The following is a 115,343-nucleotide window of genomic DNA, read 5'->3' as shown; positions in this document are numbered from 1 at the left end:
TAATCCTGAATAATTAATACCGTCAATTAATAAGCCAACGCTGGGATAAATAGGATCAACAAACTGTGAACGTAAGCCGATACCACGGATTTGCATAAAGCGACCACGAGATGCACCTGCCGTAAAGTTAACGTTAGCGGTGGCACCTAGTATCTCATCTAAATATTGCGCACCACGCTTAGCGATAGTGAGTTCGTCAACCACAGAAGCGCTTGCACTTAATGTCTGGATAGTTTCATTCTGAAAATCGCCAGTGACGACAATGGTTTCTAGGTTATCGTCGGCAAGTACCTGATGAGAGAAAAATGGCAGCAGTGCCAAGGTGATCGTAGAGAGTTTTAACTTCATGCTTAATCTTTGTCCCATTTTTAATTGGGCACAGTTTAACAAAAGCCAGACCAGTTGACAGTGAAATTGTGTTATATGTTAGCCCGAAAATGTTAAACAAATAGGCCAGATATGAGTTTTAAAGTCGATTTTAAAGTCCGAGATTACGAGTGTGACTTACAGGGAATAGTTAATAACAGCGTGTATTTTAATTATTTAGAGCATGCAAGGCATGAGTTTTTACTGGCGAATAACGTTGATTTTGCAGCGCTTGCTGAGCAAAAAGTGAACTTAGTCGTTATTCGGAGCGAAATGAATTACAAAGACTCGTTACGCCCAGGTGATGAGTTTTATGTTGAAGTCGCACTCGAGCGTGAAAGCAGAGTAAAGTTCGCATTTAAGCAAAAAGTAATAAGAGCGCATGACGATAAGCTCATGCTAGATGCTGTGGTAACAGGGACTTCGGTGAATGAGCGCGGTAGACCGTTTTTACCAGACGCTATTACGCACTTATTTGAAGAGCAGCAATTTGTGAAATAGTTGGTGTTAAAATATTCAGGTAAGACAATTTTACAGAATTTTACTGCAATTTTTGTGTCTTGAAACGTTATAATAAACTCAGGGCATAAAATAGATGGTTTACCATGAAATTCATCAGCATAATCGGCGCAATAATGGCGCTAAGTGGATGTATATCGACAGGGAAGGTAGACACGGAAGCGCTTAAGTATTCCGCTTGGCAGTTACAGAGTATAAATGGTCAACATATTACGCAGTTACAATCAGACGCTGGACTTGGTGAAAAGCCTATTGATATTCGTTTTATCGATGCACTGCAGGTCAACGGTTTTGCGGGTTGTAATCGCTTTTTTGGCGAAGGCGAAATTGTCGAAGGGCAGCTAAAAGTTAAAAACTTAGGCATGACGCGTAAATACTGTGGTGAAGAAATCGCTCAGGTTGAATCACAGCTTATCAACCAATTACAAATTGGTGTATTGCTTGAAGTAAATGCTAATAAGTTGACCTTGAAAGGAAAACCTCAGTTTAGTTTTATTAAACAATAAGCTGAAAATAAGAATTCCAGTGTCAGTGCTTGCGAGCTTTCGTGTTAGCAAGTAGACTGGCGCTAATTCGTTACTTGTCGGAGTGCCTTGAGTTTTTGCAGCAAATTTGTGTGCAGATATTCGGGCTGAGATCGCATTTTGCGGGATCCGTGGACCTGATCAGGTTAATGCCTGCGTAGGGAACAAGACAGCAAACGCGTTGCGTTTGTCTGTAGCAATAGTGGTTTATTGCTATCCACCTTACCCGAGGACTATCCTCGTCTCTCTCCTTTTGGAGATCTGACAAGACACCTTTGTATGAAAATAAGAGGGACGTCATGTCAAACAATAGTAGCAAGCTAAGTCGTCGTGAAGCGCGAGCAGCCGCGGCAGAATTTATCCATAACCTTAAAGGCCAACCTTTTCCAAATTCACATAAAGTTTATGTGGAGGGCGAACAAGCAGGCGTACGCGTTGGTATGCGTGAAATCACGCTAAGTGATTCGTTTGTTGGTGGCACCGAAGAAAATCCGGTATTTGAATCAAACGATCCCATTCGTGTTTATGATACTTCAGGTCCATACACAGATCCTGAAGTGCCGGTTGACGTTCGTGCTGGCCTTCCTAAATTTAGAGAGCAGTGGATAGTTGAGCGCGATGATACCGAAATGCTAGAGTCGGTGACGTCACAGTTTTCTCAGCAGCGTATGGCGGATGAAGGGCTTGACCATATTCGCTTTGAACATTTACCTAAAATTCGCCGTGCTAAGGCGGGTAAAAATGTCACGCAAATGCACTACGCCCGTCAAGGCATAGTGACGCCTGAAATGGAATATGTAGCGATCCGTGAAAATATGGGACGCGCTAAGTTGCGTGAAGAATTGCTCGCGCAGCAACACAAAGGCCAATCGTTTGGAGCCAGTATTCCTGAGTTTATTACGCCTGAATTTGTGCGTGATGAAATTGCCCGTGGTCGTGCTGTACTGCCAAACAATATTAATCACCCTGAGACCGAGCCGATGATCATCGGACGTAACTTCCTAGTAAAAGTTAACGCCAATATTGGTAACTCATCAGTGACTTCTTCTATCGAAGAAGAAGTAGAAAAAATGGTATGGTCGACCCGTTGGGGTGCAGATACCGTAATGGATCTGTCGACAGGGCGCTACATTCATGAAACCCGCGAGTGGGTGGTACGTAACTCTCCTGTGCCTATCGGTACGGTTCCAATCTATCAGGCACTAGAAAAAGTGAATGGTGTTGCCGAAGATCTAACGTGGGAGATCTTCCGCGATACCTTGATTGAGCAAGCTGAGCAAGGCGTGGATTACTTTACTATCCACGCGGGAGTACTACTGCGTTACGTGCCGATGACGGCAAAACGCGTGACGGGTATTGTGTCTCGCGGTGGTTCAATTATGGCGAAGTGGTGTTTAGCGCATCATAAAGAAAACTTCCTCTACACGCACTTTGAAGACATCTGTGAAATCTTAAAGCAATACGATGTTTGTTTCTCGTTAGGTGATGGCTTGCGTCCGGGTTCTATTGCCGATGCCAATGATGAAGCACAATTTAGTGAATTGCGTACCCTTGGTGAGTTGACTAAGCTTGCGTGGAAACACGATGTTCAGGTCTTTATTGAAGGCCCAGGACACGTGCCGATGCATATGATCAAAGAGAATATGGAAGAGCAGCTAAAGCACTGCGATGAAGCACCGTTTTACACGCTTGGCCCACTCACTACCGATATCGCTCCGGGTTATGATCACTTCACTTCAGGGATCGGTGCGGCGCAAATTGCGTGGTATGGGTGTGCGATGCTGTGCTACGTGACACCAAAAGAACACTTAGGCTTACCGAATAAAGAAGATGTAAAAGAAGGTTTGATCACCTACAAAATCGCGGCGCATGCAGCGGATCTGGCGAAAGGCCACCCGGGTGCTCAAGTTCGTGACAATGCGCTATCTAAAGCGCGTTTTGAGTTCCGCTGGCACGATCAGTTTAATCTCGGTCTAGATCCAGAGCGTGCTCGTGAATATCACGATGAGACCTTGCCACAAGAGTCGGGCAAAGTCGCTCATTTCTGCTCTATGTGTGGCCCTAAATTCTGCTCGATGAAGATCACCCAAGATGTACGTGACTATGCGAAAGCGTTAGAAGCGCGAGGCATCGACCCTAATAATGTAGGCGAAGAGATCAGCATTAAAATGGTGGATGTTGAAGCTGAGATGAAAGCAAAATCGGAAGAGTTTAAGCAATCAGGCTCTGAGCTTTACCACAAAGCGATATAACCTATCCCATCATAGCCACCTTGATGCCCGTCGGGTGGCTAATTTTAGGAGTGTAGCTATGTCTACTCAAGCACGTGTTGCTATCTTGGGTTTTGGCTTAACTGGGCGCATCGCTGCATTGATGCTCGCTGAGCGCTATCAAATCAGTGTGTTTGAACAAGCAAAGCAAGGTACGGAGAGCTCAGCAGGTAGTGTGGCGGCGGCCATGTTAGCGCCCTTGGCTGAGTCTGTGATATGTGATGAAGCGTTGGCGCTGCAAGGTCTGGAGTCCATGAAACTGTGGCCACAACTACTGGCGAAACTGGAAAACCCGGTATTTTTCCAGCAACAAGGCTCCCTTATTGTGGCACATGGTCAAGACCGTGGTGATTTAGTGAGTTTTCAGCAGCGCTTAAAACCGTTAAAAGATCATAGCGCGGAAGTGGTAAATGGTGCTCAGATCGCACAATTGGAACCAGAACTTAGTGGTGTGTTCCATCAAGGCTTGTATTTACCTTGCGAAGGCCAGCTTGATAATCAGGCGTTTTATCAAAGTAGTGCGGCAACATTGACGCAGCAAGGGGTAGAGATTAACTACGGTGTTCATTGTGATGAAGCGCAAAAGGCGCAGCTTAGTCAAGCGTATGACTGGGTAATTGATTGTCGCGGTCTTGGTGCGAAAGCCACGTGTAATGGGCTTCGTGGCGTGCGCGGCGAAGTGGCGAGAATTTATGCCCCAGAAGTGACCTTGACTCGACCTGTGCGCTTGATGCACCCAAGATACCCCATTTACATTGCGCCAAAACCAGATCATCAGTTTGTTATTGGTGCGACGGAAATTGAGTCGCAAGATAATGGTGAGATAACGGTACGTTCTACACTCGAATTACTCTCTGCTGCTTATTCAGTTCATCGTGGGTTTGCCGAAGCGCGAGTATTATCTTTATTAGCAGGGCTTAGACCTGCGTTTAAAGATAATCACCCCAAAATTGAACAACAAGGTAATGTGATCAGTATCAATGGTCTATACAGACACGGTTATTTGCTGGCACCGCTTATCGTGAAACAAGCACTATCTAAGGAGTTATTATGAAAGTCGAATTTAATGGCGAAACGATTAATATCAACCGCGAGCAAAATATTCAGGAATTTATTGAAGCCAGAGGTGCCAAACCGCCTTTTGCCGTCGCGCTTAATGGTACTTTTGTTTCCCGTACGGAGCTGCCAAGCGTGACATTGAGCGACGGTGATAAGATTGAGCTTTTATCGCCAATTCAAGGGGGATAAACATGCAGTCTTTGACTGATACTAAGCTCACTATTTATGGTGAACAATTTACTAGCCGCATGTTAATTGGCTCGGCACTTTATCCTTCTCCAGAGGTAATGCAGGCAGCCATCGCCACCTCGGGTGCTGAGATTGTTACTGTGTCGCTGAGACGCCAGCAAACTAAGCAGGCGGGTGATGACTTTTGGTCGCTTATCAAAGAGATGGGACTACGAGTCTTACCAAACACGGCAGGCTGTCACAGCGTAAAAGAAGCGGTGACCTTGGCGCAGATGTGCCGGGAAGTGTTTGCCACGGATTGGATTAAACTTGAACTTATTGGTGATGAATATAACTTACAGCCAGACCCAATTGCATTGCTCGAAGCCACCGAAATTTTGCTAAAAGACGGTTTTAAGGTATTGCCCTATTGTACTGATGATTTGGTGCTGTGTCAGCGTTTGGATGCGCTGGGATGCGAGGTTTTAATGCCTTGGGGCGCGCCGATTGGTACGGGAAAAGGGCTGTTAAATCCATATAACCTGCAAACCATTCGCAGACGTTTGCCCCATCAAACCTTGATTGTCGATGCGGGACTCGGTTTGCCGTCTCATGCTTGCCAAGCACTTGAGCTGGGTTATGATGCCGTACTATTAAATTCGGCAGTGGCAGGGGCGGGCTGTCCTATCACCATGGCAAAAGCGTTTGAAGCCAGCACGGTTGCAGGGCGTCTGTCTTATTTGGCAAAAGCAATGCCACAAAAAGAGGTGGCATCACCTTCTACGCCAACCTTAGGCATGCCTTTTTGGCACACAAACTAACTTGAATTGCGGATAACTATATAAGGAGTTCTCTTTGTCACATATCGTTTGGAGTATTGCGGGTTCTGATTCTGGCGGCGGCGCTGGTATTCAAGCGGATATCAAAGCAACGCAGAGCTTTAATGTTCATTGTTGTACCGTAGTAACTGCGTTGACGGCGCAAAATAGTTTAGGGGTGGAGGCGTTAAACCCGGTTTCGACCACGGTTATCGACTCTCAGCTGACGGCGCTTTCGCAAGATATGCCTGCAACGGTGATAAAGATTGGCATGCTCGCCAATGTTCAGCAGATCCAACTGATTGCTGAACACCTTGAGCATTATAAAGCAACATGGGCAAAACCGCCGCTAGTGGTTTATGACCCAGTAGCTATCGCGACGAGCGGGGATTCATTAACCGAAGAAGACACGGTGGATGCGTTAAAAACCCATTTATTACCGCTGGTGGATATCATTACACCCAATACACACGAAACTCAGCTGCTGACAGGCGTGTATTTGATAGGTCCTGAAGCGGTAAAAGAGGCTGCTGCCAAATTGCGTGAATTCGGTGCAAAGTCGGTGATCATTAAAGGCGGTCATTGGGATTACCCAAAAGGCTACTGCATTGATTATGGCTTAGCGGGAGATACCGAGTATTGGCTTGGCAATGAGAAAATTCAAACACCGCATAGCCATGGTACTGGGTGCAGTTTATCGTCAGTGATCGCGGCATGTATGGCCAAGGAGTACCCATTTAAAGATGCTTTTATTCTCGCTAAAGCATACATCAATGCAGGGCTAAAAGCGGCGATACGTTATGGTGAAGGCGTGGGCCCTGTTGCGCATACGAGTTTCCCAGTTGATCTCAATGATTACCCGCAAGTGATAGAAGCGGGCTCTTGGCTTGCTGATGAACTAGAGTTTGCATTACCTGAGGAGTTTAATTTTGCCGCAGGCTTTGCCAGCATTGACGACCCTATTGGGCTTTATGCAGTGGTGGACAGCGCTGATTGGGTGGAAAAGTGCCTTGCTTTAGGTGTCGATACGGTGCAGCTGAGAATTAAAGATCCAGAGCAAGCTAATCTCGAAGCTGAAATACAAACCGCCATTGCACTTGGACAAAAATACGATGCGAAGGTGTTTATTAACGACTACTGGCAGTTAGCGATTAAACACGGCGCTTATGGAATTCATTTGGGCCAAGAGGATATCGATAAAGCTAATCTTGTTGCCATCCAAGAGGCAGGGCTGCGCTTAGGTATTTCGACCCATGGTTTTTATGAAATGCTCCGGGCACATAACTATCGCCCAAGTTATTTGGCTTTTGGTGCTATCTACCCAACCACGACTAAAGACATGACCGGCCAAATCCAAGGGTTGGAAAAGCTGATGCACTTTGTACCTTTGATGCAAAGTAGCTATCCAACAGTCGCCATTGGAGGCATTGATCTAAGTCGCGTGCCAGAAGTGGCTGCAACTGGCGTATCTAGTATTGCGGTTGTAAGAGCTATCACTGAGGCTCAAGACCCAGAGCAAGCTGTACTTGAATTAAAGCAAGCTATGGCGCGGCATGACTGAACTCAATGACAAAGAGCGGCTAAGGTATAGTCGCCATTTGCTGTTAAAAGAGGTTGGTGAACGAGGCCAACTCGCATTGAAACAGGCGCATGTGGCTGTGATTGGCTGCGGTGGGTTGGGAAGTCCCGCGTTGTTTTACTTAGCGGCGAGTGGCATTGGTAAGCTTACTTTTGTTGATGACGACGACGTGGAATTGTCTAACTTACAAAGGCAAATTCTGTATAAGGTGAACCACCTTGGTCAGCAAAAAGCCAAAGCAGCAGGAAAGGTGCTGGCAAGTCTTAATAACGAGATCACACTAGTACCAATAAATGCGAGATTGACTGATAAGAACGTCGCCGAGTTACTCCGTGATGCCGATATTGTCTTGGATTGCAGCGATAACTTTACTACCCGTTATTTGCTCAATAGGTATTGTCATCAAGCGAGCAAGGTGTTGATAGCTGGCGCTGCGATTGCCACGCAGGGCCAACTCATGTGCTTTGATTTTAGGGCTGAGTCACCTTGTTATGCTTGCGTTTTCCCTGAGGGTTCGCAAACACCAGTGGAGAGTTGTGACAACTTTGGCGTCATTAGTCCATTACTGGGTGTGATCGGCGCGCAGCAAGCTTTATTGACCATAAACGTGCTACTTGGACATCACCAAGGAAGCGTATTTTGTACGCTAGATGGTATGAGTTTGCAGCAAAAGCAGTATGGGCTCAGTAAAAACCCCGAGTGTGATTGTTGTGGCTTGAGATAGTTTCAAGCCACTAATACCAATTAGTCTACTCTGCTATTTTTGCGAAAGGGGTACCCATGCGTGTGACGGTCTCTGGGTTTTGACCATCTAAGAACTCAGCTTTATTTGCCCCCCACGCTAAGATCACGGTAGAGCCAAGTTTAAAGCGACCCATCTCTTCGCCTTTTTTCAGCGGTATCGCGTTGTCACCTTCTGCTGGATATGTCCAAGTAAAGACATCTCTTCCGGCTGGTGGTGTCACTGTACCGGCCCAAATCGTCTCAATGCTAGCAACGATAGTTGCACCAACCAATACCATAGAAAGCGGGCCAATTTCAGTGTCAAAAATAGCAACAACTCGCTCGTTACGAGCAAATAAATTAGGCACATTTTGCGCAGTAAGTGGATTTACTGAGAATAAGTCGCCCGGTACATAAATCATTTTACGAAGTGTGCCATCAACCGGCATGTGGATACGGTGATAATCCTTCGGTGCTAGATAAATCGTTGCAAACTTACCACCAACATAAGGCGCAACGTCTTCTTCTTTACCGCCTAGCAGCGTCTGTAAGCTGTAGTTGTGACCTTTAGCTTGGATAATTTGACCATCGACGACATCACCAAGTTGGCTGATTGCACCATCAACTGGGTGGGCAAGGATATCGCTATCTTCTGCCAAAGGACGGATCCCTGGCTTCAGTGGACGGGTAAAAAACTCGTTAAAGGTTTTGTAGTGAGCTGGATCTTCGTGCAATGCCTCGCTCATGTCGATTTTATATTGTTTGATAAACAGCTTAATTAGCTTTGTGGTTAAGGCGCCAGCTTCTGCTGCGGCAAGCTTACCAACCAAACGAGAAACCGCATGTTTAGGTAATGCATATTGCATGGCAATTTTTAGTTTATCCAAATTCACTTTTAACAGTTCCTAATTATTAGTCTTGCCACTTTCGGTTTTTTTGTATTGCGAAGTGGCTATCGGGCTCAAGTCATTGAGCCAATTTAGCAAATATTATCAGACTCTCGGCGCGCGCGCACCTGCGCGGCCATCAGCCATAGATTCTAAAATACGATGGTAACTTTCAAAACGTAATTCGCTGATTTTACCTTCATCTACGGCTTCACGAAGTAAACATCCCGGATCGTTCAGGTGTTTACAGTCTCTAAAGCGGCAGCCGCCAATAAATTCCCTAAATTCTTTAAAGCACCAAGTGACGCGTTCCACGTCTAAGTGCCATAGGCCGAACTCACGGATCCCTGGGCTGTCGATCAGGTTTCCACCGGACGGCAAGTGGTGTAAGCGCGATACTGTGGTTGTATGTTGCCCTAAGCCGCTATTTTCGGAGACTTCTTTGGTGAGAATATCTGCATTGGGCAGTACCGTATTGACCAACGTTGATTTGCCAACCCCTGATTGACCAACAAAAATATTATTTTTGTCCTCAAGCATGTGTTTTAACTCGTCAATGCCTTCGCCTGATTTTGTACTGACTAACAGTACGCGATAGCCAAGCTCACGATATATATCTAAGACTTCATCAATATATTCGAGGCTTTCTTGGTCAAGCAAATCAATTTTATTGAGTAATAAAATCGGCTCTATCCCCATATCCTCGCAAGCGACTAAGTAGCGATCGATGATTTGAGGGGTGAATTCGGGCACAACGGCCGACACCATCAATATTTGGTCAATATTCGCAGCGACAACTTTCACACCGTCATAAAAATCCGGACGAGTGAGTTGTGTGCGCCTTTCATGTACAGCCTCAATTACGCCGGCTAAGTCACCATCACTGACCTTGGCACGACGAAAAATGACTTCATCACCGCAAACTAAGCTTGTTACGGTACGACGGATATTGCAACGCAAAACCTCTTGGTCTGTGGTTTCTATATCCGCATGTTGGCCGAAGCGGCTGATCACCACTGCGGCTTCTGTTGGCCCTAAGTTGTCGTTTTGCCATGAAACATCAGATACTTCTGTCTCTTTCGCTTTATCGATTCGCTTCTGATGATTGGCTCTAATCCGACGGGATTGGCCTTTACTGAGTTTCTTTTTCTTTGCCATGTTTATAATCTGTTTAAGCTTTGGCGTGCAGAGCGTTCAAATTTAGGCTATAAATCAATAAAACGCCGCGCATGGTAAAAAAAGCTTTAGGTCGAGTGTTTAAACTAATATGATATATCTAATTGCATTGGATCTAAAGGAAAGTACCGCTAAGGTAAAGTATGACTTTTCATGAATCAAACTTGATCTGGCTCGATCTAGAGATGACGGGGCTAGAACCGAAAACAGATAAAATCTTAGAAATCGCGACGGTGATCACAGATGGTGATCTCAATGTTTTAGCTGAAGGTCCAGTAGTGGCAATTCATCAAAGTGATGAGCTGTTGGACAATATGGATGAGTGGTGCACCAATCAACATGGTCGCTCAGGTCTGACTGCTCGCTGTAAGGCGAGTAAGTTCACGGAAGCAGATGCAGTTAAGCAAACACTAGATTTCCTTAAAGAGTGGGTGCCGCCAGGTGCTTCTCCAATGTGTGGTAACTCTATTGGTCAAGACCGTAGATTCCTCAACAAATACATGCCAGAGCTAGAAGCTTATTTCCACTATCGCAATTTGGACGTCAGTACGATAAAAGAACTTGCGAGACGCTGGAAGCCTGAGCTACTAGGTGAGATCAAAAAGAAAAGCTCTCACTTAGCACTGGATGATATCAAAGACTCCATCATGGAGCTGAAAGTTTACCAAGAAAAATTCTTCAAAGTTTAAAAAACACTTGCAAAGCAAATTTTATCTTGTAGAATCCTGCCCCGCTTGAGATGACAAGCCTTGCGGGGTTTCTTGAGCATTATTAAAGCAGTATAAGCTCAGCTGTTATAGGTAAAACGCGACCTAGCGTAGTTACCGAACAATACAGAGCTAAATATTGTGATGCGGCACTAGCTCAGCTGCAGTAGGTAATCAACGCGACCTTGCGTAATTACCGACGATATAATGAGCTAACTATGGAATGCGGCACTAGCTCAGCTGGTAGAGCGCGACCTTGCCAAGGTCGAGGTCACGAGTTCGAACCTCGTGTGCCGCTCCAAACTTCTCAGTTTATATTCGACTGGAAAAATAAAGAATATGATGTGATGCGGCACTAGCTCAGCTGGTAGAGCGCGACCTTGCCAAGGTCGAGGTCACGAGTTCGAACCTCGTGTGCCGCTCCAAACACTTGCTTTAGGTGTATAAACTAAAAATGAAATGCGGCACTAGCTCTGCTGCTAAAACGTTAGACGCGACCTCAAGGTTGCGCCCAGCGGAAAACTAAGAGCTATATCGGAATGCGGCACTAGCTCAGCTGGTAGAGCGCGACCTTGCCAAGGTCGAGGTCACGAGTTCGAACCTCGTGTGCCGCTCCAAACACTTACTTTAGGTGTATAAACTAAAAAATGTGATGCGGCACTAGCTCAGCTGCTACAGGTGAAGACGCGACCTAGCGTAGTTACCAACAAATCCAGAGCTAAATATGTGATGCGGCACTAGCTCAGCTGCAGTAGGTAATCAACGCGACCTTGCGTAATTACCGACAACATAATGGGCTAACTATGGAATGCGGCACTAGCTCAGCTGGTAGAGCGCGACCTTGCCAAGGTCGAGGTCACGAGTTCGAACCTCGTGTGCCGCTCCAAACACTTACTTTAGGTGTATAAACTAAAAAATGTGATGCAGCACTAGCTCAGCTGCTTCAGGTAAGGACGCGACCTTGCGTAGTTATCGACAACATAATGAGCTAACTATGGAATGCGGCACAGGCTCAGCTGCTACAGGTGAAGACGCGACCTAGCGTAGTTACCGACAAATCCAGAGCTAAATATGTGATGCGGCGCTAGCTCAGCTGCAGTAGGTAATCAACGCGACCTTGCGTAATTACCGACAATATAATGAGCTAACTATGGAATGCGGCACTAGCTCAGCTGGTAGAGCGCGACCTTGCCAAGGTCGAGGTCACGAGTTCGAACCTCGTGTGCCGCTCCAACTCTCCTAAATATTCTTGTTTTTCAATCACTCTAAAAAAAACCTTGCAGATATAGTCTTATTCCACCAATTTTTCATAACAAACTGATTGCTTAATTTTAATGCTACGCGTAAAATACGCGCTCTTTCGGCCTTACTATTATCGTTCCTTGCCTTACCCCGACTGGCCGAAACGGGACAAGGCTATACTAACCGTAAGGAATATCCATGCGTCATTACGAAATCGTATTCATGGTTCACCCAGACCAAAGTGAGCAAGTACCTGGTATGATCGAGCGTTATACTGGTGCTATCACTGAAGCTGGCGGTACTATTCACCGTCTAGAAGACTGGGGTCGTCGTCAACTGGCTTACCCAATCGAAAAGCTTCACAAAGCACACTATGTTCTATTGAACGTTGAAGCACCAACTGAAGTAATCAACGAGCTTGAAACTTCTTTCCGCTACAACGATGCAGTGCTTCGTAACCTAGTTATGCGTACTAAAAACGCGGTAACTGAAGCGTCTCCTCTTGCAAAAGAAGAGAAAAAAGAAGCAGCTTCTGCTTAATCGTTGTTGATTTCGGATTTGACTAACCTTTCGAGGTAATGGTGAGTAATCAGGTTGACCTGTATACCAATCAATATCTGCTTTCGGGCGTGATTTGTAAAACACCTAAATTTAGTCAAAGCCCAGCTGGGATCCCACATTGCATATTTGTACTTGAGCACAAATCAATGCAATTAGAGGCTGACCTTACTCGAAATGCCTACGTGCGTATTCAAGTGGTTGCCAGTGGAGAACAGTTCCGAAACCAAACTGAGCATTTATACGTTGGGCAAGCATTACAAGTTCGCGGTTTTATAAATCGCCACGAGAGCCGAAATGGCTTGAGTCAGCTGGTATTGCACGCACAACATATTGAAAGAATTAATTGAGGAAATTACTCATGGCACGTTATTTCAGACGTCGTAAGTTCTGCCGTTTTAAAGCGGAAGGCGTACAACAAATTGATTACAAAGATCTGGCTACTCTTAGAAACTACGTAACAGAAAGTGGCAAAATCGTACCTAGCCGTATCACAGGTACTAGCGCTAAATACCAGCGTCAGCTAGCAACTGCTATCAAGCGTGCTCGCTACCTAGCCCTTCTTCCATACACTGACTTACACAAGTAAGCAGCTGATTACTAGTTTTTAAAAGGTGTAGAGACATGCAAGTTATTCTACTAGACAAAATTGCAAACCTAGGTAGCCTAGGTGATCAGGTTAATGTTAAATCTGGCTTCGCACGTAACTTCTTATTCCCTAAGGGTAAAGCAGTTCCTGCAACTAAATCTAACATTGAAACTTTCGAAGCACGTCGCGCTGAGCTTGAAGCGAAAATCGCTGAAGAGCTAGTTGCTGCACAGGCACGCGCTGAAAAACTAGAAGCACTAGCTGAAGTAACTCTAGTTTCTAAAGCGGGTGACGAAGGTAAGCTATTCGGTTCTATCGGTACTCGCGATATTGCTGATGCTATCTCTGCAGTAGGTGTTGAGGTATCTAAGTCAGAAGTTCGTCTACCTCTTGGTACTATCCGTGAGACTGGCGAGTTCGATGTAGCTATCCAAGTACACTCTGACGTTACAGCTACGATCAAAGTAATCGTAATTGCTGAAGCTTAATTTTTAATTGAGCTTAAAAAAGCCGTGTATTTTTATGCACGGCTTTTTATTCACTTAATTTTCCTAAATGAGCCCGAATTTCGGACAGTAAAAACCTAGTTAATAGATATTCTTAATGCTATTGGTTTTGTTGGTATCCAACTCTTAGGTTGAATTAAGTAACCCCTCGAAGAAAATCATAATAATAATCTTATTCATACCAATTTAAGGTGTGACATGGATGATCCTCTCGCTCAAAGTTTGCCTTATATCAAAAGGTAATACTGTTGTAATGTGGTGTAATAAGTTTCCTTTTTAGAAACTTTCGCTCCATGTTATGTTTACATATTATAGGTTAATCCTTTTCTTTGTCTTTTGTCTGTCATAAAGTGGAATAAAATGACAGCGCTATCAATTTAGTGGTGGAATAATTAAATGTCGGTAAATAAAGGTTTTACGCTTACAGAGCTATTAATTGCGGTTGCAATAGTGGCGATCACAGCCAGCGTGGCATATCCGTCATATGTGGAATACGTTCAGGATGGACGTCGTTCGCAAGCACAACAGCAAATGTTGGAAATGGCAGGTGTGATTGAGCGCATATATAGCCGTAATAGTGGCTACCCTGATGCGAGTTTACTTACAGACCTGCCTGAGTCTAAATTCTACACGTTTAAATATATTCCCACTGATAAACCAAATGGCGCAGTTGGGCAATACCGTAACTTGGGGTATCAATTTACAGCCACGCCAATAGCGGGAAAAGCACAAGCGGCTGACAGGTGTGGTGTACTAAGTATCAACCATCTTGGTGAACAGGGACCGAAGAACAATGACTGCTGGCAATAGATATTTAGGGTTTACCCTGCTTGAGCTGCTTATTTCCATGGCAATACTTGCAATTTTAGCTTCGATAGCTGCGCCAAGTTTTATAAAGCAAATTCAGCAAGACAGACTCACGACGCATGCTAATCAACTGCAGGCGGTATATCGTCTGGCCCGCAGTGAAGCGGTTCGACGAGAGCAGCAGGTGTCACTGGTCGTAGAGGACAGCGACTGGGTTGTGAAAACCAATGAAAATGGCCAATTGACCGAAGTAGGGCGGTTTTCTATTAAACATAGCTCGATAGAAGTGGCACTTGCCGACCAAGTTGTGCGTGAAAGTGGCGAAGTGCTGGCAACAAACAATATATTGATTACCGACAACATTGCCAATACTCAGGATTATCGTTTATGTGTGTTGGTCAGCGGTCAAAGTTGGTTAGCTGAGGCGGAACAAAATTGCAGTTAAGTAAGGGGTTTTCTCTCATTGAGGTCGTGGTGTCGATGTTGGTGGCTGGGTTAATGTTGCTTGGTTTGGCTGCGACGCAGCTTAAGTCATTACAGTTTGCCTCCAATAGCTTTCAATACACAATGGCGTTAATTCATGGTCAAAACGCAATTGAGAGAATATGGCCGTTGTTATGTGAATTGCAACATAACAACAATGATATGACGCTCGCCAATCCACTTATTCAACAGCTGCATCCTGCGGATAGTCGCTTTACGTTAGTGTTGCCTGCGACCTATAGCAATAACATGCAGCTTACGGTGAGCTGGGAAGATAAGCGAGTAAAAAACCCTGCTGAAAACCAAATTTCTTTAACTACCAGTTACCCAGAGGTTGCGGACACTTGTTCTCCGCCGGCAGGAGGGGGCTCATGAAACAGATAAATGGGTATACCTTACTGGAACTCATGGTTGCTATGGTTGTGGGATTGGTATTGGTTATGGGGATTGCAACGTCGTACACGTCGATAAAAGAAACGGTGACGACAAGCCAGCAGCTTGCAACATCGCAAGAGATTGTTCGCTATACCAATCGAGTGATGATGCGCAGCATCAAGCAAACTCAGGAAGTCCCTACTGTGACGGCGACCGATATTACGATCCGCCAATTGGCAGGGGTCCCCGCTTGTGATGGCAGTGTCCCCATAGTTGACTACACTGAGCGCTATTTTTTACAAGATGGGTATTTAGTGTGCGATCGCGGCACGGGTGATATCAATCTTTTGAAGGGGGTAACTGGACTCACATTTGCAACCGATGCCAGTGGTCAGTTAATTACAGTCACAATACAGGGTAGTAGTTTTCCGACACAATATGGTGCAGGCATACAGATGAATTTTTACGCTGGATTAGGTAGCTAATACAATGAAACAACAAGGTTTTACACTGGTTAAAGTGATGCTGCTCGGCGGCATGGCTAGCGTTGTGGTATTCGCTTCCCTCAAGGAAGGTGTTGTACAAGAAAGATTAAGTGGTAACTTCCAAAAAGACATTAATGCAAGATTAGTGGCTGAACAAGGGATCAGAGAATATCGTCAAAAGCTGGATGCGGCGTTAAGTGGCAATCCGCAAGACGTCAATGCGCTGATAAATGGTATAAACAAAACGGGTAGCGGTGCAGTTCCTGATTCGCAATATCAGATCTCGGTTAATGCCAATGGCAATGAGTTTGAAATCGAAAGCTTAGGTCAACGTCATGGTGAGCACGCGAACCATCGGCTAGTTGCGCGCTTTGAGTTGCAGCCAGCGGCGAAAGAGTCCATATTCCAAAATGCGGTTACTGGCTGTAAAGGGGTGAATCTATCTGGTAGTGGCTCTGTCGATAGCTATGACTCATCGAAAGGCACTTACGAAGAAACAAAAAGCCATGATGGTGATGTACACACTGTGGTAGGCGATGCAGATGTGGTGCTATCAGGCCACTCTCCGATTAAAGGTGATGTTGAAGCATCTGGTGTGATTTACTTAAAAGGCTCTTCACCGATTTTGGGTGACGTTAGGTCAAATACCGGGGTAGATATTTCGCCGTCATCGAGTGGTATTCGAGTGGAAGGTAATGTCTATAGCCGCGGCTTTTTCACGCATAGAGGCGGAAAGATCCAAGGTTATGTACGTGCAATGGGTGACGCGAAAATGGAGTGGGGCGCTGAGATCCTCAACCAAAATGGCGATGCGTTCGATATTCAATATACTGGCAGCGGTCAATTTAAAGATACTGGCTTGCAAGTTCAAGATGGTGTGCATTACTCCGATGCTAAATTTAGAGTCGCAGACTTAGTGGTTGAACCGGTAAAAGTGTACGATCCAGATTCTCCCGACTACGACCCAGCAAGGCCAAATAAAGAATGTGATCCTTTGGCGTTGCCTTTTAATATGGATAGCATTATCGATCCTCGTAATCGATTCACTCCTCTAAATGTAGGCGCGCAACAAATCTTGCACTTTAAACCTAAACAGGCCGTGTACGAGCGTAATGGCTCAAGTGTGTATGTTGCAAAAGAGCACACCATTTATTTGTTCCAAGGGGTAGATCAGAATCTCGGCACAGCGACAGAAAAAACGCAGCTTGCGTTCCCTTTTAAAGGGTTGAAGTTAGGATCTGACGGAAAAATAAAGATCTCTGGTGGCGATGTGATTTGGTTGATTGATGGTGACCTCACATTAACTGGCGACACCCATATCTGGATAGAAAAAGAAAGTTCTTTGACCGTGTTCACTACCGGCAAAGTTTCTATTGGCGCAAGTGCTAAGGTTATTGCTGAGCAAGAAGGCTTAACCAAGAAGAGCAAACTGCCGGTATTTAGTGTGTATTCTTCATTTGATGGCCCTAATGGTTTTGTATTTAGCGGCGCATCGTCACTATATGCTGCTATTTATTCACCGTTGACTTCTATTCTGTTGAACGGCAGTGGGCAATTGTACGGTACAGTTCGAGGGGCATCGATTACTGGTACCGGTGGTACAGGGATCCACTTTGATCAAGCATTAAAAAATGCAGGCATTGGCGTACAGCCGCCGGGACAAAAGCCGACATTGGTCTTTAAGGGCTGGCACTACAAACCGTACCAAGTTGCCGATGAGAGTGAAGCTAAAAGCGCTGAGTAACTTTCCTAAGTGGAGCGCCAACGCTCCACTTTTTGCTGCTAAATACAAAAAGTAAAATTTTTTCAAACCCCTTTAAACCATTTCTGATTTCTCCCGCGTCTAAATAAGTACTTTATAAAAAAGTAGAAATTGGCAATTGAGCGTTGGTGACTTTGTTTGTTCCATTCGATATGCGAAGATGAAGGAATCAACCCAAAGGAACAGACGCATGATAATTAATGCCAAAGAGGCATTTACACAAGAACAAACCGATGCGCTAGTGGCTAGGTGCCAGCAAGGGGATCAAAGTGCATTTCGCGAACTATTTGAGCAACATCATCGTCGCGTATATGCATTATGTCTTAGATTGCTCGCTGAGCCTGCTCATGCAGAAGATGCATGTCAGGAAGTTTTTGTGCAATTGTGGCAAAAGATAGACCAATTTAAAGGGCAATCACAATTTACGACTTGGCTTCATAGTGTGACCAGTAATATTGCTATCAGCTATCTTAGAAAGCAAAAAAACTGGTTACAAAAGGTCGTAAGCTTTGAGCAGTCCGGTCTGGATGAGCAAGGTGCTGAGCAGCTAGGAGAGCTAAATGGCTTAGATAAACTCATTGTCAGATTGCCAGAACGTGCCAGGTTGGTTTTCGTATTACATGCTGTCGAAGGGTATCGCCACGAGGAAATTGCCAATATGTTAAACATGGCCGTAGGGTCGAGTAAATCGCAATATCACCGAGCACGTAACTTATTACAGGAGTGGTACAACAATGACTAAACCATCTTTTGATGAATTTATGCATACCGCACTGAATGACGAACAGTCGCAGCCAAAGCCACAACGTGACTTATGGCAAGGCGTTGAGCGTGCAATCAATCAAGCACAACCGATGCAGCCGCCGAAGCAAAATAATTGGCAAAAGTTATCTGGTATTGCGGCGTGTACTATTGCGGGCTTACTTGCTTGGCAAGTCATTATGAATCAGCCCAAGCAAGACTCACTGGCTAACATTAGCGCTTTTTTTGAGCAGCAAAAGCAGTCTTTACTGGTTCAATATGAAACGCAGCCAGCGCTGACTTCTGATTGGCAGACACAATTGCAAGAGCTCGAGCAGGCGGAACAAGCGATTAAGTTGTCTTTAAAGCAAGATCCTGAGAATGCTGCGCTGTTAAAGATGTTAGCTCAGGTTTATCAGCAGCAACTCGACTTAATCAATAAGGTTCACCAACCTCGTTGGCAACAAATTTAGGAGAATTAGGATGAAAGCATTAATTATTGGCCTAGCGGCGCTACCTGCAATAGTGTTCGCTGGAGAATCTATCGATAAAGAACTGTCGGTTCCTGCAAATGGTAAAGTTGTCATCGAGAATCAGCGCGGTGACGTAACGATAAAAACATGGGATAAAAACGTTTTTAAAGTGACAGGCGAGTTAGACGATAAAGCCGAGGGTTATAAACTAGAAACCTCTGGTGAGGTAACCGAGTTTATCGTGAAGATGCCAAGACGCTATAAAAGTTGGGGCGGTGGTGATGGCTCTAAACTCACCATTTACATGCCTCGTAGCAGTGAATTAAATTTTGAAGGGGTGGTGGTTGATGTTGAAGCTGCTGATTTAACTGCGGGCGCCCGTATCAAAACAGTCAACGGCAATATTAAAGCGAGTAAAATCAGCGGTAAAATTGCATTAGAAACGGTAAATGGTGATATTGATAGTCGTGACTTAGATGGCAATATTCAGTTTGAAACCGTCAATGGGGACATTGAAGATATCGCTTCGAGTGGTAAGCTAAGATTTAACGCCGTTAATGGCGAAATTAAAACGCAAACCACCGCAACCGAGCTGCGCTTAGAAAACGTCAATGGCGAAGTCGAGTTGAAGATGGCAGAGTTAAAAGACTTACGCTTATCTACCGTTAACGGCGAAATAGCAGTATATGCAGCAAAGTTACTGGACAACGCCAATATAAATATGGACAGCGTTAGTGGCGATATTGAGCTTTATTTCCCTGCAGATGTATCAGCAAGGTTTGAAATCAACGCGCATTCAGGTGGCCATATCACCAATGAGCTAAGTTCAGATCAAGTCAAAAAAGCCAAATATGGTCCAGCTCGTTCACTTGAATTTGTGCTTAACGGTGGTAATGCAGATGTAGAAATCGATACAGTTAGCGGCAATATTGAGCTAAAGCGTAACTAGTGAAGCAATAGACCTGCAAGAACAGCAAAAGGCCAGAGTTTCCCCCAAACTCTGGCCTTTTGTTATTTGCACTTATGGGTAGACCAGATACAATAGAGGGCCCTCAATTTCTCAATGTTGTGATATGGCTAAACCAGATATACAAGTCGATACCTTAAAAGTTCCACCGCACTCAATTGAAGCTGAGCAATCTGTGCTCGGTGGCTTGATGCTAGATAATGAAGCCTTTGACCGTGTTGCGGAATTGGTGGTGTCTCATGACTTTTATACCAGAACCCACAAGCTGATCTTTGAAGCGATGGAAAAGCTGGTAGAGCTTAGTCAACCTATCGACTTAATCACGATTTCTGAGAATCTAGAAAAGAACAATCAGTTAGAAACCATAGGTGGTTTCTCCTATCTTGCTGAGATTGCTAAAAACACGCCAAGTGCTGCAAACATTGATGCATACGCGAGTATCGTCCGTGAGCGTGCGGTTGTTCGCGAAATGATTGGTGTGGCGAATGAAATAGCAGAGGCTGGCTTTAATCCTGAGGGACGAGATAGCCATGAGCTGTTAGATTTAGCTGAGAGCAAGGTATTTAAGATTGCTGAGCAGCGCACTAAAAGCACTGAAGGTCCGCAGAGTATTCACAGCATCCTAGAGAAAACCGTTGATAAAATTGAAGAACTTTACCAATCTCCACAAGATGGTGTTACCGGGGTAAGTACAGGCTACGGCGACTTAGACAAGATGACAGCAGGACTACAGCCTTCTGATTTGATCATTGTTGCAGCGCGTCCGTCGATGGGTAAAACCACATTTGCGATGAACTTGGCTGAGCATGCCGCGATGACGCAAGATAAGCCAGTACTGATCTACTCGCTAGAGATGCCTTCAGAACAGATCATGATGAGGATGCTCGCCTCACTCGGCCGTATCAACCAAACTAAGGTACGTACCGGTCAATTAGATGATGACGATTGGGCACGTTTGTCATCCACCATGGGCTTACTGATGGAAAAGGGCAAGATGTACATAGATGATGCATCCGGTCTTACGCCAACAGATGTGCGTTCACGCGCGAGACGAATTGCGCGCGATCACGGTGGGATCAGCATGATCATGGTGGACTACTTGCAGCTCATGCGCGTACCGAGCCTTTCGGACAACCGTACGCTTGAGATTGCTGAAATTTCTCGTTCATTAAAGGCACTAGCCAAAGAGCTGCAGTGTCCAGTTATCGCGCTTTCTCAGCTTAACCGTACGCTAGAACAACGTGCAGATAAACGCCCAGTAAACTCTGACTTACGTGAATCAGGCTCTATCGAGCAGGATGCCGACTTAATCATGTTTATTTATCGTGATGAAGTTTACAACGACGATAGCCTAGACAAAGGCACGGCCGAAATCATCATAGGTAAGCAACGTAACGGTCCGATCGGTAAGGTTAGGTTAACCTTCCAAGGTCAATACTCTCGATTCGATAACTATGCGGGTCCAGCAATGGACGACGAATATTAACTGTCAATTGAGTAGTGAAATGCGACTAGCAAGTGCTGAAATCGATTTAACCGCGCTGAGAGAAAACCTACAGCTAACACAAAAACTGGCGCCAAAAAGTAAGATTATGGCGGTACTTAAGGCCAACGCTTATGGTCATGGTTTGGTTAAAATAGCTCAGCATTTGCAAGATGCGGATGCATTCGCTGTGGCGAGAGTTGATGAAGCGCTCGCGCTTAGAACAGGTGGCATCACTAAACCAATTGTCTTGTTAGAAGGTTTTTTTCATCCTTCTGATTTACCTATTTTACTTGCCAATAATTTGCAAACCATAGTGCATGACATTTCTCAGCTTGAAGCCATTGAGCGTGCTAATTTAGATGCACCGCTCACAGTGTGGCTAAAAGTAGATACCGGTATGCATCGTCTCGGCGTTGAGCCTGAAGAGTTTGAAGCGTTTTATGCTCGCCTTAAGCGCTCAAAAAATGTTGCTGATAAAATCCACTTAATGACACACTTTGCTTGTGCCGATGATATCAAAGACAATAAAACCGAAGTACAGCAAGTACTATTTAAGTCGTTAGTTGGCCAAAGTCACGCACCATTGTGTTTGGCAAACTCCGCGGGGATCATAGGTTGGCCAGAATCTCATGGCGACTGGATCCGTCCGGGCCTAATGCTTTATGGCGTTTCACCTATGCTTGCGCGTGTTGGCCAGCAACACGGTTTAAAGCCCGTCATGCGCTTGACCACTAAAGTTATTGCCATCAAGCGGGTGAGAGCACATCAGGCGGTAGGTTATGGCGGACGTTGGCAATGTGAACAGGACACCTATCTTGCCGTTATTGGTGTTGGCTATGGAGACGGTTATCCCAGACACGCTAAAATTGGCACTCCGGTGGTTATTGGTAACCAGCGTTACGGTATAGTCGGCACCGTGTCTATGGATATGATCAGTGTGAATATTGGTGATAATTCTAATGGCATTCAAGTTGGTGAAGAAGTAGAAATGTGGGGACCAAACCTGCCCGTAGAAGAGATAGCGCAATGTGCAGATACGATTCCATATGAGCTGCTGTGTAACGTCACCCCAAGAGTAAGCTACGAATACATCGAAGGCTAAGCGCCTAGCCTTTTCTGTCACCTTGAAGCGTTGCGATAACGCGTCTTGCACCACCATGGTCACGATGCTCACCGAGATAAATACCTTGCCAAGTACCTAAACGCAGGCGGCCCTCAGAAATGGGAATGGTTACTTCACATCCTAAGGTGCTGGATTTGATATGTGCTGGCATATCGTCATCACCCTCATAGTCATGGCGGTAGTAGCTTTGCCTCTGTGGTACAAAATGATTAAAGTGGCTTTCCATATCCATACGTACCGTAGGGTCGGCATTTTCGTTAATTGTTAGGCTGGCGGAGGTGTGTTGTATAAACAGGTGCAGCAGCCCTATACGATAGTCATGTAGTTCAGGAAGCTGCGAGATAATCTCGTCGTCTACCAAGTGAAAGCCTCGCTTTCGAGGCTTCAAGATAATTTGTTTTTGAGTCCAACTCATAAAGTAACGTGTGTTTTTAACTGTTAGGCGAGTTTGTCGAAGCTGACTTCGATATTGGCATTACCGTCAGGAGAGGTGAATGGCATAATAAGTTTAGGACCATCACATTTATGAGTGATGGTATGGCCTGGACCTGAAACGACAACCGGTGTTGCCATATCAAACTCGTAGCCTTTTTCGCCGAGCAGGTTTTTAGCACCGCCAGTGACCATATTGGTGATTTCACCAACCATATCAGTGACGTCTTCATTTATGGAGTCTGGGCGTTCACCAAGCATACGCTCCATAATGGTTAGCGCTAAGTTTTCTTCAAAGGTGATCGAAAATGACCCTTTTGTCTGTGGACCAACCATGCCAATCAGACCCGATACATCACCTTGTGCGACTTCGTCTTTCTTCACTTTTGGCTTACCCGGCGTCAATTCTGTTTGCGCCATTGTAGCCAATACATTGATTAGAGATGATAAAAAGGGGTTGATGAACTCTACATTCATATTGACTTTCCCTTACGCTTTTTTAATAAATTAGTGTCGCTCTTAGTGATAAGTGTAGTGGGCTTTTTTACTCACTGCACTTAATCTTTACATTTTTCGCAACGGCCATGAGCCTCGATGGTTTGCTCTGTAACCACAAATCCGGTTTCCGCAGCTAGGCTGTTCAGTTCATGCGAAATCGTGTTTGAGTGTAACTCTTGAACGTTACCGCAACTATCACAGATCAGTAACTGCACTGGGTGTGTGTGGTCGAAGTGATGGCAAAGCATAAACGCATTAGTGCTTTCTATTTTATGGATAAAACCCAACTCAGAAAGAAAGTCTAAGGCACGATATACGGTAGCTGGTTTTGCAGCCGCTTCCGTCAACTTGAGCTCTTCAAGTAAGTCGTATGCACCAACGCCACCTTGTTTAGAGGCAAGTAGTCTAAATACTTTTTCTCTAATAGGAGTAAATCGTGCACCACGGTTGTCACATACTTGCTTGGCTTTGCTAACTAGTAACTCTATATTCATGATTCAAAATCCTTACACTGCCTTGCAATACTAACATATTATTTTTATTAGTCTTGTGTTTACCCTGATTTATTATCTCAAGTGGATATTCGGGCGCGATGTTGCTTTTAAAGTTTGTTTTTCTTGCTAAGAAGAGCGCTTAACTGGTTCGATCTTAGTATGGTAAAAGCTTTCAAATTGTGCTGCAGAAAGCGGTTTGCTGATCAGGTATCCTTGACCAAAATCACACTCTAGCTGCTGCAATAAACGCAATTGCTCCAGCGTCTCCACGCCTTCGGCGACTACCTTCATCGATAAATTATGCGCCATGGCAATAATGGTTTTAACTAACGCTTTAGACTCGTGAGTGGCGAGCATATCGCTGATAAAACTGCGGTCTATTTTGAGTAAATCGAAGGGGTAATGGCGGAGGTAATTCAGTGACGAATAGCCCGTACCAAAATCATCCAAAGATAATTTAAACCCTAACTGATGTAATTGGGTTAGGGTCTGTTTTACCTGTGCCTGTCCTGAGATCAGTACGCCTTCTGTGATCTCCAACTCGATAAAGCGATTGGCAATCGGGATGTCTTTTACTAATAGCTCAATCTGTTTCAAAAGGCTTGGGTCTTTAAACTGCCTTGGTGATAAATTGATTGCGATACGGATGTCGGAGTCTAAGTGTTGCTGCCATTGGTGTGCTTGGTTAATAGCCGTTGAGAGCACAAACAATCCGATGTCGATGATCAAACCGCTTTGTTCCGCAACGGGAATAAACTCCGCGGGAGAGACATTACCCAGTGTTTTACTGTGCCAGCGAAGTAAAGCTTCCGCGCCAAATACATCACTGTTTTCAATATAAAATTGAGGTTGGTAAAACACTTCTAACTCGTGTTCATTTAGTGCTACGCGCAGTGCTTCCTCAATTTCAATGCGCCGAGACAACTGTTGACTCATCTTTTGATTAAATAGACAGTAGTTGTTGCGACCATTACTTTTGGCATTGTACATTGCGGTATCAGCGCAGCTAAGTAACTCTTGGGGGGAGTTCGCGTCTAAAGGATAGATAGCAACGCCTATACTGACTGAAATATTAAAATCTTTATCGTCGACAATAATGGGATGGTGAAAAAGTTTGATGAGCATATCGGCAACTGAGGTAATGTCTGCAGTATGTTTAAATCCTCCCATCAACACAATAAACTCATCACCACTAAGACGTGACACGGTATCTTGCTCACGTAGCGATTGCTTGAGTCTTTCTCCCGAAGCGATGAGAATTTGATCCCCCGTTTCGTGTCCGAGTGAATCATTGATCCTTTTAAAATCATCTAAATCAATAAAAAACACCACCGCAAGCTCATCGTTGCGTTCGGCATCAAACAGTTGCTGCGCTAGCCGCTCCATCGCTAAAAAGCGATTTGGTAAATCGGTCAATGAGTCATAAAAAGCGTGATGTAAAATGACTTCTTCTTGACGCTTTTTCTCAGTGATATCTCGCACTGCAATAACCAATTGATCTGTTCCTGGAATAGGGGATAACCGAGCTTCAAATAACTTCGCTTGATCAGCAATTGTCAGTGGATATTCTATTTGGGTTAATTGGTGGCGCTGATTGGCAGACTTGATGGCTTGGCTAAAGTGTTTAGCTGCGTGGGAGGGCAGTACTTCCGACATTTTCTTGTTGATAAATTGCTCAGGCGACATATACAAGTCGTCTGATTTTCCGGTATGACATTCTAAGATGGTGCCATCCGTATTGATTATAAAGAAAATATCCGGTAATGCCTCAAAAACACTATTAATAAGTGCGTGACGGCGCTGTAATTCTTGGGTGCTTTGTAATTGTTGTTGCCAGTTTTTTTCTAACGTTTGTGCCATGACATTGAATTGCTTGGCAAGGACTCCAAGCTCGCCATGTCCCACAATGTCGGCTCTACTACTCAAAGACTTTGTGGATAATGCATTGCCTACTTGGATCAGTCTTTTGATCGGTTTATGAATGAAGTAATGGGTAAAGCTTAGTAGTGCGATAATGATGAGTATCAAAAACACCGCTAAAATACTCGCCGTCGTTATCAATTGTTGCCTTAACGCAAGAAAAATGGTGCTTATGTCATAAATAGCAATCAGCCTAACTAAATCAGCGGACTCAACGACGGGCACTTTAGGTGAAATGGGAATGGCTGCGAGAAAGTGCTGCTGATTAGGGTCAAATGCCACTGTGAGGTCAAGTGTGCGTAGTGTTGCAGTCGCTTGCGCCTGACTGATAACCTGATTAAATATTTGTAGTCCACTCGCTGAGTGTTGGGTTTCGTTGATGAGCGTTTCTCCTTGAATAAGGAAGAGCGCTTTATATTTACCGTCAGAATAATAATCCTTGAGAGTCAGACTTATCTGATTATCGTTGCCCTCCACAAATTCAGTGAAAAGATGTCTACCTAAATGGGATAAATCTTGTCTTAGATTTGTTTCATAGGTATTGAGAAGCATGTATCGCTGGCTAACATATGAAATGGAGATAATAAGAGACGTGAGCACCAAGCCACAGAGTACCGTGCCCCAAGTCAATGTTTGTTTTAAGTTTATAGAAATAACCCGATTACTCATAAATAACCAATTCAATTATCCTGATCTCGATTAGGTTTATTTTTTCTGCACAGCACTTCAACATTTAAGTGTAGTCCAGCTGCAAAAGCTTGTATTAGATTTGAGGGAATACTCTTGTGGCAGAGCGAGTGCTATGGCGATGGTGTCTTGAGTTTTCGCATTAGGTCCAATCTCGTTTTCTTTCGCTTTGACCGCAAATGAATTGCTGTAAGCGAATTGGCTTTTTATATTGGTTAAAAAGAAAACAACAAAAGAGAAAAATAATGAATAAGGTCGTTAAGTGCACACTGGTTAGTATGCTATGTGCTTCTGTAAGCTCAGCGGCTCTCGCATATGACAGGATCACGGGAAAAGCTTTTGCTAGCCGTTCAGAGGTTATTGCAACTCAGGGTATGGCTGCAACTTCTCAACCACTGGCAACCCAAGTCGCAATAGAGGTATTGAAGCAAGGCGGAAACGCCATAGATGCTGCAATTGCAGCCAATGCCATGCTTGGCCTAGTGGAGCCTACAGGTTGCGGTATCGGTGGCGACTTATTTGCTATTGTGTGGGACGCGAAGCAACAAAAGTTATTTGGTCTCAATGCTTCAGGGCGCTCACCAAAAAGCCTTTCGCTAGCAAAGTTACAGCAGCAAGGAGATACGATTCCAAGTTATGGGCCGCTTCCTGTTTCAGTGCCCGGTGCGGTCGATGGTTGGTTTGAACTGCACAAAAAATTTGGCAAACTGCCAATGAAACAGTTACTTCAACCCAGTATCGACTACGCTAGAAGCGGCTTTCCAGTTTCGGAGTTGATTGCTTATTACATGCAGCGCTCGGTGTCAGCTCGTGAGCAATATTCCGGATTTAAAGAAGTATTTATGCCTGAGGGAGAAATGCCTAAAAAGGGAGAGATATTTAAGAATCCGGCACTCGCTAATACCTATGAGTTACTTGCAGAAAAAGGCCGCGATGCCTTTTATAAGGGCGAAATTGCTAAAGAAATCGACCGTTACATGAAGGCCAATGGTGGATACTTAAGTTACCAAGACTTGGCTGAGCACCACAGTGAGTGGGTTGACCCCGTAAGTGCTGATTATCGCGGCTACACGTTATGGGAACTACCTCCCAATGGTCAGGGCATTGCCGCCCAGCAAATTCTCAATATTTTAGAGGGCTATGATATCAAGGCTATGGGATTCGACAGCCCTGAGTATATTCACACCTTTGTTGAAGCAAAAAAACTTGCCTTTGCAGATAGAGCAAAATACTACGCCGATCCAGACTTTAATGAGATACCAGTCGCGACGCTTATTTCGCAAGCATATGCTGACGAAAGGCGTGCATTGATTGATCCAAATAAAGCAGCTAAACGCGATCATGCAGGGCCTGTAGAAGGGGATACCATTTATCTTACGACTGCCGATAAAGAAGGGAATATGGTGTCGCTGATCCAAAGTAATTTCCGTGGTATGGGCTCAGGTATGACTCCAGCTAAACTTGGCTTTGTCTTGCAAAATAGAGGCGAACTCTTTGCGTTAGATAAAAACCACTACAACGGTTATGCGCCGGGAAAAAGACCATTTCACACCATTATTCCTGCCTTTGTCACAAAAGATGGTAAACCATGGATGAGTTATGGCGTGATGGGAGGCGCGACTCAACCGCAAATGCATGCGCAGATCCTCATTAACATGATTGATTTTGGTATGAATCTACAAGAAGCGGGCGATGCGCCTCGAATTTTGCATAGTGGTTCATCGCAGCCAACCGGTGAAATCATGACGGATGGAGGGTATATCAGTCTCGAGTCTGGCTTTTCGATGGAAACCCGTAGAGAGCTGATAAAAAAAGGTCATAAGTTACAAGAAGCAGTTGGTCCTTATGGCGGTTATCAAGCGATTATGCGAGATGGTAAAACTGGAGTGTACTATGGTGCATCCGAAACAAGAAAGGATGGCCAAGCAGCAGGTTACTAAAAGCCTGATTGGGTAGTGAAATCCACACGAATTGTAACAGTTAAAGCACTTCGCTTTTTGTTATCTTGATGTAATATTATTGTCGTTAAACGGAAATTTAAGGAACAATAACATGACAAAAATAATAACAAAGCGAAGTGCCTTGTCGACACTCGTTGCGGCGCTTTTAACTACGCAGAGTTGGGTAGTATTTGCTGACACCATTATCAATAATGTTTACTCAGAAAAGGGCTTAGCAGGTACGCTAAGCCAAGAAAAAATCAACGAGCAAAACTATACAGCCAAAATTGAGTTTGGCTGGAACAACCGTCGGATCTTAATTGATGAAACCTTAAAGTTGAATGAAAAAGGGCTACCCATCAATTTTAGTCTTAAAGGACGTTCTGCTTTTGGCTCCACAATTGACGAAACGTTTAGTTATAACAGAGGCATTGCGCAGTGGAAAAGTGTCAATGAATCAGGCATTAAAGCTGACGCGACACTCGATTTCTACGTACCGTCTAATAACCACCTTGCACTAGATAACGCGACGATGCGTTATGTTCTAAAAAATAATAAATACGAATTAGATGTTTACCCTCAAGGTAAAATGCTTATCGAAAAAATGAAGACGATGAAGTTGGGGGAACAAACCGTTCATCTATTAGTAACGAGTGGCCTTAGTCTTACTCCTAATTTTGCATGGTATGACGACGATGGTAACTATTTCGCGCAAAGTTGGGGGCCAATGTATGTCTTGCGCGACGGCTACACCAAAGCACAGTTCGAAGAACTTGAGACTATCCAAAAACAAGCCGAACAGCAACATCTAGAAAACCTCGCTAACAAGCTGACACACGATGTCCCTGCATTACTTATTGAAAATGTTGCCGTCTTTGATGGTGAGCAGAAAAAACTGCTGAAAAACCATGATGTGTTGATTAAAAATGGCAAGATTGTAGAAGTAGCTAAACATATTAAAAAACAAAATGGCGTGGTTAGCCTTGATGGAAAAGGGAAAACCTTGATCCCAGGGCTTTGGGATATGCACGGTCATTTATCAAAAGAGAACGGTATTTTAAATATTGCGAACGGTGTTACCAGCGTTAGAGACATGGGTAACGAGCACGACAATATTATGGAAATTGAAGCGCTATTTAATACCAATCAGGTGTTGGGCTCGCGTGTATATCGTGCTGGCTTTATGGATAAATTCAGCGAAAACTCAGCAGGCTTAAGTGTGAAGTCATTGGAAGAAGCGCTCGAGACGGTCGATTTCTTTGCCGATAATGGCTATGTTCAAGTGAAGCTCTATTCTTCTATCGATCCGAACTGGGTAAAGCCTATTTCTGAACGTGCGCATAGCCGTGGATTGAGACTTAGCGGTCACGTGCCAGCGTTTATGACCGCAGAGCAAGCCATTGCAAATGGTTATGATGAGATTCAGCACATTAATATGCTGTTCCTTAATTTCCTTGCTGGTGAAGAAGTGGATACCAGAACACAAAAACGGTTTTCACTGATGGGAGAGCAAGCTTCAGGCTTATCACTTGATAGTCCAGAGATGAATGCATTCATCAAGTTACTAAGTGATAAGCGCATCGTTGTGGATCCTACCGTATCTACATTCAGAAGCTTATTGATGGCAGAAGATCAAAAGATCAATCCGGAATTTGCTGCTATTTCAGAGCATATGCCAATTGCATTCGCTCGCGGTTTAAAAGGGGCTGAGATGCATGTTGATGAACAGTTTAAACTGAGCTATCAAGAGTCAGGTGAAGCAATGCAAAAAATGCTGAAAAAGCTCTATGATGCTGGTGTTCCAATGGTACCTGGAACGGATAATATTGCAGGCTTTACCTTGATCCGTGAGCTAGCACTTTACGTTGATGCGGGCATTCCTGCGGCCGATGTGCTGAATATGGCAACGCTTGAGAGTGCTAAATTGATGGGGGTTGCACATCAAACCGGTTCAATTGCCAAAGGAAAAGTGGCAGATCTAGTGTTGATCGATGGCGATCCACTTAAGGATATAACAGCACTGCAAAAAGCGACATTGGTGATCAAAGGTGAGCAAGCGTTTAAGCCTGCTGAAATTTACCAAGCGATTGGAGTGAAGCCGTTCACTACCTCGCCTTCGCTAAAGTAATATTAAGCACATCACAAAAGTAATAGTTTGATGCTATAAAACCAGTGCAAAAATATAACACTTGCACTGGTTTTATTTTCGTTACCTCGATATCAGACTAAATTGTATTTCTGAGTTTTATCAAAAGTGTTTCTAAAACAGAGGTTTGTTTAAAAAACAAACAAAATGTTCTGGCTTTCCTGTTACTACCTAATAAAAAATTCCTAAAAACGGTTTGGTGTAATCTTGTGTAATGGATAAATTTACTTTTTTGTTAATAAAGCGGTTTATTTATCAGTTTCTTGTGCTAGCCTTTTTCAGTACAGATCACGAGTCGTTGATGTGAAGCCATACAAACTGTGTGTGTTTTACCAGCTTCGGTATGGTCTTTTTTATAACTCTATTTGAGACTTTGATGTCGTCACCCTCGCGTACAAGGATGGTAAAAAAGTTGCCATATTCAAGCGTTAAAGTGACAGTGAGTGATTACAGCAATGTTGTATATATGCTGCAAGCAAATAGCAAAAGGTGCTGTTGATTAACTTGGCTCGCGGTTTTAGCGGTTAGTTAACCTTTATAGATATACCCTACAAACGTTTTCCTACTTAAGTGGGTACTGTGTTTGTTGCGGTTAAGTAATTGATTGGTTTTTCACAACGTTACTGATGGTTAACTGTCGCAAGCCAAATTGATACTGCTCGCGCTGTTGCCAAAGGAATCCCAACCAAGTTATGGGGATGGCATGAATACAAATATTGTTACTATACTCGCGAGTTTAGCGCGTACTCGATCTCAAGATATTGCCTATCAGTATTTTTACGATGAGGCATTACCAAGTAAAACCATTTCCTACCAAGAACTGCATGAGCGTGCAGCCTCTATTGCTGAGACATTGAGTGAATATTTTGAACCGGGTGACAGAGCATTATTACTGTACAACTCTGGATTTGAATTTATTGAAGCCTTTTTTGCTTGTTTATACGCAGGGATAATTGCGGTACCGGTTTATCCCCCTAAAAAGAATCAAAATGTTGATCGTCTGCGTGCCATCATCGAAGACGCAGGTGCCAAAGGTGCGCTTACCAGTGAAAAGATCAATGAAATCGCCAAGCCATTGCTTGATTCTGAGCCAAGTCTAGCGCAGTTAGCACTATTTACTACCGATAACATTGCACTTAAATCGATCACTCAACAGTGGCCTCGTGCACAAATCCGTGGTGAGCAACTGGCATTTTTGCAATATACCTCAGGCTCGACGGGCACACCTAAAGGCGTAATGGTAACTCACGACAATATTCTTGATAATCAGGCGCTAATGAAAGAAGCGTTTGGTCATGACAGCAACTCTTCGATTGTAAGTTGGTTGCCTCATTTCCATGATATGGGACTGATTTTTGGCATTATGCATCCAATCTATATCGGTGCGACAGCGGCGCTGATGAATCCGGCTTATTTCCTGCAAAAACCACTACGTTGGCTAAAACTGCTTTCACAAACCAAAGCATTAACGTCAAGTGCGCCAAACTTTGCCTATGATCTGTGTGTGGACACCGTCAAAGATGAAGACCTTAAAGACTTAGATTTGTCCCATTGGCGCTCAGCATTAAATGGCGCGGAACCAGTGCGTGCCAGCACGTTAGAGCGCTTTTATCAAAAGTTTAAAGTGTGTGGCTTACAAAGAGAGAGTATCGCACCTTGTTACGGTATGGCTGAAACCACTTTATTTGCAACTGGTGGACGTCTTCTAGAAAAGCCAAAGATATTACGTATTGATGCAGCCAAGCTACAGCAGGGCATAGCCGAACAAGCCACAGATGAAGATACAGTAGATGCGTTTTATGCATTAGATGTGGCTGATGAACAGCAACCTTATTACGCCGTATCTTCTGGCGTGAGTTGGGGCGAGCATTGCATTGCGATTGTTAACCCAGAGTCTTTTGAAGCGTGCAATGATGGTGAAACCGGAGAAATTTGGGTAACTGGTCCAAGTGTAGCAAAGGGGTATTGGAATAACCCAGCGGCAACCGAGGCTACATTTCATGCCAGAATTAAAGGTGCTGACGAGCGGGCTTATCTCCGTACTGGTGATTTAGGCTTTATCCAGCGTGGGGAATTGTTCGTTACAGGACGCGCCAAAGACGTGCTTATCTTCCGCGGTAAAAACTACTACCCGCAAGATATAGAGCTTACAGTTACACAAGCAAGCGATAGCTTAGAACAAAATGGCGGCGCAGCGTTTTCGGTCGCCGCTAATGGTAATGAAGAGCGTTTGGTGATAGTACAACAAGTAAAGCGTACTGCACTAAGAAAGTTAAATGCTGAGCAGGTATTACAGCAGATCACCGCTGCGATCGTTGAGCACCACGGCATTACGCCCTATGACATCGTATTGATAAAGCCCGGTCGCATTCATAAAACATCGAGCGGTAAAATTCAGCGCCAAGAGAATAAGCGCAGCTATTTAGCCGATAACTTTGAAGTAATTGCGCGCGCCCGAGAGGCAGCTGTGCCGCAACAACTTGAAGCGCCATCATCCTCATCGTCACTACAACAAATTCAGCGATTATTACAAGATTTAGTCGCACAAGAAATAGATAAGCCCGCGCGTAGTTTGGATATCGACGCGCCATTCTTGGCATTAGGTGTGGATTCGATGAAAGCGGTGCGGATCTCAGGGGAGTTAATGGAAGTACACGAGCTAGACCTTGAGCCTACGGTACTTTACGAATATCCCTCCATTCGCGAATTAGCCCAGTATTTAAGTCAGTTTAGTACGCTAACTCAAGCTCTAGGGCAGACAGAGCTTAACGAGTCGAAAGGTGCCACTGAGCAAGCGAATAAGACGCAGCCTACTCGCCGAGCTGAAGATATTGCGGATACAGATATTGCCGTGATTGGCATGGCCTGTCGTTATCCTTTAGCAAATGGATTAGATGCATTTTGGCAGCTGTTAAGCCAGCAGGGCGATGGGATCACCACGCCAGATCCTAAGCGCCAGCAGCTTTGCCCGAATCTTGAAGCCGACCGACTCGGTGGCTATTTAGAGAATGTCGATGAGTTTGATGCTGCATTATTCGGCATCTCGCCACTCGAAGCTAAGCATATCGACCCACAACATAGATTACTGCTCCAAACGACTTATCACGCTATACAGCATGCCGGTTACCAACCCGCCACGCTCGCAGGTAGCAATATTGGCGTGTATGTCGGTATATCGCAAAATGATTACTTTTTATTGTCGCAACAACAGCAAAAAAGTACCGCGTATTTAGGCACGGGCACAGCACTGAGCATTGCAGCAAACCGTATTTCTTATAGCTTTAATTTTACCGGCCCGAGTGTGGCGATTGATACGGCGTGCTCGTCATCGCTGGTGGCACTTCATCATGCAATTCAAGCACTAAGAAATGGAGAAACGAACGCGGCGTTGGTGGCGGGCGTTAATCTTATTCTGAGCGATGATGTGACTAAGGCCTGTGAAAACGCACAAATGTTGGCAGCAGACGGCCATTGCAAAACCTTTTCACAGGCAGCGGATGGCTATGTGCGAAGTGAAGGAGTTGGGGTGGTGATGCTAAAGCCGCTACAACAAGCCATGGCAGACAACGACCCAATTGTTGGTGTACTCAAAGGCAGTGCAATTAATCAAGACGGCCGCAGCAATGGCATTACCGCGCCAAATAGTGCCGCGCAACAGGCTGTGATCAATGCCGCCCTTGATAATGCCAAGATGCAGGCGGGAGATATCCACTATGTGGAAACCCATGGCACGGGTACGGAGCTTGGCGATCCTATCGAGATCACAGCATTAAACCGCACGTATGGAGAACACCATAGTCGTCATGATCCGGTTATTCTCGGTGCGGTAAAAGCGAATATTGGTCACCTTGAATCCGGTGCGGGTATTGCTGGGCTTATCAAAACGCTACTGTGTTTACAGCATGGGCAAATTCCTGCGCAGCGTTACAGTGAGGTGTTAAATCCGCATATCCCATGGCAAAAGCTCCCATTTATGGTGCCGCAAAACATGCAGACATGGTCTGTACAACAAGGGGGAATAAGAGCCGCTGGATTAAGCTCTTTTGGTTTTGGTGGTACTAATGCACATGTGATCTGCGCACAAGCGCCTGTGCCTAAACCAGAAATACAAGCTGAAGTAACACCGCCTTCGTTTTATCTATTGCCTCTCGCTGCTAAATCTAAAGCTGCATTGCAGAAACTTGCTGGTCACTATAGTGAACGATTGTCGAGTTTGACTCCTCAAGCATTTGATGACTTCTGCGCACAAAATGCCGAGCAAGTGCCGCTTAAAGGTGTGCATAAAACGTTTAGTGGTGTGAGTAGAGAAGCACTTATTTCGCAACTGAATAGTCCCATTATTGCTGAACAGTCCTCGGCAAATACTGCACTAGAAGTTGCGCTTTTGTTCACCGGACAAGGTTCACAATACCCCTTGATGGCCCTCTCTTTATATCAACACCACGCAGTGTTTCGCAGTCACTTAGATGACATTGACAGCCTGATTGGCGAGCGCTTTGGAGCACGCCTGTTGGATGTGTTATTCGATGAAAAGCATAGAGAACTACTGGCACAAACCCGTTGGACGCAAGTGAGCTTGTTTGCCGTCGAATACAGTTTGGCAAACTTATTGATGCATTACGGGGTGAAGCCATCTCAGCTACTCAGTCATAGCGTTGGTGAGTATGCAGCGGCTTGTATTGCGGGTGTGTTCTCGCTTCATGATGGCATTGAGTTGATTGCAGCGCGTGGTCAACTAATGCATGAATTACCGATAAAAGGCAGCATGATCGCCGCAAGATGTGATGAAATAACCGCACGTAATTGCTTGAGTGAGATTCAGGAGCAAGTGGTTATCTCAGCCTTCCATGGTGAGGCTGGGGTAGTATTCTCCGGTGCTGATGAAGCAATCACAGCCCTCAGTGACGTGCTTGCAGCACAGCAAATTAAAGTAAAAGCGCTGCATACGGCAAACGCTTTCCACTCTCCATTGATGGCCCCCATGCTAGAGGCCTTTAGGGAAGTCGCTGAACAGGTTAGATTCCAACAGCCTCGGCTGCCTTTTGTTTCATCCATGACGGGGCAAGTGGAGTCTACACTTATCGCTACGGCCGAGTATTGGGTTGAACAAATTAAGGCACCGGTTCGCTTTGTTGACTGTGTAACTGCGCTTGAGTCACTAGAGCATGGCTTAGCGATTGAGCTTGGTCCTAAACCTATTTTGAGTGGCTTACTACAGGAAAATAGCAATAACAAAGCGCTCAGTTATGCCCATGTATTGCACTCCAAAGGCGAAGACAGCATGAGGTTCGCCGAGTGTTTAGGCACATACCTCGACTTAGGCGGGCCGCTCGAATGGCAACAGGTGTATGGCAATCGCCCGAGCGCTAGAGTAGGCTTGCCGCAATATCCGTTTGATTGCAGCTCATTCTGGATTTTTGGTACTGAACAATCACAGCCCGAAGCACTGACAGTGGTAGAAGCGAGTGACCGTGATGCACAAATTCGCAGCTTTGTGCTCAATACCCTGGCGGGACTCTTATCGATGCCCGCTGATGCTATCCAAACCAACCTCCCTTTGCTAGAAATGGGGGTTGATTCGTTGATGATCATGCAGGCTGTTAGAGTGTACGAGCGGGAATTCGGTTTAGAGTTTAGTGTTCGTCAATTTTATCAAGAGCTCAGCGATGTCGATAAGTTAGTGGCCTATATTCAAAGCCATAGTGACTATCTCAAAGCGCCGCAAGGTTCACAACAAGCTGGCAGTTTGCCATCACCTGCATCGGTGACGACTGATACGCCAAAAGGTAGTGTAGTAGAGGCTGACAACCACACGCTTGTCGCTATCTATCAGGCGCAATTGCAGGCGGCAAGCACAGTGACCAGCGCTGAAGCGAGAGCTGCGTTAGAAGCTGTGGTGGGACAGCAGTTACGCCATATTCAGGGCGTGAAAGTTGAAAACAGTGCAGTCACCTCGACAGCAACCTTGGTATCAAAGCCCCAGCCAAGCAGAGCCCAATCTGTATTACCAGGCGCGCAACAAAAACAAGTGCAGCGTGCCAATAGCAGCCCGGCCATACGCCAACACCTTGCTGCATTGAGTGATGCTTACATTGCGAAAACGCACAGTTCAAAAGCGCTAGTGAGCAAATATCGCGCACGCCTTGCGGATTGCCGAGCATCGGCAGGTTTTAGACTGTCGAGCAAAGAGCTACTTTATCCGGTGTTTTCTAAGCGTTGTGAGGGCGCATATATTTGGGATATCGATGATAATCGCTATATTGATATCACCATGGATTTTGGTACTAACTTATTTGGTCACAACTCTGACTTTATCAAAGCAGCACTGGCGCAACAGCTTGAAGCGGGTATGCAACTGGGGCTTGCAAGTCCTGATGCGCCTGAGGTTGCTGCACTTATCTGTGAGCTGACAGGGCTTGAGCGGGTATCGTTTTGTAACTCTGGTACAGAGGCGGTCATGACGGCGCTACGCTTGGCAAGAACGGTGACCAAACGCGATAAAATTGTTCAGTTTTCAGGCGCGTATCATGGTCACTATGATGGTACTTTAGCAACTGAGTCGCCAGAGCAAGGCGTAGAGACAATGTGCGCTGGAGTGCGTTATGGCGCAATCGCCGATAATCTCGTTTTACCTTATGGTGATGATGAGGCGCTAGAGGTTATTACCCGAGAGGCGCAACATATTGCCGCGGTGATTGTTGAGCCGGTACAAAGCCGTCATCCTGAAAATCAGCCTTGGGCGTTTTTACGTAAACTACGTACGCTTACCGAAGCGCATGATATTGCCCTCATTTTTGACGAAATGATCACTGGCTTTAGAGCACACCCCGGTGGTGTTCAAGGCTTGATAGGGGTTAAGGCCGATATGGCAACCTATGGCAAAATCGTCGGTGGTGGTATGCCTATCGGTGTAGTCGCGGGGGCCGCTACCTATCTCGATGCCATTGACGGAGGAAATTGGCAATACGGAGATGATTCCTACCCTTTGACCGATACTACCTTCTTTGCCGGGACTTTCTGCAAACATCCAATGACCATGGCGAGCGCCAAAGCGGTGTTGCAAGCTATTAAGTCGCAAGGTCCAGCGTTACAACAAGGGATAAACGACAAAACCGCGGCATTTAAAGCACATCTCAATGCGTTTTTTGAAACCCATGACGTACCCATTCGAATAGAAGCGTTTGCCTCATTATTCCGTTTTCGCTTTTCGCAAAATCTTGATGTGTTCTTTTATGAAATGCTAGAGCGCGGTGTGTTTATCTGGGAAGGGCGAAACTGCTTTTTCAGTGCCGCCCATACAGATGAAGACATTGCAGCGGTGATAAACGCAGTTGAAGCCAGTGTACTTAGCTTAAAACGTGCGGGCTACTTTGGTGAAACGAGTCAAAGTGATGACGATGCTGCATTTCCACTTAGCCATAGCCAGCAGCAGCTATTAGCGATGGCGTTGACCTCAAGCGATGGAGCGAGTGCATATCAACTACAAGCGATATTAAAGCTCTCCGGCAAGCTCGATTTACCGCGGCTGCAACAAGCCGTTACCGCGGTCTGCCGCGACTTCCCAATCTTGCGTTTTGGTGTCGATAGTGACCGCTTAATGCAATATTGCCGAGTGGAAAAAGCCGAGTTGCATGTTGAGCCATGGAGTGAGGACGACCAAGTAACATTGCAAACGCGGTTATCCGCGCTGCGTTATCAACCATTTGACTTTGCAAAAGACCCACTTTGTAGAGTGACGCTGTTGAGTGATGGCAAAGCGCAGCACTATTTAAGTGTTGTAGCCCATCATGTGATCTGCGATGGGCTTTCACTACAAATAGTGCTGGCAGCAATCGCTGAGCGCTACAATCAAGATGCAAAACAAAATGAGGTGGCAAGCCGAGCTGTCTCCTTTAGTCACTATGTTGATAGCTTGCAGGCATATTCGCATTCACCAGAAGCTGCAAAAAACCAAGCTTTTTGGCATCAGTGCTTAGCTAATTCAACACCACTTGCGCTGCCAAAATCAACGACGGTGAGCGTGGCTTCATATCAAGTTAATCAGCTCACATTACCCATTTCATCGAGTGCACTCCGAAATACTGAGACCCTTGCTCAATCTTTGCGTTGTGGGCAATTTGCAACCATGCTTGCACTCTATTGCTTGTGGCTACACAAGTTAAGCGGTCAGACGGTAATAAGTGTCGGTGTGCCGGTATCAGATAGGCAACGGTTGGCATCACAGTTTGAGCCTGAGTTGCTCGACCAAACGTTACTGGGTTATTGCACCAATATCTTGCCCATTGTGGTTGACATGACTAGCATTAGCACTATCGGTGAGCTGGTACAGCGGGTGCAAAACACCTTACTTGATGCCTTTGATCACCAAACCCACCCGTATGCAAGCCTTGCCGATGACCAGCTAATTCTACCTAGCACTTTGTTTAATCTAGATAAAGTCACCACTTTGCCGAGCTTTAATGGACTAGAGGTTGAAGTACAGCCAAGTGTCGCTAAATTTGGCCAATTTGAACTGACGACAAATATGACCTGTGTTGCGGGACAGTGGTCACTGTTAGTGGAATATCACACTGCGAAATTTGATACTGAACTAATGGCCCAGTATGTGGCTAAGTTTGTCCATTTGCTGTCGCAGGTTCAAGGCAACACACCGATAGGGGCTCAAAATGAGTTGATACAAAGTAGTGATGATGTGTATCGATTGGTTGAGTTACCGCTACAGCAAGAGAAATCGGTTAAGGTCGCGACGAGTTTCGTTGAAACTTGGCAGCACAATGTGTCGCGTTGCAGCGCACGTACGGCACTGGTAACGGATGATGTGAGTCTCAGTTATGAGGCACTAGATTCGCGTGTTAACCAACTCGCTCACTACTTGATGAAGCAGCAGGTAACGCCCAATAGTATCGTGGCGGTGGCATTACCACGCAGGGCGGAGCTGTTGATAGCACTCATGGCGGTGATGAAAGCTGGAGCGGCATTTTTACCACTCGATCTCACCTTTCCTGACGAGCGCATCGCGCATATCTTAGAGGATGCCAAAGCGAGTGTTGTGCTATGTGATGCCAGCAGTGCAGAGTCTGCGTTATTCAATCATGGTCGTTTCAAACGAGTCTGTATGGATAGCGATGCAGAAGAAATTGCCAAAAGTTCGACTCGCAGCCCAAGCTTGCTAATTCAAGCTCAGCAGCGTGCTTACGTGATTTATACCTCTGGTTCCACGGGGTTACCCAAGGGCGTTGAAGTTAGTCACGGGGCATTTGCTAATTTGCTTGCATCTATGTGTCGTGAACCAGGGCTGGTGGTAGATGACCGCTTATTGGCCATCACCACGGTGGCATTTGATATTGCCTTGCTAGAGTTGTTTGGGCCATTACTGGTTGGTGCGTCGGTGGTGCTGGCAAGTGATGAAAGTATTAGCGATTCTGCTGTGCTTGGCGCGCTTATTGAACAGCAGCAGATCACGGTGATGCAGGCAACGCCAACGCTATGGCAATTAGTGTTAAATGCGGCGCCAGCATGCACTTCTGGCATAAAAGTATGGAGTGGCGGTGAGCCTTTACCTCAGGCACTGGCCGCGCAGTTACTTAGTCACAGTAAAGCGGTTTATAACTTATACGGACCAACCGAAACCACGATTTGGTCGGCGGTGGCACATATCGACAATGCCGCAGAGATAACCATTGGTAAAGCGATACAAAATACTAGCTTATTTGTGCTCCCAACAGAGTGCCATGGTGAAGGACTGCCTTTACCCGACGGCGTATGGGGCGAGTTATACATTGGTGGCAGTGGTGTTGCTATGGGTTATTTACATCAAGCGGAGCTGACCGAGCAGCGTTTTATCAATCATCAATTTACAACTTCCATTAGCCGCCGCTTATACAAGACGGGAGACAAAGCGAGGCGTTTAGCTGATGGCCATTTTGAAGTAAAAGGACGCTTAGATAATCAAATTAAACTCCATGGTCATCGTATAGAGCTTGGCGATATTAGCCATCACCTAGGGCGGATACTCAATACTAGTGAAGTCGATGTTTGCGTACAAACGCTAGAAACTGGCCCATGTCTGTGTGGTTATATGATTGATGATGGTGAGCTATCAACCGAGTGGTCTTCGCCTCGGCTGCGCCAAGCGCTCGGTGAATGGTTACCAAGTTACATGGTGCCTGAGCATTTTGTTTGGTTAAGTCAATGGCCGGTGACACCAAATGGTAAGCGCGACCGAAAAGCACTACCAATGCCTGCTGTTGAGCAAGTATCAGAAATATGCACGTTGGCTCCTCGCACTGAAACAGAAAAACAGCTGCATCAACATTATCTAGCGCTTCTCCCTGTTGAGCAGTTGGGCGTCACAGCACGTTTTGTGGATAGCGGCGGCAATTCGGTGATTGGTATGCAGTTGGTATCGAGACTCAACCGAGCTTTCAATATTAAATTGACCATTGGCGACATCTTTGAGCACGCCTGTATTGCAGAGCTTGCTGAGTGTATCGAAGCGCTAAAACAAGCTCATGATGCTATTTCGGTGGAGACGCAGACTCCAAACGTAGAGAAAGTCAGTGATATTGTAAGCGACCGAGATTTGAGTGCAGCGCTAAGTGATAAATCTATGACGGAGATGGACTTGTAATGATGGAAAACTTTGCAATAAAACAGTGGTTAGATGAGCTGGACCGTCAACAGATTTATGTTTATTTACAGCAAGATAAATTAAAACTTAGAACACCGCTTGGGCAGGTGCCTGAGGGTATTCTGGATAAGATAAAGGCGCACAAAGCTGCGCTTATCACCTACCTTCAGGGGCAACAAAAGCAATCTGCTGCGCTCTCGGCAGCACAGCAAAGAATGTGGTTTATTGATAAATATGAAGGGGGCACTGCGGCATACAACATGGCTGGGCTAGTTAAATTATCGCAGCCATTTTCAGTCACGGATATTGAACAAGCGTTGAGCCGCTTGATAGCTAAGTACGATATTTTGAGAGCACGATTTATCACGGTTGAAGGGAAGGTGGTGCAGCAAATTGAACCTGCTGAGGCGATGAAAATTGCTGTGATGACCGTGGATGAAGAAGCGCTACCCAATCAGCTACCAGAGTCGATTAAAGAGGCTGTGCGGTATCAGTTTGATCTTGCCAACGAGTCGCTGCTGCAAGTGACGGCTTTAGTGAGTAACTCTCACACTGCTTGCCGCTGGTTACTCGTTAACATGCATCATATTATTAGTGATGGCTGGAGCGTGACTATATTTATCAACGCACTGCTGTATGAGCTATCGGAGGCGTGTGTTGAGCTTCCCGATTTACAGTATGTTGACTATGTGCACTGGGAGCAGCAATTAAGACAATCCCCAGACTATCAACAACAATTGGCTTATTGGACTGAGCAGTTAGAGGCATTTACACCGTTTGAATTGTCCACCAGCTATCCAAGAAAAAAAGAAAAGCAGTACCAAGGTGACACGGTTCGTTGTTCGTTTAACGCAGAACAAATACAACGATTAGATAAAGCTTGCCACAGCGATGGCGTAACACATTTTACCGCCTTGCTGGGCGTGTTTTACATCTTGCTTTATCGCTACAGTGAGCAAGCCGATATTACCTTAGGGGTGCCGGTTGCAAATCGTCAGCAAAGCGAGTTTGAAGCTATGCTTGGCTGCTTTATTAATACCTTGCCACTGCGTATGCAGATAAACGGACATCACTCCATGAGTGAGGCGATTAAGGCGCTGCAATACAAAGTATTGCAAGGGCTTAGTAATCAAAACGCTGCCGTGGAAGACATCATTGAAGCGCTAGAGCTACCCAAATCCGCCGCGCATTCCGCCTTGTTTCAAGTGTTATTTAACTACAATGGTGTAGCCAGTAGTAAGGTGTCGGTAAATAACCAATTAGAAGCCGAGTTAATTGCCCTAGATAATGGCACAGCGAAATTTGACTTAACCCTATCTGTTGATGATACAGATGATGCCCTTGTGTGTGACTTTGTTTATGCAACAGGGCTTTATGACCATGCGCTTATTCAGCAATTTGCCGATGATTATTTGGCACTCGTCCAGTGCTATTGTGCTAAAGAGGCGCTGCCGATTGACGACTTGGTGCTCAAATCAACGAACTTACCGACAAAGGCGGCAAATATCAATCACAACATCAGCCAGCCGATGCTGGTGCCGCAAGCAATCAGAGAGATAGCGCAAACCCAAGGCGAGGCGATAGCCGTGGTGGTGCCAAGCACCAATGTTGAAGCATCACGCACCCTAACTTATCAGCAGCTGTATGCCCAAAGCGTGCAAATTGCCAACAACTTACACGCAGCCACGTCAATTATTGCGCTGATAACAACGGGCGATATGAGTGACATTGTCACTATGCTTGGCGTAATGCAAAGTGGCCGTGCGTATTTACCTATTGATGGCAATATGCCCACTGCCAGAGCGCTACAAATGCTAGCGCAAGCTGAGTGTAATACGGTGGTGGTAAGTGTCGAAACGCCACTTTTCCAAGCGCTACGAGAAGCTGACATCAGAGTGCTTACATATAGTGAGCTGAGCCAAAACAAAGGAGCGCCGCAGCAAACTTATTCACCAAGTTTTGATGATAGCGCGTATGTGTTGTTTACTTCTGGTTCTACTGGTGTGCCCAAAGGGGTTGAGATCAGCCATGGCGCGCTGAGTCACTATTGCAGCAGCATCGCGGCGAGATTGAGTTACAACCAAGATACGCGAGCGGGCGTGGTCACAGGACTTGCCACGGATTTATGCTTAACGGCTGTGTATCCGGTGCTTACTCATGGCGGTACTGTGGTACTCACCCTTGCAAACCAAGCGGCAGAACCGACTGAAATTGCAGCCAAGTTAGTGGCTGAGCAAGTTAACTTGATAAAATTAACCCCTTCTTTTGCCGCGGTGCTGTTGCCTCAATTTGCTGAGCAAAAGCCCGCTATTTCGCAGTGGGTGTTAGGTGGAGAAGCATTAGGTGAGCAGCTTGTTGATAGCATTCGCGCGCTGACGCCAGCAGCGCGTATTTTCAACCATTATGGTCCGACGGAGGCTTGTGTTGGAGTGGTTTGTCATGAAGTCACAGACAGCAGGCTAACCGGCCACAGTTATCCGATCGGTGCGCCTTTGGCACATGTCACCACCTGCGTATTCAACAAACAGGGGAAGCCAACACCCGCTGGCATGCCTGGAGAGCTCTATATTGGCGGGCCGAGCCTCGCCAAAGGATATATAAATGCGCCTTCAGAGACTGCAGCTCAGTTTACAAGTAGCTTGCAACATAGTGCCCAATGCGCCCGTTTTTACCGCAGTGGTGATAGCGTTAGGCTGAATGCGAGCGGCGAGCTTGAATTTCTCGGTCGAATTGACAAACAAGCGAAAATTCGCGGTTACCGCGTTGATCTCAATGAAATAGAAGCTGCTCTGTTAGCGCTTGATGAGGTATCGCAGGCAGCAGTCGTGGTGCGCAAGCTCGGCAAGCAAGATGCTTTGGTTGCTTTTGTGGTAAGTGGTGGTGGCAGCCAGTGCGCCGCAACCAATCTGCGCGAAGTGATCCGCCAAGGCTTGAAGCGTCGCTTGCCCGAGCCGATGATCCCAAGCTGGATAGAGCTTTGCCAGCACTTACCCACCCTGAGTAATGGCAAGATAGACCGCCAACAATTACAGTCTTTGGCATTAACTTCTCAAAGCCAAAGTAGTGAGGTGACAAGTGCGTTGCAGCGACAGTTAATCACACTCTATCAAACCTTAACGGGCGCACCAGAAGTGGGGCTGCACGATAGCTTTTTCAGCATCGGTGGTCACTCTTTATTGGCAATGCAATTACTCAATGAACTAAGAGCCCAGCTCTCGGTGGAGGTGAGCTTAAAGCAACTGTTTGCCAATCCTAGCGTATTTGAACTAAGCGAGATACTGGCTAACTCTCAGTCTCAATCTTCATTACCAAGTCTACAACCTGCGCCACCACAGCCCAATTATCCTTTGTCATTTGCACAGCGGCGCTTGTGGTTTGTAGACCAACTGCAAGGGCACAGCAACCAGTATAACCTACAGGGCATATTTCAATTGCAAGGCAAACTGAATACCAAGGCCTTAGAGCACGCCTTTATTGCTGTGATTAAGCAACATCCAGTCTTGGCGTTTAATTATCATCAAAATGAGCAAGGAGAACCGCACCAAAGCATTAACCTTGATGCTCGATTTACCTTGATTAAGCACGACTGGACAGATAAATCCGCTGAGCAACAAGCACATGCGTTAGAGCAAGCTATCGCAGAAGATTACGCAACCAGCTTCGATTTAAGCCGTGATTTAATGCTGCGCGCCAGTCTTTATCAACAAGAGGCGATGCAGGCTACCCTTGTGATCACCTTACATCATATCGCTGCCGATGGTTGGTCTATTGCGTGTTTGAGTGACGCTTTAAGACAGGCATACAAAGCTGCTCTCAGCGGCGAAACCTTATCGCTACAAGAGGTGCATTATGTTGATTACGTGATGTGGCAACAGAAGCTGGAACAGGGGGCGCTATGGCAACAGGAACTCGACTATTGGCGTATGCAATTACAAGGTCTGCCCAAGGTTCATGAATTACCGCTGGATTACCACAGAGAAGCGAAAACCTCTTTGCGTGGCGCCTTAGTGATTGAGCCCATACCTGCAGCGCTGGTTAGTGCGCTTCGAGCGTATCAAACTCGTTCAGGGCAAACCTTATTTGTGTTACTGCAAACGCTATTTTCATTGTGGTTAAGCCGCTTTTCTCAACAGCGCGATGTGGTTGTTGGTACGCCGGTATCAGGACGTCACCTTAAAGCATTTGAGAGTATGATTGGTAACTTTATCAATACCTTAGTGCTTAGGAGCGAATGGAGGGAAGACACCAGTTTCACGCAAGCGTTACAGCAAACCCAAGGCTTACTCAACGATGCATTGCAACATCAACATATTCCCTTCGATGTGTTAGTGGATGAGCTAGACGTTGAACGCTCAAGCGCCCAGCACCCGCTGCATCAAATCGTGTTTCGGGTAAATAATCAGGTAAATGAAAACCTTAGGCTAGAACAATTGGAAGTGACGCCGTGCCAAAGTAAAGTACGCGGTGCCAAACTAGATTTAGAAGTCGCAGTGATAGACGAGGGGGATATACTCACCGTTGAATGGCTTTATGACCGCAATTTGTGGCAAGAAGCGAGTGTGGTTAGTTTCCATCAGCAGTTTTGTTATGTGTTATCGCAGTGTCTTGCTGAGCCAAATACCCCGTTGTCAGCATTGTCATTGTGGCCCGCTGAGCAGCAGTTAGCGCTATTAAAACAGCAGCAAAGTGTTGCGGTAGAAGTGACAGAGCAACAGCCATGGGTGACTCAGTTTAGTCAGGCGGCTCTTCAGACTCCACTACAAACTGCGGTGCGCATGGGGGAATTCACTTGTAGTTATCTCACCTTAGAAAAATGCGCGAACCAACTTGCTAATAGCTTATTAGAAATGGCATTTGCCGAGCAAAGTCGCATTGCTATTTTACTGCCGTCTTCAAGTTACATGGTGGCCGCGGTGCTGGCAGTATTAAAAGCGCGCCATACCTATGTGCCCATTCATCATGACACGCCAACCGATACCTTAGCCTACATCATGAATGATGCAGACATCGTATTGACGCTGGCGCTAAGTGAAGATGCCGAGCGCTTGATTGAAGCCGGTAGTGACTTTTTGTTGCTTGATGATCTGTTCGAAGCCGAGGGGAACTTTGCGTTTTACGATACCAGTTTGTTGGTAGATGAAGACGCATCTGCATTTAACCAAGCCGAGCTTGCCTATGTTATTTATACCTCAGGTTCCACCGGGCAGCCAAAAGGGGTGCCCATTAGTCATGGCAACCTCAATAATTATCTGCGCTTTGCGTGTCAGCGCTATCTGCCACAATCCGGTGATATAACCAAGGCAGTACTCAGTACACCGCTGGCGTTTGATGCGACGGTGACCGCCTTAGTGCCTATCTTAATGCGAGGTGGTGAGCTTGAGTTGCTTCCCTCGGGTGCTGAATTGTTGCCCGCCTTACAAACGCAGATTTTTGCAGCTAACGAAGCCAAGTTATTCAAGTTAACACCGGCTCACCTACGCGCGGTATTTGCATTAAGTGACGCACAAACTCGCAGTAATATCGCCCACCGATTTGTGGTTGGGGGTGAAGGGCTGAGCGCAGCTTTGGTTGATAAGCTGATGGACAAGCTCCCTAACGCCCAGTGGATAAACGAATATGGCCCAACAGAGGCAACAGTCGGCTGTAGTATCTATGCTGTAAGCCGTGAGTCGCGCCACTTGTTAGCGGGCCATGAGGAAGTGCCTATTGGTCACGCTATCGATAATATGACACTTGCGGTGGTTGACGAGTTTGGCGAGCTGGCTTTACCCAATATGCCCGGAGAGCTTTGGCTAGCGGGAGATGGGGTGTGTGAAGGCTATATTAATCTCGCGAGTGTGACGCAAACACGCTTTGTTGAGCAAGCAGTGCCTGCGTCTGGTACTTCAAGCTTGCGTTGGTATCGCAGTGGCGACAAGGCAAAGTGGCAGGCGAATGCGCGCGGTGAGGCAGACTATCTTTGTTATTTAGGGCGGTTAGACGAGCAAGTAAAACTGCGAGGCTACCGTATTTCTCTTGTGGCAATCGCCCATCAAATCGACGCGTTGGTGCAAGTAAAAAGCTGCGCTGTGAGTGTTGATGAAGCACAAGAAAGCCTAGTGGCTCATGTGGTTTTAAATGGTGAGGCTAAGCTCACACTCGTGCAGTTGCGCCAAGCTTTATCGCAGTCGTTGCCCAGTTACATGTTACCTGCCGCACTGGATATCGTTGCTGATCTTCCACTGACTGCAAACGGAAAAGTAGACAAGCAAGCATTACAGCTTGCCTATCAGGCACAGGCGAAAAGCCAAGAGGTCGCCGAGGTAATTGATGGATCTAAGCTCACAGACATACAGCGTTATTTACTTGAGTTATATCGTGAGCTACTGCCGAGCCCAGTACGGAGTATTAACGATAGTTTTTTTGACTTAGGTGGGCATTCGCTGCTCGCCATAAAAGTGATCAGCCGAGTGCGCAGTGAGCAGCGGCGAGATATCACCTTGCCACAACTTTTTGATGCGCCAAGTATTGCAGCGTTTGCTGAAGTGATAACCGCAAGTTCGATGATTGCGCACAGCAATACCATTGAGCCGGTATCAAGAGCTCAAGCGTTACCTCTGTCTTTTGCTCAGCAGCGTTTGTGGTTAATCGATCAGTTACATGAGCAAAGTCTGCAATACCATATGCCAGCGAGCTATTGGTGTGAAGGAGCCTTAGATATTGACGCTTTAACACAAGCGTTAAGCGCGATTGTTGCACGTCATGAAGTGCTCCGTACGGTCATCGTTCCTGCAAATGGTGATCACGGTGCTGTGCAGCAAGTTCGTGCTCAAGTAGCTTGTCCTGTGGAATTAGTAGATTTGTCTGGGCTGAATACCGCCGAGCAACAGCAGCGTTGGCAAACATTACAGCAGCAATCGCTCAGCAAGCCTTTTGATTTATGCCAAGACACTATGCTGCGCGTGATCTGTGTACAGTTTAGTCACAACCAATTTGGACTCTTGTTTAACATGCATCACATAGCCAGCGATGGTTGGTCGATGGCGCTGCTTGCCAAAGAATTTGTGGCGTTTTATCGGCACTTTAGTGAAGCGCCAGCGTATTCGTTGCCAGAGCAATACGCTAAACCGCTAGCGGTGCAGTATGCAGACTTTGCCTACTGGCAGCAGCAACAGCAAGATAGCTATCAGGCAGATCTTTCTTATTGGCAAACTCAGTTACAGCAGTGTCCTGTTGTTCATGAATTACCGCTGGACTTTGAGCGACCACAAGTTCAGTCCCTTGATGGTGAATGCATTCGTCATACTCTTACAACGTCGCAAGTTGAGGCGATAAAAGCGCATTGCCAAGCACAAGGGGTGACCTTGTATATGTGGTTGCAAAGTGCCTTTTCGCTGTTGATGCTTCGTCTAAGTCAAACGCAGGATATTGTCATTGGCTCGCCCATTGCAGGACGTGAGGTGAAAGAGTTAGAGGAGTTACTGGGCTGCTTTGTGAATACCTTGGCTATTCGCGCTCGCAAAGTGGGGTCGCCTTCATTTAACGACTGGCTAAGTGAACAAAAACAGGTGATCTTGTCGGCTTTTTCCCATCAGAATCTACCCTTTGAGCAGCTTGTTGATGCCATTAATCCACCGCGCAGCTTAGCGCATTCGCCCGTATTACAAATACTCTTTGCACTACAAAATAACGAACAAAGTAACTTCAAGCTACCTCACCTAAAAATCGAGCAACAGCTTGAGCTTAAGCCTGCAATGAAGTTCGACTTAGAAGTCAATGCACAAGAATCGGGCAGTGAGATCACGGTGCAGTGGAATTATGCCAAAGCCTTGTTTAAACACACTAGCGTACAGGCGATGGTTGATGCTTTTGTGACGTTAATTGACGCGGCGCTGACAAGCCCTGAGCAAAGTGTGAATACCTTACCATTAGTTGATAGCAAAGTACTCAGCGAGTTAGGGTTTGCCACGCAAGCGCAGCCGCAATCTCCTTGGTTTATCAGCGATAAAATACGGGACTTTGCTCAGCATAGTGCACAGCAAAATGCTGTACGAGATATGACTGGCAAGCGGTTAAGTTTTGGCGAATTGGAGTCACAAAGTAATCAACTTGCGCGTTACTTGATTGAACAAGGCGTAACGGCAAGGTCGCAGGTCGCAATAAGCTTAGCGCCAAGCTGTGAGCAAGTTGTGGCACTTTTGGCAACCTTAAAAGTTGGGGCAGTGTATGTGCCGCTTGACCCAAATGCACCGAGTCAGCGTCAGCACTATATATTGCGTGACAGCAAAGCGACTTGCCTTATCACTACCTCAGCGCTACTTCCAAACAGCGCAGAACTCAGCTGCCGTTTGGTGCTAATGGACACCGCACCGCATTGGCAGAACATGCCTGTAGAGGCGCTAGCGCCATTAAGTGATATTGATGCGCCTGCTTATATGATTTATACCTCTGGCACTACAGGGCGACCCAAAGGTGTGGTGATCAGCCATCGAAACTTGCACCTTTACCTTGAGCATGTTAGCCACAGTTATCTCCAAGGCGATATACACGAGAGTGTTGTCAGCACGCCTTTAGCGTTTGATGCGACAGTAACGAGCTTATGGGGCGCGCTGGTTAATGGCCTTGGAGTTGTATTATTGAATGATGGCGAGCAGTTAATCACAGAGCTTAGTGCGTGTTTAGCGCGTGATGAGGCGCTGCTGTTTAAGCTGACACCAGCCCACTTGCAAGGCGTGCTGGCGCGATTACAACCGAGCAATGCTGCGCACCACATTGTGGTGGGGGGAGAAGCCTTATCTAGCAGCGTGGTTACTCAAGTTGGGGCACTGCTGCCACAGGCTTATTTTTATAACGAATATGGCCCAACAGAAGCAACGGTCGGTTGTTGTGTGTATCGCTGTAACGGCCAAGATGCGGTTTCCCTTGCACAGCAATCGCAGCGCTTTGTGCCAATCGGTAGCGCCATTCAGGGCACTCATTTGGTGGTGCTGGATCAGCATCAACAGCCGGTGCCGATGGGCATGCCCGGTGAGCTATACATCGCAGGCGATAATGTGGCTCAGGCGTATTTTGGGTTGCCTGAGCTCAGCGCCAGTAAATTTGTGTCATTGACATTGATGAATAACTCGCAGCGTTATTATCAGACGGGCGATCAAGTGCGCTGGCTGCTAGATGAACAGGGCTGCCCTAGTGCGCTTCAGTTTATTGGTCGTCGAGACAACCAAGTTAAACTGCGTGGCTATCGCATCGAACTTGAAGAAATTGCGGCTCAGCTTGAGCACCTAGATGCAGTGCAACAAGCACATGTGTTACTTAACGAAAGTAAAGATAACTTACAGGCCTGTGTGGTGCTAACTACACCATCGCACAGTGATGCCATTTATGAGCTTGAACAGACGCTACATACTCAGATATTAGCCTCGTTAGCAGAGGTCCTACCAAGTTACATGTTGCCTTACAAGCTGTATGCACTGGCTGCTATGCCACTTACCAATAACGGCAAAGTAGATGCAGGAGCACTTGCACAACTGGTGCAATCGCAACTGGCGCAAGTGCTTACAGCACCTTTAGCTCCTATGACTGAACTACAAACGCTGCTGGCAGAAATTTTTGCTCAAGTGCTCAATACTCAAGTTCGAGATATTAACAGTAACTTCTTTGAGTTAGGGGGCACTCTTTATCAGCAAGCCAAGCGGTTGCCTTAATTGAGCAGGCGCTTGAGGTGCCCATTACCTTAAAAATATTGTTCGAGCGGCCAAGCGTAAGCGCACTTGCAACTTGGTGTGAGATCCATCGTGCAGCCAAAGCGGCGGACGAAAACGGTCAGTCTGAGGAGATGTTTTTGTGATGAATGAACAGCAAAGACAGATAGAGGCTTTGATCGCAGAAGCATTAGCCGCTGGCGTGACCTTGTATGAAAAAAACGGTGGCTTGGCATTTAAGCAAACCGCTGGGTTTCCTCCACAGTTAAAACAGCAGGTGGTTGAATATAAATCAGAGATCGTTGCCTATTTTCAGCAACAAAGCCGTGATGTGGCGAACTCATCGCCGAAAATAGTCGCGCAGCCAAGCGCGGGGAAAATCTTACCGCTGAGCTTTGCGCAGGAAGGACTGTGGTTTATTGAGCAACTGCAAGGTAGCAAGCAGTATTATATGCCCGCCGAGTTTTTGTTACGTGGCAAGCTTAATATTCAAGCAATGCGCAGCGCCGTACAAGATGTGGTGCAGCGCCACGAAATACTGCGTGCTAGGTTTGTAAAAAATGAACAAGATGGCCAACCCCAGCTGCAAATAACGGATGATATTAGTGCGCCGTTCGAGTGGCTTGATGCCAGTGTAGCAGCTGAGGAAACACGGCAAGCCTACATTGCTTCGCGCATCGCAGCACATCAGAACAAGCCTTTTGATTTGGCTCATGATTGTTTGCTTCGCGTGCTGGTGGTAAGTAATGGCGATGAGCATCACCTTGCTTTTAATATGCACCATATTGTCTCTGACGGGGCGTCAATGGCGCTACTTGCACAAGAGATAGAGGCTGGCTATTGCAAACACATAGGCGTACCCTACACATCGCTTGCAACTATGCAGGTGCAATATAGTGATTTTAGTCAGTGGCAGCGAGCACAGTTAACGCCAGATCGCATCGAGGCACCACTGGCGCAACTAAAACAGCAATTTGGCGAATTAGCGCCGTTGCAGTCATTGCCTTGTGATTTTGTCCGTCCTGCGGTGCAGTCGTTAACGGGGAAGGTATATCGCCAAGCGCTTGATGCGTCGTTATTTGCGGCGATCTCGACACAGGCGAAGTCGCTCCAGCTCACACCCTTTATGTGGCTGCTCAATACCTTTATGTTGTTTATCGCAAGGCTTACGCAATCGCAGCAGGTGGTTGTAGGCACGCCAGAACTTGGCCGTCATCACCCCGAATTAACGCCGTTAATTGGCTTGTTTGTTAATACCTTAGTGATGCATGCAAAGCTCGACAGTGATATGCCATTTAGCCAATGGTTGCAGCAACAAAAAGCCCTCAACCTAGCGGCGTTTGAATATCGCGATATTCCTTTTGATAAAGTGGTGGAAGCGGTTGGTGCTCCAAGAGATTTAAGTCACCACCCGCTAGTGCAAATATTATTTACACTGGAAACCCGTGATGAGCGTGCTTTTACGCTTCCGGGATTATCGGTTCAAGAAGTGCAAAAACAACAGGCGGATAGCATAGCGGTAAAATGCGACTTAGAACTCAATGCCGTAGTTGATGAGCAGGCACTTTATTTACATTGGAAGTTTGATAGCAACCTTTACACAGCAGAGACCATCAAACATTGGGCGGATTGTTTCCATACGCTGCTTCAAGCTTGTGTTACAGCCCCTCATACCGCCGTTGGTGAACTTGCGTTACTGAACCAAAAACAGCAACAAGCATTAATAATGGGCGCTCAATGCCAAGCGGCAACTTGGCCTAAGCAAGACACCATCACCAGTTTATTCACGCGCTACGCCGAGCACTTTGCCACACGTACTGCCGTGCAAGATAGCACGACTATGCTGAATTATCGTGAGCTTAACGATCGAGTCAATGCGCTGGCGGTAATGCTGTTACAACAAGGGGTCACGCCACGAACCATGCTGGTGGTGAGTGTATCACGCAGCATTGAGATGATAGTGACCTTGCTAGCAGTGCTTAGAGTGGGTGCTGCCTATGTGCCGGTAGAACCCGACTACCCGCAAGAGCGCATTGAGTATATTTTGGGAGATGTGCAAAGCCCATGGCTACTTTGTGATAACGCTACCCAGGCACAGTTTAGCCGGCTTTCATACCAGCTAATTAATGTGTCACAGGCAGAGCATCAGGCCAGCCGCGAAGCCCTCAAGCTGCTTGATGCTATTCAGGTTGAGCCGCAAGATTTGGCTTATATGATCTATACCTCGGGCACCACAGGGCGACCAAAAGGCGTACAAATTGAGCATCGTCATGTGGTGCGCTTACTTCATGTAGAGCCCAACTTATTCGATTTTAATGAGCAAGATGTTTGGACCTTATTTCATTCCTTCTGCTTTGATTTCTCTGTGTGGGAGATGTATGGCGCGTTACTCTTTGGTGGTCGCCTTGTGGTTGTGGATAAAGCGACTGCGCAAGACACTCAAGCTTTTGCTCAGTTGTTGGTTGATGCTCAGGTTACGGTCTTAAATCAAACACCAAGTGCGTTTTACGCGCTACAAGCCACGCTACTCAATGACAGTCAGTTGGCGAGCCAATGTGCAGTGCGGTACGTGATTTTTGGTGGTGAAGCGTTGCAGCCAAGTAAGCTACAACCTTGGGCACAGCACTTACCAAATTGCCAGTTAATCAATATGTATGGCATTACCGAAACCACGGTACATGTTACGTTTAAAGCGCTGGAACTGGCGGATATGGCGCTTGGCACCAGTAATATAGGTCGTGCTATTCCGACCACCAGCTGCTATGTACTTGATGACAAGCAAAGGCTCTTGCCGCAAGGTGCCGTGGGCGAGTTGTACGTAGGGGGCGAGGGGTTTGTCGGGGGTATTGGCAACGTGACGAATTAAACGCGACCCGCTTTATTCAAAACCCATTTAGTGAAGCGTCCGAGCAGCGATTATATCGCTCAGGCGATCTCGTGCGCTTAATGGCCAGCGGTGAGCTGAGTTATGTTGGCCGAATTGACGACCAGGTAAAAGTTCGGGGTTATCGCATTGAATTAGGCGAAATTGAAAACCAGTTGCGCCATCATCCCGAAGTGGCTGAGGTCACTGTGCTGTTAAATCGGCAAGACCCAGAAAATGTCTGGATCTGCGCCTTTGTGGTGTTACACAAACAGGTCGAGTTCGACGACATCACTTTGGTCATGCAGCAGTTTTTAAAACAAAATTTACCTGACCATATGTTGCCGGCCAAAGTGCAAGCGGTGACAGCTATGCCACTGACCAGCAATGGTAAAGTAGATAAAAAAGCACTACTGCAGCAACTTGATACAAGCTTTAACGAAAACACTTATGAAGCACCGATTGGCGAGCTTGAAACCCAACTTGCAAGCTATTTTGCCGAGACTTTGCAGCGCGAATCAGTTGGTCGCTATGACGACTTTTTTAGACTCGGCGGGCATTCGCTGCTTGCTGCAAAACTGGCAAATCATATTCGCAAGACGCTGCACATTGAGTTACCGCTGCAAGCGATTTTTACGCACCCTACGGTGCAAGGTTTAGCTACAGCACTTGAAAAACAAGACGCGCAGCTAAGTACAATTGCTGTGGTAGATAAAACTAATGGTGTGGTGCTGTCTTTTGCTCAGCAGCGTTTGTGGACATTAGATCAAATGCAGCAGGGCAGCCAGCAATATCAAATTCAAGCGTTATTGGCGTTTTCAGGGGAGCTTGATCTGAGCGCGTTCGAGCAAAGTTGGCAAAAGGTGCTGTCACGGCATCAGGTGTTGCACTCGGCTATCATCAACACTACCGATGAGCCCAAACAGTACCTTGTCGCTTTGCCTGAGCATTTTGTTACGCTTATTGACGTTTCTACGCAATCACCGCTTTGGCAAACTGTGGTTTGGCAGCGCGCGGTACGAGACGACCAAGCGCAGGGTTTTGATCTTAGTAAAGATCTAATGATCCGTGCAACTCTAGTTCGATTCTCATCAGGCTACCATCGGCTTATCGTCAATATGCACCATATTGCTAGTGATGCTCAGTCTATTGAAGTATTAATGCGAGAGCTCACACAGTTTTATGCCCATTACACCCAAGGCTGTGAACTTGCCCATGACTTGATTGCGCCACCTGAGGTGCAATACGCGGATTATGCCCATTGGCATCGAGCACAGTGCCAAGGCGCGCAGCAAAGTGCAGACATGGCATTTTGGTCTGCGCATCTTGACGATGCGCCGCCACTGCATCAATTACCGCTCGATACGCCTCGTGGGCAGGCCGTGAACAATAGCGCGCAAGCATTTACTGAGCAGCTAAGCGTAGAGACATGGCAACGGCTGCAACAGTTTTGTCAGCGTTTGGGAATAACCCCGTTTATTTGGTTGCATAGCGCGTATGCGGTGGTGCTTGCTAAGTTTAGCCAAGTGGATGATATTGTGATTGGTGCGCCATTTTCAGGGCGGCATCACCCACAAGTGGAGCAGTTGATTGGCTTTTTCGTCAATGCCTTGCCAATTCGCGTGAAGGTCGATTGGCAGCAGAGTTTCAGTCAGCTACTCGATATACAAAGAGAGCAGATTGAGCAAGTACATCAACATCAATCACTTCCCTTTGAGCAGCTCATTGACCATCTTGGTGTTAGCCGAGAGCTAAGTCACCAAAGTGTTTTCCAGTTGAGTTTTGCGTTTAATCCCGAGCCACAGCACACACCAGAGTTTGTGGGGCTCAGCACGGAAGTTTTAGCGTCGGAAAACGCGCGTGCCAAGTTTGATCTAGAGCTCAGCGCAACAGTAAATGGGCAAGGGTTGAGATTGCACTGGCTATACAACAGTGGATTATTTGAAAGAGAAACCGTAGCTAGCATTGCAGAGTGTTTTAATGTTGTGATCGCGCAGTTACTCACGCAGCCTGATTGCGCACTTGCGGATATAAAACTTTGCAAGGAGCAGAAGCTAGAGAGTCATGCGATTTCAGGCAAATCAGCGCCGGAACACTTTGAGCAGTCAGTGCTTGAGCAAATTGAGCGACATATGGCAGAGCCTGCACAAGCTGAGCGGTTCGCAGTAATTGACACAAACTCAAATCAAACCTTGAGTTATGGTGAGCTTAATGAAAGAGCCAAGGCATTGGCGGCGCTGTTATTAAGTGAAGGGCTGCAACCAGAGCAGCCTGTGCTTGTTGCGATGACGGGCAGCGCAGATCTCATTGTGGCGATGTTGGCTGTGTTAAAAGCGGGTGGATGTTATGTGCCTGTTGACCCTCATTACCCTCAAGCGCGAGTCAATTACATCGCTAAAGACAGCAGCGCTGCGCTGGTTTTAACCAAGTGTGAGTTTGCCGCTCGCTTTGAGGTAGCAGAGTTAGATGATAACGACATTGAGGCTGAATATCGCTCCTCACATGTCATTTGTGTTGATGACGCCAACGTGCAGGCGCGCCTTGCGACAATATCACTACCTCAGCAGTTTCCAAAAGTTAAAGCGGAGCAGCTGGCCTATGTGATTTATACCTCAGGCACAACAGGTAATCCTAAAGGCGTGATGATAGCCCACCAAGGGTTGGCGAATTTATGTGGTTGGCACCGACGAGCTTTTGCGGTGGATAATCATAGCGTTGCGAGTCAAACCGCCAACCCCGCCTTTGACGCGGCAACATGGGAAATTTGGCCTTATTTATGTGCTGGCGCGAGCCTCGTGTGTGTGACAAAAGCGGTGCTACAGTCACCGGCCGAATTAACAGCCTGTTTCAATACACACCAAGTCACGCATAGTTTTATTGCAACGCCAATCGCTCAAGCGCTGCTCACTGAGTCTTTGTTTAACCCGCAAAGCTTGCGCTATTTATTGGTTGGCGGCGATAAACTCGGTGCGCTTCAAGCAAAAGAATACGGATTTACCTTAGTCAATAACTATGGACCTACCGAAGCCTCGGTGGTCGCGACTTCAGGTGTGGTTGAGTTTGACGGAAAGGTGCCAGATATCGGCTTGCCCGTCGACAATAGCCAGCTATTTATTTTAGACCCACAACTGCGTGCTGTGCCTCAGGGGATGATTGGGGAGTTATACGTAACAGGAGCAGGACTTGCCAGTGGATATTTACATCAACCACAGCTTAGTGCTGAGCGTTTTGTTGAGCTACAAGTCTCTCCCTCGCACATGGTGCGAGCCTATAAAACGGGAGATTTGGTTCGCCTGCTTAGCAGCGGCCGTATCGCCTATATGGGTCGTAACGATGGACAAGTAAAACTGCGAGGGTATCGTATTGAACTGGCCGAAATTGAACAGCAAATTGGGCTGCTATCGAGCGTACAAGAATGTGCGGTTCAGATAACCACAAGCGCATCAGGGCAGCCACAGTTGCAGGCATTTGTGGTAACAACAACTGAGCCTCAAGTGCTTCAAGCCCAGCTAAAGGAAAGACTACCAAGTTATATGGTGCCAGAGCATTTTGTTATGCTCGCAAGGCTACCTTTGACACCGCATGGCAAGGTTGACCATCGTGCCTTGGCAACACTTGGTAAAACTCAACAGACTATCACAGTAACCGAGCCGAGCGCGGTCACACCACAGGCTAACAGCATCGTAGCCCAGTTACTGGCGATTTATCGGCAGGTATTAAATACACCATCGATGACCGCTGAAGATGACTATTTTGCGTTGGGCGGCGACTCTATTTTGAGTATTCAAATCGCAAGTAAAGCCAAAGCACTCAAGTTACCTGTTAGTGCTACCGACGTGTTTACCTACCCCAGTGTTTCGGCACTTGCAGCAAGACTTGCCCAGCAAGATATTCGCCTGACTATGGGTAAAGAAAGGCAGCCATTGGTTGGTCAACTCGATAAATTACCAATTCAGCATTGGTTTTTCGCCCAACAATTTGCCAAACCCAGTCATTGGGATCAAAGCGTGTTGGTGAGTGTAGATAAATCCGTCACACCAGCGCAGCTCAAGCAAGTGATAGGGTACTTGATAGCTCAGCACGATGCGCTACGTTTGGTGGTTGCGGATGAAAATACCCTATTTGTACATGATGGCATTGATATTAAAAAGGTATTTACGGCGCATACGCTTGAGCGTGACGTATGGCAAGCTGAGCTGAGCGAGTTCAGTGAGCAAGTGCAGCAAGGTTTTGCGTTTACTGGCACGCCACTGTTTAAAGCAGTGTTATTTGTTACACCTGACGGCGAAGCCAACAATCGCTTGCTGTTTAGCGCACATCACTTGCTAGTGGATGGCGTCTCTTGGCGTGTGTTACTTGAAGATGTAAGTCAGCTATTACAGCAGCAAACAAACAATGTGCCGCTGGAGCTTCCTGCTGCAAGCGCGAATTTGGCTGAACTTGCCGATTTTTATCGTGAACTTGCAACCGATGAGCGTGGTTTGCGCAAATGGCAGAAGGTGGCTGCACTGGCTGAAACTTCGCACTTATTGAGTCTTAAAGATACAAGCGCGACCCCAACCATAGCCAAAGTTCGCCACACATTGTCAGCAGCGCACACCCGTGCGCTACTGGGATCCGCCAACACCAGTTACGGTACGACGGCGCAAGCATTGCTGCTTAGTGCGCTTGCTTGGTGTGCGCAAAAGCGCGGTGTAGACCGTGAAGTGATCATGCTAGAAGGACACGGTCGTGAGTTACTGACGAAATCACTGGATAGCAGCCGGACCATTGGCTGGTTAACGGCGCTCTATCCAATGCAGTTATTTAGTAATGGTAGCCGCTTGCATGATGTGATTTGCAGTATCAAGGCAGAGCTTGAAAGGAGCGCTAAAGTCGCCAGTAGTTATGGTGCAGCGCGGTATTTACACCCAGAACCAAACGTTCGCTCGTCGCTTGAGATTGATACCCGAGGTTTACTGTTTTTCAACTATTTAGGCCAGCTAGATACAGTTATTGAGCAACAAGGTTTGCTGGGAGATGCTCGTGAGTCGACTGGCACTTTGGTTGCAAAGTCAAACCTCAGTTACTTTGGAGCACAACTAACGGCGGCAGTTGTCGATGGTCAATTGGCGTTAACGTTAGAGTTTGACAGCCTGCGCTTAGCATCTGAAGCAGCAGAGCGATTAAGTAAAGAGATACTCGAAAGTCTAATTCAGGTCATCGAGCATTGCCAATCCCAGCCTCAACGTCATTACACAGTCAGTGACTTTGCACTTCTCAGCGGCATTTCTGAACGGCAGTTACAGCGCATAGTTGAGCAGGTTGAAGGTGAAGTTGAGGATATTTACCCTCTAACTGGTTTGCAGCAAGGCATGTGGTTTCACAGTCAAACGGCACGAGAGGCGCACGCTCAAAGCACGCTACCTTACGTCGAGCAAACCAGCTTATTGTTGCAAGGAAGTATAGATATTGAAGCGCTGAGTTATGCTTGGCAGCAATTGATTAAGCAGCACAGCATATTACGCTCGGCATTTATAGACGTTGCTGGCGAGCCGCTGCAAGTGGTCTGTAAACATGCCGATGTGCCACTCAAACTGCTGCACAGCAGTGTCATTGCAGAAGAGCAATCGCAAATAGTGAAATCACAGGCCGCGGTGGAGCTTGCCGAGCCGCTTAGGCTTTCACAAGCGCCTTGTATGCGATTGAAGTTAATTGCTTTTGAGGATGGCAATGTTGGGGTGGTTTGGACTTATCATCATCTCATCATGGATGGTTGGTCGCTGCCGGTATTATTTGCTGAATTATTGGCATTTTATCAAGCCCGTTGCCAAGGTGAGTTACGGCCCATTGTGGTAGATAATTTCCGCGATCATATCGAATATTTGCATACGCATGTTGACCGCGACGAAGCGTTTTGGCGGGAGTATCTGGGTGGAGTTACCGCGCCCACATTACTCAGCGAAAAGGTACTTCACACTGAAAATCACACTGAAAATAAAGCGGCTGGTGTTAAAGAACTTAGTGTGACTTTACCGCAATCGCTGCAAGATGCCGTGACTCGCTTTACAGGCGAACAAGGACTTACCGTCAATCAGTTTATCCAAGGGCTCTGGGCGTATTGGGTGGCAAATTGCTGCAACGAACCGTATGCCTTATTTGGTCAAACCATTGCGGGCAGACCTACAGCGCTTAGTAGAATGGCGCAGCGCGTTGGCTTGTATATCAATACGCAAGCGGTCCATGTCGGGATAGATCAAGCTGCGCGTGTGAAAGATTACCTGCAAGCGGTGAAGTCGCAGCTTACGGCATTGGCGCAGCACCCGCATACACCACTGACACAAGTTCATCAGTGGTCGGGTATTGAGAACGACAGTCCATTGTTTGATTGCTTGTATGTTTTTGAAAATTATCCGCAAGATCCGTTGCAAAATAGCGCTGCGCTGCCATTTATTGCAACAACCTTAAGCGAAGTTGACGAAACACACTACCCATTGACCTTTGTGGTCGGCGTAGGGGCGAGTTTATCGCTCACGCTGAGCTATCAGCAGCAATGCTTTGATGAAGTGTTTATCGAGCAAAGCCTTGCGGCGATGCAGCAGCTGATGTTAGCTGCGACACAACAGCCCGAACAAACACTTGGGAAATTGTCTTGGCAGCCTCAACACGCGCAGTACAGCAAGGCATTGCCTCTACCTACTTTTTCACTGGCGCAAGCGGTGCAATATCAAACGCCAAATATACCAATTCAGCAATTATTTGCTCAAGTTGCTGCTGAATTTCCTGAGCATATTGCTATTCGTGAATATAGTACCGCCTCTGGGGAGGCTCGCTGTTATCGCTATTCACAGCTGGATAAAGACGCCAATCAGCTCGCCCATTACCTTGCTTCACGACTAGAGCCGAGTACGGCCCCCGTTATTATTGGCCTGTGTCTAGAGGCGAATTACCAGCTTATTGTGGCTATGCTTGCGGTGCTCAAATTGGGCGCAGCTTATCTACCAATTGCACCAACACTACCCGAGTCTCGACGTCGTTTGCTGCTGCAAAATGCCAATGCAGCCATGCTGGTTTCTAAAACAGAATATTGGCAGGGTAGCTCGGAGCAGGTGGTGCCTCAAGTCGATTTAGATAGTATTCAGGGCGCTTTGGCTGAGCAGCCTAGCCGTTGCTTTACTGCGCCATGCCAGGTTGACGACCTCTGTTATGTAATTTATACCTCGGGCACCACGGGCATGCCAAAAGGGGTGATGGTGGAGCATGCCAGTGTCGTTAATTATGTGCAGGCATTAGCCTCGCAATATGCGATTACGCCCAGCGACAATTACCTGCAATTTGCTAGCATGAGCTTTGATGTGTTTGCGGAAGAGGTCTTTTGTACTTTACTTCGTGGTGCAACCTTGGTGATGGCACCGACAGACGACATGTTGGATCCCAACAAGCTGGCGCAATTAAGCCAAGATGCCGAGTTAACACTGATGAGTTTACCAACGGCGTATTGGCATCAACTTGCAGCGACTTCAGTCACCTTGCCAACCTCGCTGAGGATCATCACCATAGGTGGCGAGCAAATGCTGATTGCCGCGCTCACCGATTGGCAGCAGCGCTATGGCGACCATATTCGAATTATTAATGCCTATGGCCCGACCGAAGCAACCATTTCTGCAACCCTTAATGATGTCACACACTTCAGCGGTGCACGCGTGCCGATCGGTCAACCCGTCGAGGGTTTATCTTTATATTTACTTGATGAACAGCTTCGAGCGGTGGCTACCGGTGTGGAAGGGGATTTATACATTGCAGGTATTGGCCTTGCCAGAGGCTACCTCAATGACGAAGAAAAGACGCAGCAGGCCTTTATCATTGAGCCAAATAGCGGCCAGCGACTTTATAAAACCGGCGATCGTGCTTGCTGCTTAGCCTCAAATGAATTGCTGTATCTAGGCCGTGGTGATGACCAAGTTAAAGTGCGCGGTTACCGCATCGAACTGGGTGAGATTGAGCGGCAACTTCAGCTGCTAGACGAAGTTGCTGCGTGTGCTGTGGTGGTGCGTGAAGATAGCAGTAACAACGCGCAATTAGTGGCATTTGTGCAGCCAACGCAACATACGGAAGTGAATGATGCAGCTCTGCGAGCGCAATTACGCGCAGTACTACCCACTTACATGGTCCCTGAGTTGTTTCAATCAGTTAGCCAACTTCCGCTGACAACGAACGGCAAAGTAGATCGCAAACAGCTCATTGCGCTGGCCGGATCATACACTCCGCCTCAACCCTTGCGGCAAGAGGCTAAGCTGGAAAGGCTTACACCACTACAAACTCAATTAGTGCAGCAGTTTGCTAGTCGTTTGCTGGTGGATGGAGTGTGCCTTGACGATAACTTCTTTAATTTAGGTGGTCATTCGCTATTAGCGATGCGTTTAGTGGGTGATATTAATCAGCACCTACAACTCAATTTGCCACTGTCGGCACTTTTTGAGCATCCGACTGTGCGTGGGCTCAGCCAGTATATTCAAGCATTGAGGGATAGTTTCGGCGAATGTCATGGTAAACCTCAATCGCTTGAAACCTTAGTGTGTTTGCAAGAGGGCGAGCTTGGTTTTACACCAGTGGTGTTGATTGCGGGAGCGGGGGGTTGGTTAATGGCATTTCATGCGTTAGTGAATGGGCTTGATAGCCGTATACCCGTTTATGGCTTGCAGCCAGAGGCGCTAGCCGAGGAACCCGAGACGCTAACCTCGATTAGACACACCGCAGCGTATTACTTGAGTGTATTAGCAGGCGCTGAACTTGGTGAGCAAGTGCATTTGGTCGGACATTCTTTTGGCAGCTTTATCGCCTATCAACTTGCCACTTTACTTGAGCAGCAAGGTCGAATTGGCTGTTCGGTAACTGTGATTGATACGCCTGTACCGAGCAACCCAGCGCTTAACTTAGATGAAGCGCAAATCGCACAAATGATGCTGGATAATCTGATAACGTTTTTTCGCCTCAGTGTCTCTGATGCTGAAATCAGTGCCTATAAGCAAGGTGATGCTCCAGCACGCATTGCCTATCTCAATCACTGGATACATCAAGCTGGATTTAACTTTAGTGATGCGCATTTACGCCACTTTCAACAAGTTTTTAGTGCCCAACTGCGAGCAAATATTGAGATGCCGTCTATGCTTAGCGACACCCTAATCTGTGTTGTAAAAACGCAGCAAACGCAAGAATTTGAAGGCCATCCTGTGAATAAAGACATGGGATGGAAACCATTTAGTCACTCTCTCTCTTGTTATGAAGTCAAAGGAGATCATTTGTCCTGCCTGCAAGCCGAGCAAGTAGGGCAGTTGGTTAACATAATTGAGCGCAACTATGTGTTGCACTAGCAAAAGTACATACTTTTAAGGATGGGAAAACAATGGATCACGCACTTTCTTTGGAATTGGATCCGACATCGATTGCAGCAGACCCTCGGATACATGACTTATCTGAGGTTAAACAAAGCGGTATGGCATGGGTGAAAAACCACGTTCAAGAGGTGAATAACTGGGTTGAGCGAGATGGTTTTGCATTGCTTCGTGGCTTAAATATTGTGAGCACGAATCAGTTTAGCGCCATACTTGAGACCTTGTTTGGTGAGCGTTTAAGCCAGTATGTTTATCGCTCTTCGCCACGAACGGCACTGAACAACAATATTTACACCACCACGGAATATCATGCCGATCAAGTGATCCTGCAGCATAACGAAAATGCTTACTCCAATGTTTGGCCGATGCGAATGGGCTTTTTTTGTGTGATCCCAGCAACCACGGGTGGGTGCACACCACTTGCCGACAGCCGTGAAGTATATCGTCGTATTCCCAGTGAATTAAGAGACAAGTTTGAGCGTTTAGGTGTGCAGTACGTGCGTAACTACGGTGATATCGACCTACCTTGGCAAGAGGTTTTTCAGACTGAGAGTAAAGCCGAAGTTGAGCAATATTGCCGACAAAATGAAATCGAATTTACTTGGCTTGATGATAAAAGGCTACAAACCAAGCAATGGCGTCCGGCGGTCATGCGCCATCCAAAAAGTGGTGAAAAGGTATGGTTTAATCAAGCTCACTTGTTCCACTGTTCGAGCCTAGATAATCAACTCAGTGCACAAATGCGTGACAGTATCGGCAGCGAATTTTTACCTCGTAACGCCTTTTTTGGTGATGGTAGCGAAATAAGTGACCAAGACATCAAGCTCATCAATCAGGTTTATCAAGACCTCACTTTTGCTTACCCGTGGCAAAGAAACGATATTTTGCTGCTGGATAATATGCTGTTTACTCATGGCAGAGAGGCCTATACAGGCACTCGTAAAGTACTAGTTGGCATGGCAAATATCGCGTCAGCATAACTAGTTGGTACTCATTCCGATGAAAATCGGGCAACAACATTTGTTAGTGGTTACGTGGTTGGCAATGTAAGGAATGAAAAAATGAAATGGCTAATACAACTACGGCTAAGAATGATGATGCTATTTTGCATCACCTTAGCACTGGCTTCTTGTTTGCAGAAAAAGAGCATCGCAGATAATCACACCATTATGCCTAATCAATTAGAAATGATAGCGGCGGTGGTGAATGAATATTGCGATGCCAACCTATTCTTTGGCACGGTTTATATCACCTCGGTTGATAAGGTGGTGTACCAGTCCAACTGCGGACCACAGAACATGCAATATGATGTTGATAACAGCGTTAAGTCCAAGTATCGCATCGGTTCCAATACCAAAGCGTTTTCGGCTGCTATTTTAATGAAGATGTTAGATGGTAAGGACTTACGGCAGGAAACCATTGGCGATCACTTGCCTTGGTACCCAGATAACCAATGTGCGGATGTTTCGCTACATCATTTGCTTACCATGTCGTCTGGGATCAATAACTACAGCGACAACGAAGCCGTATACGATAACTACGGTTGGCGGCCTTATTTATATAACTCGAGTCTAGATCTTAACGGTCCGGAAGATTTTAGTAATCGCTTTTGCACTTGTGGTGCCGAAGCGGGGCAAAGTGGCTCACCGTCATTTACCCCGGGTAGCAAGTATGAATATAGCAACTGTAACTACTATCTTATCGGTAATATCATTGAGCAATTAGCGACTGGCAAACAAGGCAATATCGGTCGTGAGTATTGGTTTGCCAATATCGTTCAAGAGCAAATTCTAAACCCGCTTAGCATGACGGACAGCGGCTCTTACAGTGCGATTGGTGTCTATTCAAATATGACCACAGGCTATATCTATAATCAAAACCAATACTTACCCCTTGCCAATGGTCGTCCACCAGCTACAGGTGGACCTGCACCTTACGAAGACATTTTAGTGAATCCATATAGCAACCCTTTGGTACTGTATTCCGCTGGAGATTTGTATTCCACAGTGGAAGACATGCATAAATGGGATCAAGGCTTGTATGGCACTCAAATCTTAAACGATACCCAGAAACTAGCGGCCTTTGCTCCCTACTCTAACACTGGTAGCAGCGACGAGTGTGAATACTATGGCTATGGTTGGTTTGTCACTTATGTTGACCCAAACCAGTACGGCAAAGTGGCAAATTGCCCCGAAAACCCAGCCGATGCAAATCTCAGAATGTATGAAAAATTTTTACAGTACTCTGGTAGTTACCCCTATTCATGGGTGACCAGTTTCACCCGTTTACTGGAACGAGATCAAAGCATCATGGTGTTTAGCAACTATGTGAAAGAGGGGATTGAGTCAGATTGTATCGCCAAGGAGATCCGCAACATTATCTTCTATAGTGATAAACACCGTACCGAGCAATGCCAGCAAGATTTGAATCAGGCATAACGCGGTAGGGAAAAATACCGAGCTTTCGTGCTCGGTTAAACAAATTAATAGAACGCCTGCAGTAGGTGGCAACGTTTCGCTCAGTTGTATTTGTGACACTGTGCAAATCCTTGGTTGTTCTTAGGTTTACTTCTTCATCATGGATGAAGGCGGTAAAGCTCAGAGTTGAATAAGTGCAACTTGTTTGATTTTGGGTACTAGGGCAAGTGCCAACATGGTGCTTGATGAGTTCGACAACTGTTTAAATAAATCATAGAGGATGAATTATGGCAGTGACAAAAACAGCGAAGGATGACAAGGCGAGCGACGCTCCAGAACAACAGGAATCACAACTTGTTGCTGATGAAGACAGAGCAGCCGTTGCTCAGCTGATTGTCGACAAATACACAAAATGGTCGTTTGGCTCTGGGTTTATTCCCGTTCCTGCGGTTGATTTAGTGGCGTTGACAGGGATCCAAATGAAGATGATAGGCGAAGTAGCAAAAGTCTATGGTCAATCATATGGTGACAACAAGCTGCGTGGCACAGTAAGCGCATTGATCGGCGGCTCTTTTCCACAAACCTTAGGGGGCGCGGGACTAAGCAGCTTTTTGAAGGCGGTTCCTGTCCTTGGCACGTTAAGCGCAATCGCATTTATGCCTGTTGTGTCTGCGGCATCAACACACGCAGTAGGCGCAACTTTTGTTCGACACTTTGAAAATGGCGGCACGCTGATAGACCTGAATCTAGCAAGTATGAAAGGGGATATCGCAGACATCGCAGCTAAGTATCGTGCAAATAAAGGGAATGCGGACGCAACAGCTACAGCGGAAAAAGCCACAGTATAACCGATACTGGCTGACATAAACCGGCAGGCAACTGCTGGTTTATTCTTCGCACCGAATTTATCAACAACTTGGAGAAAATTATGCTTATCGCTTTATATTTAGTGTTATGCATTTTAACTGGTTATTGGGGACGAAACACCTTTGCCGGACCTGTGGGCTTCTTTTTAATTTCGTTGATGTTTACGCCTATTGTTGGCTTGATCATTTTACTAGTTGGGCAAAAGCGCAAGCCCACAGAGGTGAATGACGAGGAATGAGATCTTACATTGCCGGTAAAACTGGGCGATTTATAAATATAACTTAATGTTTTAATGCAATATTTATTTAAATCCAACAGGCAGTTTTGATTTTTAGGGACTATGCTAAGTAGCATGCGCGGGCGGTAGCCCAATAACAATAAAAGATAATAACAATGGTATTGTACGAATTAATTCGCCGACATATTCAGATAAAGAAAAGGACCTTTATTGCACTGGGGTGTATTTCTGGTTTGGCCAACGCGTTGGTGCTTGCGCTTATCAACAACGTAGCTGCCAATATCTCTGATATTAATAAAGAAAATCATATTCTTTACTACTTGGTGCTATTTACACTGACGATTGCAATATATGGTTTCACTCAGCAAAGATTGATGACTAAAGCCGCGCAAATGGTGGAGCGTGCTATAGATAAATTGAGAGTCGATCTGTTTGAAAGCATTCGTCATACCGAACTGTCAACGCTAGAGAAAATTGGCAAGGAGCGGATCTTTAATACCATCAGCAAAGAGTTACAGACCATATCTCAGTCGGCGCAGCTGTTTGTGATCATTGGTCAATCCATCAGTTTGGTGTTTTTCACATCTCTTTATATTGCCTGGCACTCTTTTGTGGCTTTTATGGTTATCTCGACACTGATTTTGGTCGGAGCCAGTATTCACCGATTACGCGCCAATGAAATCCAGCGCAACATGCGCATTTCTTTTGAAAGCGAAAACCAGCTTATTCAACGCTTATCTGACTTGCTCGATGGCTTTAAAGAAGTAAAGCTCAGTGAGCCAAGAGCGGAAGATTTAGAACATGAGTACCGCCGTGATTCGAATCGTGCAAGGCGTGCAAAAACCAAAACCCAAACCTTGTTTGCGACCGACTTTATTCTGTCGCAAATCACCTTTTTCGCAGCCACAGGCGCGATGGTGTTTATCGTCCCTATGCTCTCTGACGTGTATACCGATGTGGTCATTAAAGTCACCACCGCATCGCTATTTTTAATCGGCCCTATTACCAGTATTGTTGGTGGGATCCCTGTGTTCACCACCGCAACAGAGGCGGCGCAAAACGTCTTAGCATTGGAGCGCGATTTAAAAAATGTCCAAGATGAGCAAGAGGTTAAACGACCTGAACCGAGTGAAAGCCTAACCTCATTTAGTGCCATCACCTTAGCAGGGGCGTTTTATCAACATCAGAAAAAATCGAGCGATCGTCCGTTTGCTGTGGGGCCGGTGGATATCACCTTTGAACAAGGAAAAACCACTTTTATTACCGGTGGTAATGGTAGCGGTAAAACAACGTTTATACGGATGTTGACTGGCCTTTATGAATTACAGAGCGGACAAATCCTTTTGAATGGCAAAGCGGTTACGGAAGATAATCGCCTTGCTTATCGAAGCCTATTCACAGCCGTTTTTGCGGATTTTCATTTGTTCCAGCAGCTCTATGGTATTCGTGATTTGAGTACTGAAGAAATCGACGAATGGTTGGACTTTTTAGAGATGCGCGCCAAAGTGGGTATTCAAAATGGGGCGTTTAGCACCATAGATTTATCATCAGGTCAGCGCAAGCGCTTAGCGCTTTTGAGTACCATTTTAGAAAATCGTCCCATTTACATCTTTGATGAGTGGGCGGCAGATCAAGATCCTATCTTTAGACGAAAATTCTACGAACAAGTGTTACCTCGTTTAAAAGCGCGTGGTAACACCATTATTGCCATCACCCATGACGACGCCTATTTCCATTTGGCCGATGTGCACTTAAAAATGGAGGAAGGTCAGTTGTTAGCACACCTCGACAGTGAAAGTAATGGAGTACCATCATGAACATTAATATTTCAGGGGATTTTGCCTTACTCGTCGCCGGCGGCTTAATACTGGCACTGATCCTATCTAATTTGCTCATGCGGGTGTTAAAGCGTTACAAGCCCAAGTGGCATAAGCGTATTTTGTCTTGGCGTTTTCGCGCAGGTGTGACGTTACTTATTCTACTGTTTATTGCCGTTGCATTGGTCAAAGTTATTTTTATTAAAGTCGACTCAGGTCAAGTTGGAGTGCTGTGGAAGCGCCTTGGCGGCGGTACGTTCGTAGAACATCCATTTTATGAGGGCACGGTGCTGGTTTATCCCTGGGATACGTTGACGATTTATTCGAGTCGATTTCAAACCGCGACTACTCAGGTACATGCGATCACCTCTGAGGGCTTGCGGCTCCAGCTAGATATCACCGTGCGTTACCGTCCTGTAGTGGAGCATATTCCCTACCTACATAAATTAGTTGGAGAGGATTATTTAGACGAAATGGTGATCCCTGAGGTTGCCTCTGCGGTGCGCATGATTGTATCTGACTACACTGCGGAGCAAGTCTATGGTCATCAGCGCCTGGAAGTTCAGGCTCGGCTATTGAATACGGTGTTAAAGGAACTACAGCTGCAAGAAAAAACAATTCTTGAGCAAGAGAAAAGCACGATGCAAGGGCATAACTTAGTGAACCTTGACGATATGCTTATTCGGCAGGTGGATGTGCCAGATAAAGTACATAACGCAATTATTTCCAAAGTGAATCAGATGTACTTAAATCAAGAGTATGAAATGCGTTTAGAAGTAGCCAAAAAAGAAGCAGAACGGAAAAAAACCGAAGCTCAGGGGATAGCCGACTTTCAAGAAACGGTGAGTGGTGGGATCTCTGAAACTTATCTAAGATGGCGCGGCATAGAAGCAACCATAGAATTGGCGAAATCTAATAACGCAAAAGTGGTGGTAATAGGCAGTGGTAAAGATGGCCTACCATTGATCTTAAATACGGAGGGCAGCACATCCGCTTTGCCTGCCTCGGTTAACCCAAATGCTACGGATCCACAAAGCCAAGAGCCACAAACGCCTAATGCGACTAAATCAAAGTAAGGAATAGTTACATTTTCAGTATCACGGACTACACTGTGGCGATAAAGGAAAAGAGAAGGACAACGAAAAATGCAAATTGATTTACATCATGGCATGACATGGGTGGTCGCACGCGCGGCGGGATTCACCGACCAAGAGGCTGAAATTATTGCTCACTCGGCACAATACGTAGATGATGCAACAAACTATGGTCACATCAAGTTTGATAACGGTGCTGCTTATGAGCGCATCGCAACCGCTCATAAAATGCTCGATTATAAAAACCTAGACAGCTTAAAGAATATGAAAGTGTGGGTACCTTTTCATTTCCTACCGGGTAATGGCGGTTTACCTGCTGGGCAAAATCCGTCGGGCACCTTTATTCAAAAGCTAGTGTGTAAGCCACATTCCCATGTAGCAAAAGATATGGTCGCTGAGTGTATTGCAGATAAGCATAGGCCTTATGGACTGCACCGCCTTGGTATCACCTCTCATGTCTTTATTGATACTTGGGGCCACCAGGGATTTGCTGGCATACAGCATGAAGTCAATGAAGTGACTGAAATAATGGACTTGAATGGTGAAGCAGAAGAGACTTGGCGCGAGCGAATAAGCGAATACTTTTCTGATGTTTTTCAAGATGATATTCCAAGTTTAGGACATGGGCAGGCGCTTTCTCACCCTGATCAGCCTCATCAGCAGTGGAGTTACTTCAACGGATTGGGCGAGAAAGTGGTGCGAGATAATCCAAGCGATTTTCTGGTCGCGGCCGATGAGCTTTGCAAAGTCTATCAAGACTATCGAGGCGAGGCTATCAGTGGCTTGAGTGAGTCATTAAAGCAAGAGATAGCGCAGTGCTTTGCTGAATTTGATATGGATGATGGTGAAGAACGTCATCAACTGTGGCTTGATGCCATCGAAGCTAACCGATTTGGGCTTGGAAGTTATACCCTAACTTACATTGCCAAAGGTGAAGGGTCGTGGAAACACCAAGCGCTAGGTACAACCCGTGCTAAAGGTGATGACGATAGCTATTCATTTCGCAGTGAATTCCTAACTTCTAACTGGAAGTATTTTCACGATGCAGCCAAAAAGCATCGCCTCTGTGTCATTGATGATATTCTGCCCAAATACGGAATTTGTGTGAGCTAAACTTCAGTAAAGTAAGTGCAGCTAGGCTGCACTATTCTTGTGTTTAAAATAGCTCGGAAGAAAGCTCACGGGATTGTGAGTTTTGGTTTATATGCCAAGTTTCGACAAGGCGAGTCGTACCACCCGAGTTTTTACAAATTAATTCCGTCACCAGCACTTTATAAAAACCACTGTATTTAGCCTCACCGACAACATTCAAGACATCACTATAAAATCCACCTTGATGTCTTTCATTGAAAAATTCTGGGTTACCACTGACATAATTGGCTTTGCGGCACTGGCCTTGGTGCGAGTTGTTATTAATATTAATCAAGCCGGTATATTGAACATCCGCAAAATACCCTGGGCCATTGCTCGGCGTTTGCCAATCAGCCACTGTGATTTCACTGTGCCATACAACGGCGGGAGCCTTGGGTATCTTGTGATAAACAATCGCCTCTTCACCTGAGGGTAACGTGCAGCTGAGTTTAACCGACTTTTCTGTCAGCTTATGCTCCGCAGGCAGTGGGCCAGAAATAAAGGGCGCGTTGAATGTGAGAGGAGCAATCAAATCGCCGGTTTGTGTATTAACCACTTCAAATTGATGGCACTCATCCGCCGCTAAGCCGCCCGTGAGCGCATTAAAGAACTCAGTTGTGCCTGCACGAGCTGAGATAAAATCAACAGGTGCGCCCTGATACTGCGAATGATCTCCCGCACCATCCTGATCATAAAATACCTGTGTAGCCAAAACAGAAGTGGAACTACAAGCCAATACCATCGCAAGCAGTCGAGTGTTGAATGTAACCATAGTCTTTCCTTTACAGTTGTGTTTATTTTTTATTCAGTCTCAATATAAGGTAAATGTAACTTCATGCAACTTTTTGATTTTTCTGGTTTTGGCAACTATCTAATTGCTGCAACTACTATTTGGAGTGGTACGTGATAAGGATATAAATACATAGAGTTTAGCTAACGTTAGATGAATGGAGTTCAAGTGGGTGGAGGTTCTAGTTATTAGAGAGGAAGTGGACAGTATGTTGATATGGGAAAATCATTTCTATTCGCCAACATTAGGTAAAAAGCTTTATGCGCTTATGGCTTTTCCAGTTGTAAGTTGTGAATCTTTAGACCTTGGCTGACACATTTCTGTATATTTATAATGTGTTAGTTGAGGTTTTAAATGAATAGAAAAGATGAGCAAGAAGTTAGGCGTAAGCTTAAGCGCGAATTCAACCCCGAAGTGCACCACTCGCTAAATTAGGCTGCATTGCATGCAAATACTGGCTTTATCAACGTTCGATTCACGCTCTTTCTTGGCTTTAATATTCTGCCCAACTTTAAACATGCGAGGGGTCAGCCCTCGCATACAAATCAACGACAGCAACTTGCTTGAAACCGACTTATCTATTTATCGACTTCCATTTGCGCCAATGTATATCGAGTACTTCTCCCACCAGCTTCGCTTTTAACCAAACACCCTAATTCGACCAGCCAAGTTAAGTGGCGTGTCGCGGTTGGCTTACTCACTTTTGCTACCTTATGGTACTGTGAGGTGTTGATGCCTTGTTCGAACTCACCATCAAGCATTTTATTAAGCACCTTAACTTGTTCTGCGGTTAGCTGAGTTTGGTTGATATTACGCCAGAAGTTTGTTTTGATTGTTGTCTTATCAATCTCTTGAAGCACCTGAGCAAAAGTTTCATCTAATGTATCTAAAAACCAGACCAGCCAGTCAGTTATATCTAACGAGCCTTTTTGAGTTTGCTCCAATATGTCGTAATAGCTTTTTCGTCGAGCCAAGATAGAAACCGACATTGCATAAAACCGGACTGATTGGCGCTCAGCTTGAGCAAGCGCTAAATCAGTCAATAAACGAGTGAGCCTGCCGTTACCATCGTCAAATGGATGTAAAGTGACAAACCAGAGGTGCGCAATTCCAGCTCTAAGTAGGGGATCTAAACTCGGTTGTATGCGCGACTCATTAAACCAACAAATAAATACGCCTAACTCACGATCAAGAAGTTCTCGTCCCGGTGCTTCAAAATGGACTGTTGGCCTATCAAGTCTACCCGATACAACGTGCATTGGTTCGTCACCGCGCAGTTGGCCGCCAACAACTGAATTGAACAATGTATCGTCTTCTACAAAAAGGCGCTTGTGCCAATGCAAGAGTCGCTCTATCGACAATGGCACCTCTAAGTTATCCACTGCGTCCAGCATGATTTCAGCAAGGCCATCGGTACGAGCGGAAGTCGGAAATGGCCTTTCTTCAGATAATCCGAGTTTGTTCGCTAATGATGAGCGCACCGAAAAGGCATTTAGCTTTTCGCCTTCGATAGCACTCGAATGAACAATGTTTGCAAGTAAGGTATCCAACATGCTTTGCTTGTGGTTTGCTGTTTGGCTGAGCACTTTTCCTAGAAGGACCCCTTGATGTAAACGGACGCTTCTTAATTGAGGCTCGATTTTATCTTTGTCCCAAGTAAAATTGGGCCACCGAACTTGTTCCCAAATCCACATTTTCATACCTATGATGCGAAAACCCTCTTAATCAAATCATAACATGATGTGATTAAATCGGGCAATCACATCATGAATCGACTAGATGAAAGGCTAAGAGAATAAGGGAGTAATCCGTTAGTCTGGCTTTTGAATATCGATCGAAAAGCCTCTGCAGTGAAAGATAAAACGATAAAGCAGATTGAAACAATCCATCCAGATTTAAAAGTGCTATTTCAGAGTTTGATAGATAAAAGAATTTGCTTAGGGTAACGCATTATAGTGTAAAAAAGTTAAACACTTCTTAATCTTAGATTTAGGCTTTGATTTTAAAGGCTTTTTTAGGGTGAAATGGTGGCCCCACCTGGACTCGAACCAGGGACCTAACGATTATGAGTCGTGCGCTCTAACCAACTGAGCTATAGGGCCATTTTGTGTTTTTGCGCGTTATATTCGTCCATGAAGCTTGGTTCCGGTCTCGGATTCAACACTCAGGGTCGCTGCGCTAATATCCCTTCGCTTCCTCGACGTAAACTTTCTTTGAAAGTTTACCCAACTGAGCTATAGGGCTATTTGCTGTAGTGATTTAAAGGTAAATCACTGAAAGCGCAGGCAGTATAAAAATTTTTAACAGGCTTGTCACTATTAAAACGTGAAAAAGTCGGGGCGAATGGATTGATTGCTCAATAATAAGCCAATGTTGTAGTGGTTATGGTGTTGAGCTGTGCGGACCATTAAAATGGCGAGGTAAGTATTAGTCTGGTTTTACGGTGAAAAAAATCGAGCCACTTAGGAGCCGGGTTGGATTTTTACTGCAAACACGAGATGAGCAAGCTGCAAGGTTGGCTGGAAGTAGGGCAGAGATAAAAGAAGCCGGCAATTGGCCGGCCTCTTTTAGGAGAACGAATTAGGTTATTGGTGCATGCCTAGTTTTTTCTCTAGGTAGTGGATATTCGTGCCACCGTTTTGGAAGTTCTCGTCTGACAAGATCTTTTTGTGAAGTGGGGTATTGGTTTTAATCCCGTCAATCACTAGTTCATTCAGTGCGTTTTTAGCACGAGCGATCGCAACATCACGGTTCTCACCATAAGTGATTAACTTACCGATCATTGAGTCGTAATGTGGCGGTACTGTGTAATCAGCGTAAATATGGCTGTCCCAACGGATCCCAAGGCCACCTGCTGGGTGGAAGCGTGTAATTTTACCCGGTGAAGGGATAAAATTCTCTGGATCTTCTGCGTTAATACGGCACTCGATTGCGTGACCACGGATCACCACGTCTTCTTGTGTGATAGAAAGCGGTTGGCCAGCAGCAATCTTAAGTTGCTCTTTGATTAAGTCTACGCCAGTGACCATTTCTGTTACTGGGTGCTCAACCTGAATACGAGTGTTCATTTCAATGAAGTAGAACTCGCCGTTTTCGTATAAGAATTCAAACGTACCTGCACCGCGATAACCAATCTCGATACATGCACGAGTACAGCGATCACCAATGTATTTACGCATTTCTGCTGTGATCCCTGGTGCAGGTGCTTCTTCCACTACTTTTTGGTGACGACGCTGCATTGAACAGTCGCGCTCACCTAGGTGGATTGCATTGCCTTGACCGTCAGCGAGTACTTGAACTTCGATATGGCGTGGGTTTTCTAGGAATTTTTCCATGTAAACCATACCGTTACCGAAGAACTGCTTCGCTTCTTGTTGTGTTAAGGCGATAGAGTTTGCAAGTTCTTTTTCGTTGCGAACGACACGCATACCACGACCACCGCCGCCGCCAGCCGCTTTGATGATAACTGGGTAGCCGATACGCTTAGCGATCTGCGTATTGCGGTCGTTGTCATCTGTCAATGGACCATCAGAACCTGGCACGCAAGGTACGCCTGCTTTTCTCATCGCTTCAATTGCTGATACTTTATCGCCCATTAGGCGAATAGTGTCGCCCTTTGGACCGATAAAGATAAAGCCACTTTGCTCAACTTGGTCTGCAAAGTCAGCATTTTCAGAAAGGAAACCGTAACCTGGGTGAATAGCAACCGCGTCAGTGACTTCTGCCGCTGCGATAATACGAGGAATATCAAGGTAGCTTTCGCTTGCCGCAGGTTTTCCGATACAAATGGTTTCATCTGCAAGAAGAACGTGTTTTAGGTCGCGGTCAGCTGTTGAGTGCACAGCAACCGTCTTAATACCTAGCTCCTTGCAGGCACGCAATACGCGAAGTGCAATTTCACCTCGGTTTGCAATGACTACTTTATCTAACATAACGTTGACCTTCTGCGTAATTATTCGATGATGAATAGCGGTTGGTCGAATTCTACTGGCTCACCGTTTTCAACTAGGATTGCTTTCACTACACCAGCTTTGTCTGATTCGATCTGGTTCATCATCTTCATGGCTTCAACGATGCAAAGTGTGTCGCCAACATTTACTTTTGAACCAACTTCAACGTATGCCGCTGCTGTTGGAGAAGAAGCGGTGTAGAAAGTACCAACCATAGGAGACTTAACTTGGTGACCTGCTGGTGCGCTGCTTTCTGCTGGTGCTGCTTCTACTGCTGCAGGAGCCGCCGCTGGTGCCGCTGGTGCTGCTGGTGCAGGTGCCGCTGGAGCTGCCATGTATTGTTGAGGTTGTGCATAAACTGGTGCACTGCTGTGGCGATTGATACGTACTGACTCTTCACCTTCAGTGATTTCTAGCTCTGCAATACCTGATTCTTCTACTAGCTCGATAAGTTTTTTGATCTTGCGAATATCCATACAATGACCCGCCTGTTAGTTAATTTGAGTTATTTTGTTTTCGCAATTGCGCTAACGCTGCATCAAATGCAGCACGATAGCCCAACGCGCCTAATCCACATACCACGCCTTCCGCCACATCAGAAAAATAAGACTTGTGACGAAATGGCTCTCTGGCGTACACATTGGTGATGTGTACTTCATAAAAAGGGATGTCCACACTGAGTAAAGCGTCTCGAAGGGCAATGCTCGTATGGGTAAATGCGGCAGGATTAATGATAATCGCATCGCATTGTTCATATTGAGCGTGAATAGCCTCAATTAGCTGCGCTTCACTATTACTTTGAATGTGTGACAAGCTGACTTGCTGTGCTTCTGCATATTCAGTTAATGCGTCAACAATTTCGTTGAGAGTCTGCGTGCCGTATTTGTGCGGCTCACGGCGACCTAGCATATTTAAATTAGGGCCGTTTACTAATAAAATCTTTAATTTTGCAGACATATTACGCGAACTTCCTTTAACTAAAGCATTAGCCAAAAATTTAGACTGTATGGCTTGTTAACTTAAGCCGAATTCCAGCAAATAGCAAATATTTCTCCATTTCGTGGAGTATTATAGAGAGTTCGAGGTAAATAGCAGCAAAATACTGGTCTAATCAGAAGGGAGAGGGGCAAACAAGCTTGCCCCTAAAATGGTTACTTTGCGTCCTGCTTGGCCTTTTCTAGGTGGGCAGCAAAGTCTTTTGCATCTAAGAAGCCTGTGATGCGGTGTGCTGGCATCTCATTACCTTGGCTATCAAAGATTAAAATAGTCGGTAAACCAAACACCGTGAATGCTTCCATGATCTCTTGGGTGTTGTCATTGGCTTTGGTCAAGTCGAGCTTTAATAGCTCATAATCTTTGAACTGTGCTTGTACTTCAGGTTTCGGGAAAGTGTATTTTTCAAACTCTTTACACGCAACACACCACTCTGCGTATAAATCAACGATAGGCACTTTGCCTTTAGCATTGGCCTCAGCAACGGCGACTTTAAGCGCGGCTAAGTCAGGTAGTAGCTTAAACTTCTGCTCTCCGGTAACGGCCTCTGCTTGAGTCGATGCAGTACTTACAACAGCTGTAGGTGCAGGAAACAAGCTTGTTTTTAATGCGTATAAGCCAACAATGAACAGGGTGATCGCAAAGCCCCACAATGTGGTTTTACCTTTTCCTGCCTGTAATTGGCTTTGCCAATAATGCAAGTAGAGTGCTGTTGCTACGGCGAGGCCACCGGCAAGTGAGACAATCACTGTCGCATCGAGTATGCGCTCTAAAAGGATAAGCGGTACGAAGAGCATCACAAAACCAAATAGCGTTTTGACCTGATCCATCCAGCCACCTGCTTTTGGTAGTAATTTTCCACCTGAGGTACCTAGTAGTAATAGCGGTAGGCCCATGCCCAAGCTAAGTGCATATAGTGTTACCGCGCCCACTACATAATCACCACTTTGCGCGACAAATAATAGCGCGCCGGAAAGTGGAGCCGTGGTGCAGGGCGATGCAATAAGTCCAGATAGTACACCCATAATGAATACGCCCCAGTAATTGCCGCCTTTTTGCTTGTTACTGAGCTGAGTGAGTTTATCCATCATGCCGCTAGGTAAACGAATTTCGTAAACCCCAAACATAGATAGCGCGAGTGCGACGAACAATATACTAAAGCTGATAAGTACCGCGGGATGCTGCAAGTAGCCTTGAATTTGGCCACCAAAATACGCAACGACTAACCCAAGCGCCGCGTAAGTGACCGCCATACCTTGCACATAAACAAAAGACAAACTGAAGGCTTTTTTAGTCGAAAGGCCTTGTTGACCGGCGATGAGGCTCGACAAAATCGGGAACATCGGGAATACACAAGGGGTAAACGCAAGGCCAATACCAAGGCCAAAGAAAGTCAAAATATTCGCAACTAAGCTGCGCTGCATTAGCTGCTCAGTGAAAGACAAATTATCGTTATCTACAGGCGCGATGTCGCTTTGAACTTCTGCTTTTGTCTCAGGAGTTTTTGTTTCAGGAGCTTTGGTTGACGTGGTCTTTGGCTTTTCTCCTGCAATCGTGCTTAACGGCACTTCAACAATTTCTGGCGGGTAGCAAAGCCCAGCTTCTGCGCAGCCCTGATAGCGTATTTTTACGATTGCACCTTGCTCGATATTACTGAGCCTAGAGATAACAGATAAGTTATTAAAGTAGACTTCAGTGCGACCAAAAAACTCATCTTCAATCATCTTGCCTGATTCAAGCTCTGGCACTTGGATGTCGGCTTGTTTGGCGATAATTTGAAGATTCTTCTTATATAAGTAATAGCCGTCGGCGATGTCCCAACCCACAAACAAGGTGTTGCCTTGCTGGTCAAAATCGAACTTGAATGCTTCTTTTACTGGTAAAAAAGTCTGTTGTTTAGGAGCCAGTAAGCTGTCTAGCACCGCATTGTTTGCTTGCGCGGGAAACCACATCAGCAATGAGAAAAGAACTACTAAGAGTCGCATTACAATAATACCTCGTCCATCCATTTGAAATAAGCTAAGTTGCCGCTGGTGACGTCCACGACTTGAATTTCTGGGACATCATAACTGTGTAAGTCGCGAATAGCGGCCATCACTTGCTCTAGTTTTTCGGATTTTGTCTTGATTAACAGCTTGGTCTCTTGTGCATGTTCAACCCGACCTTCCCAAACATAAATAGATTCCACTGCCGAGATTAGGTTCACACAAGCTGCAAGTTTTTGCGTTACAAGTTGCGTTGCAATTTTACGCGCTTCTGCAACCGAATCGCATGTAGATAAGACGAGTTTATATCTTACGCCCATTGCCATTTCCATTTTAGGGTTAGTAATGGCATCTTAGCGGATAGCTCCTCTTTTCTAAAGCGTCTTACTTGTATCGCTTGAATTAAGACCTTTGCACCCATATTTATCTTTCGTAGATTTGGAGAAAGTATGTTTAGATTCTTATTTATTTTGTTTATCGCTATTCCGATTATTGAAATTGCTTTGCTGATCCAAGTCAGCGAGGTGATAGGCGGTTTTGCTACCATTGCGCTTGTAATTGGTACCGCCATTTTAGGGGCAAGACTGGTTAAACAGCAGGGTCTTGGCGCTTATGTCAACGTACAGCAACAGATGTCTCGTGGGCAATTGCCTGCACAAGATTTATTTACCGGTTTGTGTGTGATCATTGCCGGTGTGCTATTGATGACGCCTGGGATCATGACCGATGTATTAGGTTTTTTACTGTTAACCCCAGCCGTTAGAAAAAAGCTGGCGCAGTCGCTTTTAGCCCATGCCACCGTAAGAGTGCAAACAGGCATGCACTCAGGTCAGTCACCGTTTGCTAATCAATCACGCGACGAGCGTGCGGATCAGCAGGAAGAAATTAGAGATCCATTTAAAAATCAATCGGGTAGAAATTCTTCAACAACGATTGAAGGTGAATACGAAAGAAAAGACTAAATTTTTTTGGTTTTTTCTCTTGGGTTTTAATTTGCCCATCCCCATAAATGAAAGCAATTAAAATTGCGTGTGTTAACCACAGCCTGTGGATGTAACAGCGCCTTAAAAAAGCATTATTTCTGTCATTGTTCAGAAACTGTTAGGAGAACTATATAAATGAACATTCGTCCTTTACATGATCGCGTCATTGTTAAGCGTCTTGAAGAAGAAACAAAGTCAGCTGGCGGCATTGTGTTAACTGGTTCTGCAGCTGAAAAGTCTTCACGTGGTGAAGTAGTTGCAGTAGGCAACGGCCGCGTGTTGGACAATGGTGAAACTAAAGCACTACAAGTAAAAGCAGGCGACACAGTGTTGTTCGGCTCTTACATCGAAAAAACTGAAAAGATCGAAGGTCAAGAGTACCTGATCATGCGTGAAGATAACATCTTAGGCATCGTAGAATAATTAATACTTTTTAGTTTAATCGACAACAGAATTTAAGAGGAATTTATAACATGGCAGCTAAAGAAGTTCGTTTTGCAGGTGACGCTCGTACAAAAATGCTAAAAGGCGTAAACGTACTAGCAGACGCAGTAAAAGTAACACTAGGTCCTAAAGGCCGTAACGTTGTTTTAGAAAAGTCATTCGGCGCACCAACTATCACTAAAGACGGTGTATCTGTTGCGAAAGAGATCGAGCTTGAAGATAAGTTCGAGAACATGGGCGCACAAATGGTTAAAGAAGTTGCGTCTAAAGCGAATGACGCAGCGGGTGACGGTACTACAACTGCAACTGTACTTGCTCAAGCTATCGTGAACGAAGGTCTTAAGTCAGTTGCTGCGGGTATGAACCCAATGGACCTTAAGCGTGGTATCGACAAAGCAGTTATCGCTGCTGTTGAAGAGCTAAAAACGCTTTCAGTGCCTTGTTCAGACGCAAAAGCGATTGCACAAGTTGGTACGATTTCAGCTAACTCTGATAAAGAGATTGGTGACATCATTGCAGAAGCAATGGAAAAAGTAGGTCGCGAGTCTGGTGTTATCACTGTAGAAGAAGGCCAATCACTACAGAACGAACTAGATGTAGTTGAAGGTATGCAGTTTGACCGTGGTTACCTATCACCTTACTTCATCAACAACGCTGAAAAAGGCCAAGTTGAGCTAGATAACCCACATATTCTTCTAGTAGACAAGAAGATCTCTAACATTCGTGAACTTCTTCCTACACTAGAAGCTGTTGCTAAAACAAGCAAGCCGCTACTAATCATTGCTGAAGACCTTGAAGGTGAAGCACTGGCAACTCTAGTTGTAAACAACATGCGTGGTATCGTGAAAGTTGCAGCGGTTAAAGCACCTGGCTTTGGTGACCGTCGTAAAGCAATGCTACAAGATATCGCGACACTAACTGGTGGTACAGTTATCTCTGAAGAAATTGGCCTTGAGCTTGAGAAAGCTACGGTTGAAGACCTAGGTACAGCTAAGCGCGTGGTTATCACTAAAGATGACACAACTATCATCGACGGTGCTGGCGAGCAAGAAGCAATCGATGGTCGCGTATCTCAGATCAAAGCACAAATCGAAGAAGCAACTTCTGACTACGACAAAGAGAAACTACAAGAGCGCATGGCAAAACTTGCAGGCGGTGTTGCAGTAATCAAAGTTGGCGCAGCAACTGAAGTTGAAATGAAAGAGAAAAAAGACCGCGTAGAAGATGCACTACACGCAACTCGCGCAGCGGTTGAAGAAGGTGTAGTACCTGGTGGTGGTGTTGCGCTAGTTCGCGTAGCGAGCAAGCTTGAGTCGTTAACTGGTGACAACGAAGACCAAAACCACGGTATTAAAGTGGCACTTCGTGCGATGGAAGCACCACTTCGTCAAATCGTTTCAAACGCAGGTGACGAAGCATCAGTTGTGGTTAACGCAGTTAAAGCTGGCGAAGGTAACTACGGTTACAACGCTGCAACTGGCGAATACAGCGACATGATCGAAATGGGTATCCTAGACCCAACTAAAGTAACGCGTTCTGCACTACAATTTGCAGCATCAGTTGCTGGTCTAATGATCACTACAGAAGCGATGGTTGCTGAGATTCCGAAAGAAGAAGCTGCTGCTCCAGATATGGGCGGCATGGGCGGAATGGGTGGTATGGGCGGCATGATGTAGTAAAAATCGGTCCAAATCGCTTTTTAGAAAAACCCTAACACATTGATGTTAGGGTTTTTTTGTGCCTGAAATTTGCTCAATCGTCATCATTTTAGGGGTATAAAGTGGGGTGTCGATTTAACGCCCATGTGCTGTTTTTGGAGAAGAGTAGATTACCCACAGGTAGATAGTTGAGGGTTTACTCCTCTACTTCAATAATTGAAATTTCGTATGCATATGGTCCTTTTGGTTTCTTACCTACCTTAAATTTCAATTTATCTCCCGGAGAAGGTTCCTTTATTTTTTCGGCTAAGTCTTGGTAGTGAAAAAATACATCCTTTCCCTTGCTTCTTCTGATAAACCCAAAGCCTTTAAATGTGTCATATGTAGTTACAATACCGAATTCTATTTCGTTAGTCATGCCAATACCTTTCTATTGTTGTAACTTGGTTAAAGTGTTGCTTTAATGCCATTCTGAGCTTTTTCGCTAAAGTTTTATTTGTGCGAGACAGAATGCCTAATTTATGTAGCTGCTTATTATATTGCTTCGCAACATCTATCCGTTTATGCTTTATTTTGGGGATACTAAGAAGCCTGTAATGAATAGTTACTATCTTTTTCGTAGTATATTTATCAAATTCAGGGAGTATATTCGATAGCCTCTGTCTTAAGCTGTCACTTTGCTTATGACCAAGTCTATTCAATTTTGCAACCTTTCCTGAGGCCTTGCCCCACAATTCATGGTACTTCTCGCTAGTTCGGTCAGTTCGATACAGCTTTTCTGTTTCATAAACAAGTTGCCTAATGTACTTCCTCTCCTTTTTCTTCAACTTGGGCGTACTATGCTCCACCCAAAGGCCAGTAACACAAAAATCTCCATTAGGTGTGTCACGGTATTCAACCTTGAGCTTTTTATTGTTCTGCCGTAAATCATATTTCTTAAAAAGGTCAATAACTTCTTTGATTGAGTTAGTCACCTCTTCTTTCTTGAGATTTTCACCGGATGATAACGTTACGTCATCTAGTAAACGTGAATATGATATTCCTCGTCCCCTTAATATTGAAACCACTCTATATTCACTATTAAAAAAGATGAGATTAGCCAGATAGGTAGAAGTACAAGCGCCTTGAGGTAATGTTCCCCTGTATGTCGTTACACGAGCCAACAACTCAGCTACCTCATCGGGGAATTTGAACAAGTACTTATATACATCATATACATACGATTCTTTTACATTATCAAAAAAACGTCTGATATCGAGACTGATTAAAGTTGTGGCTTTGGAATGAATAAGAGCATTTTGGACATAGTCGCGTTTTGAGGTGCTTTTAATTCCACCTTGGAGGTATTCAGGGTACTGTACTTTCTCAAAAATTCTGCGGTTTATTCTTTTTTGTAGTTTCTTGAGTTCAAACTTAGGTTCACAGACAGTTCTCTTTCCATCAGATATTAGAAACTCAGTGTATGAGTTATCTGAATCTGATGCTATTGCCCTAAGTTTAAGCTCAGTAATCCCTAAGGTATTTGCCAGAATAGCAACAGAACCTATCGGTTTATGGGGGTAATAGGGTTTATCCATAAAAACTTCCTTTTAAAAAAGGAAAGAAGTCTTTACATAGGCAAACCTCCGCAAAGCATTTCATAAATTGCAAAGGCATGTGATACCCATGTAATCACCTCAAAAAGCCCTGAAACCAGTGACTTTTTATCGGGTGAACTCAGGTCAACTTGCTTATCCGAGCTAAACTCTGCAAAAAAGGATAGCTCTGTTTCATTGGTTTTAATGGTGCAAGATAGCTTTAACAGCATTTTCTTCTCCTGTTTTGGTTAAAATTGCCAGACCAAGGAAGAAATATAGAAATAAATTAATTAACCATTTGAGCAGACTTCTAACTTTTCGCCAGACAACGGTCGCCGTATGCGCCCCCATGGTTTTACATGGCTGCAGGACTCATTAGAGAGTTGCAGGAGCTGGGTCTAGACCACAATAAAGTGGTCGCTCATTTAAGAGCGTCGATTTTCTATAAAAATGTGCACCCCAATAAAAAAGCAAATGGGCGTATATCACCCACTAGCCATCAGGCGATTAAACAATATACTATGCTGGTAATTACTTCAAGGAAAAAAGATAAATTATTTAACACTTTTTTCATAATCAGAATAAAACACTATCAGTAATGCTCTTTCTTATTTAAAAGAGCAACCGAAGCAGGGTCATATCCAAAAAATGAATTGGTAGCTTGAGAAGTGTGGGTCAAGCACAATGACTGCTGCTTAGCTAATATCGATGTTACCTTGATGAAGATCTTCAGCTAGCCGCTGTTGAAGTGATTTTACTGTAACACTAAAGAGATTCACTCAAACTTGGAAAGCTGAATACCTTTATTTCACCCTAGGGGTATAAAGTGGGGTATCACCACTTTTTCCCATGTTAATAATTTAATAGAAACAAAAGCTTAACCTCTGTATGGGCGGCATGATGTAAAACATCATCTCCTAAGCACTACACGCTTTAGAAAAAATCTAGCAGTTTGAACTGACCCCCAATAGTTGGACACCAACATTGGGGGTTATTTTATGTCTACATACATCAGAGAATTAAAGCTGTGCATCGCACAGCGTTGTCTTGATGGTGAATCATCGACTCAAGAGTTTTCTATCAGTTTTAGACTGATTAGGTATTGGACTTCTGTTTATATAATCCATGGTTCATCTTCATTTTACCTCTGATTATGAAAATTCCGCAGACTTTAAATGCTCGGTATGGTTGTTGGCGTATTCATTATGTTTTGCGTAAAGAAGGTATCTACTTAATCATAAAGCGGTTCAGTGTTTAATGGCAAAACTAGGGTTAAAATCGACTGTAAGGCCGAAGAAATATCGTTCATATAAAGGGTTGGTTGGACGTATTGCACCAAATATCATGAATCGAAACTTCACATGGACTAAACCAAATGAAAAGTGGATGACCGATGTGACAGAATGTAAAGTGGCAGGTGAAAAAATGTATTTATCTCCTATTATCGATTTATTTAATCAAGAAATCGTTAGCCATACTGTCGCGACCACACCTAAATTGCATCTCGTGACTGAGATGCTAGATAAAGCGATGAGTGAATTAAGTCAGGTATGAACCTTGGTTCTACATAGCGAACAAGGGTGGCAATTCCAGCACCATGGTTGTCATAAGATTTTGAAAAATAAAAAATTAATCGGAGTGTATTGAGAAAAGGAAATTGTTTTGATAATACAGTGGCTGCAAATTTCTTCACGCTTTTAAAATCAGAAATGTACCATGGTCACTACTTTGACAGTGCCGAGCAACTTATGGCATGCATTGATGAATATATTGATTATTACAATAACGATCGGACTAAGGTCAAATTAAAAGGCCTGATTCCGGTAGAATACCGGAATCAGGCGTTGGAAGTCGCATAATAGAAATGTCCAACTTTAATGGGTCACTTCAGCTAAGGTGGCTTTTCTTGTTCGTTCGGAATGTTTAACTAAAGCAGCAATCTTTGATTAGCGCTTTAATAATCGCTTGAGATGGTTTTATTTTTTCCATATTGAGATATTCATTTGGCTGATGTGCTTGATTAATTGAACCTGGGCCCATGACGATAGTTTCGCAGCCTAGCTGTTGTAGAAATGGTGCTTCGGTACAATAGTTTACAGCAATTGCTTGTTGTCCTGACAGGCGCTCAGCCATTTTCACCAAAGCAGAATCCGTCGAGCCGGTAAAAGCCGGAATAGGTTCGTGCATATCTATAACCGAGACGCTATTCGGATAATGTGTATTGATTGGTGCTACAGCTGCCGTGAGCATGGCTTGTAGTTCTTTGATGCTCAGACCAGGCAAAGGGCGCATATCAATATGTAGTTCACAACAGCCACAAATACGGTTGGCATTGTCGCCGCCATGAATGTGTCCAAGGTTTAAAGTTGGGTAAGGAATAGCAAAATGTGGAGTTGAATATTTATTCTTTAATTCTTCTCTTAATTTTAATAAATTTGCAATCACCTGATGCATGATTTCAATAGCATTTAAGCCACGCTCTGGATCTGAGCTATGGCCTGAACGACCAACTATACGGATGGCGGTCGTCATATGGCCTTTGTGGGTAAATACCGGCACCATATCGGTGGGTTCACCAATAACGCAGCGCGCCGGCTTCAAGCTTGGATGTTTAGCAATTTCCTGAGCGCCAGCCATGGTGGTTTCTTCATCGGCGGTGGCTAAAATCATGATAGGAGCACTTTGCTGTAATTCATCAAGCTCTGAGATTGCATTCAATACGAAAGCAAAAAAACCTTTCATATCAATACTTCCAAGACCATATAATTTATTATCTTGCTCGCTTAATTTAAAAGGATCAAATTGCCAGCGGCTATCGTCGAATGGCACGGTATCCGTGTGGCCGGCCAACATTAATCCACCATCGCCATTACCTCGTCTTGCAATTAGATTATATTTTCCTTTTGCATGTTCAAGCTCTGTTACTTCGACAGTAAATCCTAACGTTTCGCACCACTGTGCGAGTAGCTGGATCACATTCTGATTACTCATGTTGAGACTTTCTTCTAATGCACTGATAGATGGCGCGGCGATCAGTTGCTGATACATTTCCATAAAAGCGGGCAATTTCATAAAAATTCCTAAAATACTTATTCAAAGTTCTTGCATAAAAATATAAAGATGTTTAGAGTGAATATCAATTCACTTTTTTAGCATAAATATATTTCTGGAACAGCAATGCGACGATTTGACTTCAACAATTAGCAGAACCAACCCTAATCAAACTTTTTTAATCTTGAGAACACTATGTTGAAAGTATCTATAATCGGAGCGAGCGGCTACAGTGGCGCTGAGCTTGCTAAGCTGGTTGCCAAGCATCCTGCCTTCACACTTGCACATTGCTTTGTATCTGAGCAAAGCTTAGACAAACACAAATTCATCAGCGATTTATATCCAGAATATTCGGGCTTGCTAGATATTGAGCTGCAACCCTTAAATGAGCAAGCTTTTTCGTTGATAGAGCAATCATCGGATTATGTGTGTTTATGCACGGATCACAAGGTTAGCGTAGAGCTTGCACCGATATTTTTACAGATGGGGAAACGGGTTTTTGACCTATCTGGAGGTTACCGTTTATCTAGCAATGAAGACTACGAAAATTACTACGGCTTTTCTCACCCGCATCAAGACTGGTTAGCGCAAGCGCAATACGGACTAGCTGAATGGTACGGCGATGCTATTAAAACGGCGAAGTTGGTGGCGGTCGCGGGCTGTTATCCGACTGCGGCACTCAATGCACTTAAGCCATTACAACAAGCTGATCTGATAACAGAGCAGCCAGTTATCATCAATGCTGTTTCAGGTGTTACTGGCGCAGGTAGAAAAGCGAATGTCGCCACACACTTTTGCGAAGTATCTCTTGCACCGTACGGTTTGTTTACGCACAGACATAGTCCAGAAATAGAAAAGTACCTTGAGCACCCAGTGTTGTTTACGCCGCATTTAGGGAATTTTAAGCGTGGTATCTTGGAAACGATCTACGTCACTCTGAAAGAAAATGTCACACCAAATCAAGTCGATGCCGCTTACCAAGTGCTTGCCGATGAGCCGCTGATCAGATTAAAGGGGAGTCAACTTCCATCAATCAAAGCCGTTGAAAATCAGCCTTTTGTTGATATTGGTTGGCAGCAAAAGGGCAATCAACTGATCGTGGTTGTCGCGATTGATAACTTGCTTAAAGGGGCTGCAGGCCAAGCATTACAATGTATGAACTTGGCGGCGGGACTTGAGCATTATCAAGGTTTAGGAGTATCAGCATGAGCAAACAAACTTGGGTGATAAAACTAGGTGGTGCGGTGTTGAATCAAGAGGGTGCAGCGCAAGCATTGTTTTCAGCTATCAAGCAAATTCAACAGGACGCACCACACAAGCAGTTTGTGATTGTTCATGGTGGCGGGGCGCTGGTTGATAAATGGCTGACCGATGCTGGTTTTGCTACTGCAAAACATCAAGGACTGCGGATCAGTCCGCAAGAGCAAATGCCCTATATTGTTGGTGCACTTGCAGGCTGTGCTAACAAGCAACTGATGGCGGATGCCATTACCGCCACGCTCAAGCCCGTTGGGCTGTGCTTATATGATGCAGGATTTACCACAACTCAAAAGCTTAAAGCGCTTGGCCGTGTGGGTAGCTGTGAAGCGAGTGAAGGGGGCATGCTTGAAGCGGTGTTGGAGTTTGACAGGTTACCTGTTGTTAGTTCAGTTGGTATTGGCGCTGACGGCCATTTATACAACGTGAATGCGGATGAAGCAGCAGCAGCTATCGCCAGTAAGCTTGGTGCAGAACTTATTTTTATGACTGACGTTGAGGCGGTACTTGATGGCGATAAACAGCCATTAAATCAACTTAACGCGGAACAGATCTCAACGTTAATCGCGCAAAAGGTCATTGTGGGCGGGATGGAGGTCAAAGTTAAGACCAGTCTTCACGCTGCCCAACACTTACGACGAGGGGTGTACATCTCTAGCTGGCAAAAGCCAGAAAATTTAATTGCGTTGCTCAATGGTGAGCACGTAGGTACACAAATTCTGCCGTAGGAAAACACCATGACTAAGCATTTTTTAACTGGTTTGGAATTAGACCAAACTAACGTTTTGAACTTATTAAAGCTTGCAAAAAATATTAAAAATCAACCGCAAGAATATAACCAAGCCTTAGCAGGCAAATCGATTGTCACGTTATTCGAAAAGCCGAGCTTAAGAACGCGGCTGTCGTTCGATATCGGTATCCATAAACTGGGCGGCCATGCTGTGTATTTAGATCAGCAAAACGGTGCAATGGGGGCGCGTGAATCCGTAAAAGATTTTGCGCTTAATATTTCTACTTGGGCCGATGGCCTTGTGGCCCGCGTAAATCACCATAGCACGCTTGAGACGCTCGCTGAGTTTTCGTCGGTGCCTGTTGTGAATAGCCTATGTGATTTATATCACCCTTGCCAAGCGTTGGCTGATTTTCTCACCTTATTTGAAACTTACGACGATGTCAGTCAGATCAAAATCGCTTATCTCGGTGAAGGTAACAACGTAACACATTCATTAATGTTGCTTGCGGCAACGTTAGGTACTGATTTTGTGGCGGTTTGTCCTAAAGGTCATTCTCCAGATGCACAGATTGTAAAGCAAGCTGAACAAATTGCGGCGGTAAATGGCGCCTCAGTTCTGGTCAGTGATCGGGTAGAAGCGGCGGCTGGTGCCAATGTGCTCTACGCTGATACTTGGGTTTCGATGGGGAATAAAACGCCAATTGAACAGGTGAAAGACACCTTTATGCCATATCAAATCAACCAACAATTGGTTGAAGCGTGTGGCGCACAAACCATTTTGCATTGCCAGCCAGCACATCGTGAGTTTGAAATTACTTCCGAAGTGATGGACGGGCCAAAGTCAAAAATTATTCAACAAGCTGAAAACCGCATGCATGCCCAAAACGCATTGCTGGTATCGCTGTTAAACAAAGATTACGTTTGAGGTTAAAGAACATGAGCAAGATTAAAAAAGTGGTACTGGCTTACTCTGGTGGATTAGACACATCAGCGATTGTGCCATGGTTAAAAGAGAACTACGGTTGTGAAGTTGTCGCCTTTGTTGCCGATGTAGGTCAGGGTGAAGAAGAACTGGTTGGGGTTGAAGAAAAGGCAATCGCATCGGGTGCCTCTGAGTGCCATATCGTCGACTTAAAAGAAGAAATGGTTAGCGACTATATTTATCCAACTCTTAAAACTGGTGCTATCTATGAAGGGACATATTTACTGGGTACTTCGATGGCGCGTCCTATTATCGCCAAAGCACAAGTTGAAATCGCTCGTAAAGTTGGCGCGGATGCACTTTCGCATGGTTGTACAGGCAAGGGGAATGATCAGGTGCGTTTTGAATCTTGCTTCTCAGCGCTTGCGCCTGACCTTAAAGTGATTGCACCATGGCGTGAATGGTCACTATCAAGTCGTGAATCTTTGCTTGACTATTTGGCCGAGCGTAATATCCCTTGTGCAGCCTCTGCCACCAAAATTTACAGTCGTGATGCCAATGCTTGGCATATTTCTCACGAAGGTGGCGAATTGGAAGATCCATGGAATGAGCCAAGCGATCAGGTTTGGACCATGACTAACTCTCCAGAAGCAGCTCCGGATCAGCCTGAATATGTGTCGGTATTAATCGAAAAGGGTGAAATCACCGGTGTTAACGGTGAGAGCTACAGCCCTTATCAGTGCCTAGTTAAGTTAAACGAGATTGCAGCGCAGCACGGTGTTGGTCGTGTGGATATCGTTGAAAACCGCCTGGTCGGCATGAAATCTCGTGGCTGTTATGAAACACCGGGAGGCACTGTGATGATGGCTGCGTTACAAGCGATTGATGAGCTGATCTTAGACAAATCTTGTCGTAAATGGAAAACCGCGCTTAGCGAAGAGTTTGCACACTTAGTCTATGACGGTCGTTGGTTTACCCCACTGAAAGATTCAATTCTAGCTGCCGCAGAGTCTTTCGCACAGCAGGCAACTGGTGAGGTGGTACTTAAGCTTTATAAAGGCCATGTACATGCAGTGCAAAAGCAATCAATCAATAGCTTATACAGCGAAGATTTTGCCACATTTGGTGAAGATGACGTATATGACCAATCTCATGCGGAGGGATTCATTCGTCTATTCTCACTATCTAGCCGGATAGCGGCGTTAAACAAGCAAAAGCAATCTTAAGGTAGGAGAACGAGATGGCATTATGGGGCGGCCGTTTTTCATCAGGTCCTGATGAGGCATTTAAGCAATTTAATGATTCTCTGCCATTTGATTATCAATTGGCAGAGCAAGATATTGTTGGCTCTATCGCTTGGGCGGGTGCGCTAAAGCAAGTAGATGTATTAACTGAAAGCGAACATCAGCAGATCATCTCAGCGCTGAAACAGCTTTTGGATGAAGTGATTGCTGATCCGCGCAGTGTAGCAACCGCGGGACATGAGGATATTCATTCTTATGTTGAAGCTAAACTTATCGACAAAGTGGGTGATTTAGGTAAAAAGCTGCACACAGGTCGAAGCCGTAACGACCAAGTAGCCACAGACTTTAGATTGTGGAGCCGGAAAACGGCGCAGCAATTGCTTGTGGCACTGAGTTCACTCAAGCAAGCTCTTGTGGTACTCGCAGAGCAGGAGCTTGGTACTATATTGCCAGGCTACACCCATTTACAGCGTGCTCAGCCCGTGCTCTTTAGTCATTGGTGTATGGCCTACGTTGAGATGATTGAGCGTGATGAGTCGCGCTTAAATGATGCGCTTGAAAGGTTAAATGTGTGCCCACTTGGCTCAGGTGCACTAGCGGGGACTGCTTATCCTATCGACCGTGAAATGTTAGCTGTAAACCTTGGCTTTAGAGAAGCCTCTCGTAATAGTTTAGATGCGGTCTCTGATCGTGACTTTGTGGTTGAGCTACTCAGTTGTGCGTCTATTTCGATGATGCATTTATCTCGTTTTGCAGAGGATTTGATCTTTTACAACTCTGGTGAATCTGGATTTATTGATTTGGCCGACAGCGTGACGTCCGGCTCATCCTTGATGCCACAGAAAAAGAATCCTGATGCCTTAGAGTTGATCCGTGGCAAAACAGGTCGAGTTTTTGGCGCCTTTAGCGGCATGATGATGACGCTTAAAGCTTTGCCCTTGGCCTACAACAAAGACATGCAGGAAGATAAAGAAGGCCTATTTGATGCCATGCCAACTTGGCTTGCGTGTATTCATATGGCTGAAGCATGCGTTAAAGGCATTAAGGTTAATGGTGATAAGACGTTAGCGGCTGCAAAAGGTGGTCACGCCAATGCGACAGAGCTTGCTGATTATCTCGTTGCTAAGGGAATACCGTTTAGGGAAGGCCATCACATCGTCGGTGAATTAGTGCAGTTAGCAATTAGTAAGGGGCAAAACCTCGAGGATCTGAGCTTAGAAGAATTCCAGCAAGTCAGCGCAGTAATTGCAGAGGATGTCTACCCGGTACTAGAAATTGACGCTTGTATTGCCGCTCGTAAAGCATTAGGCGGCACCTCATTGCCACAAGTGACCAATGCCATTAAAACGGCAAAAAAAAAGCAAAAAATCCTAGTGCGTGATGCCAATTTAGATGATGTTGAAGCCATTGCCGGACTGATCCAATATTGGGCTAAAGTAGGTGAGAACCTACCGCGAGCGAAAAGTGATATGATCCATAGTATCAATGAGTTTGCGGTAACAGAGGTCGGTGGCAGGGTGACAGGATGTGCATCTTTGTATATTTACGACACTGGGCTTGCTGAAATTCGCTCTTTGGGTGTAAATCCCGAGAGCGAAATAAAGGGACAGGGGCAACTTTTAGTCGAGCATTTACTGGTGAAAGCCAAAAAATTGGCACTCAACCGTATTATTGTGCTAACTAGAGTGCCTGGCTTCTTTATGAAACAAGGTTTTAACAATTGTACCAAAGATAGCTTGCCTGAAAAAGTGATGAAAGACTGCGAGTTGTGTTTGCGCAAAGATAACTGTGATGAAATTGCGATGGATTTCATTATAAAACAAACATCTAGCTTAAGTATTCCATGTAAATTTGTGGCTTAACACTAAGCTTTTACAGAATCAGAAAGAGCGCTAGTAAGCGCTCTTTCTGTATGTAAATTAACCGATTGAAATTGATTTAATAAATGTTGGCGTGTTTCGTGCTAAGTAAATCTCGATAATTTTTAGATGACTCACTTTTAGAGTTAAGACTAATTTGTAAATATTGAGGGAAATTTCATGATAAAAACAATCCTAGCGAGAAAAAATCAAGCTAAAACAACTGGTCAAGCAAAGCCACTTTCTGATAAGGTGATTCAATCTGTAAGTAAACTTGAGATGGTATCTGGCGCACGTGGAAGTGCAATAATTCCGCCTGGGTCTAAAGAACCGTACTAATGATTAATGTTAATTTATGACTTTTTTGGTATGAGTATAGGAGCCCTTGTAATATGGGGCTTCTTGATGGCCTCACTGCTACATCTATTTTTTTATATACTAAAAGTCCAGAAAAATTTACAGCTACTCTTTGCTTCTATCCTGTTATTTACCTCCTACTTTGTAAGTGATTTTATCATTGCTTCTGATAGCTACAATACGGCTATTCACGGAATATTTGCTTTGTTTGATCTCTTTACCTTATTGATTCTTTTTCTAGTCGCGTATACTTTTTTTAAAGATGAAAAGCTCGAAGTTGGCGTTTTATATATTACGGTAGGTTTGGTTATTAATACTTTAATGTTCTTCTTTATGTTTATAGATACATATATTTATGAAAATGTAACACGCTGGTTCTTATGGTATTTATACTCATACATAGTGATTTCTGTGGACTTTATTATGGTTGCTTCTTTATTAGTCAATAAAGATTGGTTAGGTATTAAATGGGCTATAAGTAATGTGAGAGCTAGGGTAGCTTGAAAATTTAGTCGATTTAAACTCTGTTTTTTACTTACTTATCAGTGTGTTGTGTTCGTTTTGCTGTTTTTGTGCTTACTGGTTATACACTATCGGAATGTATATAACCGATTAGCTTTTAATTGTCGTTTTGCTTATTCCTAAAGATCTTCTTGGATTATACGCCATGATCATAGAGCGGCGATGGCCGCTCGTTAAAACTGATATTCCACGCTCAACTTAAGTGCTGCGTGGCTTTCGTCTTCTTCCTGAGACTTATCTTGCCATGCTTTTACGCCTATTTTTGCAAGCGCGCCAAACACACCTTGTTGGTAACCGAGCTCAAGCTGGTTTCGCTCAACGTCTAATGTGTCAAATTCAACTCGCTTCAGTTTGGCATAAGCACCAATGCCATCTGTGCTGAAGTAATCTAACGCGAAAGTGAGGTTTTTAGCGTCCAATCCCGAGCTTGCTCCAAGCCAGAGGTCGCGTTCACGGTAGTTCGCTGAATCCACGGTATTGTCTCTTGGGCAAAGCGCGAGCTTTAGCTCGTCTTTACAATCAATGCTTGTATCTGAATATTCAATAAAGCTTTTAAGGCGATAGTCTTTACCACCCCAATAACTTTCAATACCTAGGGTGTACATTGGATTGCTTGGTAATGCACCACTGTCGTTATTGCCTGCAAGCTCACCGTATAAAGCGAGTGGTTGACTTGCTATCCGAGTGGAGTATTTGAAGTCAACGCTGGTGAGGCGTTGCGTTTGCTTTTCGCTTTCAAGGTTTTGTTGTTGATAAACAAAGTCGCTGGATGTTGTACTAAAGCCAAGCTCTAGCCCTTGAATTGGAAAAGCGGCCGCTCTAAACCCCCAAAAATCGCCATCCTTTTTACTGGCTATATTCGGGCGTTGTTTTGCCATAATAGCCGTCACTTGCCAAGGACCAACGAAAGAGAAAAAGCTCGGTCCAATATAGTTATTATTGGCACGACTCAAGCGAACCGCCTTCATTGGTGCTGCGTTGTTTGAAAGCATCAGCGCATTTTCGTTGCTCGGTCCCCACCAGTAACTGAGTCGCTCAGCGCTGAGAGACCAATTACCAAACAGCACTGCAAGGTGGCTGCCGTGGTGATTAACGTATTTTCCATCTTGGCCTTCATCTGCGTAGTTAACCGCAACTTTAGCGCTAACAGCACCGCCGGTAATAACGCCATAAGTACGTAAGCCAGAACGTTCATTTTGACGTTCACCAAAGCCTGTTGAGCGCTCTTCAGCACCGTTAAAATGTGCTTTTACACTACTGTATCTTTCTCTTTTTGCTTGTTTTAGTGCATGGCGTAAATGTGCCAATGCAAAACTTGCAGTTTCAGAAAGATTTCCGTCATCAATAGCAGCAAGGTCATTAACAATGCCGCTCCACAGCAGAGGATATTGATTAACTGGGCGATTTATCACGCCTTCTGCAACCAGTAAATCTATGCTGTGTTTAAGCTCACTTTGCGACACCTCTATCCAAGGTGAAGCGTGCGCATAAGTACCAACCAATACGGCTAGGGATAATAGGCACTTTTTCATCCGTGTAGTTTTTCCTCTAAAGCTTTGGCAACCAGCGGGTGAACAAATTCACTGACATTGCCTTTATGAAGCGCAACTTCTTTTACTAAAGTTGACGAGATAAATGAATTCTTTTCAGATGGCGTTAAAAATACGCTTTCCAAATCGGGATGTAAACGGCGATTCATATTGGCCAGCTGGAACTCATAGTCAAAGTCAGACACCGCGCGAATACCGCGGATCAGCACGTTGGCTTTTTGCTCTTTCGCTAAATCAACGAGTAATCCTGAAAACCCAATCACCTTTACATTTTTATGTGACTTTAAAATTTCTTCAGCCAAAGCAACACGTTGCTCTAGTGAGAAACAAGGCTGTTTATTTGGGTTATGGGCAATTGCCAAGATCACGGTATCAAACATTTTTGCTGCACGTTTGATTAAGTCTTCATGTCCATTAGTGAGGGGATCAAATGTGCCAGGGTAGAGGGCGATGACTTTCATAAGCGTAATTATGTTGAATTTTTTTGTATGGTAACAAGGTTTTTTTGAAAAAACACTGGTCAGCTTTGTCGGATCTAAGCTTATCTAGAGGTAAAATTAGTGCTATTTTTTCACATGGAGCGCGCAATAGCCTATTAACACTAGCAATAGCGCGACCACGTTATCAACAAAGATAGAGAATCGTAATGAATACCAAGGAAAAAATAATACGTACCAGCATCGCGTTATTTAATTTGCATGGAGAGCGCGCGATTACGACAAACCATATAGCGTCCAGTTTGGGGATTAGTCCTGGCAATTTGTACTATCATTTTAAAAATAAAGAAGACATCATTCGGCAAATATTCGCGCTTTATAGCGAGCATTTAAATACGCATTTTAAGCCACTGGAGCAGCACAATGAGCCGCTTGAGCAGCTAACTCAATATTTAGACTCCTTGTTCGACCTGATGTGGCGTTATCACTTTTTCTACGACAATCTGACAGACATCTTGGCTCGTGATGATGAATTGAAAAAAAACTACATTGCTTTTCAGTCACGCTTACTTGAGCAAGTAAAAGCTGTGGTAATTGGTCTAAGAGATACAGGCGTGATCACCATAGATGATGACGATGCTAAAGAGCTCGCGCATATGTTGAAAATGACCGTTAGTTTCTGGACTCCCTATGTTAAAGCCAGAAGAATGACAGGCGTCCTTGAGCAACAAGATATATACAATGGTATTGTTAAAGTTCTGATGATTTTTAAACCTTACGCGACGCCCATGAGCGCACCGAAAGTGGCACAACTTCAGCAGCATTATCAAGCACTGGCAGAGGCGAGCTTACCGAGTATTGCTTAGCCTGAAATAATTAAGCGGGCCTTTTGCCTGGCTGAGCACGGCAAAAGGCTTTGTAGAGCACAAAGGGAAAAGGTTTGTTTATTTCCTAATCGGCTCTGAGTTTGATATACTCGCGCGCCCGAACTGTCCTCGGTCAGTGTGCGCCACGATAAAGTCCGCTTAGGTCAAATCAGTGCGTCATCGCAACCGATAATCGATCTGTAGTAGAGTGACTTTTATGCTTAAATTTATCGTCAAATTACATCCCGAAATTGCTATTAAGAGCAAATCCGTCCGTAAGCGTTTTACCAAAGTATTAGAGAAAAACATCAAAATGCTGTTGGTTCGCGTTGACGAAAACGTAAAAGTTAAAAATAACTGGGACAATATCTCAGTGACGAGCGAGCTAAGTGACGAGAAAACCCGTCTTGGTCTAATTGACCACCTTAAACGCACGCCAGGTATTGTGCAGTTTATTGAGGTGCAAGAAACACAGTTCGACACGCTTGATGATATCTACCAACAAACGATTGCTTTGGTTGAGCCATTGATCAAGGGCAAAACGTTTTGCGTGCGTGTAAAGCGCCAAGGTAAGCATGAGTTTACTTCAAGCGACGTGGAGCGTTATGTTGGTGGCGGTTTAAACCAAAATGTAGAGGGTGCCAGTGTAAGACTGAAAAAACCTGATGTGACGGTTAAAATCGAAGTCAAAGACAATAAAGCCTACATCGTTCGTCACCAGCACTTTGGTCTAGGTGGCTTCCCACTACCAACGCAAGAAGACGTGCTGTCTTTGGTTTCTGGCGGATTCGACTCGGGTGTTGCGACTTATCAAATGATGCGAAAAGGCGCGCGAACGCACTTTTTGTTCTTTAACTTAGGTGGCGCAGCCCACGAAATTGGCGTTAAGCAAGTGAGCCACTATTTGTGGAAACAATTTAGCTCTACCCACAAAGTTAAATTTATTACGATTGACTTTGAGCCGGTTGTTGCAGAAATTCTTGAAAATATCGAAAGCGGACAAATGGGCGTGGTACTAAAGCGCATGATGATGCGTGCAGGTGCTGTGGTTGCAGAGCGTTTAGGGATCCCTGCGCTGGTAACTGGTGAAAGTATTGGTCAGGTATCGAGCCAAACCTTGGCTAACCTTAACGTGATTGACCGTGTTACAGAGATGCTGATATTACGACCGCTTATTCAACACGATAAAGAAGAGATCATTCGTATTGCCAGAGCGATTGGCACCAATGAAATGGCAGAAGCAATGCCTGAATATTGTGGTGTGATCTCTCAAAAACCAACGGTAAAAGCACAGCTTCACAAGATATTAGCTGAAGAAGAAAAGTTTGACTTTGATGTATTGAATACGGTTGTAGCTAACGCGACGGTAAAAGATATTCGCGACATTGAAGCTGAAGCAAAAGAAGAGGTGAAAGAAGCGGAATCGGTAAGTGAATTACCGGACAACGCGGTGGTACTGGATATTCGTTCTCCAGAAGAGGAAGATGCAAACCCTCTAGAGCTAGATGGTGCACAAGTGATCCACTTACCTTTCTTTAGATTAGCCACTAAGTTTGGCGACTTACCACAGGACAAAGCATACTACTTGTACTGTTCGAAAGGCGTAATGAGCCAGTTACAAGCACTTATTCTGCATGAAAATGGCTATGCAAACGTCAAGGTGTACCGTCCTTAAAAAAGCGTGTTAACAAGCGTTGGGTGAGACTTCAGGATTTACCCAACGTACGTCTTGTGGGGAGGCAAGAGGGCGCTTGTTATTGCTTATTTATACGACTAATATAGTCGATATAAAGACCAGTTAAGAGACTGATTTTATGACCACTAGAATATTAGCAGATGTTGCTGCGAGCATTACTGAACTAAAAGCAAACCCTATGAAAGTTGCAACAAGTGCTGACGGAGAACCTGTCGCTGTGCTTAATCGAAATGAACCTGCTTTTTATTGTGTGCCTGCAGAAGCATACGAGATAATGATGGACAGGCTCGAGGATCTTGAGCTACTCGCTATTGCTAAAGAGCGTGAATCTGAAGAAAGTATCTCAATAAATATTAATGATTTATAAACTCGGTTTTAAAAAGAGTGCACTCAAAGAATGGAGTAAACTAGGCTCTACCCTGCAATCGCAGTTCAAGAAAAAGTTAATTGAACGCCTCAAGGATCCCCATGTGCCAGCGTCGAAGCTATCTGGTGCTGACAACATGTACAAAATAAAACTACGCCAATCAGGTTACCGCCTAGTCTACAAAGTTGAAGACGACATTATCGTTGTAACTATGCTAGCAGTGGGAAAGCGTGAACGTAGTGATGTTTATCATAAGGCTATGAAGCGAATAAAAGATGATTGAGTTTCTAAAGGAATCGCTGTGTAATACCAATTGAATTAATTCTTCAATCAATTTGAAGGGTGAAATATCATATTAGCTTCGTTAAAAATTTCTCATTTAGAACAACTAAATAGCAAAATTTTTGCCTTGCTACTAAAGCTATTTCCCCGCTTCAAAATAGCTCATTTACTTAATGCAATTGGTATAAATAGTTTTGTGGGGGGCGGTTTACCCGCCGAGAAGTTAAGTCTATTGTCGCGCTAGCTGCCAGCGCTTATTCACTTCCTCAAGTAACTGTTGATTAAACGGCACATCGATATTTTGCTTCGCTGCTAGCTCACAAATATACCCGCACATGGCGTCAATTTCTGTGCGTCTGTTATTCGTGATATCCTGATTCATTGAAGAGCGATTGTTTGCAGTTTGCGCCATTACGGTGTAAGCAAGCGTGACTAGCTCGCTAAGCGCTAAGTTCACGCCTGTACTTGTGGCCACAAGTTGTACTTCATTCATTAAATTAAGGATTTGGGCCGCGTATTTGGGCTGTCTTAGCTGACCATTTGCGACTTGTTCCAATGCACTTAACGGGTTAATGGCAATATTAACCGCCAGCTTTTTCCAAAGCGTTGGCATGATATCAAACGTGGTTTGGGCATTTTCAAATGTGCTAAACAGTTGCGAGAATACGCGCTGGTAGTGGCATTCTGCTGGTGAATTTAACGGCCCAAACCAAGTTGCACCTTGTCCTGTATGGTGCACAGTGTCTGCGACTTTATAGCCTGCGATGGATGTGCTTAAGAAGTAGGCTGATTGTGTTTTATCAAGCGCTGCTAACTCACCAGACCAATCTACCATGCCATTATGACTAAGGATTAGCGTGCCATTTTTTGAAAGTGCAGGGCGAAGCGCTCGGAGTGCTTCGATGACCTGATATGCTTTAACGGGAATGATTAGCGTATCTATACTGCTAGTTGGAAGTTCTGCAAGCGTTTTGGTGCTGCATGGGATGGTTTGTTGAATACTTGCTGTTTGATAGCGATAAGTTGCCGCGCGTTTATTTCGAGTGATCAGCGTAATTTGATGAGATTGACTAAGGTGCTGGGCGAGCAGTAATCCTATCGCCCCTTCACCTAAAATATGTATGTTAGCCATGTTTTCTGCTGCGCCAACTTGTCCAAATATAAAATAGAACAAAATAACTGACCGCACCGGCTAAATCAGCTAAAAAATCAGCGGTAGATGCTTGGCGATACGGTAATGAATGCTGCATCCACTCAATTCCTGCACCGTACAAGGACAGTAGCACTATGTGTGTCCATACCTTTACTTTAAAAGCATGGTGAGAGATAAACGCAAGCACAAAAAATACACCAAAATGTGCCACTTTATCGATATTGGGGAACAGCTTTGGAGACAAGCTAATTTCCTTTGCGAATAGCACCGTACATATAATTAAAGAGATAATCAAAAGAGCTTTATAAACGCGCCGTGTCACAATACATCCTACTTCTGTATGACTAAGCGAGCAGTATACCATCGAAAACTGTCCATTGGGTGAACATCCTAATACGCTGTTTAAAAACTTAAAGTAACTCAAATTAAGCATAAACTGCTATAATCGAGCCAAAATGACTTTAGGAGAGAAGCATGCCTTCATTTGATATTGTATCTGAAATTGATATGACAGAAGCAAAAAATACCGTAGACAACGCGGTTCGTGAGCTTGATACGCGTTTTGATTTTCGTGGCGTAGATGCATCAATCGAGCTAAGCGGTGAAATGATCAACCTCAAAGCGGAAGCAGAACAGCAAGTTATGCAGTTGTTCGATATGCTAGTGGGTAAAGCGGCAAAACGTGGCCTAGATGTGGCAAGCTTCGAGTTAAAAGACATTGAACGCTCAGGCAAATACGTATCGCGCAAGGTGGCGTTAAAACAAGGCATCGACAAAGAGATGGCGAAAAAACTGGTTAAGCTTATTAAAGACTCAAAAGTTAAAGTTCAAGCATCAATTCAAGGCGATACGGTGCGTGTAACGGGTAAAAAGCGTGACGATTTGCAAGAAACGATGCAATTGGTTCGTACCGGTGAGCTTGGCCAACCATTTCAATTCAAAAACTTCCGCGACTAATTACGCTTTACTTCATTCCAAAAGTGCATAGATTGCACTTTTGGATTTCTAGACGTCCATTGACAATCATTCCGAAACCCAAGACAATAGCCTCGCATTTTCAAGGTGCTGTACACAACCTAGTGTGGTTGCTAAGTGTATAGATAATCGGGAAACTGGTGCGAACACAAGGGAACATCTAATTGCGTGAATCAATAATAAATTGAGTAAGACAGTTTATTACACGTGATTAGCTTGGATCGGTTCTATGCCAGCGCTGCCCCGCAACGGTAGAGTGAACTGCTAATCTGCAGATTTACTGAGCCCGGAGACCGGCCTTGAAACAGTCACTTTGTGTTCTTGTACGGTGGGTACAAGTTAGGGGAAACCATGTTAAATAAAACTGCTCTAAGCGCGGCGATAGCGACGGCGCTCTCTTTTTCAGCATTTGCGGATCAAAATGTTGAACATATCACTGTTACTGCCAATAAATTTGAACAATCTCTAGAAAGCGCATTGTCTGCCATTACGGTTATAGGTCGCGCTGAAATTGAAAAAAGCAATGTTCAAGATGTCGTATCGCTACTCGATAATGTCGCTGGTATTCAAGCTGTTAGAAACGGTGGCTTTGGCCAAAGCGTGAGTTTATTCCTACGCGGTAATGACGCTAAGCATACGCTAGTGTTAATCGATGGGGTTCGAGTGACGGATGCAAACTCCGGTGACAATTCGCTCACTAATTTACCACTTAATAGCATCGAAAGAATTGAGATCATTCGTGGTGCCAAAGCTGCGATTTATGGTTCAGATGCCATAGCTGGCGTGATTAACATTATTAGTCGCGAAGGGAATAACAATACTATCGCGTTTACGACTGGGAGTAACAATTACTCCAAGACCGAAGCGACGGTAAATTACAAAAAAGACAAGTTTAGTATTGCAGCTAATGCGGGTTACACTCATACCGATGGCTATGATGTGATTGAGAAAGACCCTGAAGCTGCAATCACAAAAAACCATGACCGTGATGGATATTATAACGGTAATGCCGGTTTAAATGTGCAGTATGGTGATGAAGAAAGTGGCATTTTTAGCTTACGTTCACAGTACAGTGAAGGTGAGGGGGAGTATGACTCTTTTGGTAGTGATGCTTACCGTTTCCATAACTACACCAATAAGTTGGCGTGGAAAAGACGTACTGATAAGTTTAGCCAAAGTGCGTCATACAGCTTAGGTAAGGAACAAAATGTTCAAATCGGTAATAGTGCTGACGATAACGCTTATGTCACCAAACGCAGCCAATTTGAATATCAGTCGCAATATAGTTTAACTGAAGCTTTGATCTTCACGGGTAACTTTACCTTTCTAAATGAAGATGTTGGTGATTCTACCGCCTCTTTTTCAGAGCCTGAGCGTGATAATTTATCTTTAGCACTCGGTGGGTTTTACAACGATGAAAATTGGCTGGCAGAGGTTGTACTGAGAACGGATGATTATGATTTTCATGGTCGTGCAAACACCTACACGGTTGCTGTAGGCAAGCAACTCATGGATGGCCTAAGTGTTAAGTTGAATCATGGTACTGCCTTTAGAGCACCTTCTTTATCACAGGCGTTTGTGATTGATAGTCCTTACTATTTACCTAACCCAAATATTAAGCCAGAAGAAGCTACTAATAACGAAATTATTGTTACATGGAGCGGCGAGAACTTCCGTGTGGAAGCTGCGGTATACGATAACCGTATTACCGATAAAATCGTTTATCAGCAAAATGATAAATGGAAATACATCCCTTACAATGTTCAGCGCGCTGACTTTGAAGGTGCTGATCTTTCTGTTGAAATTGAAGACAACTTTGGTATCGAGCATACGGTAAATGTGAGCTATGTGAGTGCTAAAGACGCAGATACCGATAAGCAATTACAGCGCAGAGCGAGACGCACCTTAACTTATTCAGTCAGTAAAGAGTGGGAAAATGTCGACGCAACACTGACCTTAGTCCATAGAGGTAATCGCGACGATAAAGTATGGGGAGCTGGAGGTGCATATACAGTGACTTTACCGTCATATACGCTGTTTAACTTAGCTGCTAACTATACGTTTTTCGACGGATTCAAGTTAAATGGCCGTATTGAAAACTTAACCGATAAGCGTTATTTCAATGCCACAGCGGGCGAAGCAAAAGATGGCTCTTTACTGGGCTATAAGCCACTAGGTAGACAAGCCTACGTTGGTGTGAGCTACAGCTTCTAATACGTTAAAAGCTTTTCAATACCCAGAGTGATCCATCGTGAGTAATGGATCACTTTTCTTATTTATCATTTAGTTGCATTACATTTGTAACTGGTGTTCTGCCTTATGTGTGGTTGATAATAGATTTGATTTGTATTATTACTACCTTAAGGAAAAGAACATGAAGTCACTATTATTTGGGTTACTCACGCTTGGGATTGTCACATCAGCGCAAGCTTCGCTACCTGAAAACCAGCTTGAACCTCAATTTTCAACACAATCAATGGCGGGCGATTTCGCTTGGTTTAACGCGCCATCGCAAACCTGTAGTCGGATCCGCAGCATGATGTACTATCGTCACCCCGGCAACGATCACCTAACGCCTATATCTGTGCCTGTGATTTATACCGGTGGCGAGTGTTGGTCTACTGGCAGGACAACATCTAGCCAAGGTCCAAAGGAAATGTATACGCAGGTTTCAGATATTATTCATCAGCAATTTTCGAATGTGGAACATAACTACAAAGAGTTGACGACCGATATCGTCAACAATATTGCCGCACAATCTAGTTCAAATAAAGTGAGCCACACGACTAGCCTCTACGGCACTATGCATATGAAAATCGCAGGTAGAGTTGATGCGCAAAATAAAGTACCGGTGTTGATCGATGGTTTCGATTTGAAGTCTTACGCTAAGTTCCGTAAGAAGCAGCTTGGGATGAATATTTATATCCATGTCTATATTAACAACGAAAATGTCACCATCAAAGGTAAGTATGATGTACGTACCCAGCAGCTTGAGTTAGATCCTTTAATTTCTAGCTTTAAGCCTATGGTGACGACAAAAGTAGAGCTGCCGTGGATCCTCGATTTGATAGATACCTTGACTCCGGGGATTTTTGACAAGCTTTATACTGAATTTAGCCGTATTGTGATTGATGTGTTTGAATTCTTAGGTGTGGATATGAGCGAAGATATTCCGCAGGTCATTAAACACAATGCCCAGTTAATCAATTCAGGTGTTGTTCCGCTTAAAGGCTTAGATACCTTAAGACCTGGTGATACTGCGAATTTAGAAATGGAAGTAACGCGTGGGCATTTGCGGATTAAAGATGGCCGCACTAGTTTTTATGTATTTGCTATACCTATGTTGCCGTAAGGCGTAAGCCGAACGCAATCTATTGCGTTCGGCACACAAGTTTAGTGCTTTAAATTTGCCGCAAAATAGCTTTCAAATTTTGCAATTTTAGGGGCAATCATCACACTGCAATAGCCTTGATTTGGGTTTTCAGTGTAATAATCTTGGTGATAGTGCTCAGCAGGATAAAATTCAGGCGCTGGGCTAACCTCAGTCACTATTTTTTCACTCAACTGATTTTGAAGCTGCGCAATACAATCTTGAGTTTGCTGCTGTTGCTGATGGTCATGATAAAACACCACACTGCGGTACTGAGTACCAATGTCATTGCCTTGGCGATTCAACTGCGTTGGGTCATGCAGGGTAAAAAACATATTAAGCAAAGTATCAAAGCTGACAATATCGGCATCAAATTGCAGTTGGACTACCTCAGCATGACCACTGTCTCCCCGACATATCATTTGATAGGTGGGATTATCTGTGTGGCCACCTGCGTAACCTGACTGCACTGACTCAACACCATTGACGCGGCGAAATGCCGCATCAATACACCAAAAACAACCACCACCAAAAGTTGCGGTTTGTAAAGTTGCCATTATACCTCCTGCTCAGGATGTTGTTGCGACTGCTCCTCAAGACGTTTTGTCGTCTCTTCTGGAGATTGCGTCTGCTTAGCTAGTAAAGTATAGGCGGTTGGGATAACAAACAAGGTTAAAATGGTGGCAACACTGACACCGGCAAAAATCACGACACCGATCACCATGCGGCTTTCGAACCCAGGGCCTGTTGCAAACACAAGCGGGATAGAGCTCATCACGGTTGTTAGCGAGGTCATGATAATAGGTCGTAATCGCTGCGCAGCAGCGTCAACAATGGCTTGTTCGAAGGCAATGCCTTTGTCACGCAATTGGTTAGCAAATTCCACGATTAAGATACCGTTTTTGGCGCTAAGGCCAATCAACATGACAATACCAATTTGGCTATAAATGTTGAGCGTGCTGTCGGTGATAAATAATCCATACATCGCACCGACTAAGCCCAGCGGTACGGTGAGCATGATAACCAGTGGATGGACAAAGCTTTCAAACTGTGCGGCTAATACCAAGAAAGTAACGGTGAGCGCCAGAATAAACACATAGGTCATCGCTGATGCACCTTCATAAAACAGCTGTGACTCGCCTTTGTAGTCGATGGCGCCGTCGATATCATTCTCTTCGGCGGCAACTTTATTTAAAAAGTCGAGTGCTTGCTCCAGTGTGTAGTCGCCAGCGAGGTTTGCCGTGATAGTGATTGCGCGCATACGGTTGTAGCGGTTTAATCGAGAAGCTGTGGCTTCTTCTTTTATGGTGATCAAACTGTCTAATGGCACGAGCTCATCGCTACGAGATTTCACATAAATATCAGAAATATTATCTGGGGCAGAGAAGTCGGCTTTGGTGCCTTTTAAGATCACATCGTATTCTTCACCGCGGTCAATAAAGGTGGTAACACGACGTTGTCCCAACATGGTTTCTAGCGTTTGGCCTATGGCACTTACCGACACGCCTAAGTCTGCAGCTTTGGTTTTATCAATGCTTATCAAAAACTGTGGGAAGGTTTCTTTGTAATCGTGATCGAGACGAACCAGTCCTTTATTTTCTCTTGCGCGTTCTAGAATGCGATCACGCCATGCGGCCAATTCGTCATAGTCGTTGCCTTGTAGTACAAACTCAATGGGGCGTGAGTTACCGCCGCCGCCAATACCACGGCGCATAATAGCAAAGGCGCGAATATCTGTAACGTCTTGCATTTTACCGCTGATCTCATCCATGACTTCCCAAGTAGAGCGTTTTCGCTCATCCCAGTCTGGCATGCCGATAATAGCAACACCGCCTTGACCACCCCAACCAGGCACCCGAATAAGCACGCGGCTAAGCTCCTCTGAGTCTACATAAGGAAGTAGGCGCTCTTCAATTTTTGCCATATTTTGCGAGTTGTTTTCGTAGCTTGCCCCTTCTGGGCCATTCATCATCACGAAGAAAGTACCACGGTCTTCTTTTGGTGTCAGTTCAGATGGGATCTGTTTAAACAGGCTATAGCTGGTAAAACCCGCCAGTGCCAACATCACAATCAGGCTGTATTTGCGCGATAAGTTGTCTTGTAAAACACGGCGATATCCTTGTTCTAGTCGAGTAAATTGACGGTCCATCCACTGACTAAAGCGGTTTTCTTTATTACTAGGCTTTAATACTTTGGAGCAAAGGGCAGGAGACAAGGTCAACGCGGTAATACTAGAAAACAGTACCGCTGCACTTACTGCAAAGGCAAACTCGGTAAATAGGGCACCAATACGACCATCCATAAAGACTAAGGGTATAAACACGGCAACTAAAACCAGGGTTGTCGCAATGATGGCAAAGCCTACTTCACGCGCGCCACGGTATGCCGCCAGTAACTTGGGTTCACCAAGCTCGATGCGGCGATAGATATTTTCTAGCATTACAATGGCGTCATCGACCACAAGGCCGATGGCAAGCACGAGCGCAAGCAGCGTCAGCAAGTTGATAGAATACCCCATGGCCAGTAAGAACATAAAGGTTGCAACTAAGGCTACCGGCACGGTAACAGCAGGGATCAGCGTGGCGCGAATATTGCCAAGGAAGATGTAGATAACGAGTACCACCAACGCCATGGCAATCGCAAGTGTGCTGTATACTTCAGCAATGGACTCACGGATAAAAATAGAAGAATCGTAGCTGTCTTCTATGGTGGTGCCTTGAGGCAGGTTGCGTTTTATTTTTTCAAGCTCTTTACGGGCGTTGTCGACCACTTCTAGCGTATTGGCTTTGGCTTGCTTTACAACGCCAAGGCCTATCATATTTTTACCATTACCACGGAAGGTACTTTCGTCGTCAGCGGCTTCAAGTACCACCTGCGCGACTTCACCAAGTCGCACCAAATAGCCTTGTTCGCCACGCTTAATCACTAGGTTGTCAAAGTCTTCTTGAGTCTTATAGCTTCTGGCAATACGAACAGAGAAATCACGGTCTACGGATTCTATTTCGCCAGCGGGTAATTCTACGTTTTCTCTGCGTAGCACTTGTTCAATATCACTGCTTGTGACTCCACGAGCGGCCATCGCCTTTCGGTCTAGCCAAATCTTCATGGCGTATTGACGTTCACCGCCAATACGTACATTCGATACGCCATCAACAACCGCCAGACGGTCAACGATAAAGCGCTGGGCGTAGTCTGAAAGCTGCAAGGTATCCATGGTTTCGCTGTTGAGTACAAACCAAGCGATAGGGCTTTCGTCGCTGTTTGATTTCGATACTTCAGGCGGCCTAACTTGCTCTGGCAACCTATCCAGCGCTCGAGAAACGCGCTCACGCACATCATTTGCAGCAGCGTCGATGTCGCGATCGATATTAAATTCGATAGTGATATTGGAACTACCATTGCGGCTACTGGAATTTATGCTTTTGATCCCTTCGATCCCCGAAATCCGGTTTTCTAATACTTGGGTGATCTTGGTTTCTACTACTTCCGCTGATGCGCCTGTGTAGTTAGTGCTTACACTGACTATTGGGGTTTCAATATCAGGATATTCGCGCAGCGGTAGCATAGTAAATGCCACTAAGCCAAAGGTCAGCAGCAGTAAGTTAATAACGATCGCGAAGATCGGGCGCTTTACCGCCGTATCAGTGATTCTCACGTCGCCTTACCCCTTTATTTCAACTTTTGAGCCTGAGCGGATCTTCAGGGTGCCTTCCGTGATCACCTGTTGTCCCTCTGTAAGCCCCTCATCGATAGCTACCCAGCCGCTAAAGCGAGTTTGCAGGTGCACTTCACGTTGTTGCGCTTTACCTTGGTCGTCAATGACAAATACAAAATGCTTATCTTGTCTTGGTATGATGCTTTTTTCTGGCACCACAAGGGCTTGTAATCGAGCCAGTTCCAATCCCATGTGTAGTAGCATACCTGGGCGGAGTTTATGGTCTAGATTGGTGAAACTTGCTGTCACTCGTACCGAGCGCGTTTGTTCATTAATACGCGGGTCAATATGGGAGACCTTACCGGTAAATAGTTGCTCTGGGTAAGCTTCACTTTGTGCATTCACTTGCATACCAAGCTGCAGTTGCGCTAGGTATTTTTCTGGTACCTGAAAATCCACTTTGATGATGCTAATGTCATCGAGTGTGGTGATCACAGTATTGTTGTTTACGAAGCTACCGATAGAGATATTTCGAGTACCCAATAATCCATCGAATGGCGCATAAATGGTCATCTCGGCGAGTTTTGTTTTGGTGGCTTCCAATTGTGCCGTTAAGGTGTCAACCTTTGCTGATTGTGCTTCTAATTGAGAGCGAGCCGCCGATTGGGTTTTTGCGAGGTCTTTAAGGCGGTTTAGTTGTCTAATTTCTTCCTTTAGCGTCACTTTCAGCGCTTCGATATCGAGCTTCTCTTCGGCATCACGCAACTGGACTAGCTTGTCACCTTTTTTTACTACGTCTCCGTCATCGAAAAAGAGGGCTGCCACATAGTCGCTTTGGGCGCTACTCACGTTGATTGCTTGATTTGCTCTGGCGGAACCAATAGAGTGAACAGCAATAATACGCTCCTCTTTAGTTACGGTATGAGCTTGAACGGAGGTTACGGGTGCTGAGTTGCCACTCATTTTGCCTTCCGAGGCTGGTAAATATAAATAGCCGCTGATGACGACTAGCACTACAATGATAAAAGGAAACAGTGCTTTTCCTGATTGATGACGCATAAAAGTGACCCAGATTATAATTTGTCTCTAGTTTACAAAATTAAAGGCTAACAAAGTCGACGGCATATCCTGTAAATTTGTGCATTAAACGAAAATGTAATTCAATTTAAGTGTTTGTACCTAAATTAAATATTATGAAACGCAGTCATTCATGTAAACGATGCATCACAATACGTAAATTAGTCGCATGGGCGATCATCATGTATATCTTTTATGCTTGGTATACCCATGCTTGAAGCAAAACTACGTGCAACCGCTGACCGCAATGGCGTTGAATTTATGCTGGTTGGTGCAATTGGTTTGGTTGTTATCATGCTTTTTGTCAACTTGCGTGGTACAGCTATTACTATTGTAGAAATATTTCTTGCCAGTGCCATGTTAGTGGCTATTTTTGTTGGCTTTCTTAAAAGTCAGCAACCATATTTTAGTTTATACTTTACAGAACAAGAGTTTAGGTATGTGCATAAATATGGAGCTTGGCCGCTATCCATTGTAAACTTCCACTCCAGCGGCATTCCCAAAGTTCAACAAGGTGTTGAAACACTTGAGTTAAATGCAGTTGGTATTAAACTTAATGATATTGATGCGTTTTTATTAAATTTAACACCTCGACTTGCGGGTAAATTATTGATCGAGCAGCGGCATATTTTTTTACAAGCTGTTAAAATGCATTGCGAAAATGGCAACTGCCCATCTGAATGGTTGATAGAAGAAACCGTTTTTCGCTCCAAGGCGGGAAAAGAATATACTGGTTTAATGGCAATGTTTGCAAACCGGATGGATAATTTAAAGACAGTGACGGGATATGATTTATTGATCCCCGCGACTGCCTTAGACAGGGATATTTGGCAATTTTCAGTCATGTTAAACCGCTGGAAACTTAACCCTAAAGAGGTGGTAAAAGCATTGTTAGAAGAACAAACCACCTACTGAAGATGTAACAGGATACACCAATATGAGCTTAGAAACGGCCTATATTAAAAGTGGGCGTAATACCATTATTCACAAAGAGAAGAAGTTAGATCTTGTGATTGTAAATGGTGAAGCACACCCAAAAATCAAGGTGACTGCAAACGGCTTGGTGCCTTTTAAGGAAGAGCTGCCGAGAAATCGAAGAGAGGCTAAAGAGCGTTATTTAGAAGTCGTCCACGTTTCGAGTATTGATGTGTTTGGTGAAGTGAAGCGGTTGTTGTTTATTCAGGCTTTAGATGGTCGAGAATACAAAGTAGATTATAGTAAAGTTGGCACTAAGTTGTTTGTGCGGATACATCAAGAAAGTTATCTATAATTCAAAAGGAATAATATGAATGCATTCAAGGGAAGTTGGGTTGTACTTGCACTAATATTAACGGGTTGTGGTGGAGGCTCTGGGAGTGATGAACCGAGTCAAGTCAGTGCGTCGGTTAATGCGGGTGCTGATATCCAAGTGACCGAAAAAACAGAAGTCACCTTGAATGCTCAAGCATCACCTGCTGGCGGCACCTTTAACTGGCAGGTTATCTCTGGTGCAAACGTCAGTGAATTTCCAATTACGGAGCAACAAGCCGCTTTTGTTGCACCGGATATCAAAGCCGATGTCAATTTACTTATTCAGGTTGACTATGTTGCGCCTGATGGCAGTCTTGCAAGCGACCAAGTGACGGTTGCTATCAAATCTAACAACCAATTACCTATACCAAGTATCAGCCAAACTGCACCGGAAACACTACCAGCCAAATATAAAGATACTATTGTCCTCAGTGGCGCAGGCTCCTCCGATCCAGACGAAAATGGCCAAGTGGTTGCTTATCAATGGCAACAAGTGAGTGGTCCCACAACAATACAGCCAATTGGTTTGAATACAGCTACTTTATCTTTTGTCCACCCATTATTGGCTACCTCTCAGGCGTCAATCTGGCAGTTGACGGTTACCGATGATGAAGGCGGACAAGCCAGTACCCAGTTTACCCTCGGGCTACTTGAGAATTCGGATGTAGTAGTGGCGGATGCTGGGAGCGACCAGCAAGTGCAAGAGTTTGATGAGGTCACGCTTGATGGTTCAAACAGTGATACGGTATCTGGTCAGAAACAGTGTGTATGGCGGCAAGTGACGTCTGGCACTCAGGTAGCATTAAGTTCTGTTACCGGGTGTTCAACAACTTTTAACGCACCAGATCAAAATATTTTGTCGCAAGTGGAATTTGAGCTGACCGTTACTGACTCACAAAACCGTTCAGCTACCGACACCGTGCGCATTGATATAGAGAAAAAGCCATTAGGTAAACTAAACGACAGTGGCCAAACCGCGTGTTTTAACAATACGGATGTGATCACCTGTAGTATGACGCAGTTTACGGCTCAAGATGCACAGCGTGGGCGTGATAATTTTGCCACTCAGGTGGCGAAAGAAGGCAGTGGTCAAGCAGGTTTTGACTTTACCAAACTAAATCGCTTTGCGGATGAACTGCCTGATGACGCTACCGACTTTGCTTGCGTTCGTGATAACGTCACGGGACTTATTTGGGAAGTAAAAGAAGCGAGTTCGGGTACATTACCAAACACTTCTTCTCGCAACGCACAAAATAGTTATACCTGGTATGTTGAGGTAGATGGAGCGATTGCCGAGGGGAGTGTGCAGGCCGCAGCAAATACAACCTGCCCGCAGGATAGTCACTGTGGTATTCAAGCTTTGATTGATGAAGTAAATAACCCTGCCGTTGGAGAGCAAAGTTACTGTGGTGGTAACAATTGGCGCTTACCAACTTATATGGAACTACTTGGACTACTAGATTACGGCAGTGCAGGTGCTGCGGTGATAGATGAAGCGCTTTTCCCTAACTTACCTAGCACAACAACACTTGGTCATCGCTATTACTGGACCTTGCAGTCGAGTTTAGATGGTACCGGTGGCACGCTGAGAAGGGCTTATGTTATCGACATGGATACGGGCAATGATTTTGCAGTAGAAAAGTCTAGCAGCGCATTTGTTAGGTTGGTTAGGAATCCTTAGGGAGCGTGGTATGAAAATTATTACAACTATACTATTTACTCTGTCATTCACGGCTGTTTGCCAAGCGCAAACTTGCGTTGGTACTGGCTCCAATACCAGCCGTTATACGATAAATAGCAACGGTACAGTGCTGGATAGCCAAACGGGATTAATGTGGCAGCGCTGCAACTTTGGGCAAAGTTACAACGCGACTTCTCAAAGCTGTGAAGACAATGCTCAGCAACTTACTTGGCAGCAGGCATTGGTGGTTGCCAACGAAGACCAATTTGCAGGGTTTACAGACTGGCAAGTACCTAACGTTAAAGAGCTTGCCAGTATTGTGTATCACGAGTGTGTGACTCCAGCGATAAACATAACGGTATTTCCAACGACCAAAAGTAATAATTACTGGTCTGCGACGACCCAGACTAGTCAACCTCAGTTTGCTTGGGTGTATCAGTTTGCTGATGGTAAAAATAATCCAACTATTAAAACTGCGGATGCCTTTGTCAGGTTAGTGAGATACTATCAATAGCCCTTAGTTAGTGGTATTGCTACTGCCTTTAATGCTGACGGGTATGGATCTCTAATATTGCCAGTAAGACATAGCTTGTTACTTTCATCCGTCTAAAATGGCTTTGGGATTGTTTGATCTTTTGGTACTCTCCTGAAGCACCCCTTTCCCGTCTTACGTTCTGCACACAGGAGGCCATATGAATCGATTACTCAGCGCGATAGCCTTGTCTTGTGCCGTATTGGCGTCTTCCGTACATGCAAAAAATAAGTGCGATGTTGAACTTGGGCATGGTCTTATCATAACCGACAACGAAATTCGTATCGTTGATGATGGTCAGACTCGAATCCAAATCAACAATGATAGTCAGCTCTTTATTCTAGGTCGCTGGATTGAGTTAGATCCGGAAGGGGAGAGAGTTGTGCGCGAGTACTCTTTAGGAATACGGGATACCGTTCCTGAGCTGGTAAATCTGGCAACCGATGGCGTCAACCTCGGATTGAGTGCGATTGAGCAGGTGGTTGAGGGAATGTCCGACAAAGAGCCCGAAGTGCTCAAAACGCAGTTGCAATACGTTGAACGTGCGCTGATGGATAAGTTTAAGCGTGGAGATGATTTCTTTTTTATCGCACCACAGTCACTTTCTAAAATTGATGATTTTTTTACTAAAGAGATCAGCCAAAAAATTCACTCTGCTGTTCATGGTTCGTTGGGCTCTATTTTAGTCTCTTTGGGGGATGCATTTAAATCTCGCGAAGGGAATATCGAAGATCGCATTAACGATATGGGACAACGCATGGAGATTATTTCGAAAGAGATAGATAAATCGCTGCAGAAAAAAGCCCATCAATTAGAAGAAAAAGCAGAAGAATATTGCGAGTGCTTAAACACCTTAGATCAAACGGAAGAAAAACTACAGCGCATAGTACCTGAGCTAGTTGCTTACGATCTCGTCCAGATCCGCTCATAATCCATAGCAACTTTTGGCATTGTCTCGGCTGAGTTTATGCCAAGTTGACGATATGCCTATCACGTCTAAATAATCCTGCCATATTTGCCAATAGCTTTTTTGCATAAGAGAAACCGGATAATTCGAACCTAGCATTAGGCTCTCTTCTCCCGCATGTGTGATTAAGTGAGTAAGCCACTCAGAGAGTGGGAGTGGGTTTGCTAACATTTCGTGGCCAGAGCACTTGATCATGACATTATTAAGCGCTCCAATGCGCCTTAATATATCTGTACAAGGGCTGTTAGCGTCAATAAACCCTGCATGGTTAAATACGATTTTAAGGTCAGCTTTTTGTTCTGCAAGTTGTAATAAAAGGTCGACTTTTTCGCTTTGTTTAAATTCTAATTGCGCCTCAAAATGTAGTCCGTGCTCGGCAAGACTGGTGAGATTTTTGAGCACGAAAGGCGCGGATAAACGTTGGCTATCACTGCCTTCGGTGATGTCTCTTATCGCCACGAGATGAGGATGTGCTAACTGTGCTATGGCTGCACTAAATTGCTCAGGCGTTGCGTTAATAGGGGCGTAACCGACGGCTTTAAAAGGAAAGCTGCTTAGTTCCTGATTTAACCAATGTAATTCGTTGATGGGATTGTGATTATCAAAACCGGCTTCCACATGCACCAAGGCTTCGAGTGTAAACTGTGCATGTTGGGGAAGACTAGTAAGGGTATGATTCTGCCTTATTTTTTCCAGATTAGGCCAAGCGGGCGGGTCGTGTTTGAGCCAAGAATATTGTCCTAACGCTAAATCGAAAAAGTGTAGGTGGCTATCAATAACTCTCAGACTCATCACGCATTCCTTTTTTACTGTGCAGTATAACCGCCATCAATGCTTTGTAGGCTACCTGTGATAAAGCTCGCATCCTCATTTAGCAAGAAAGCAACCAGCGCTGCAACCTCTTGCGGTTGCCCTAATCTACCCAATGGCTGCAACTGGGCTTCTTCTGCAACAATTTCTGCTTTATCAGCGCCGCTGCGCGCGCAGTAACTATCAATGGCATGATGGAATAACGGAGTTTCAATTGTGCCAGGGCACACTGCATTCGCGCGAATGTTAAATTTGGCGTAATCCAATGCTGTGGTTTTCGCCATCGAAGCAAGTGCACATTTAGAAAGGTTGTAAGCGAAAGAGTTAGGTTTACCAATAATTGCCTGATCCGAAGACATCAATACGATGCTACCGCTACCTTGTGATTTCATGCTTGGTAATACGGCTTGTATGGCAGCGTAAGCGCCTTTCACATTCAATGCAAAAAGGGCGTCAAGTGTGGCTTCGTCGGTATCTTCGATTGTTGCACTCAGATGTTTCCCCGCGTTTGAAACAAGCGCATCTATTTTCCCCGTTTCTGCGACTATATCTGCGATTGTTGCTTTTACATCGGCGACTTTACTGACGTCACAATGGCGAAAAATCCCTTGTTCACTGGGCTGAATATCGAGGTTATAAACGGTGTATTGTTGCGATAGCAGCTTGTTGACAATGGCGGCGCCAATGCCAAAGCTGCCACCGGTAACGATGGCAACTTGGTTCATCATTAGTGTCCGCAGCCGCCAGCAGCGTGTACGTGACCATGTGAAATTTCTTCTGCAGTTGCTTCGCGTACAGAAAGGATCTCAACATCAAACGTTAATGTTTTGCCTGCGAATGGGTGGTTTAAGTCGCAATCCGCATTGAAGCGTCCTACCTTTACTACTTTAACCTGATGACGACCTTGGTTTGAATCGACAATAGCAGTCATGCCTGGCTTCCAAACTTTGCTGTCACCAAGACCTTGAAGGTGCTTAATAGGGATGCGCTGTACTAGACCGTCTTGATATTCGCCATAAGCTTGCTCTGGCGTTAAGGTTACCGTAAAGCTATCGCCACCGGTTTTACCTTCAAGTTCACTTTCAAGACCAGGTAGCATGCCTTCAGTACCGTGCAGGTAGTTTAGTGGCTCGCCTTCTTTGCTTGATTCGATTTGGCTGTCACCTTCGTGAAGTGTGTAGTGAAACTCTACCACTGTGTTCTTTGCAATTTGCATAAGTAAACCTTAAATAAATAGTGTTCGGTGACGCCATTTAGCATCCACCTGTAAAGCGTGTAGTTTACGTGAGTGCGCTTCTTGGACGCAAGTCTATCCCTTTAATTTGGGCTCTCACTTTGCTTTGGCTTGCCATGGCGCAGTATTGATTGGAGCGCTTCAATGCTAGAGATTGAGGAGCTAGCTGGTTGAGTCTTATTGCTTTTTGGTGCAGCAGGAGCTGGTAAAAACACCATTAACACTTTGCCAGGTTTTAATAGACTCTGCGCCGTGAGTGAATTCCAATTTAATAAATCTTTTACCGCGACCTTGTAGTGACGGCTGATAGTCCACAATGACTCGCCTTGTTTTATGGTGTGGTGATGTTCCACTTGAGGTATGGGCTTGGCTTTTATTTCTTTAATATAAGGGCTTACGTCATAGTCGATGAGTAAGTCTAACTGCTCATTACTCTCGGAAACTAATAGCTTTTCGCC

At 45.1% G+C, this 115,343-nt stretch carries 90 protein-coding genes, 6 tRNA genes, 1 pseudogene and 2 riboswitches (2 of these 99 running past the window's edge); of the genes and pseudogenes, 67 read left to right on the top strand and 30 right to left on the bottom strand.

Annotation, left to right across the window (positions count from 1 at the left end; genetic code table 11):
* Positions 1-348, bottom strand: the 5' end (the start) of a protein-coding gene (locus GSF13_RS22430; protein WP_206473008.1) for a TonB-dependent receptor. Its footprint begins 1,731 nt before the window's first position; the window shows 348 of its 2,079 coding nt (coding positions 1-348); the start codon lies at positions 346-348; its stop codon lies off the left edge, out of view.
* Between the two features lie 111 nt (positions 349-459).
* Between GSF13_RS22430 and GSF13_RS22425 the strand changes: the two genes are divergently transcribed.
* The 8 genes from GSF13_RS22425 to GSF13_RS22390 all read left to right on the top strand — a co-directional run bounded on the left by GSF13_RS22425 (position 460) and on the right by GSF13_RS22390 (position 8,027).
* Complete coding sequence (locus GSF13_RS22425; protein WP_010607081.1) at positions 460-867, top strand: acyl-CoA thioesterase; 408 nt, start codon at positions 460-462, stop codon at positions 865-867.
* 104 nt (positions 868-971) lie between these two features.
* On the top strand, positions 972-1,391 hold the full coding sequence (locus tag GSF13_RS22420) for an META domain-containing protein (RefSeq protein ID WP_010607082.1): 420 nt from the start codon (positions 972-974) through the stop codon (positions 1,389-1,391).
* A gap of 68 nt (positions 1,392-1,459) precedes the next feature.
* A riboswitch (TPP riboswitch) is annotated at positions 1,460-1,590 on the top strand.
* Positions 1,591-1,708: 118 nt separating this feature from the next.
* A complete protein-coding gene (thiC, locus tag GSF13_RS22415; protein WP_010607083.1) occupies positions 1,709-3,661 on the top strand; it encodes a phosphomethylpyrimidine synthase ThiC in 1,953 nt (650 codons plus the stop codon).
* 58 nt (positions 3,662-3,719) lie between these two features.
* Positions 3,720-4,733, top strand: coding sequence for an FAD-dependent oxidoreductase (locus GSF13_RS22410; RefSeq protein WP_211867145.1), 1,014 nt, complete (start codon positions 3,720-3,722; stop codon positions 4,731-4,733).
* Entirely contained in the window at positions 4,730-4,927 is a 198-nt protein-coding gene (gene thiS / locus GSF13_RS22405) for a sulfur carrier protein ThiS (protein ID WP_010368823.1), read from the top strand. The genes GSF13_RS22410 and thiS overlap by 4 nt, the downstream gene beginning before the upstream one ends.
* A gap of 2 nt (positions 4,928-4,929) precedes the next feature.
* Positions 4,930-5,727 (top strand): thiazole synthase, encoded by a 798-nt coding sequence (locus GSF13_RS22400; RefSeq protein ID WP_211867143.1) that lies wholly within the window; start codon positions 4,930-4,932, stop codon positions 5,725-5,727.
* A 34-nt stretch (positions 5,728-5,761) separates the two neighbouring features.
* Positions 5,762-7,285, top strand: coding sequence for a thiamine phosphate synthase (gene thiE / locus GSF13_RS22395; RefSeq protein ID WP_211867142.1), 1,524 nt, complete (start codon positions 5,762-5,764; stop codon positions 7,283-7,285).
* Positions 7,278-8,027, top strand: a complete 750-nt coding sequence (locus GSF13_RS22390) for a HesA/MoeB/ThiF family protein (protein ID WP_211867139.1) — start codon at positions 7,278-7,280, stop codon at positions 8,025-8,027. The genes thiE and GSF13_RS22390 overlap by 8 nt, the downstream gene beginning before the upstream one ends.
* Before the next feature lie 25 nt (positions 8,028-8,052).
* Here the strand turns inward: GSF13_RS22390 and asd are convergent, their stop codons facing one another.
* Together asd and rsgA are read right to left on the bottom strand one after the other, a co-directional pair.
* Positions 8,053-8,919 carry an archaetidylserine decarboxylase gene (gene asd, locus GSF13_RS22385; RefSeq protein WP_211867137.1) on the bottom strand — a complete coding sequence of 289 codons (867 nt, stop codon included), beginning with the start codon at positions 8,917-8,919 and terminating at the stop codon, positions 8,053-8,055.
* Between the two features lie 99 nt (positions 8,920-9,018).
* Positions 9,019-10,071 carry a small ribosomal subunit biogenesis GTPase RsgA gene (rsgA, locus tag GSF13_RS22380; protein ID WP_010607089.1) on the bottom strand — a complete coding sequence of 351 codons (1,053 nt, stop codon included), beginning with the start codon at positions 10,069-10,071 and terminating at the stop codon, positions 9,019-9,021.
* Positions 10,072-10,232: 161 nt separating this feature from the next.
* On the opposite strand from rsgA, the gene orn reads away from it, so the two are divergent.
* From orn to alr, 20 genes are all read left to right on the top strand, one after another.
* Positions 10,233-10,778: an oligoribonuclease gene (gene orn, locus GSF13_RS22375; protein ID WP_010607090.1), complete on the top strand. Its 546-nt coding sequence runs from the start codon at positions 10,233-10,235 to the stop codon at positions 10,776-10,778.
* Between the two features lie 243 nt (positions 10,779-11,021).
* Positions 11,022-11,097, top strand: a tRNA-Gly gene (locus tag GSF13_RS22370).
* 48 nt (positions 11,098-11,145) lie between these two features.
* A tRNA-Gly gene (locus GSF13_RS22365) sits at positions 11,146-11,221 on the top strand.
* A gap of 116 nt (positions 11,222-11,337) precedes the next feature.
* Positions 11,338-11,413 (top strand) — tRNA-Gly (locus GSF13_RS22360).
* Between the two features lie 193 nt (positions 11,414-11,606).
* A tRNA-Gly gene (locus GSF13_RS22355) sits at positions 11,607-11,682 on the top strand.
* Positions 11,683-11,953: 271 nt separating this feature from the next.
* Positions 11,954-12,029: transfer RNA gene (locus GSF13_RS22350), tRNA-Gly, on the top strand.
* A 207-nt stretch (positions 12,030-12,236) separates the two neighbouring features.
* Positions 12,237-12,578 (top strand): 30S ribosomal protein S6, encoded by a 342-nt coding sequence (rpsF, locus tag GSF13_RS22345; protein ID WP_010368810.1) that lies wholly within the window; start codon positions 12,237-12,239, stop codon positions 12,576-12,578.
* A 38-nt stretch (positions 12,579-12,616) separates the two neighbouring features.
* A complete protein-coding gene (gene priB / locus GSF13_RS22340) occupies positions 12,617-12,946 on the top strand; it encodes a primosomal replication protein N (protein WP_010368809.1) in 330 nt (109 codons plus the stop codon).
* Positions 12,947-12,957: 11 nt separating this feature from the next.
* On the top strand, positions 12,958-13,185 hold the full coding sequence (gene rpsR / locus GSF13_RS22335) for a 30S ribosomal protein S18 (protein ID WP_002962753.1): 228 nt from the start codon (positions 12,958-12,960) through the stop codon (positions 13,183-13,185).
* A gap of 35 nt (positions 13,186-13,220) precedes the next feature.
* Positions 13,221-13,673 (top strand): 50S ribosomal protein L9, encoded by a 453-nt coding sequence (rplI, locus tag GSF13_RS22330; RefSeq protein ID WP_010368808.1) that lies wholly within the window; start codon positions 13,221-13,223, stop codon positions 13,671-13,673.
* A gap of 414 nt (positions 13,674-14,087) precedes the next feature.
* Complete coding sequence (locus GSF13_RS22325) at positions 14,088-14,501, top strand: type IV pilin protein (RefSeq protein WP_010607091.1); 414 nt, start codon at positions 14,088-14,090, stop codon at positions 14,499-14,501.
* Complete coding sequence (locus tag GSF13_RS22320) at positions 14,485-14,943, top strand: GspH/FimT family pseudopilin (protein WP_010607092.1); 459 nt, start codon at positions 14,485-14,487, stop codon at positions 14,941-14,943. The genes GSF13_RS22325 and GSF13_RS22320 overlap by 17 nt, the downstream gene beginning before the upstream one ends.
* Entirely contained in the window at positions 14,934-15,356 is a 423-nt protein-coding gene (locus GSF13_RS22315) for a prepilin-type N-terminal cleavage/methylation domain-containing protein (RefSeq protein WP_010607093.1), read from the top strand. Before GSF13_RS22320 ends, GSF13_RS22315 begins: the two co-directional genes overlap by 10 nt.
* Positions 15,353-15,841 (top strand): prepilin-type N-terminal cleavage/methylation domain-containing protein, encoded by a 489-nt coding sequence (locus GSF13_RS22310; RefSeq protein ID WP_211867135.1) that lies wholly within the window; start codon positions 15,353-15,355, stop codon positions 15,839-15,841. Before GSF13_RS22315 ends, GSF13_RS22310 begins: the two co-directional genes overlap by 4 nt.
* A 4-nt stretch (positions 15,842-15,845) precedes the next feature.
* Entirely contained in the window at positions 15,846-17,585 is a 1,740-nt protein-coding gene (locus GSF13_RS22305; RefSeq protein ID WP_211867133.1) for a polymer-forming cytoskeletal protein, read from the top strand.
* 208 nt (positions 17,586-17,793) lie between these two features.
* Positions 17,794-18,345, top strand: a complete 552-nt coding sequence (locus GSF13_RS22300; RefSeq protein ID WP_010607096.1) for an RNA polymerase sigma factor — start codon at positions 17,794-17,796, stop codon at positions 18,343-18,345.
* Positions 18,338-18,817, top strand: coding sequence for a hypothetical protein (locus GSF13_RS22295; RefSeq protein WP_010607097.1), 480 nt, complete (start codon positions 18,338-18,340; stop codon positions 18,815-18,817). Before GSF13_RS22300 ends, GSF13_RS22295 begins: the two co-directional genes overlap by 8 nt.
* Positions 18,818-18,827: 10 nt before the next feature.
* The gene (locus GSF13_RS22290; RefSeq protein ID WP_102057612.1) at positions 18,828-19,766 is read left to right on the top strand and encodes a DUF4097 family beta strand repeat-containing protein; all 939 of its coding nucleotides are present in this window, start codon (positions 18,828-18,830) and stop codon (positions 19,764-19,766) included.
* Between the two features lie 124 nt (positions 19,767-19,890).
* Positions 19,891-21,270, top strand: a complete 1,380-nt coding sequence (dnaB, locus tag GSF13_RS22285) for a replicative DNA helicase (protein ID WP_010368799.1) — start codon at positions 19,891-19,893, stop codon at positions 21,268-21,270.
* A gap of 19 nt (positions 21,271-21,289) precedes the next feature.
* Complete coding sequence (gene alr, locus GSF13_RS22280) at positions 21,290-22,372, top strand: alanine racemase (RefSeq protein WP_010368798.1); 1,083 nt, start codon at positions 21,290-21,292, stop codon at positions 22,370-22,372.
* Between the two features lie 4 nt (positions 22,373-22,376).
* On the opposite strand, the gene GSF13_RS22275 is transcribed toward alr, so the two are convergent.
* The 4 genes from GSF13_RS22275 to GSF13_RS22260 form a co-directional block, all read right to left on the bottom strand.
* Positions 22,377-22,808 carry a secondary thiamine-phosphate synthase enzyme YjbQ gene (locus tag GSF13_RS22275; RefSeq protein ID WP_102057611.1) on the bottom strand — a complete coding sequence of 144 codons (432 nt, stop codon included), beginning with the start codon at positions 22,806-22,808 and terminating at the stop codon, positions 22,377-22,379.
* 23 nt (positions 22,809-22,831) lie between these two features.
* Positions 22,832-23,302 carry a chemotaxis protein CheX gene (locus GSF13_RS22270; RefSeq protein WP_010607100.1) on the bottom strand — a complete coding sequence of 157 codons (471 nt, stop codon included), beginning with the start codon at positions 23,300-23,302 and terminating at the stop codon, positions 22,832-22,834.
* A gap of 80 nt (positions 23,303-23,382) precedes the next feature.
* Positions 23,383-23,817, bottom strand: coding sequence for a zinc uptake transcriptional repressor Zur (gene zur / locus GSF13_RS22265; protein ID WP_010368795.1), 435 nt, complete (start codon positions 23,815-23,817; stop codon positions 23,383-23,385).
* 126 nt (positions 23,818-23,943) lie between these two features.
* Positions 23,944-26,406, bottom strand: coding sequence for an EAL domain-containing protein (locus GSF13_RS22260; RefSeq protein WP_249122728.1), 2,463 nt, complete (start codon positions 26,404-26,406; stop codon positions 23,944-23,946).
* Between the two features lie 263 nt (positions 26,407-26,669).
* On the opposite strand from GSF13_RS22260, the gene ggt reads away from it, so the two are divergent.
* From ggt to GSF13_RS22200, 15 genes and pseudogenes are all read left to right on the top strand, one after another.
* Entirely contained in the window at positions 26,670-28,364 is a 1,695-nt protein-coding gene (ggt, locus tag GSF13_RS22255; protein WP_211867131.1) for a gamma-glutamyltransferase, read from the top strand.
* Positions 28,365-28,476: 112 nt separating this feature from the next.
* Complete coding sequence (locus GSF13_RS22250; RefSeq protein ID WP_211867129.1) at positions 28,477-30,492, top strand: amidohydrolase family protein; 2,016 nt, start codon at positions 28,477-28,479, stop codon at positions 30,490-30,492.
* A gap of 721 nt (positions 30,493-31,213) precedes the next feature.
* A complete protein-coding gene (locus GSF13_RS22245) occupies positions 31,214-41,140 on the top strand; it encodes a non-ribosomal peptide synthetase/type I polyketide synthase (RefSeq protein ID WP_211867127.1) in 9,927 nt (3,308 codons plus the stop codon).
* A complete protein-coding gene (locus tag GSF13_RS22240) occupies positions 41,140-50,823 on the top strand; it encodes a non-ribosomal peptide synthetase (protein WP_249122727.1) in 9,684 nt (3,227 codons plus the stop codon). The genes GSF13_RS22245 and GSF13_RS22240 overlap by 1 nt, the downstream gene beginning before the upstream one ends.
* 17 nt (positions 50,824-50,840) lie before the next feature.
* A complete protein-coding gene (locus GSF13_RS24865; protein ID WP_249122726.1) occupies positions 50,841-50,966 on the top strand; it encodes a hypothetical protein in 126 nt (41 codons plus the stop codon).
* Positions 50,966-53,686, top strand: coding sequence for an AMP-binding protein (locus GSF13_RS24860; RefSeq protein WP_249122801.1), 2,721 nt, complete (start codon positions 50,966-50,968; stop codon positions 53,684-53,686). The genes GSF13_RS24865 and GSF13_RS24860 overlap by 1 nt, the downstream gene beginning before the upstream one ends.
* A pseudogene (locus GSF13_RS24855) lies at positions 53,668-54,048 on the top strand (hypothetical protein); the annotation flags it as partial. The gene GSF13_RS24860 and the pseudogene GSF13_RS24855, both read left to right, overlap by 19 nt.
* Positions 54,022-63,033, top strand: coding sequence for an amino acid adenylation domain-containing protein (locus tag GSF13_RS22235; RefSeq protein WP_349251770.1), 9,012 nt, complete (start codon positions 54,022-54,024; stop codon positions 63,031-63,033). The pseudogene GSF13_RS24855 and the gene GSF13_RS22235, both read left to right, overlap by 27 nt.
* A 32-nt stretch (positions 63,034-63,065) precedes the next feature.
* On the top strand, positions 63,066-64,034 hold the full coding sequence (locus GSF13_RS22230) for a TauD/TfdA family dioxygenase (protein WP_102057605.1): 969 nt from the start codon (positions 63,066-63,068) through the stop codon (positions 64,032-64,034).
* Between the two features lie 81 nt (positions 64,035-64,115).
* On the top strand, positions 64,116-65,492 hold the full coding sequence (locus GSF13_RS22225; protein ID WP_211867125.1) for a serine hydrolase domain-containing protein: 1,377 nt from the start codon (positions 64,116-64,118) through the stop codon (positions 65,490-65,492).
* Positions 65,493-65,758: 266 nt separating this feature from the next.
* Positions 65,759-66,319, top strand: a complete 561-nt coding sequence (locus GSF13_RS22220; RefSeq protein WP_010607109.1) for a DUF697 domain-containing protein — start codon at positions 65,759-65,761, stop codon at positions 66,317-66,319.
* A gap of 80 nt (positions 66,320-66,399) precedes the next feature.
* On the top strand, positions 66,400-66,576 hold the full coding sequence (locus GSF13_RS22215) for a hypothetical protein (RefSeq protein ID WP_017217212.1): 177 nt from the start codon (positions 66,400-66,402) through the stop codon (positions 66,574-66,576).
* A gap of 155 nt (positions 66,577-66,731) precedes the next feature.
* Positions 66,732-68,393, top strand: a complete 1,662-nt coding sequence (locus GSF13_RS22210; protein ID WP_010607110.1) for a cyclic peptide export ABC transporter — start codon at positions 66,732-66,734, stop codon at positions 68,391-68,393.
* Positions 68,390-69,469 (top strand): prohibitin family protein, encoded by a 1,080-nt coding sequence (locus GSF13_RS22205; RefSeq protein ID WP_211867123.1) that lies wholly within the window; start codon positions 68,390-68,392, stop codon positions 69,467-69,469. Before GSF13_RS22210 ends, GSF13_RS22205 begins: the two co-directional genes overlap by 4 nt.
* A gap of 69 nt (positions 69,470-69,538) precedes the next feature.
* On the top strand, positions 69,539-70,600 hold the full coding sequence (locus GSF13_RS22200; protein ID WP_211867121.1) for a DUF6765 family protein: 1,062 nt from the start codon (positions 69,539-69,541) through the stop codon (positions 70,598-70,600).
* Positions 70,601-70,643: 43 nt separating this feature from the next.
* Here GSF13_RS22200 and GSF13_RS22195 read toward each other — a convergent pair whose 3' ends face one another.
* From GSF13_RS22195 to cutA, 8 genes are all read right to left on the bottom strand, one after another.
* On the bottom strand, positions 70,644-71,390 hold the full coding sequence (locus GSF13_RS22195) for a hypothetical protein (protein ID WP_211867119.1): 747 nt from the start codon (positions 71,388-71,390) through the stop codon (positions 70,644-70,646).
* Between the two features lie 596 nt (positions 71,391-71,986).
* On the bottom strand, positions 71,987-73,102 hold the full coding sequence (locus GSF13_RS22190) for a Fic family protein (RefSeq protein ID WP_211867117.1): 1,116 nt from the start codon (positions 73,100-73,102) through the stop codon (positions 71,987-71,989).
* Between the two features lie 331 nt (positions 73,103-73,433).
* Positions 73,434-73,510, bottom strand: a tRNA-Ile gene (locus GSF13_RS22185).
* A gap of 483 nt (positions 73,511-73,993) precedes the next feature.
* Positions 73,994-75,340 (bottom strand): acetyl-CoA carboxylase biotin carboxylase subunit, encoded by a 1,347-nt coding sequence (accC, locus tag GSF13_RS22180; RefSeq protein WP_010368767.1) that lies wholly within the window; start codon positions 75,338-75,340, stop codon positions 73,994-73,996.
* A 20-nt stretch (positions 75,341-75,360) separates the two neighbouring features.
* Entirely contained in the window at positions 75,361-75,834 is a 474-nt protein-coding gene (gene accB, locus GSF13_RS22175; protein WP_174170576.1) for an acetyl-CoA carboxylase biotin carboxyl carrier protein, read from the bottom strand.
* Between the two features lie 19 nt (positions 75,835-75,853).
* The gene (aroQ, locus tag GSF13_RS22170; RefSeq protein WP_174170577.1) at positions 75,854-76,315 is read right to left on the bottom strand and encodes a type II 3-dehydroquinate dehydratase; all 462 of its coding nucleotides are present in this window, start codon (positions 76,313-76,315) and stop codon (positions 75,854-75,856) included.
* A gap of 194 nt (positions 76,316-76,509) precedes the next feature.
* Positions 76,510-78,336 (bottom strand): protein-disulfide reductase DsbD, encoded by a 1,827-nt coding sequence (locus GSF13_RS22165; RefSeq protein ID WP_206473037.1) that lies wholly within the window; start codon positions 78,334-78,336, stop codon positions 76,510-76,512.
* A complete protein-coding gene (cutA, locus tag GSF13_RS22160) occupies positions 78,336-78,656 on the bottom strand; it encodes a divalent-cation tolerance protein CutA (RefSeq protein WP_211867116.1) in 321 nt (106 codons plus the stop codon). Before cutA ends, GSF13_RS22165 begins: the two co-directional genes overlap by 1 nt.
* A gap of 129 nt (positions 78,657-78,785) precedes the next feature.
* Between cutA and GSF13_RS22155 the strand changes: the two genes are divergently transcribed.
* The 3 genes from GSF13_RS22155 (at position 78,786) to groL (ending at position 81,439) form a co-directional block, all read left to right on the top strand.
* Positions 78,786-79,298: an FxsA family protein gene (locus GSF13_RS22155; protein ID WP_017217203.1), complete on the top strand. Its 513-nt coding sequence runs from the start codon at positions 78,786-78,788 to the stop codon at positions 79,296-79,298.
* 156 nt (positions 79,299-79,454) lie between these two features.
* The gene (locus GSF13_RS22150; protein ID WP_010368755.1) at positions 79,455-79,742 is read left to right on the top strand and encodes a co-chaperone GroES; all 288 of its coding nucleotides are present in this window, start codon (positions 79,455-79,457) and stop codon (positions 79,740-79,742) included.
* Between the two features lie 50 nt (positions 79,743-79,792).
* Entirely contained in the window at positions 79,793-81,439 is a 1,647-nt protein-coding gene (groL, locus tag GSF13_RS22145; RefSeq protein ID WP_010607119.1) for a chaperonin GroEL, read from the top strand.
* A 178-nt stretch (positions 81,440-81,617) separates the two neighbouring features.
* On the opposite strand, the gene GSF13_RS22140 is transcribed toward groL, so the two are convergent.
* From GSF13_RS22140 to GSF13_RS22130, 3 genes are read right to left on the bottom strand one after another with little or no spacing between them, the layout of a single operon-like run.
* Complete coding sequence (locus GSF13_RS22140) at positions 81,618-81,839, bottom strand: retron Se72 family effector protein (protein WP_211867114.1); 222 nt, start codon at positions 81,837-81,839, stop codon at positions 81,618-81,620.
* Positions 81,832-82,998 (bottom strand): reverse transcriptase family protein, encoded by a 1,167-nt coding sequence (locus GSF13_RS22135; protein ID WP_211867112.1) that lies wholly within the window; start codon positions 82,996-82,998, stop codon positions 81,832-81,834. The genes GSF13_RS22140 and GSF13_RS22135 overlap by 8 nt, the downstream gene beginning before the upstream one ends.
* 32 nt (positions 82,999-83,030) lie before the next feature.
* The gene (locus tag GSF13_RS22130; protein ID WP_211867111.1) at positions 83,031-83,228 is read right to left on the bottom strand and encodes a hypothetical protein; all 198 of its coding nucleotides are present in this window, start codon (positions 83,226-83,228) and stop codon (positions 83,031-83,033) included.
* Positions 83,229-84,255: 1,027 nt separating this feature from the next.
* Here GSF13_RS22130 and GSF13_RS22125 point away from each other — a divergent pair.
* Positions 84,256-84,552, top strand: coding sequence for a DDE-type integrase/transposase/recombinase (locus GSF13_RS22125; protein WP_174170580.1), 297 nt, complete (start codon positions 84,256-84,258; stop codon positions 84,550-84,552).
* A gap of 89 nt (positions 84,553-84,641) precedes the next feature.
* Complete coding sequence (locus GSF13_RS22120; protein ID WP_174170581.1) at positions 84,642-84,857, top strand: IS3 family transposase; 216 nt, start codon at positions 84,642-84,644, stop codon at positions 84,855-84,857.
* Between the two features lie 64 nt (positions 84,858-84,921).
* Here GSF13_RS22120 and argE read toward each other — a convergent pair whose 3' ends face one another.
* A complete protein-coding gene (gene argE / locus GSF13_RS22115) occupies positions 84,922-86,070 on the bottom strand; it encodes an acetylornithine deacetylase (protein ID WP_174170582.1) in 1,149 nt (382 codons plus the stop codon).
* A gap of 177 nt (positions 86,071-86,247) precedes the next feature.
* Between argE and argC the strand changes: the two genes are divergently transcribed.
* The 7 genes from argC (at position 86,248) to GSF13_RS22080 (ending at position 92,925) form a co-directional block, all read left to right on the top strand.
* Positions 86,248-87,258, top strand: a complete 1,011-nt coding sequence (gene argC, locus GSF13_RS22110; RefSeq protein ID WP_174170633.1) for an N-acetyl-gamma-glutamyl-phosphate reductase — start codon at positions 86,248-86,250, stop codon at positions 87,256-87,258.
* Positions 87,255-88,034: an acetylglutamate kinase gene (argB, locus tag GSF13_RS22105; protein WP_010607124.1), complete on the top strand. Its 780-nt coding sequence runs from the start codon at positions 87,255-87,257 to the stop codon at positions 88,032-88,034. Before argC ends, argB begins: the two co-directional genes overlap by 4 nt.
* Positions 88,035-88,043: 9 nt before the next feature.
* Complete coding sequence (locus GSF13_RS22100; RefSeq protein ID WP_010374249.1) at positions 88,044-88,964, top strand: ornithine carbamoyltransferase; 921 nt, start codon at positions 88,044-88,046, stop codon at positions 88,962-88,964.
* A gap of 11 nt (positions 88,965-88,975) precedes the next feature.
* Positions 88,976-90,187: an argininosuccinate synthase gene (locus tag GSF13_RS22095; RefSeq protein WP_010607125.1), complete on the top strand. Its 1,212-nt coding sequence runs from the start codon at positions 88,976-88,978 to the stop codon at positions 90,185-90,187.
* Positions 90,188-90,201: 14 nt separating this feature from the next.
* Positions 90,202-92,067 (top strand): argininosuccinate lyase, encoded by a 1,866-nt coding sequence (gene argH, locus GSF13_RS22090; protein WP_206473040.1) that lies wholly within the window; start codon positions 90,202-90,204, stop codon positions 92,065-92,067.
* Between the two features lie 177 nt (positions 92,068-92,244).
* A complete protein-coding gene (locus GSF13_RS22085; protein WP_167310205.1) occupies positions 92,245-92,403 on the top strand; it encodes a hypothetical protein in 159 nt (52 codons plus the stop codon).
* Positions 92,404-92,469: 66 nt separating this feature from the next.
* On the top strand, positions 92,470-92,925 hold the full coding sequence (locus GSF13_RS22080; RefSeq protein ID WP_227386823.1) for a hypothetical protein: 456 nt from the start codon (positions 92,470-92,472) through the stop codon (positions 92,923-92,925).
* A 191-nt stretch (positions 92,926-93,116) separates the two neighbouring features.
* Here GSF13_RS22080 and GSF13_RS22075 read toward each other — a convergent pair whose 3' ends face one another.
* Together GSF13_RS22075 and coaD are read right to left on the bottom strand one after the other, a co-directional pair.
* Positions 93,117-94,475 (bottom strand): capsule assembly Wzi family protein, encoded by a 1,359-nt coding sequence (locus tag GSF13_RS22075; RefSeq protein WP_211867110.1) that lies wholly within the window; start codon positions 94,473-94,475, stop codon positions 93,117-93,119.
* On the bottom strand, positions 94,472-94,954 hold the full coding sequence (gene coaD / locus GSF13_RS22070) for a pantetheine-phosphate adenylyltransferase (RefSeq protein ID WP_010374242.1): 483 nt from the start codon (positions 94,952-94,954) through the stop codon (positions 94,472-94,474). The genes GSF13_RS22075 and coaD overlap by 4 nt, the downstream gene beginning before the upstream one ends.
* A 185-nt stretch (positions 94,955-95,139) precedes the next feature.
* On the opposite strand from coaD, the gene GSF13_RS22065 reads away from it, so the two are divergent.
* The 4 genes from GSF13_RS22065 (at position 95,140) to GSF13_RS22050 (ending at position 98,142) form a co-directional block, all read left to right on the top strand.
* Positions 95,140-95,796, top strand: a complete 657-nt coding sequence (locus tag GSF13_RS22065; RefSeq protein WP_010374241.1) for a TetR/AcrR family transcriptional regulator — start codon at positions 95,140-95,142, stop codon at positions 95,794-95,796.
* Between the two features lie 217 nt (positions 95,797-96,013).
* Positions 96,014-97,471, top strand: coding sequence for a tRNA uracil 4-sulfurtransferase ThiI (gene thiI / locus GSF13_RS22060; RefSeq protein ID WP_010607129.1), 1,458 nt, complete (start codon positions 96,014-96,016; stop codon positions 97,469-97,471).
* A 139-nt stretch (positions 97,472-97,610) separates the two neighbouring features.
* Positions 97,611-97,859: a type II toxin-antitoxin system Phd/YefM family antitoxin gene (locus tag GSF13_RS22055; protein ID WP_010607130.1), complete on the top strand. Its 249-nt coding sequence runs from the start codon at positions 97,611-97,613 to the stop codon at positions 97,857-97,859.
* Positions 97,849-98,142 (top strand): type II toxin-antitoxin system RelE/ParE family toxin, encoded by a 294-nt coding sequence (locus GSF13_RS22050; RefSeq protein ID WP_174170588.1) that lies wholly within the window; start codon positions 97,849-97,851, stop codon positions 98,140-98,142. Before GSF13_RS22055 ends, GSF13_RS22050 begins: the two co-directional genes overlap by 11 nt.
* A 228-nt stretch (positions 98,143-98,370) precedes the next feature.
* Here GSF13_RS22050 and GSF13_RS22045 read toward each other — a convergent pair whose 3' ends face one another.
* Positions 98,371-99,273 (bottom strand): 2-dehydropantoate 2-reductase, encoded by a 903-nt coding sequence (locus tag GSF13_RS22045; RefSeq protein ID WP_211867108.1) that lies wholly within the window; start codon positions 99,271-99,273, stop codon positions 98,371-98,373.
* Positions 99,266-99,616, bottom strand: a complete 351-nt coding sequence (locus GSF13_RS22040) for a VanZ family protein (protein WP_029215898.1) — start codon at positions 99,614-99,616, stop codon at positions 99,266-99,268. Before GSF13_RS22040 ends, GSF13_RS22045 begins: the two co-directional genes overlap by 8 nt.
* 152 nt (positions 99,617-99,768) lie before the next feature.
* Here GSF13_RS22040 and GSF13_RS22035 point away from each other — a divergent pair, with 152 nt between their 5' ends.
* The 3 genes from GSF13_RS22035 (at position 99,769) to GSF13_RS22025 (ending at position 103,621) form a co-directional block, all read left to right on the top strand.
* Positions 99,769-100,251, top strand: a complete 483-nt coding sequence (locus GSF13_RS22035; RefSeq protein ID WP_010374237.1) for a YajQ family cyclic di-GMP-binding protein — start codon at positions 99,769-99,771, stop codon at positions 100,249-100,251.
* Positions 100,252-100,340: 89 nt separating this feature from the next.
* Positions 100,341-100,586, top strand: a riboswitch (cobalamin riboswitch).
* 34 nt (positions 100,587-100,620) lie between these two features.
* Positions 100,621-102,483, top strand: coding sequence for a TonB-dependent receptor (locus GSF13_RS22030; RefSeq protein ID WP_010607134.1), 1,863 nt, complete (start codon positions 100,621-100,623; stop codon positions 102,481-102,483).
* Between the two features lie 160 nt (positions 102,484-102,643).
* Entirely contained in the window at positions 102,644-103,621 is a 978-nt protein-coding gene (locus GSF13_RS22025) for a hypothetical protein (protein WP_211867107.1), read from the top strand.
* A 41-nt stretch (positions 103,622-103,662) separates the two neighbouring features.
* Here the strand turns inward: GSF13_RS22025 and msrA are convergent, their stop codons facing one another.
* The 3 genes from msrA to GSF13_RS22010 are packed head-to-tail and all read right to left on the bottom strand — an operon-like array spanning position 103,663 to position 108,353.
* The gene (gene msrA, locus GSF13_RS22020) at positions 103,663-104,199 is read right to left on the bottom strand and encodes a peptide-methionine (S)-S-oxide reductase MsrA (protein ID WP_029215899.1); all 537 of its coding nucleotides are present in this window, start codon (positions 104,197-104,199) and stop codon (positions 103,663-103,665) included.
* Positions 104,196-107,294: an efflux RND transporter permease subunit gene (locus GSF13_RS22015; protein WP_211867105.1), complete on the bottom strand. Its 3,099-nt coding sequence runs from the start codon at positions 107,292-107,294 to the stop codon at positions 104,196-104,198. The genes msrA and GSF13_RS22015 overlap by 4 nt, the downstream gene beginning before the upstream one ends.
* Positions 107,295-107,300: 6 nt before the next feature.
* Entirely contained in the window at positions 107,301-108,353 is a 1,053-nt protein-coding gene (locus tag GSF13_RS22010) for an efflux RND transporter periplasmic adaptor subunit (RefSeq protein WP_010607138.1), read from the bottom strand.
* A 228-nt stretch (positions 108,354-108,581) separates the two neighbouring features.
* Here GSF13_RS22010 and GSF13_RS22005 point away from each other — a divergent pair, with 228 nt between their 5' ends.
* The 5 genes from GSF13_RS22005 (at position 108,582) to GSF13_RS21985 (ending at position 112,805) form a co-directional block, all read left to right on the top strand.
* Positions 108,582-109,286 (top strand): DUF2982 domain-containing protein, encoded by a 705-nt coding sequence (locus GSF13_RS22005; RefSeq protein WP_017218431.1) that lies wholly within the window; start codon positions 108,582-108,584, stop codon positions 109,284-109,286.
* Between the two features lie 22 nt (positions 109,287-109,308).
* A complete protein-coding gene (locus tag GSF13_RS22000; protein ID WP_102057579.1) occupies positions 109,309-109,641 on the top strand; it encodes a hypothetical protein in 333 nt (110 codons plus the stop codon).
* 15 nt (positions 109,642-109,656) lie between these two features.
* Complete coding sequence (locus GSF13_RS21995; protein WP_211867103.1) at positions 109,657-111,342, top strand: DUF1566 domain-containing protein; 1,686 nt, start codon at positions 109,657-109,659, stop codon at positions 111,340-111,342.
* A 10-nt stretch (positions 111,343-111,352) separates the two neighbouring features.
* Positions 111,353-111,856, top strand: coding sequence for a DUF1566 domain-containing protein (locus GSF13_RS21990; protein WP_010607142.1), 504 nt, complete (start codon positions 111,353-111,355; stop codon positions 111,854-111,856).
* Between the two features lie 178 nt (positions 111,857-112,034).
* Positions 112,035-112,805 carry a YggN family protein gene (locus tag GSF13_RS21985; protein ID WP_174170592.1) on the top strand — a complete coding sequence of 257 codons (771 nt, stop codon included), beginning with the start codon at positions 112,035-112,037 and terminating at the stop codon, positions 112,803-112,805.
* Here GSF13_RS21985 and GSF13_RS21980 read toward each other — a convergent pair.
* From GSF13_RS21980 to GSF13_RS21965, 4 genes are all read right to left on the bottom strand, one after another.
* Positions 112,800-113,633 carry an amidohydrolase family protein gene (locus GSF13_RS21980; RefSeq protein ID WP_174170593.1) on the bottom strand — a complete coding sequence of 278 codons (834 nt, stop codon included), beginning with the start codon at positions 113,631-113,633 and terminating at the stop codon, positions 112,800-112,802. The two genes, GSF13_RS21985 and GSF13_RS21980, sit on opposite strands and share 6 nt — an antisense overlap.
* 14 nt (positions 113,634-113,647) lie before the next feature.
* Positions 113,648-114,376: an SDR family oxidoreductase gene (locus tag GSF13_RS21975; protein ID WP_211869060.1), complete on the bottom strand. Its 729-nt coding sequence runs from the start codon at positions 114,374-114,376 to the stop codon at positions 113,648-113,650.
* 2 nt (positions 114,377-114,378) lie between these two features.
* Positions 114,379-114,867 (bottom strand): peptidylprolyl isomerase, encoded by a 489-nt coding sequence (locus GSF13_RS21970; protein ID WP_211867101.1) that lies wholly within the window; start codon positions 114,865-114,867, stop codon positions 114,379-114,381.
* Positions 114,868-114,968: 101 nt separating this feature from the next.
* Positions 114,969-115,343, bottom strand: the final stretch of a protein-coding gene (locus GSF13_RS21965; protein WP_174170636.1) for a LysM peptidoglycan-binding domain-containing protein. It continues 984 nt past the right edge of the window; 375 of the gene's 1,359 nt are visible here — the last part of the coding sequence; its start codon lies beyond the right edge, outside the window — the gene reads right to left on this strand; the stop codon is at positions 114,969-114,971.

Origin of the sequence: Pseudoalteromonas sp. M8 (assembly GCF_018141365.1) — a bacterium.
Classification (GTDB): Bacteria; Pseudomonadota; Gammaproteobacteria; order Enterobacterales; family Alteromonadaceae; genus Pseudoalteromonas.
This window is presented reverse-complemented; position numbering and strand designations above follow the sequence as displayed.

Bases quoted from the DNA above. Each gene is read 5' to 3' on its own strand.
- GSF13_RS22225 (WP_211867125.1), top strand. From the start codon at position 64,116: ATGAAATGGCTAATACAACTACGGCTAAGAATGATGATGCTATTTTGC.
- GSF13_RS22295 (WP_010607097.1), top strand. From the start codon at position 18,338: ATGACTAAACCATCTTTTGATGAATTTATGCATACCGCACTGAATGAC.
- GSF13_RS22240 (WP_249122727.1), top strand. From the start codon at position 41,140: ATGATGGAAAACTTTGCAATAAAACAGTGGTTAGATGAGCTGGACCGT.
- GSF13_RS22150 (WP_010368755.1), top strand. From the start codon at position 79,455: ATGAACATTCGTCCTTTACATGATCGCGTCATTGTTAAGCGTCTTGAA.
- GSF13_RS21970 (WP_211867101.1), bottom strand. From the start codon at position 114,867: ATGCAAATTGCAAAGAACACAGTGGTAGAGTTTCACTACACACTTCAC.
- GSF13_RS22010 (WP_010607138.1), bottom strand. From the start codon at position 108,353: ATGCGTCATCAATCAGGAAAAGCACTGTTTCCTTTTATCATTGTAGTG.
- GSF13_RS21985 (WP_174170592.1), top strand. From the start codon at position 112,035: ATGAATCGATTACTCAGCGCGATAGCCTTGTCTTGTGCCGTATTGGCG.
- GSF13_RS21995 (WP_211867103.1), top strand. From the start codon at position 109,657: ATGAATGCATTCAAGGGAAGTTGGGTTGTACTTGCACTAATATTAACG.
- priB (WP_010368809.1), top strand. From the start codon at position 12,617: ATGGTGAGTAATCAGGTTGACCTGTATACCAATCAATATCTGCTTTCG.
- GSF13_RS22080 (WP_227386823.1), top strand. From the start codon at position 92,470: ATGGCCTCACTGCTACATCTATTTTTTTATATACTAAAAGTCCAGAAA.
- rsgA (WP_010607089.1), bottom strand. From the start codon at position 10,071: ATGGCAAAGAAAAAGAAACTCAGTAAAGGCCAATCCCGTCGGATTAGA.
- GSF13_RS22215 (WP_017217212.1), top strand. From the start codon at position 66,400: ATGCTTATCGCTTTATATTTAGTGTTATGCATTTTAACTGGTTATTGG.
- argH (WP_206473040.1), top strand. From the start codon at position 90,202: ATGGCATTATGGGGCGGCCGTTTTTCATCAGGTCCTGATGAGGCATTT.
- GSF13_RS22100 (WP_010374249.1), top strand. From the start codon at position 88,044: ATGACTAAGCATTTTTTAACTGGTTTGGAATTAGACCAAACTAACGTT.
- GSF13_RS22260 (WP_249122728.1), bottom strand. From the start codon at position 26,406: ATGAGTAATCGGGTTATTTCTATAAACTTAAAACAAACATTGACTTGG.
- GSF13_RS22205 (WP_211867123.1), top strand. From the start codon at position 68,390: ATGAACATTAATATTTCAGGGGATTTTGCCTTACTCGTCGCCGGCGGC.
- GSF13_RS22235 (WP_349251770.1), top strand. From the start codon at position 54,022: ATGTTGCCGGCCAAAGTGCAAGCGGTGACAGCTATGCCACTGACCAGC.
- argE (WP_174170582.1), bottom strand. From the start codon at position 86,070: ATGAAATTGCCCGCTTTTATGGAAATGTATCAGCAACTGATCGCCGCG.
- GSF13_RS22190 (WP_211867117.1), bottom strand. From the start codon at position 73,102: ATGTGGATTTGGGAACAAGTTCGGTGGCCCAATTTTACTTGGGACAAA.
- GSF13_RS22025 (WP_211867107.1), top strand. From the start codon at position 102,644: ATGAAGTCACTATTATTTGGGTTACTCACGCTTGGGATTGTCACATCA.
- GSF13_RS22195 (WP_211867119.1), bottom strand. From the start codon at position 71,390: ATGGTTACATTCAACACTCGACTGCTTGCGATGGTATTGGCTTGTAGT.
- GSF13_RS22230 (WP_102057605.1), top strand. From the start codon at position 63,066: ATGGATCACGCACTTTCTTTGGAATTGGATCCGACATCGATTGCAGCA.
- zur (WP_010368795.1), bottom strand. From the start codon at position 23,817: ATGAATATAGAGTTACTAGTTAGCAAAGCCAAGCAAGTATGTGACAAC.
- GSF13_RS22130 (WP_211867111.1), bottom strand. From the start codon at position 83,228: ATGCTGTTAAAGCTATCTTGCACCATTAAAACCAATGAAACAGAGCTA.
- GSF13_RS22005 (WP_017218431.1), top strand. From the start codon at position 108,582: ATGCTTGAAGCAAAACTACGTGCAACCGCTGACCGCAATGGCGTTGAA.
- GSF13_RS22250 (WP_211867129.1), top strand. From the start codon at position 28,477: ATGACAAAAATAATAACAAAGCGAAGTGCCTTGTCGACACTCGTTGCG.
- rpsF (WP_010368810.1), top strand. From the start codon at position 12,237: ATGCGTCATTACGAAATCGTATTCATGGTTCACCCAGACCAAAGTGAG.
- cutA (WP_211867116.1), bottom strand. From the start codon at position 78,656: ATGGGCGTAAGATATAAACTCGTCTTATCTACATGCGATTCGGTTGCA.
- GSF13_RS22245 (WP_211867127.1), top strand. From the start codon at position 31,214: ATGAATACAAATATTGTTACTATACTCGCGAGTTTAGCGCGTACTCGA.
- thiC (WP_010607083.1), top strand. From the start codon at position 1,709: ATGTCAAACAATAGTAGCAAGCTAAGTCGTCGTGAAGCGCGAGCAGCC.
- GSF13_RS22165 (WP_206473037.1), bottom strand. From the start codon at position 78,336: ATGCGACTCTTAGTAGTTCTTTTCTCATTGCTGATGTGGTTTCCCGCG.
- GSF13_RS22305 (WP_211867133.1), top strand. From the start codon at position 15,846: ATGAAACAACAAGGTTTTACACTGGTTAAAGTGATGCTGCTCGGCGGC.
- GSF13_RS22000 (WP_102057579.1), top strand. From the start codon at position 109,309: ATGAGCTTAGAAACGGCCTATATTAAAAGTGGGCGTAATACCATTATT.
- GSF13_RS22310 (WP_211867135.1), top strand. From the start codon at position 15,353: ATGAAACAGATAAATGGGTATACCTTACTGGAACTCATGGTTGCTATG.
- coaD (WP_010374242.1), bottom strand. From the start codon at position 94,954: ATGAAAGTCATCGCCCTCTACCCTGGCACATTTGATCCCCTCACTAAT.
- accB (WP_174170576.1), bottom strand. From the start codon at position 75,834: ATGGATATTCGCAAGATCAAAAAACTTATCGAGCTAGTAGAAGAATCA.
- GSF13_RS24860 (WP_249122801.1), top strand. From the start codon at position 50,966: ATGAATGAACAGCAAAGACAGATAGAGGCTTTGATCGCAGAAGCATTA.
- GSF13_RS22125 (WP_174170580.1), top strand. From the start codon at position 84,256: ATGGCAAAACTAGGGTTAAAATCGACTGTAAGGCCGAAGAAATATCGT.
- rpsR (WP_002962753.1), top strand. From the start codon at position 12,958: ATGGCACGTTATTTCAGACGTCGTAAGTTCTGCCGTTTTAAAGCGGAA.
- alr (WP_010368798.1), top strand. From the start codon at position 21,290: ATGCGACTAGCAAGTGCTGAAATCGATTTAACCGCGCTGAGAGAAAAC.
- GSF13_RS22425 (WP_010607081.1), top strand. From the start codon at position 460: ATGAGTTTTAAAGTCGATTTTAAAGTCCGAGATTACGAGTGTGACTTA.
- GSF13_RS22085 (WP_167310205.1), top strand. From the start codon at position 92,245: ATGATAAAAACAATCCTAGCGAGAAAAAATCAAGCTAAAACAACTGGT.
- GSF13_RS22270 (WP_010607100.1), bottom strand. From the start codon at position 23,302: ATGAATGTAGAGTTCATCAACCCCTTTTTATCATCTCTAATCAATGTA.
- GSF13_RS22200 (WP_211867121.1), top strand. From the start codon at position 69,539: ATGCAAATTGATTTACATCATGGCATGACATGGGTGGTCGCACGCGCG.
- GSF13_RS22400 (WP_211867143.1), top strand. From the start codon at position 4,930: ATGCAGTCTTTGACTGATACTAAGCTCACTATTTATGGTGAACAATTT.
- GSF13_RS22220 (WP_010607109.1), top strand. From the start codon at position 65,759: ATGGCAGTGACAAAAACAGCGAAGGATGACAAGGCGAGCGACGCTCCA.
- accC (WP_010368767.1), bottom strand. From the start codon at position 75,340: ATGTTAGATAAAGTAGTCATTGCAAACCGAGGTGAAATTGCACTTCGC.
- GSF13_RS22420 (WP_010607082.1), top strand. From the start codon at position 972: ATGAAATTCATCAGCATAATCGGCGCAATAATGGCGCTAAGTGGATGT.
- GSF13_RS22055 (WP_010607130.1), top strand. From the start codon at position 97,611: ATGACCACTAGAATATTAGCAGATGTTGCTGCGAGCATTACTGAACTA.
- GSF13_RS22290 (WP_102057612.1), top strand. From the start codon at position 18,828: ATGAAAGCATTAATTATTGGCCTAGCGGCGCTACCTGCAATAGTGTTC.
- GSF13_RS22210 (WP_010607110.1), top strand. From the start codon at position 66,732: ATGGTATTGTACGAATTAATTCGCCGACATATTCAGATAAAGAAAAGG.
- GSF13_RS22140 (WP_211867114.1), bottom strand. From the start codon at position 81,839: ATGACTAACGAAATAGAATTCGGTATTGTAACTACATATGACACATTT.
- thiS (WP_010368823.1), top strand. From the start codon at position 4,730: ATGAAAGTCGAATTTAATGGCGAAACGATTAATATCAACCGCGAGCAA.
- GSF13_RS22075 (WP_211867110.1), bottom strand. From the start codon at position 94,475: ATGAAAAAGTGCCTATTATCCCTAGCCGTATTGGTTGGTACTTATGCG.
- GSF13_RS21990 (WP_010607142.1), top strand. From the start codon at position 111,353: ATGAAAATTATTACAACTATACTATTTACTCTGTCATTCACGGCTGTT.
- GSF13_RS22275 (WP_102057611.1), bottom strand. From the start codon at position 22,808: ATGAGTTGGACTCAAAAACAAATTATCTTGAAGCCTCGAAAGCGAGGC.
- thiI (WP_010607129.1), top strand. From the start codon at position 96,014: ATGCTTAAATTTATCGTCAAATTACATCCCGAAATTGCTATTAAGAGC.
- orn (WP_010607090.1), top strand. From the start codon at position 10,233: ATGACTTTTCATGAATCAAACTTGATCTGGCTCGATCTAGAGATGACG.
- dnaB (WP_010368799.1), top strand. From the start codon at position 19,891: ATGGCTAAACCAGATATACAAGTCGATACCTTAAAAGTTCCACCGCAC.
- GSF13_RS22390 (WP_211867139.1), top strand. From the start codon at position 7,278: ATGACTGAACTCAATGACAAAGAGCGGCTAAGGTATAGTCGCCATTTG.
- GSF13_RS22325 (WP_010607091.1), top strand. From the start codon at position 14,088: ATGTCGGTAAATAAAGGTTTTACGCTTACAGAGCTATTAATTGCGGTT.
- argB (WP_010607124.1), top strand. From the start codon at position 87,255: ATGAGCAAACAAACTTGGGTGATAAAACTAGGTGGTGCGGTGTTGAAT.
- GSF13_RS22155 (WP_017217203.1), top strand. From the start codon at position 78,786: ATGTTTAGATTCTTATTTATTTTGTTTATCGCTATTCCGATTATTGAA.
- GSF13_RS22050 (WP_174170588.1), top strand. From the start codon at position 97,849: ATGATTTATAAACTCGGTTTTAAAAAGAGTGCACTCAAAGAATGGAGT.
- GSF13_RS22045 (WP_211867108.1), bottom strand. From the start codon at position 99,273: ATGGCTAACATACATATTTTAGGTGAAGGGGCGATAGGATTACTGCTC.
- groL (WP_010607119.1), top strand. From the start codon at position 79,793: ATGGCAGCTAAAGAAGTTCGTTTTGCAGGTGACGCTCGTACAAAAATG.
- GSF13_RS22320 (WP_010607092.1), top strand. From the start codon at position 14,485: ATGACTGCTGGCAATAGATATTTAGGGTTTACCCTGCTTGAGCTGCTT.
- GSF13_RS22410 (WP_211867145.1), top strand. From the start codon at position 3,720: ATGTCTACTCAAGCACGTGTTGCTATCTTGGGTTTTGGCTTAACTGGG.
- GSF13_RS22095 (WP_010607125.1), top strand. From the start codon at position 88,976: ATGAGCAAGATTAAAAAAGTGGTACTGGCTTACTCTGGTGGATTAGAC.
- GSF13_RS21975 (WP_211869060.1), bottom strand. From the start codon at position 114,376: ATGAACCAAGTTGCCATCGTTACCGGTGGCAGCTTTGGCATTGGCGCC.
- aroQ (WP_174170577.1), bottom strand. From the start codon at position 76,315: ATGTCTGCAAAATTAAAGATTTTATTAGTAAACGGCCCTAATTTAAAT.
- GSF13_RS22035 (WP_010374237.1), top strand. From the start codon at position 99,769: ATGCCTTCATTTGATATTGTATCTGAAATTGATATGACAGAAGCAAAA.
- GSF13_RS21980 (WP_174170593.1), bottom strand. From the start codon at position 113,633: ATGAGTCTGAGAGTTATTGATAGCCACCTACACTTTTTCGATTTAGCG.
- GSF13_RS22135 (WP_211867112.1), bottom strand. From the start codon at position 82,998: ATGGATAAACCCTATTACCCCCATAAACCGATAGGTTCTGTTGCTATT.
- GSF13_RS22300 (WP_010607096.1), top strand. From the start codon at position 17,794: ATGATAATTAATGCCAAAGAGGCATTTACACAAGAACAAACCGATGCG.
- GSF13_RS22030 (WP_010607134.1), top strand. From the start codon at position 100,621: ATGTTAAATAAAACTGCTCTAAGCGCGGCGATAGCGACGGCGCTCTCT.
- GSF13_RS22065 (WP_010374241.1), top strand. From the start codon at position 95,140: ATGAATACCAAGGAAAAAATAATACGTACCAGCATCGCGTTATTTAAT.
- ggt (WP_211867131.1), top strand. From the start codon at position 26,670: ATGAATAAGGTCGTTAAGTGCACACTGGTTAGTATGCTATGTGCTTCT.
- rplI (WP_010368808.1), top strand. From the start codon at position 13,221: ATGCAAGTTATTCTACTAGACAAAATTGCAAACCTAGGTAGCCTAGGT.